Source organism: Peribacillus alkalitolerans (genome assembly GCF_010882125.1).
GTDB lineage: Bacteria > Bacillota > Bacilli > Bacillales > DSM-1321 > Bacillus_BN > Bacillus_BN alkalitolerans.
The window spans coordinates 172,765-269,382 of record NZ_JAAGVZ010000004.1 but is presented as its reverse complement, the minus strand read 5'-3'; the positions used below and the strand labels follow the sequence as shown (position 1 = coordinate 269,382).

Below are 96,618 nucleotides of genomic sequence, written 5' to 3'. Positions count from 1 at the left end.
ATCCCTGAAAGATGATCAGGTTGATAGGTCTGAGGTGGAAGCGTGGCGACACGTGGAGCTGACAGATACTAATAGATCGAGGACTTAACCACAATTTATTTACTCATGTGTTGCAAAAAACCTTATTGTTATCTAGTTTTGAAAGAATAATTCTTTCACCTTTATATGTCTGGTAATGATGGCGAAGAGGTCACACCCGTTCCCATTCCGAACACGGAAGTTAAGCTCTTCAGCGCCGATGGTAGTTGGGGGTTTCCCCCTGTGAGAGTAGGACGTTGCCAGGCAATGAGAAGAGGATCAGCTGAAGAGCTGGTCTTTTTTGTTTGTTCTTTTTTAAATAACCGGGAGGTTAATGATTATGAAGAGACAGGTCTTCATTTAAATACAAAAATCCTTTCAATAATATTCAGAAAACAATTGACTTACATTTTATAGGGTGTTAATATTTTCCTCTGTGACAAAAAATGTTAGGAGGGGAATATGTGATTAAGTTAGAAGGGATTAGCAAGTCTTATAAGATCGCTAAGCGTGCTTCTGGTTTAAGGCAAGCAGCTAAGGCGCTTTTTTATCGGGAGCATACGATAATTCCTGCACTAAAAGATATCACTTTTTCAATTGAACCAGGTGAAATTGTCGGATATATTGGTCCGAATGGGGCCGGGAAATCGACTACTATTAAAGTGATGAGTGGCATTTTAGTGCCTGACAGTGGAAGCTGTAGCATCATGGGCTTTACTCCATGGCAAGATAGAGTACAATATGTGAAAAATATTGGAGTGGTTTTTGGACAGCGCTCACAGCTTTGGTGGGACGTACCTGTCATCGATTCATTTGAACTTTTACGAGATATTTATAAAGTACCACAGAACGAATATGAAAATAATCTCAATATGCTGGTGGACGCACTCGAACTGAAAGAGTTATTGAATTCTCCAGTACGTCAATTAAGTTTAGGTCAACGCATGCGTTGTGAAATTGCTGCTTCCCTTCTACATAGTCCCCAAATTTTATTCTTGGATGAGCCTACAATTGGACTTGATGCCGTATCTAAAATTGCAGTTCGTCAGTTTATCAAAAGGATTAATCAAGAAAGAGGAGTTACCATTATTCTTACAACTCATGATATGAGTGATATAGAAGCATTGGCTGAAAGGGTAATCTTAATAGGAAAAGGAAGATTGCTTTATGATGGTAACTTAGGGGAGTTACGTAACCGATTTGGGACGGTAAAAACAATCACGGTCGATTACCAAGAAAATTTGAACCCTTTTCAAATACCGGGTACTTCTATAATCTCGTGGTCACCAGAAAGAGCAGTATTAAGTGTCGATACAGAGAGGGTGCTAACATCAGAAGTGATAACCCAGTTATCTATAATGCTTGATCTTATTGATGTAGCGATTGAAGCTCGTCCCATTGAAGACATTATTGTACAACTTTATAAGGAGTATCAAATATGAGTTTATATTACTCCGTATTGAAGTTACGTTTGCTAAATGGTATGCAGTACAGGGCAGCTGCATTGGCAGGTGTGGCTACACAATTTTTTTGGGGATTCATGTTTATCATGATTTTTCAGGCTTTCTTCGAGAATTCTACGGTTAACCCACCTATTTCATTAAAAGAACTCATTATTTACCTATGGCTGCAGCAAGCTTTTTTAACTTTTATCATGCTATGGTTCCGAGATAACGAAATATTTAATCTCATAACAACTGGGAATATTGCATATGAGCTTTGTAGGCCATGTGAGATTTATGGCTTCTGGTATGTAAAGTTGCTAGCCCAGCGTTTATCAAGTGCATTACTTCGCTGCTTCCCCATACTAATAGTCGCTTTCTTTTTGCCAGAACCTTATCGAATGACTCTCCCGTCTAGTATGACAACAGGCATTTTATTTCTTCTAACATTAATTTTAGGATTATTTCTTGTGGTTGCAATTTCTATGTTCATTTATATATCTGTTTTTATCACGATGTCACCAGTAGGTTCAACTTTAGTAATTGGTGTAATAGGTGAATTTTTCGCTGGATTAATTATTCCTATCCCTCTTATGCCGGAATGGCTCAAGAGCATTGCTTATGTATTGCCATTTCGATATACTGCAGACTTTCCATTTAGGGTTTACTCTGGGCATATTCCGCAGAATGAAGCTCTCATAGGGTTACTGATACAACTAACATGGCTATTCGTCCTTATTTGGCTTGGGAAATTGGCACTAAACAAAGCTTTACGAAGAGTAGTCGTTCAAGGGGGGTGACAGCGTTTGCGTCTATACTTTAAATATTTGCTCATTTTATTAAAATCCCAAATGCAGTATCGAACATCTTTTTTTCTATTATCTTTTGGCCAATTTTTCATTCCATTTGCTGTGTTTGCGGGACTTTACTTTATGTTCGAACGATTTGGTCAGATAAAAGGATGGGAGTTCTTTGAGGTAGCACTTTGTTTTGCGGTTATTCATATTGCATTCTCTGTTAGTGAATGTTTTGCCCGGGGCTTTGATGCTTTTTCCAGTCTTGTTGTGAATGGGGAGTTTGATCGACTTCTAGTGAGACCTCGGAGTACTGTTATTCAAGTATTAGGGTCAAAGTTCGAATTTACAAGGATTGGTCGCTTTCTTCAAAGTTTTTCAGTATTAGTTTGGGCATTATTCAATCTTTCAATAGATTGGGATGCCATGAAAGCTATAACTCTTTGTTTCATGATTATCAGTGGAGTATTGATTTTTGTGGGAATCTATATACTTGCAGCCACCATGTGTTTTTGGACGGTTCAAGGGTTAGAAGTAGCTAATATTTTTACGGATGGTGGAAGGGAAATGGCTCAGTATCCGTTAAATATTTATCAGAAATGGGTCACGAAATTTTTTACATATGTGATTCCTTTCGGTACAGTGAACTACTTACCTCTCAAATATATACTCGGGAAAATTGACGGGAATGAGTTTCTTTATATGCTAACACCTGTTATGGGATGCCTTTTCATCCTTCCTTGTCTTTTTGTATGGCAAATTGGAGTAAGACATTATCGATCAACGGGATCATAAAAGAGAGAGCAAGAATAACCCACTGAGGTATTCTTGCTCTTATTTATCTCATAAAAATTTATCCAAATGCCTGTAATTAATATGACCAAATATCCGTCCCGATGAAAGGATTGTACGAATTTCATGTTGATCATAATCCCATCCAATTGAATCTGATAGGCTAATCAATTGAGGGATATCCGTTTCATCAAAAGACTCTAATTGAAAGGTTTGTAGTTTCATGTTATTGGTCCTTTACACTTTCAACCGCCTTCTTCAAGTGATGTAGGTGATCTCCATCTTCTTTTTTTAGGATTTTGATGAATAGGGGTTTTATTAATTTCATCATGATGCCAGATGCATTTACTTCACACTGAAAATCTATCTTTGTACCTTCAACGACTTTATTGAACTGATAGTGGTAAATCACTTCCATGCCTTGAGTGACGTTTTTAACGGAGTAAGCCTGATTTGGTATATATTTAATAATTTCAATTACGGCTTCAGCATCCCTGCCCCTTATTACTCTCGTTTCCTTAAATTGAGTGCCTACAGTGATGGGACCATCTGTGATCTTTACCGTTTGTTTTACATTAGGCATGATTTTATTGGAGTTCTCCATATTAGTAGAAAAACTAAATACTTCATCAATAGGTTTATGAATTGTTATTGTATCTGAAAAAGCCGCCATTGTTTTTCACTCCTTATAGATGGATAATCTCTAAGCCATTTAATTCAGGTGTTTTAATTTCACCATCTTTAATCCATTTCACATCTCCTATTATTCCCAAATTATTAGATTCTATAATAATACCATCTCCATCATTACAAGCTAGAATGGAGGCTCCAGTAATCTTCGAATAAAGTAACACTTGGTCTATAAAATCTTGATTCCATCTGTTGAAGTGTGGAAGAAATTCAAAAGGTACAATCGAAAGTGTCTGTAATTCTGGAAGGTTTTGCAGAGTTTTTTCCATATTGCTTACGAATAACTGAAATAAACCAGCATTATGGCCAAATTGGACAGCTCCTCCACTTACTCCTATTAATATCCCCCCATCTAAGACATATTTCTGTAAAGTTAGGAAGAAATTATGTTTAACAAGATTATTCCTAAGATAAATGGGATTGCCTCCAGATAAATGGATGGCATCGCATGATAAAAGCTCATCCACTTGGGATGGGAGGAACTTATTTTCTAAGTCAAAAAAATAAAAATCATTCATTCCATATTGTTGGTAATAAGAAATTTGTTTCCGGAAGAAGTTTTGTCTGGATCGCCTGTAGCAGGAATATATCCAATTTTGGATGATTGTCCCTTTGGTAAGGCAGAAATAAGTCTTTCATCTATGCGTCTATTCTCTTGGATGATTTGGTCGCTATATAAAAATAGTTTTTCCATGTTTTCACCCACTATTAATTCATTATTCACATAATATTACAACGATTTTGATAAAAATGTTGAATATGATTGAATTTGATTGGATATGATGGTTTTTCCAAAAATACCATGATTGATTTTGATTGTATTTGATTGATTTTGGGCGATTATCTAGTTATACTATGGATACGTCAATTAAAGGAGTGAAGGGATTTGTTAACTGCAGAACGTCACCAGATCATCCTTGATCTATTAACAGATTCAGGTGTTGTTGATTTGCAGAAACTTGTACAAAGTACGAGTTCTTCTGAATCAACCATTCGTAGGGATCTTGCATACTTGGAGCAAAGAGGATTATTGAAACGAATCCATGGAGGAGCGACTGTACCTTACTCTAAAATTGATGAACCTAACTTATTAGATAAAAGTTCAAAGAATAGTCAGGCTAAAAAAGAAATAGGTAAATGGGCTGCCAGTCTAGTCCGTGATGGAGATTGTATTTATCTAGATGCCGGAAGTACGGTTTCAGAAATGCTTCCATATTTACTTCAGAAGAAAATTGTAATCGTTACCAATGGTTTAATGCATATAGATACCCTTGTGAATTCAGAAATCCCAGCTTATTTGTTAGGTGGAAGGATGAAAGCGAATACAAAAGCAATGGTTGGTGCCTCAGCCATTCACAGTATCAAGCAATATCGATTTGATAAGTGCTTTCTCGGAATGAATGGGATAGATATCAAGAATGGGTTTACGACTCCTGACCCTGAAGAAGCACAAATAAAACAGTTGGCAATTGATATGGCCGAGAAAGCTTTTGTTTTAGCGGATTATAGCAAGTTCAATGAAACATACTTTGCGAAAGTGGCAGATATAGAACAGGCTAGTGTCATTACTATCGGATTAGATTCTCACATCGCTAAATCCTATGGCCAAAAAACAAGCATAGAGGTAGTGACATCATGATATATACAGTTACCTTAAATCCTTCAATCGATTATATAGTCGAAGTTGAGGATTTCAAAATAAATACGGTGAACCGAATGGAAAGAGAAGCTAAGTATCCTGGCGGTAAAGGGATTAATGTTTCAAGAGTATTAAACCGTATCGGTGTTCCTACGAAAGCATTAGGTTTTCTTGGTGGGTTTACAGGGAGCTTCATTAAAGAAGCTCTAATCTCCGAGGGAATCGACACAGATTTTGTAACTGTAGAAGGTGATACTCGTATCAACATTAAGTTAAAAGCTTTACAGGAGACTGAAATTAATGGAAACGGACCAATTATTTCTCCTAACTCCCTTGATACTCTTCAACAGAAACTGGATGAGATGAGAGAGGGGGATTACCTTGTACTTGCTGGTAGTGTACCTTCTACTTTACCTGAACAGCTTTACGCTTTTTGGACAGGAGTTTACGGAAAGAAAGGAATCAAGGTCGTTGTGGATGCTAGGGGGAAGGTTTTAGAAGAAGCATTGAAGCACCGTCCATTTATGGTGAAACCCAATCATCATGAATTAGCCGAACTTTTCAATGTAAGCATATCCTCTCTCCAAGATATTGTGTTTTATGGAAGAAAAGTGGTGGAAATGGGAGCTCAAAATGTGATTGTTTCGATGGCTGGTGAAGGGGCACTTTTAATTACAAAAAATAAAGTGTACAAAGCAACTGTGCCAAACGGGGAAGTTGTGAATTCAGTTGGTGCAGGTGATTCTCTAGTGGCTGGTTTTACCGGTACTTTTTCGGAAACGGACGACATCATAAAAAGCTTCCAATTCGGTGTTGCCTCTGGTAGCGCAACGGCATTCAGCAGTGACCTGTGCACGAAGGAAAAGATAGATTCTTTACTTGAACAAGTAAGGATAACAGAAGTTTAATAGGGAGGGAAAAATATGAGAATAACAGATTTGCTAAAAAGAGATACAATCATAATGAATCTAGAGGCTTCCACAAAGGAAGCGGTCTTAAATGAAATGATTAATAAATTAGAGTCGGCAGGTCGATTAAATTCAGCAGAGCAATTTAAAGAGGCGATTTTAAAAAGAGAATCTCAAAGTACAACAGGTATCGGGGAAGGTATTGCTATTCCACATGCAAAAACAGCGGCAGTTAAAGTACCTGCACTTTGTTTTGCGAAGTCGGATGATGGAGTAGACTTTGAATCTCTGGATGGAATGCCAGCACATCTAGTGTTCATGATCGCGGCAAGTGAAGGCGCAAACCAAACTCATTTGGAGACCCTATCTAAACTTTCATCATTCTTAATGGATCCTAATTTCCGAAAAAGACTTTTGGAGTCGAAATCAGCGGATGAGCTACTTAGCATTATTGAAGAAAGAGAAATAGAAGAGGATGGCCCTGCACCTGAAGAAGACCTGTCTGCAACTGAACAATATGTATTAGCAGTGACAGCTTGTCCAACAGGGATTGCCCATACGTATATGGCGGCAGATTCTCTAAAGGCTAAAGCGGCAGAGCTTGGGATTGCCTTGAAGGTGGAGACCAACGGATCAACAGGAGTCAAAAATGCTTTAACAGCTGAAGACATCGAGAAAGCCACAGCTATTATTGTAGCAGCGGATAAGCAGGTGGAAATGGAACGTTTTGCTGGTAAGCATGTGTTACAGGTTCCAGTGGCAGATGGAATACGTAAACCTCAAACGTTACTTGAGAAAGCATTAAATCAGGAAGCGCCTGTATACAAGGTATCTAGTAGAGGGTCCATTAAGGATGTGGAAGTAGAATCGGCAGGGAAGGGTTCTTACTTTTACAAACCTCTAATGAATGGAATCTCAAATATGCTTCCGTTTGTTGTCGGGGGTGGATTGCTAATTGCCCTATCCTTTTTATTCGGTGGAATCAATGCAGAGGGCCCTTTTGCTGAGACATTGAATAAAATCGGTGGAGCCAATGCATTCTTTTTAATGGTCCCTGTTCTAGCAGGGTTCATTGCAATGGGAATTGGTGATCGTCCTGCCTTTGCACCAGGTATGGTTGGTGGATTACTGGCTGCCACTGGAGGTGCAGGTTTCTTAGGGGGCTTAATCGCCGGCTTCTTGGCTGGTTATGTTGTATTAGGATTAAAGAAGCTATTCGAGCGCCTTCCACAATCGTTAGAAGGAATCAAACCTGTGCTACTCTATCCATTCTTTGGGATTCTCATTGTGGGTGTTGCTATGATTTTTGTTGTCAATACTCCAGTGAAGTTCATCATGGATGGGTTAACTGTGTGGTTAAACGGTTTTAGTGGTGCTAACATTGTCATCCTTGGTCTAATTCTTGGTGGTATGATGGCAGTCGATATGGGTGGCCCAATTAATAAAGCTGCCTTTACGTTTGGTATTGCTATGATTGATGCAGGAAACTTCGGTCCTCAAGCAGCCGTAATGGCAGGGGGAATGGTTCCTCCACTAGGATTAGCGCTTGCTACGACTATTTTCAAATCAAAATTTACTAAAGCTGAGAGAGAAGCTGGAAAAACTAATTATATAATGGGGGCATCCTTTATAACTGAAGGAGCTATACCATTTGCGGCAGCAGATCCAATTCGTGTTATAGTTGCTTCCGTTGTTGGATCAGGGTTAGCTGGTGGCCTAGCTTTATTATTTGGATGTACCTTACAAGCTCCACACGGAGGTATTTTCGTACTTTGGGCTGTTCAAAATCCAATTATGTACGGATTGGCAATTCTCATAGGTGCCATAGTAACAGCAACAATCGTGGGAATCTGGAAAAAGCCTGTTCAAAATTAATATTCTTCAAGTTGATAACTTTCTTAACCACCTGTACAATGTTTGATTACAGGTGGTTTTTTATTTTTAGAGGCGGAACTTAAACAATTAGTTTCGGAACATGTACTTCCGTTTTTAGGAATGACTGTTTTAGTAATGTTTGTTGCTTTTTAGTGAAATTTAACTTTAATTATCTGAGGTGATTGTAGCGGAGAACACTTGCTCCTCGAAAATGCATTCGCATTTCCTTCGTGCGGTGTTTAATCGAGGAAGCTTATCCAATGTCCTGCGGAAAAAAGAGAAAAGTGGGAGACACCACAGGAGGTAACGCCGAGGAGGCTCCCATCCTTCCCAGCGGAAAGCAAATGCCTGGAGCTACAATCAACGGACAAACTTTCTAGTCTAATAATACAATCCATACGAAAAGTGCCTTAACAATAAAAACTTATGCTATTTTTTACATACTTCTCTTGCAGGAGGTTATCATGAAACAACCTACAAAAAAAACTTTCGAGGTAGGGCAGGATGAGACGATTGATGCCTGCTTAGACCGAATGAGAAATGAAGGGTATATGCCTGTCAAAAGAATTGAAAAGCCGATTTTCCAGGAAGTGAAAGAAGGAAATCAGACAGGATTTGAGCCAATTTTCAGAAAAATTGTGTTTGAAGGCAGGAAAATTGAGTAAAATACGAACGTTAATATTGTTTTTGTTGTATAATGTTCGAAAATTGATTGACGTAACTCGATATGATTGGTATGATACAACTATACAAAGCGTTCTCTCATATAATCTTGGGGATATGGCCCATAAGTTTCTACCCGTTTACCGTAAAATGAACGGACTATGAGAGGAAGTATGAACGATTTGGTCTTGATAGAGGTCCGTTTCGTATGATGACCTCTTTTCCAAACCGGATGGTCTACTTTCTCTTTTTAGAAAAGTGGATCATCCGGTTTTTTAATGGCTTTTAAATAATTAGAAAAAAATTAATAGAATCCTATTTTCAGGAGGGGACGAAAATGAGACCTCTAGTCGGTGTCATCATGGGAAGCATATCGGATTGGGAAACAATGAAGCATGCATGTGAGGTGCTTGATCAATTGGAGATTCCGTACGAAAAGAGAGTTGTTTCTGCCCATAGAACTCCAGATTTGATGTTTGAGTATGCAGATAGTGCAAGGGAACGTGGAATTAAGGTCATTGTTGCTGGTGCAGGGGGTGCAGCCCATCTGCCAGGCATGGTAGCCTCTAAGACGACGCTTCCAGTCATCGGAGTCCCTGTCCAAACGAAAGCACTTCAAGGAATGGATTCGCTTCTCTCTATCGTCCAAATGCCTGGAGGAGTTCCTGTGGCAACCGTAGCCATTGGAAGAGCAGGAGCCACGAATGCTGGATTATTAGCAGGACAGATTTTATCCATCCAAGACGATGAATTAGCAAGTAGGCTGAATGAATTGAGACAAGAAACGAAAGAAAAGGTGCTGGAGAGTAATGAACAGCTTAAATAAGACAATTTTACCTGGGCAAACCATTGGAATCGTCGGCGGTGGACAACTGGGAAGAATGATGGCACTTGCTGCTAAGGCAGCGGGATTCAAAATTGCTGTATTAGATCCAACTCCGAATTGTCCATGTGGTCAAGTTGCAGATATTGAAATAACGGCTGCTTATAACGACCTGGAAGGTCTGCGATTGCTTGCAGATGCAAGCGATGTCATTACCTTTGAATTTGAAAATGTGGATGCTGTTGCTTTGGAGTGGTTACAAACGAACTGCTATGTTCCACAAGGGTCAGAACTATTAAAAATAACCCAAAATCGGATTAGAGAAAAGCAGGAAATTGAAAAAGCCGGAGCGATTGTCGCACCTTATGCTGTCATCACTGACGTTAGCGAAATTTATGATACTATAGAAAAGCTCGGCTATCCAAGTGTGTTAAAGACAGCTAGAGGTGGTTATGATGGGAAAGGCCAATTGGTCATCCGTGATTTTGGCGATATAGAAAAGGCTAAGGAGTTGCTAGTACAGGGTGTTTGTGTCCTAGAGTCTTGGGTGCCTTTTGTAAAGGAGATATCCGTCATTGTTTCACGGAATGAAAACGGTGAAACAGCGGTATTCCCAGTTGCCGAAAACATCCATAAAGACAATATTTTGCACCAATCCATTGTACCGGCACGGATTTCACTTGAAGCAGAAGAAATGGCCCGTAAGATTGCACTGCAGCTTGCAGGCTCCATGAACCTGATTGGGACGCTTGCAGTGGAAATGTTCCTGAAAGAAGATGACAGCATCATCATCAATGAGTTGGCTCCAAGACCTCATAATTCAGGGCATTATACGATGGAAGCATGTGAAACGTCTCAATTTGAACAACATGTAAGAGCGGTTTGCAATTGGCAGCTAGGAAGAACAGATTTAATGAGGCCTGTCATCATGACAAACATTCTTGGTGAGCATTTGGATACACTATTGAACAAAATACCAACGTTACCAGATTGGAAAATCCATCTTTACGGTAAAGCTGAAGCAAAGGAAAAGCGAAAGATGGGCCACGTGAACTTGATGCGTGAAAATGTAGAAACAGCCATGATGGAAGTGCGTGAAAGTGGAATTTGGTAACTACTTAAAGAACCGGAGGAACAAAACATGATTGAACGTTACACTCGACCAGAAATGGGTGCGATTTGGACAGAAGAAAATCGCTTTAATGCTTGGTTAGAGGTAGAAATTCTTGCTTGTGAAGCTTGGGCGGAACTAGGGGCAATCCCAAAGGAAGATGTAAAACTACTTCGTGAAAATGCTTCTTTCAACATTGATCGAATCAACGAAATTGAAGTAGAAACACGTCATGATGTGGTAGCATTCACACGTGCTGTCTCTGAAACTTTAGGAGAAGAGCGCAAGTGGGTCCATTACGGTCTTACTTCCACTGACGTGGTAGATACAGCTCTTTCTTATATGATTAAACAAGCAAATGAGATCCTTCAAAGAGATATCGAAAACTTCGTAGAAATCTTAAAAGTGAAGGCTCAAGAGCATAAACACACGGTTATGATGGGTCGTACACATGGAGTTCATGCTGAGCCAACAACTTTCGGATTAAAAATGGCGCTATGGTACGAAGAAATGAAGCGTAACCTAGAGCGTTTCAAAGAAGCTAGACGAACTGTAGAGTTTGGAAAAATTTCTGGAGCAGTTGGTACATATGCCAACATCGATCCGTTTGTTGAACATTATGTGTGTGAGAAACTTGGAATCCAAGCTGCACCTATCTCTACTCAAACATTGCAACGTGATCGCCATGCACACTATATGAGCACGATTGCTCTTGTTGCGACAAGCATTGAGAAGTTTGCGGTCGAGATTCGTGGATTACAAAAGAGTGAGACACGTGAAGTGGAAGAGTTTTTTGCCAAAGGTCAAAAAGGATCTTCTGCAATGCCTCATAAACGTAATCCAATCGGTTCTGAGAACATGACGGGAATGGCCCGTGTCATTCGTGGATACATGATGACGGCATATGAGAATGTAGCATTATGGCATGAAAGAGATATCTCTCATTCTTCTGCAGAACGAATTATCTTACCAGATGCGACAATCGCATTAAACTATATGCTGAACCGCTTCGGAAATATCGTGAAGAATTTGACGGTATTCCCTGAAAATATGAAGCGCAACATGGATCGTACGCTTGGATTAATCTACTCTCAACGTGTTCTACTTGCTTTGATTGACAAAGGTCTTGTACGTGAAGAAGCGTACGATACAGTTCAACCGAAGGCAATGGAAGCTTGGGACAAACAAGTTCCTTTCCGTCAATTAATCGAGGAAGACGAGAAGATTACAAGCTTGTTATCTAAAGAAGAAATCGATGATTGCTTCGATTATAACTATCATTTAAAAGCAGTAGACGGGATCTTTGATCGTCTAGGCCTATAAAATAGCAGATTCTTGTCCCTTATCCGATAAGGGGCAAGAATCCCAATACCTCTTTATCACCTATAATTTTCATACTATTCTTATTTTTGGAGGTTGCCTCATGGAAAAGCGTGAATTGCTTTATGAAGGAAAGGCAAAACGAATTTATACTACGAATGATGAAAACGTTGTATGGGTTGAATACAAGGATTCAGCAACAGCCTTTAATGGAGAGAAAAAGGCGAACATAAACGGAAAAGGTGTACTGAATAATGAGATTACTAGTTTACTATTTTCAAAGCTAGAGCAAGCAGGCATCCCTTCCCACTTTATCGAAAAGCTTTCGGAAAAAGAGCAGCTGGTAAAGAAAGTGAACATTATACCTTTAGAAGTAGTAGTAAGGAACTTGGCAGCAGGCAGCCTTTCAAAACGTTTAGGAATGGTAGAGGGCACGAAGCTTAACAAGCCAATGGTTGAGTTTTATTACAAGGATGATAATTTAGGTGATCCACTTTTAACAAATGCACATATTGAGGAACTAGAAATTGTTACAGAAGAAGAGCAGAATCAATTACAGGAAAAAGCTCTAGCTATCAATACAGTGTTAACTCAATTTTTCGAAGAGTGCGGAGTAAGGCTAGTGGATTTTAAACTTGAGTTTGGTAAAACAATCGATGGCGAAATTTTATTAGCTGATGAAATCTCACCTGACACTTGCAGGCTATGGGATATGGAAACGAATGAAAAGCTTGATAAAGATGTATTTCGTAGAGACCTAGGCAGTTTAACTGAAGCTTACGAACAAATTTTAACTCGACTTGGAGGCAAATTACATGTATAAAGTGAAGGTATTTGTAACGTTAAGAGAAAGCGTATTAGATCCTCAAGGAACAGCAGTGAAAGGTTCTTTACACAGCCTTTCGTTCACGGAAGTAAAAGATGTTCGTATCGGAAAATACATGGAGCTTACTTTAGAAGATTCCGTAAAAGATGTTGATGCTGCAGTTAAGGAAATTTGTGAGAAATTATTAGTTAACACGGTTATCGAGGATTACCGTTATGAGGTCGAGGAGGTCGTGGCTCAGTGAAATTTGCAGTCATTGTTTTCCCAGGCTCGAACTGTGATGTAGATATGTATCATGCCATCAAGGATGGTTTAGGAGAAGAAGTAGATTATGTCTGGCATACAGAAGGTAACCTTGATCAATATGATGGAATCCTTTTACCTGGTGGATTCTCTTATGGTGACTACCTTCGTTCTGGTGCAATCGCTCGTTTTTCTAATGTAATGAAGGAAGTAGTAAAGGCAGCAGAAGCTGGTAAGCCTGTACTTGGCGTATGTAACGGATTCCAAATCTTACTAGAAGCAGGTTTACTTCCAGGAGCAATGAGAAGAAATCAAGGATTAAAATTTATGTGCCGCAATGTAGAACTAAAAGTTGAAAACAACGAAACAATGTTTACAGCAGGCTATGAGCAGGGGGAAGTGATCACAGTCCCTATCGCACATGGAGAAGGAAATTACTATTGCGATGAGCAGACTTTAGAAGAACTAAAAGCAAACAAGCAGATTGCTTTCACATATCATGGTGAAAATCCAAATGGTAGTTTAGTAGATATTGCTGGTATTACAAATAAGCAAGGAAATGTTTTAGGAATGATGCCGCATCCAGAGCGTGCTGTTGAAGAATTGTTAGGAAGCAAGGATGGAATTAAATTATTTCAATCGATCGTGAAATATTGGAGGGAAGCACATGTCGTTAATGCTTGAGCCAAGTCCGGAAATGATTAAAACAGATAGAATTTACGCAGAAATGGGACTATCCGATGAAGAGTTCGCGATGGTAGAGAAAATTTTAGGTCGTACTCCTAACTACACAGAAACAGGCTTGTTCTCTGTTATGTGGTCTGAGCATTGCTCTTATAAAAATTCTAAGCCAGTCCTTCGCAAGTTCCCAGTAACAGGTGAAAAGGTTCTTCAAGGACCAGGAGAAGGTGCTGGTATTGTCGATATCGGTGACAATCAAGCGGTTGTGTTCAAGATTGAATCCCATAACCACCCATCAGCCATTGAACCGTATCAAGGAGCAGCGACTGGGGTAGGTGGAATCATCCGTGACGTATTCTCCATGGGTGCTCGCCCTATTGCTCTTTTGAACTCCCTTCGATTTGGTGAGCTTGACGATGAGCGTGTGAAATATTTATTTAAGGAAGTTGTAGCTGGTATCGCTGGATATGGAAACTGTATTGGGATTCCTACTGTTGGTGGAGAAGTTCAATTCGATGCTCCTTACTCTGGTAATCCACTTGTCAATGCAATGTGTGTTGGATTGATCAACCATGAGGACATTAAAAAGGGTCAAGCACATGGTGTCGGAAATACTGTTATGTACGTAGGTGCTAAAACAGGCCGCGATGGAATCCATGGTGCAACTTTCGCTTCTGAAGAATTGACAGATGCTTCGGATGAAAAACGCCCTGCTGTACAAGTCGGCGATCCATTCATGGAAAAGTTACTTTTGGAAGCTTGCTTGGAATTGATTCAGTCTGATGCCCTTGTAGGAATCCAAGACATGGGTGCTGCTGGTTTAACAAGCTCCTCAGCAGAAATGGCAAGTAAAGCTGGATCAGGGATCGAAATGAACTTAGATTTAGTGCCCCAACGTGAAACGGGCATGACAGCTTATGAAATGATGCTTTCTGAATCGCAGGAGCGCATGCTGATTGTTGTTACAAAAGGACGCGAGCAAGAAATCGTTGACCTTTTCTCAAAATATGACTTAGAAGCCGTATCGATCGGTAGAGTAACGGATGATAAAAAGCTACGTTTACTTCATAACGGTGAAGTAGTTGCAGATTTACCGGTAGATGCTTTGGCGGAGGATGCACCTGTGTATCATAAACCTTCAGCAGAGCCACAGTATTACCGTGACTTCCAAGCAATGGAGCAATATGTTCCAGAAATTACAGACAATGAAGCTACTTTAAAAGGTCTTTTATCTCAACCAACGATTGCGAGCAAGGAATGGGTATATGACCAGTACGATTACATGGTACGTACTAGTACAGTCGTTGCACCTGGATCTGACGCAGCAGTAGTTCGTATCAGAGAAACGAATAAAGCTTTAGCGATGACTACTGATTGTAATTCACGCTACTTATATTTAGATCCTGAAACAGGTGGAAAAATCGCGGTGGCGGAAGCAGCTCGTAACGTGATTTGTTCTGGTGCAGAGCCATTGGCAATTACAGACTGCTTAAACTTCGGAAATCCTGAAAAACCAGAGATCTTCTGGCAGATAGAAAAGGCAACGGACGGAATGAGCGATGCTTGCCGTACATTAGGAACACCTGTAATCGGTGGAAACGTATCGCTTTACAATGAAACTAATGGTGTAGCGGTCTACCCAACACCTGTAGTGGGAATGGTAGGTCTAATCCATGATGTTAACCATATTACGACTCAAAGCTTTAAAGAAGCAGGGGATTTAGTCTATGTCATCGGAGAAGCTGGAACTGACTTCGGAGGTAGTGAGCTTCAAAAAATGACTGAAGGTACTATTTTTGGCAAGGCTCCACACCTTGATCTTGAAGTGGAAGCAAAACGCCAGTCACAAATTTTACAAGCCATTCAAAATGGTTTGGTAGCATCAGCACATGATGTTGCTGAAGGCGGATTATCGGTTGCAATAGCAGAATCTTTATTTAAAGGAAAAGGACTTGGAGCAAGTGTAGTTCTTTCAGGCAATGAAGTTTCTGCACTATTTAGCGAAACGCAATCAAGATTCTTAATATCTATCAAAAATGAAAATAAACAAGCATTTGAAGAAGCCGTTGAGGATGCAATTTTCTTAGGAGAAGTAACGAACTCACCAATCCTTCACATTGAGAACACTGATGGGAAAGTATTAATTGATACTAGCGTGGTAGAATTAGAGACTGCTTGGAGAGGAGCTATCCCATGCTTGCTGAAATAAAAGGCCTAAACGAAGAATGTGGTGTTTTTGGTGTGTGGGGTCACCCAGACGCAGCCCAAATTACGTATTACGGTCTTCATAGCCTTCAACATAGGGGCCAAGAAGGAGCAGGAATGGTCCTGACAAGTGGTGAAGAGCTTCGTGGTGTCAAAGGCGAGGGTCTTGTGACTGAGGTATTCACATCTGATAAGATGAAGGACCTTTCAGGAAAGTCGGCAATTGGACACGTACGATATGCAACTGCAGGAGGCGGCGGATATGAAAACGTCCAGCCCCTTCTGTTCAACTTCCAAACTGGAAGTATGGCATTGGCACATAACGGAAATATAGTAAATGCCACTCAACTAAAAGCACAGCTAGAAGCGCAAGGAAGTATTTTTCAAACCACTTCAGACACAGAAGTTCTTGCTCACTTAATCCGTCGTGGAGGCTTCAGCGATTTGAAGGAAAGAGTGAAAAATGCGTTGAGCATGCTTAAAGGAGCCTATGCATTCCTTATCATGACGGAGTCCGAAATGTTGGTTGCTTTAGATCCAAATGGCTTACGTCCGTTATCCCTTGGTCAATTAGGTGATGGTTATGTAGTCGCGTCTGAAACATGTGCTCTTGATATTGTCGGAGCAAAATTCATTCGTGATGTAGAACCGGGAGAGCTTCTTATTATTTCAGATGAAGGAGTTAAATCAGAGAGATTTGCTCATTCAAATACTCGTTCTATGTGTACGATGGAATATGTTTATTTTTCTCGACCTGATAGCAATGTCGATGGGATCAACGTTCATACAGCCCGTAAGAACCTAGGGAAACGCCTTGCGATGGAAAAGCTTATTGATGCTGACGTTGTAACCGGTGTTCCTGATTCTAGTATTTCGGTTGCTATCGGATATGCGGAAGCTTCTGGTATTCCATATGAAATGGGATTAATCAAAAATCGCTATGTTGGCCGTACGTTTATCCAACCCTCTCAATCTTTACGTGAACAAGGTGTGAAGATGAAGCTTTCACCAGTCCGTGGAGTGGTTGAAGGAAAACGCGTCGTCATGGTGGATGATTCGATTGTAAGAGGAACGACAAGCAAACGTATCGTCAAGATGTTAAAGGAAGCTGGAGCGAAGGAAGTCCATGTGGTGATTAGCTCCCCTCCTATCAAAAATCCATGTTTCTATGGAATCGATACGTCTACAAGTGAAGAATTAATTGCATCAAAACTTTCTGTAGAAGAAATCAGAGAATTGATTGGGGCGGACTCCCTAACATTCTTAAGTGTCGAGGGAATGGTCGATGCAATCGGGCGCCCTTTTGATGATGAAACTCGTGGACAGTGCCTAGCTTGCTTTACTGGTAAATATCCAACAGAAATCTATGAAAGTGCATTGCAGCCTTTTCAAAAATGTTAATGTGGGTTACCCGAAGCCAACCGTACGTTTGCCAGGATATATAGGAATAATCAGAAATGATTCTATATGGGACGTGTGATTGGGGGAAGGGTACCCCTTTTTAATGAAGTAAATTCGTACGGTAATTTCAATATTTACGAAGATCACAGGAGGAATTCTTGATGGCTAACGCATATAAGCAAGCTGGGGTCGACATTGAAGCAGGTTATGAAGCTGTCTCCAGAATGAAGAAACATGTTAATAAAACGATGCGTCCTGGTGTACTGAGCGGTTTAGGTGGGTTCGGTGGGATGTTTGATTTATCTACTCTGGGATTAAAAGAGCCAGTCCTTGTTTCAGGAACGGATGGAGTAGGGACAAAGCTTATGCTTGCCTTTTTAATGGATCAGCATGAAACGATCGGTATCGATTGTGTGGCTATGTGTGTGAATGACATTGTCGTCCAAGGTGCTGAACCATTGTATTTCTTGGATTACATCGCTTGTGGGAAGGCACAACCTGAGCGGATCGAAATGATTGTAAAAGGTGTAGCAGAAGGTTGTCAACAAGCTGGTGCGGCTCTGATTGGTGGAGAGACTGCCGAGATGCCAGGTATGTATGAGGAAGACGAATATGATTTGGCAGGATTTGCGGTTGGTGCTTGTGAAAAGTCCAAGCTCGTAACAGGAGAGAATATTAAAGCAGGAGATGTACTAATTGGTCTAGCTTCAAATGGAATCCATAGTAATGGATATTCTCTTGTTCGGAAGGTTCTATTACAGCAATCGGGCATGAGCCTTTATGAGCATGTCGACAGCCTCGGTTGTGTGCTAGGAGAAGAATTGCTTCGACCTACAAGAATTTATGTGAAGCCTCTATTGTCTGCCATGAAAAACTATACTGTCAAAGGTATGTCTCATATTACTGGTGGAGGCTTTATTGAGAACGTTCCTCGTATGTTACCAGAGGGAATTGGTGCTGAAATTATTGAAGGATCTTGGGATATCAAACCTATTTTCAAGCTGTTACAAGAAAAAGGAAACTTAGTCTCAAATGAAATGTACAATATCTTCAACATGGGTATTGGTATGGTCCTTGCAGTTAATAGTGAAGATGCAAAAGCTGTGTTGGATCACCTTGAAAATTCAGGTGAAAAGGCATATATCATTGGTAAAACAGTTGAAGGTAGCGGCGTATCGTTTGTGAAATAATCATTGTTTAAATAGAACTCCTTGGTGGAGGTACCCCATGATAAAGATTGCAATTTTTGCCTCCGGGAGCGGAAGCAATTTTAAAAGTATAGTAGACGCAACTCGTAGTGGATCATTACATGCAGAGGTTAGTTTGCTTGTTTGCGATAAACGGAATGCCCTTGTCATTGATAGAGCATATCGCGAGGGTATTCCGGTTCTCGTTTTTGATCCAAAGGAATATGAGACTAAAACCGCATATGAAGAAGTCATTCTTAAGGCTCTAAATGAGCATCAGGTTGAATTCATAGTGCTTGCTGGTTATATGAGATTACTAGGGTCTGTCCTTTTAAATACTTTCCAAAGTCGAATCGTGAACATTCATCCATCCCTATTGCCTGCTTTTCCTGGAAAAGACGCAATCGGCCAAGCATTCGAAGCTGGAGTGAAAGTTACTGGCGTGACTGTTCATTATGTGGATGAAGGAATGGACACAGGGCCAATCATAGCCCAAAGTGCTGTTAGTGTATTAAAAGGTGATGACCGTGTTAGTCTTCAGGCTCGTATTCAAGAAACTGAACATAAGCTTTATCCAAATGTGTTACAAGAACTATTTGAAAGTTTAAAGATAACTAACTACTAGGGGGAACTATTATGGCAAAACGTGCGCTCATCAGCGTTTCAGATAAAACCGGTATTGTCGAATTCGCAAAAGGACTTAAAGAGGCTGGTTTTGACATTATATCCACAGGTGGTACGAAAAAAGCACTTCAAGAAGCAGGATTAGAAGTGATTGGAATTAGCGATGTTACAGGATTTCCAGAGATATTAGACGGCAGGGTAAAAACTTTGCATCCGAATGTACATGGTGCATTGTTAGCAAGACGTGATGACGATTCTCATCAGGTTCAATTGAACGAACATAATATTCAGCCTATCGATGTAGTATGCGTGAACTTATATCCATTTCAAAAGACGATTGAAAAGCCTGATGTGACGGTTGAAGATGCGATTGAGAACATCGATATTGGTGGCCCAACAATGCTGCGTTCATCTGCAAAGAATCATGAATATATTACAGTTGTAGTCGATCCTGCAGACTATGAAATCGTACTTTCTGAGCTTAAAGCAGATGGAGAGACGACGAAAGAAACAAGAAGAAGACTTGCAGCAAAGGTATTTCGTCATACAGCCTCTTATGACGCTGTAATAGCGGAGTATATGACACAACTTTCTGGGGAAGAGAACCCTGAGAGCATGACAGTAACCTATGAATTGAAGCAATCACTTCGATATGGAGAAAACCCTCATCAGAAAGCAGCTTTCTATAAAAAGCCACTCGGATCATTATTCTCTGTAGCCCAAGCAGAGCAGCTTCATGGAAAAGAGCTTTCCTATAATAATATTAATGATGCTGATGCAGCTCTTCAAATTGTAAAAGAATTTGATCAGCCAGCAGCGGTTGCAGTAAAGCATATGAATCCATGTGGAGTAGGAACTGGCGAGACAATTGGAGAGGCGTTCCAAAAAGCTTATGAAGCAGATCCTACATCGATTTTCGGTGGGATAGTAGCATTGAATCGTGAAGTGGATGGTAAAACAGCGGAGAAACTGCATGAGATTTTCCTTGAAATCGTGATTGCTCCATCGTTTTCTGAGGAAGCCATTCAAATTTTAACTGGTAAGAAAAACATCCGTTTATTAACGGTATCTTTTGATGGTATTCAAAAGGTGGAGAAAAAACTGACAAGCATTGAGGGCGGCCTATTAGTTCAGGATATGGACGGGTTTTCTTTAGAGGATGCAAATGTAACGGTTCCGACAAAACGTCAGCCGACAGAACAGGAATGGGCTGCAATGAAGCTAGGGTGGAAAGTTGTCAAACATGTGAAGTCCAATGCCATTGTAGTAACTGATGAGAACATGACATTAGGCGTAGGTGCTGGACAGATGAACCGAGTTGGGGCAGCGCGCATTGCACTTGATCAAGCAGGCGAAAAGGCGACGGGTGCTGCAATGGCTTCAGATGCATTCTTCCCAATGGATGATACTGTCGAAGCAGCAGCTAAAGCTGGCATCACTGCAATCATTCAGCCAGGCGGATCGGTACGTGATGAAGACTCCATCAAAAAAGCCGATGAACACGGTATTACTATGGTCTTCACAGGCATACGCCACTTCAAGCACTAATTGGATTCAGATCCTCTTCCACAAACTGAATTAAAGGTAAAAACCTAACTCCTACAAGAGAATTAAATAAAGGAATGGGGTCAGACCCATTCCCTAAATATGAGGTGACGGGATGAATGTGTTAGTGATTGGTAGAGGTGGTCGTGAGCATGCGATCGCACGTAAGTTTAAGGAGAGCGAACAAGTGGAGAAGATATTTGTGGCTCCTGGAAATCCTGGTATGGAAGATGTGGCTGAATTAGTATCAATTCAGGAAACTCAGCACGAGGACCTTATCGCCTTTGCTAAGGAACACAAAATCGAGCTAACATTTGTCGGTCCAGAAGTCCCTTTATTGAATGGACTTGTCGATGATTTTGATAAAGCTGGCCTTACTGCATTTGGGCCAAAACAGGAAGCGGCGATCATAGAAGGCAGCAAAGGATTTGCGAAGGACCTTATGAACAACTACAACATACCGACCGCCGATTACGGTAAGTTTGAATCATATGAAGATGCCAAGGCTTACATTGAAAGAATGGGAGCACCAATTGTCATTAAAGCGGATGGACTAGCAGCAGGAAAAGGTGTTGTTGTCGCTATGACGGAAGAAGAGGCTCTTGCTGCGATTCATGACATGATGGTTAATGAAAAGTTTGGAAATGCATCGTCACAGGTTGTCATTGAAGAATTTCTTGAGGGTGAAGAATTTTCCTTAATGGCATTTGTAAATGGTGAAAAAGTGTATCCAATGGTTATCGCTCAAGACCATAAAAGAGCGTTTGACGGGGACTTAGGTCCGAATACAGGTGGCATGGGTGCTTATTCGCCTGTTCCTCAAATCTCTCAACAATTAGTCGATACAGCTGTTGAAACGATTCTAGTTCCCACTGCCAAAGCAATGGTAACGGAGAATCGCCATTTTACGGGTGTCCTTTATGCAGGTTTGATAGCAACTAAAAACGGACCTAAAGTGATTGAATTCAATGCTCGTTTCGGCGATCCAGAAACAGAGGTTGTGTTACCTCGCCTGAAAACAGACTTTGTTACGGTCATCCAAGGGGTTCTTGCTAACGAAGATATTAATATTGAATGGCATGAAGAAGCGGCTTTATGTGTCGTACTTTCATCAAATGGCTATCCAGAGAAATACGAAAACGGAGCGGTAATATCACAGCTGGATCATGTTTCTTCGGATGTACATGTGTATCATGCTGGAACATCAAAGAATGATGATGGTCAGTGGATAACAAATGGTGGACGTGTTTTGGTCGTATCAGCATTGGCCAGTGATTTATATCAAGCACAAAAAATGGCATACTCTTCAGTACACCACATTCAATGTGAAAACTTATTCTATCGTAAAGACATAGGCTACAGAGCACTACAAGCTATTAAGAAATAAAGTAAGAATAGTATAGCTTACGTTTAGCGGATACTTTTTCTACGTGACTTTCTCACGAAGACAAATCCTAAAGCGATTAATGAACCTATCAATGCAATTACCACAAAGGATACATCTGAAACATATTCAAAGAACATAGAATTCACTCCTTATTATTATATGAAACAGGACTGAGATATTAGAATGCTCAGTCCTATTTCTATGTCCGGCTCAAGAAGGATTTATTGCAGAAGCTGCCTTAGTTAATTCCTCTTCAATCGAATTCATCTTCTTTTCTAAATTTTTGTCTTCTGCATGGTCTCGATTTTCGTAAAGTTGCGTTAATGGACAGTAACGGAGGATTCCTTCAGCTATTTTCATGGCAGCCATCATAGCTATAAGGATATAGGACTCCTTATATGGTCTCTTTACCATTTTGGCTGTAACCAAGGATAATAAGGTAAATCCAACAGTAATTCGTATTAATGCATTGATAATTCCAATATTGGATTTTACGTTCATGTGGAATCGACTCCTTCACAAAGTATTAACATACAAAATTTAAAACTTTACTGTGCTAAATTGGAAAATATGCTAGTATTAAAAAAACAATCTTTTATGGAAAATTCCACTATTAAGGCAAAGGGAGGTATGTTCATGCTTGAACAGCGCTATAGATGGAAAAACAAACATTTGCGTGAGCATGTCGCCGTGTTAGATGGTGAAAAGGCTCCGCATGTTTTACTTAAAAATGCTACTTATTTGAATCAAGTCGTGAGAAAATGGTTAAAAGCTAACATTTGGATTTATGACGATCGAATTGTTTATGTTGGAGAAATGGAACCTCTTTTACTTGATGGATGTGAAGTTGTTGATTGTAGTGACTACTATTTAGTACCAGGTTATATTGAGCCACATGCTCATCCATTTCAATTATATAATCCCCATACATTTTCGCAGTATGCATCTCAATACGGTACGACGACTCTCATCAATGACAACATGATGATTTTTTTACAATTAGAAAAAAAGAAAGCGTTTTCTTTATTGAAGGAGCTTAGAAATTTACCATCAACGATGTATTGGTGGTGTCGCTTTGATGCTCAAACGGAGCTACTAAATGAAGAAACACTTTTTTCTCATGGAAATGTCAAAGCATGGCTTGAACATGACGCCATTTTGCAAGGCGGGGAACTGACAGGATGGCCTCGTTTGCTCGCTGGAGACGATATGTTGCTGCATTGGATACAAGAAGCCAAAAGAATGCGAAAGCAAATCGAAGGCCATTTTCCAGGAGCTTCAGAAAAAACACTAGCAAAAATGATGTTGTTCGGTGCGGACTGTGATCATGAAGCGATGACGGGTGAGGAGGCTTACACACGACTAGTACAGGGATATACCGTTTCTTTGCGACATTCTTCTATTAGGCCAGATTTGCCAAAGCTAGTAACGGAATTAAAGGAACTTGGTGTCGATTATTTTGAAAAATTATTTTTAAATACAGACGGTTCTCCACCTTCATTTTATGAAAACGGTATGACGGATCAATTAATTAAGATTTGTATGGATGGGGGCATTTCTCCTATAGATGCCTATAATATGGCTTCCATTAATATTGCTCGATACTACAATATAGAATATTTACATGGAAACATCGCAACAGGACGAGTCGCAAACATTAATTTCTTAACTGAAATTGATAACCCAACTCCAGTAGCTGTTATGGCAAAAGGTAAATGGGTGAAAAGGGACAGACAGGCTAGTAATGGCGCTTTTGATACCTTTGATTGGGCCGATCATGGATTTGAACAGATGAACATTGAATGGGATTTGCATATGGATGACCTTCAATTCTCGATGCCTTTTGGAATTAAAATGGTCAATGATGTTATAACAAAACCTTATTCAGTCCTTAGGGATGTTTCGGATGACGAGTTATCCTTTGAACATGACGAATGCTTCTTCATGTTGATCGACCGCAATGGGAAATGGCAAATAAATACGGTATTAAAAGGATTTGCCAATCGTCTCTGCGGGTTTGCCAGCTCCTATTCCAACACAGGAGATATTGTGTTAATCGGTAAACGTAAAGAAGATATGATTGTTGCATTCAAACGCTTAAAGGAGCTTGGTGGAGGAATCGTGACCGCTGAAAATGGACTCGTGATCCATGAGCTTCCTTTGACATTAAAAGGGCTAATGTCATGCGAACCAATGGAAATTCTGATTAAGCAAGAAAAGGAGTTAAAGCAGATTTTAAAGGATAGAGGGTACCGCTTCAGCGACCCAATCTACACTTTATTATTCTTTTCCTCAACTCACTTACCTTACATCCGAATTACTCCAAGGGGAATGTATGATGTCATGAATAAGACAGTACTCTTTCCATCGATAATGCGTTAAAATGTAAAAGTAAGTATACTGTGCATATTAATAGATACAGAAATAGAGAAACCAGCTTGAAATTTAGCTAGGGGGGACATAAATGAGACTGAGGACATTGACAGTCAGCCTTTTGACAGTTTCCTTATTGGCTGTTGGCTGTAGTAAGAAAGAAGAAGCTACACCTAAGAAAGAACCTACTAAGCAAGCAGAACCGGTACAAGCGCAGGAAACAAAAGAAGAATCAGATGTCATGAAGTATGCGTTTCCTTTATCTGGGGTTGGTACCAATGAGGTCTCTAATCAAAGAGCTGTTGCTGTAATGGTGAATAATCATCCTAAAGCTCGTCCACAATCAGGAATTTCACAAGCTGATATCGTATATGAGATGTTAGCAGAAGGTGAAGTCACTCGTTTTCTTGCTGTTTTTCAAAGTGAAAAGCCTGATAGAATTGGGCCGGTTAGAAGTGCAAGAGATTATTATATCGAACTTGCAAAGGGGCTAAACGGAATTTATATCTGTCATGGATACAGCCCTGAGGCGAAAGCAATGCTAGATAGCGGCTTTATTGAGAATTTAAACGGAATAGTATATGATGGTACTCTGTTTAAGAGGGATAAAACTCGAAAAGCCCCACATAACTCCTATATCACGTTTGAAAATATAGAAAAAGGTGCAGAGAAGAACGGATTTAATATGGAGCAAGCACCTGGCTCTTTTCCATTTTTGACTGAGGATGAAATGGAAGTGTTGAATGGAGAAAAAGGTGAAGCTGTAAGTATATCGTACGGAACAGAGTCCTTTAATGTTCGTTACGAATTCGATAAAGCGACATCTACTTATAACCGTTTTTCAAAAGGAGAGCAGACTATCGACAAAGAAACTGGTAAACCTGTTCAGTTGAAAAACGTATTCATCATTGAAGCTCAACATAAAATCGTCGATAAACATGGTCGACGTGATATCAACTTAGAATCTGGAGGCAATGCATACTTGCTTCAGGACGGAAAATGGAATGCAGTACAATGGGAAAACAAGAACGGATTGCTAATACCAGTTAAGGATGGAAAAGAAGTAGGTTTCATTCCGGGCAAGACTTGGGTGAATATCATCCCTCAAAGTCCTGGTTTAGCTGGTTCAGTTTCTTTCAGCGAAGGAATATAAAATTCTATGAGAAAATCATATAAAGGGGTTCATATATGCAAATTGAAAAACTAAGAGGAAAAGAACTGGATCAATTATTTAAAGCGGTTTTGACTTTAAAAGATCTTGAGGAATGTTATCGATTCTTTGACGATTTATGTACTGTTAATGAAATACAATCATTAGCTCAGCGTCTTGAGGTTGCTAGAATGCTTCAAGAAGGCAAAACCTATCATAAAATCGAGACTGAAACAGGTGCAAGCACAGCTACAATCTCACGTGTGAAACGATGCTTGAATTATGGCAATGATGCCTACACTATGGCTCTCGACCGAATAAAAGAAGAGGAATAATCCCAAACCCGGCTAAGACCGGGTTTTTTTGCGCCATTGTGGATGTTTGGTAATATGTGCAGTTGATTTGTTAATAAGATTGAGATTTCGGTAAAAAAATGCTTCTATTCGGTAAAATATGTAGTCCGTTCGGTAAAATCCTGAAAATAAGTATCTTCTTGGAATTATTCATTCGTCTATCTAAAAATGATATCCGTGATTTTTAGTAGTTTATCCGTGACTTCCGACCAGATCTCTGTGACTTTTAGGGAAAAATCCGTGTAAAACTTCCATATTTCCGTGACCCCCGTTCGTCACTAAGCAAGCTGCAGATTATGGTGGAGGCAAATAGATAAAATCAGACCATGAATAGAAGGTGTGACAGTTTTTCTTACTAAAATGAAATGATATAATGTTGGAATGGGAATTAGATGGGAGGCTTTTTGATGTATGATTTTCGCGAGTGGAAACATGTGTTTAAACTCGATCCTAATAAAGAAATTTCTGACGAGGCTTTAGAGTTAATATGTGAATCAGGAACGGATGCCATTCTGGTTGGTGGCTCAGATGATGTTACTCTTGAGGGTGTCCTCGATATAATGGCAAGAATCAGAAGATATACAGTACCTTGTGTGCTAGAAGTTTCTTCTATTGAAACGGTAACACCAGGTTTTGATTTATATTTTATTCCGACAGTACTGAACAGTACGGATCCCAATTGGATTGTTGGCCTCCATCAAAAGGCAGTAAAGGAATTCGGAGATATAATGAACTGGGAAGAGATTATTGTAGAAGGATATTGCATTTTAAATGGTGAGTGTAAAGCTGCTAAACTGACAGATGCAAATACAGACCTAGATAGTGATGATGTTGTGGCATATGGTGTTATGGCTGAGCGAATGCTGAATTTGCCCATTTTTTATTTAGAATACAGTGGAACATATGGTGATCCTGCGATTGTCAAAGAAGTAAAAGAGCGAGTGAATCAAACAACCATCTTTTATGGAGGGGGCATTACAGGCCCGGAACAAGCTAAAGAGATGGCACAATTTGCGGACGTCGTTGTAGTCGGAAATGTTATATATGATGATCTAAATCAAGCACTTCTAACTGTGAAGGCTGTTAAAAATTAAAGGGAGCTCATTTCCTTTTACGTATATTTTTTGTATAATTATTAGAACAAACGTTCTTATTTGGTGGTGGGATATTTGAAATTTTTGTCTGAACGATTTTTAAACGGTTTGAATCCTGAACAACAAAATGCTGTAAAGACTACGGATGGTCCGTTGTTAATTATGGCTGGGGCGGGTAGTGGAAAAACACGGGTCCTGACCCATAGAATTGCGTACCTTATGGTGGAGAAACAAGTAGCACCTTGGAACATTTTAGCGATTACCTTTACCAATAAGGCAGCAAGGGAAATGAAAGAGCGGATTAAAGGACTAATGGGTGGTGCCGCTGAGGAAATTTGGATTTCTACCTTCCACTCCATGTGTGTCCGTATTTTAAGAAGAGACATCGATCGAATCGGATTTAATCGTAATTTTTCAATCCTTGATACGACTGATCAACAGTCTGTCATCAAGCAAATCTTAAAAGATAAAAATATGGACCCGAAGAAATTTGATTACAGAACGATTTTAGGGTCTATTAGTTCCGCTAAAAACGAATTGATGGACGCTGAGGAATATGAAAAATCAGCAGGTCAATTTTATGAAAAAACAGTTGCGGAAGTCTATAAAGAGTATCAAAAACGTTTACGGAAAAATCAATCATTGGATTTTGACGATTTGATCATGACTACGATCCAGCTTTTTGAGAGAGTACCAGAGGTTCTGGAATATTATCAACGTAAGTTCCAATACATTCATGTGGATGAGTATCAGGATACAAACCGGGCGCAATACATGTTAGTAAAACTGATGGCTGCCCGCTTTAAAAACCTTTGTGTTGTTGGGGACAGCGATCAATCCATTTACCGTTGGAGAGGTGCTGACATTAGCAATATCCTTTCCTTTGAAAAAGACTACAGCAATGCGAAGGCCATCATGCTTGAGCAAAATTACCGTTCTACAAAGAAAATTTTACAGGCTGCAAATGAAGTCATTTCGAATAATGCCAATCGAAAGCCTAAAAACCTTTGGACTGAAAATGCTGAAGGCAACAAAATTGTATATTACCGAGCTGATAGCGAGCAAGGAGAAGCACAGTTCGTTGCTGGAAAAATCCTTGAGGTTACGAGGGAAAAAGGCAGAAGCCTTGAGGATATAGCCATTCTTTATAGAACCAATGCACAATCGCGTGTAATGGAGGAAGTCCTTTTAAAATCCAATATCCAATACAGCATTGTTGGGGGCATCAAGTTCTACGATCGTAAAGAAATTAAGGATATGCTTGCGTATTTAAGACTAATCGCAAATCCAGATGATGATATAAGCTTCCGTCGTGTCATCAATGTACCGAAAAGAGGGATTGGAGCTTCTTCGGTCGATAAAATTGCTGATTTTGCTGCGATGCAGGACTTATCTATGTTCCGTGCTCTTCAAGACATAGAGTTGATGGGACTAAGCCCCAAAATTTCAAAAGCAGCACGTGAATTCCGTGATTTAATTCAAGGATATGAACATATGCAAGAGTATCTGTCAGTGACTGAACTTGTTGAGGAAGTCATCGAGAAATCTGGATATATGGAGATGCTCCAAATTGAAAAGTCTCTTGAATCGCAAAGTCGGATTGAGAACTTAGAAGAGTTTTTATCTGTTACGAAAAGCTTTGAAGAACAGAATGAAGATAAAAGTCTGGTCGCATTCCTGACAGATTTAGCTTTAGTAGCGGATATTGACTCTCTTGATGAAGATGGGACCCCACAGGAAGCAGTCACTTTAATGACACTGCATTCTGCTAAAGGTCTAGAGTTCCCTGTTGTATTCTTGTTAGGGCTAGAAGAAGGGGTATTCCCTCATAGTCGTTCTCTAATGGAAGAAGCAGAAATGGAAGAAGAGCGACGTTTGGCTTATGTCGGAATCACAAGAGCGGAGCAGGAGTTATTCATTACGAATGCTCAAATGCGCACGCTGTTTGGTCGTACAAGCATGAATCCAGTATCTCGGTTTATATCGGAGATACCAGATGAGTTGCTGGAAGACTTACAGGCAATGAAAAAGAAAGCAATGCCAAGCTTTATGGGGGGAACGAGACCTTCCTCTACCACTCCAGGACAAGCAATGAAGAGACAAGCCGCTATCCGCAACACCAATGCACCGTCAGCAACAGGCGGTGACGAAATCGATTGGAGAGTCGGGGATAAGGCTGAGCATAAGAAGTGGGGCATTGGTACAGTGGTCAGCGTGAAAGGACAAGGAGAAGGTAAAGAGCTTGATATTGCATTCCCTAGTCCAGTTGGCATAAAACGTTTACTGGCTAAATTTGCGCCTGTACAAAAGGTATAATTTTATATCCAGAAAGTGAGGAACGGTCGATGGAGACGTCTTCTACCCAAAAGCGCGTTACGGAACTTCAGACATTACTGAATCAATACAATTATGAATACCATATTTTAGATAAACCTTCCGTCCCAGATGCGGAATACGATCAGTTGCTACGGGAGCTAATCGAACTTGAAGAACAATTTCCAGAATTACAAACCCCTGATTCCCCTACGCAGCGAGTGGGTGGAGAAGTTCTATCTATGTTTGAAAAAGTGGAACACCGTACTCCAATGCTTAGTCTCGGTAATGCTTTCAATGAAAGTGATTTACGGGATTTTGATCGGAAAATCCGACAAGCAGTAGGGGACAAATTCTCTTATGTTTGTGAACTAAAGATTGATGGATTAGCCGTTTCTCTTCGCTATGAGGATGGATGGTTTGTACAAGGTGCGACCCGTGGCGACGGAACGATAGGGGAAGACATTACAGCTAATTTAAAGACGATAAAGTCTATCCCATTGCGCATTAATAAGCCTTTTACGATGGAGGTTCGAGGCGAAGCTTTCATGCCAAAGAAATCTTTTGAAAAGCTTAATGCAGTCAAAGAAGAAAAGGGTGAAGAACCCTTTGCGAATCCTCGTAATGCCGCAGCGGGTTCATTGCGCCAGCTGGACCCGAAGATTGCGGCGTCCCGTAACTTGGATGTTTACCTTTATGGAGTTGCTGATACTGGTGGTACAGGAGTCCATTCTCATAGTGAGGGATTAGATCTCCTCGATGAGTTGGGTTTTAAGACTAATAAAGAGCGAAAAAAATGTGAGACTATTGAAGAAGTCTTGGAGTATGTAGAAGGATGGGTTGAGAGAAGACCACATCTACAATATGACATAGATGGAATTGTTATTAAAGTAGATTCTTTAGCTCAGCAAGAAGAGCTTGGAACGACTGCAAAAAGTCCACGCTGGGCAATTGCGTACAAATTTCCGGCTGAAGAAGTAGTAACCATTCTTAAGGAAATTGAATTAAGCGTAGGTCGGACAGGGGTTGTGACTCCTACTGCCATATTGGAACCAGTTAGAGTAGCCGGAACGACAGTTAGTCGAGCTTCTCTTCACAATGAAGATTTGATCAGGGAGAAAGACCTGAAAATCGGTGATCATGTAGTTGTGAAGAAGGCAGGCGATATCATTCCTGAGGTTGTGAATGTACTATTAGAACGTAGGACAGGGGAAGAGAAGGATTTCAATATGCCTACCCATTGTCCAGAATGTGATAGTGAACTAGTGCGATTAGAGGAAGAAGTTGCTTTGCGCTGCATTAATCCGACTTGTCCAGCACAGATCAGAGAAGGTTTGATCCACTTTGTATCTCGTAATGCGATGAATATAGATGGTCTTGGCGAAAAGGTCATCAGTCAACTTTTCCAGGAAAAATTGATTGAAAAAGTTTCTGATTTATATAAACTTACATCAGAGCAATTACTTGGATTAGAACGCATGGGTGAAAAGTCTGTTCAGAATTTGTTAGCTGCCATTGAGGCTTCAAAAGCGAATTCACTAGAGAAATTATTATTTGGTCTTGGTATCAGACATGTTGGGGCTAAAGCAGCAAAAACACTTGCCCAGCATTTCGGTTCAATCGAGGGGCTAATGAATGCTTCATATGAAGAATTGATTGCCATTAATGAAATTGGCGATAAAATGGCTGAATCCATTGTTACCTATTTCGGCCAACCAGAAGTGCAGGAATTGATTAACGAATTAAAATCGTTTCATGTTACTATGGAATACAAAGGGCCTAAACTAATCACTGTTGAAAATTCCGATTCTTTCTTTGCAGGAAAAACAATTGTTTTGACTGGCAAACTAGAACAATTGTCTAGAAATGAAGCGAAGGAAAAAATCGAAGCATTAGGTGGCAACGTTGCGGGAAGTGTATCCAAGAAAACGCATCTTGTCATTGCCGGTGAAGATGCAGGTTCAAAGTTGACTAAAGCACAGGATTTAGGAATTGAGATTTGGGATGAGGATAGACTGGTCGAAGAATTAGAGAAATAAGAGGGTGTAAACATGAAAAAAATCTACTTGATCGGATTAACGGTCCTCCTGTTATTAACAGGTTGTGCCCCTAAATTCGACAAGCAGGAAGAGGTTGTCCAAAAGACGGATGATGCCAAAGAAAAAGCGATTATCCCGAAATATCAAATATCTGAACAATATTATCGTACCATTCTTCCATTTGAACCAAGCCAAGCGCGTGGACTTGTCGTATCAAATTTAAATACGCGATTTGACGTAAATGAAATGGAAATGGGATTGATGCGAATCGCTCAGCAAACGTTTGAGCCGGATACTTTCTTATTTAAGGAAGGTCAATATCTTGATTCGAAGACGGTTAATAAATGGCTGAATCGTAAATTTACAAAAGAACAATTGGCAAAAGAGAAGATCAAAGAGTCTAATAATATAGGTTTGAATCCGTTAAATCCAGGAAAAGGGGACATAGCCAAACAGAATGAACAGAATCCAATCTACCTTTCTCATATTTTAGAACAGGATTATATGGTGAAAAATGGAGAAGGAACAGTAGGTCTTGGTGGAGTTGTCATCGGTTTAGCTTTGAATTCTGTTCATTATTATCAAAAGGAAGAATTTGGCGATGTGTATAGCGTGAAAATTCCTACTGATGAAATGGAGAAGCAAGGCAAGAAAATAGCACAAGAAGTACTTCTTCGACTTCGTAAAATGGATGACTTGAAAAACGTACCTATTACAATAGCACTATTTAAGCAAGAAGCTAGCACGTCTGTTGTTCCGGGGAATTTTATTGCCTATACCAATATCGGAGAAGGTGTCACCTCTATTCGTGATTGGGAAAAGGTCAATGAAAAATATTTGCTATTCCCTTCAGAAGAAGCAAAAGACAAACATCGAGATGACGTTACATTCTTTTTGAATTTTAAACAAGACGTAGAAAAATATTTCCCTAACTTCAATGGTGTTGTTGGTCGTGGATACTATGTGGATGATCAGTTACAGGAACTGAATATTACTATCCCGATTCAGTTCTATGGGAAAGCTGAAGCAATTGGCTTTACTCAATATGTAGCAGGGTTAGTTATGGAACATTTCCCTGAATACGTATCCGTCCAAGTTGCTGTTAATAGCGTAAGTGGACCTGAATCATTGATAGTCCGTAAACCAAATCAAAAAGAACCGTTTGTGCATATTTATCAGTATTAAATAACCTTAATATCAACCATTATTTCTGGCCCATCAATAATTGATGGGCTATTTTTTATTTTCAGAAAGTTATGTAGATAAGTTTCCAGCATTATTGTCTTTGAAGTAGTGAACATTATCGGTTAGAATGGGTAATGGAGTTAGTAATACATAGGAGGGGTTTGACTTGGTACTACCATACAAACATGAACCATTTACAAATTTCAAAGAAGAAGAAAACAAAGCTGCATATTTAGAAGGTTTAAAATTAGTAAAATCTTATCTTGGCCAGGATTACCCATTGGTGATAGGCGGAGAAAAAATTACGACTGACGATAAAATCGTTTCATACAACCCTGCAAATAAAGAAGAAGTAATCGGTCGTGTTTCTAGAGCAAGCCGCGATCTAGCTGAAAAAGCGATGCAAGTTGCGGATGAGACATTCAAGACTTGGAAAAAAGTGAAGCCGGAATCCCGCGCTGATATCTTGTTCCGTGCTGCTGCGATCATTCGTCGCCGCAAGCATGAATTCTCTGCATTATTGACGATGGAAGCAGGTAAGCCTTGGAACGAAGCGGATGCAGATACAGCGGAAGCAATCGATTTCTTAGAATTCTATGCTCGTCAAATGTTGAAGCTAAAAGACGGAATGCCTGTTGAGAGCCGTCCAGGTGAATACAATCAATACAATTACGTTCCACTAGGTGTGGGAATTATCATTTCTCCATGGAACTTCCCGTTCGCAATCATGGCTGGTACTGCGGTAGCGGCGATTGTAACTGGTAACACGATTCTATTAAAACCGGCTTCTACAACGCCTATCGTTGCTGCGAAGTTCGTAGAAGTGATGGAAGAAGCAGGTCTTCCTGCAGGCGTATTAAACTTCGTACCAGGTAATGGTTCTGAAGTTGGGGATTACTTAGTTGATCACCCACGCACTCGTTTCATTTCCTTCACTGGATCTCGTGATATCGGAATCCGTATCTTCGAGCGTGCTTCTAAAGTGAACGAAGGTCAAATCTGGTTGAAACGCGTGATCGCTGAAATGGGCGGTAAGGATACAATCGTAGTCGATAGCGACGCGGACCTTGAGTTAGCAGCACAATCCATTGTGAAATCCGCATTCGGATTCTCTGGACAAAAATGTTCAGCTTGTTCTCGTGCAGTCATCGTTGAAGATGTGTACGATCAAGTATTAGCTCGTGCTGTTGAATTAACGAAGGAACTTCAAGTGGGTAACCCAGAAGATACAAGTAACTTCATGGGTCCAGTTATCGATAACAACTCATTCAAGAAAATCATGGAGTATGTTGAAATCGGTAAGCAAGAAGGTAAATTAATGGCAGGTGGAGAAGGCGACAACTCTAAAGGATTCTTCGTTCAACCAACCATCATTGCGGACCTTGACCCGAAAGCACGCTTAATGCAAGAAGAAATCTTCGGACCAGTAGTAGGTTTCTCAAAAGCGAAGGATTTCGACCATGCGCTTGAGATTGCGAACAATACAGAATACGGTTTAACAGGTGCAGTTATTACTAACAACCGTGCACACATCGAAAAAGCACGTGAAGAGTTCCATGTTGGTAACCTTTACTTCAACCGTGGATGTACAGGTGCGATTGTTGGATACCAACCATTTGGTGGATTCAACATGTCAGGTACAGACTCTAAAGCAGGCGGACCAGACTACCTAGTACAACACATGCAAGGTAAGACAACTTCTGAAACATTCTAATTGACTTACTGTGTAGGAATTCAATATTAAAATTACTTTACCTAGTGGATTTTTCTAGAGTTTTCTCTACTTTTCGCCACACAATTGTCATCAGACGATTGTGTGGCTTTTTGTGTTGGTAAATTTTTTAGGAGGTTTTCCGAATGAAAACTTGGTATTATGCACTATTCGTATTTCTTGGAGGCTGTAGTTTTGGAATCCTTTCTACTTTTGTAAAACTGGCCTATTCAGCCGGTTTCTCTATGGCAGAGGTAACAGGAAGTCAGGTCCTTTTTGGGACGCTAATCATTTGGGTACTCACACTTTTCACAAAAAAAGTAAGGGTGAGTCCATTACAAGTTACAAAGATTCTTTTAGGTGGATTTCCAATGGGGTTAACCGGAATCCTATATTATCATTCTCTGGAAACCCTCAATGCTTCCCTCGCCATTATTTTTTTATTTCAATTTATTTGGATAGGTACCTTGCTGGAATGGGGTATTCTTAAGAAAAAGCCTTCTATAGTCAAGGTGATCTCCATTATTATTCTCTTAACTGGATCATTATTAGGAGCAGGAATTTTCACCGATGGATTGCAATCTATGACCTGGCAAGGTGCTGCGTGGGGCATGCTTGCAGCTACCTCTTTTTCTACTTTTCTTATGATCAGTAGTTTAGTAGAGAAACAAGTTCCTCCTATTCAACGAAGCGCTATTCTCTCATCAGGAGCGATGATAGTAACGTTTTTACTGTTTCCACCATTATTTTTAATGGATGGGACTACATTAGTTGGAATCACTCCATTCGGTATTATTTTAGGAGTATTTGGTGTTGTACTTCCACCTTTACTCTTCTCAATTGGAATGCCACATATAGGCCCTGGACTAGGATCGATACTCACAGCCTCAGAACTACCAGTTGCTTTGTTTATGTCTGCAATTGTTTTATCTGAAACCGTCGATTGGATACAGTGGGCTGGAGTAATATTAATTTTAATAGGGATCTTGTTCAGCAATCTTCATCCTTTTTCAATTAATAAAGAATTCAAGAAACAAAAAGAGTGAACTCAAGCGTTCCATCTTTCAAGAGTTTCCCATGACACAATAACAGGAACAAGTGAGAAGCTGTCATTAGACAGCTTTTTTATTGTGCAACGTACAAGATACATGGCATTATTCATTTGGTTAAGAGAGTATCTAGATAGTTAGATTATTTATATTTGAGAAATACTTTACTAATATTTTAGTTTGTGTGATAAAGGGGCAGATAGTTTAAATAGGCTAAAAGGAATACTGTTGCTTTTTAGAGAATTGTAATAATCAAATTTATATTTATGAGGTAGAAGAATTGATTAAAGATGCAGAATGGGCAATGATTGCAAAAAGAATTGCAAAGTATGATGTAAGCTATCAGTTGAGGTTTAGAATATCATGAAGAAACCAATGGGATTTCTAGAATAATTCGTGAGTCTGAAAAATAGTTAGGACGATTAAACCTAAGATTTATTATCTGTGAAACCTCACTCAAAATAGGAAAATAATATTTGTTGAAAATGCAAAAGATTAATAGAGAAGTAAAAGTACTTCTACTTTTGTCTATCAAATTCTAGTTGAATGTGATTTTTGATTTAATAAGGAGATGAAAGGTGTGTTTTTAAAGAAAAGCTCATACTTAGGAGAGAAAAATGGCGTTTCCTATTTGAATGGAGAAGTTAAATTCCAAAGTGTCTCATTAAATGTTTACAGTTATTTAGTTGATGGTGTATTAATTGATACTGGAGCGCAGTCCTTACATAAATATTTTGAATCATTTATTGATCAAGCAGATTTCGATCAAGTAATGATTACTCATTTTCATGAGGATCATACAGGTTGTGCCGCCTATGTTGAAAAAACAAAGAAGCTACCCATTTATTTAAATAAGAAAACAATGAATTATTGCACACAACGGGCAGATTATCCTTTATATCGGCAACTATTTTGGGGAAGAAGAAAGCCATTTCATGCTCAAGCTATGCCTGAAACGTTTACATCCAGAAATGCGAGATGGGAAGTAATTGATACTCCTGGTCATGCCTATGATCATAAAGCCTTATTAAATTGGGAAACTGGTCAATTATTTACAGGAGATCTATTTGTAAGCGAGCGGACAAAAGTTGTATTAGCAGAAGAAAGTATACCTACCATTATTCACTCATTAGAACGAGTATTAACTTATGATTTTCAAGATGTATTTTGCAGTCATGTAGGATTTGTAGAAGATGGACGCGCAGCTCTTGAACGTAAACGAGACTATTTATTATCTATTAGCCATGATGTATTAACTTTACAAAAAGAAGGGGATTCCGCCGAAGTAATTCGTAAGAAGCTATTTCCAAAAAAATACCCAATCATAAAGTTTTCAAGCGGAGAATGGGATTCACTTCATATAGTTACATCGGTAATGAATGAAAATAATATGCATTAATCGGAGGGCTATACAAAAGGCATTGATCATTGTTGTGCTAACAGGGTAGGATAGAGGAAGAAGGATGATTCCAAGGATCTATTCATACCAACAATAAAAAAGAGGGAACAATTATGAAATTGAATCCCTCTTTTCATGATGTAGCAATGTTATTTTATATACTCATCACCTACTAATGAATCGGTAATAATTTGAGTAGGAATGATAAATTCCACGACTCCCATATACCCTGGCGCAACCTCATACTTATTAAATGATATGACAAGCTTGCCTTCTTTATTAATATAGAAATTTTGTTCCGACGTTATGCTTTGAAAAGGATCGATTGGATCTTCTATACCTGCATCTGTAACCCAATATACCTTTGCAGGATCCGCTTTGATTTGTTCACGCATTTGATTTTTTATGTTTTCACTTATCACATGAATGTATTGATCATTTTTAAATAATATAGGTAAAGTTAATAAAATTTCCTTTTTCTTATCTATAGTATCGTATTTAAAAGTGGTCGATGAAGACCCGACTGTATTTACCACATATCTTCCGATGGTTAATAGATTTTCAGTATCTGTTTGTACCACATATCCACTTTCTACCCCAAGATGACCACCTTTTTCTTTTTTCAGGGTATCCACCTCTGCCTTAAATTCTTCATATAATTGTTTATTTTCATTCATATACTTTTCGTTAAGGCTCTTTTCAAGAGATTTATCCTCTAAGTTCGTAACTTTTGGTACTTTAATGTTGGCTTTATAATTCTCTTCCTCCACTTTAAATTCTGTAAAAGTTACAACACTGACAATGTCCTTAAGAACGGGAACATCCGATAATGTCTTAGCAAAGGATGGACTAGTATTTAATAGTAGGATAAAGGCGGATGCTGCAGTAACCAAGGTTCCTGTAATCCATTTGTATAAGTATCCTTTTTTGCTCGGTCTTTTAAATGCATTTTTTATCACATCATCTAATTCACCTGGTATAGGGACGTTTTTATATTCCATCTTTAATTCCTCTAATTTTTTATCCATTTTTCTCCTCCTAATCGGAATATCAAACCATTTTGATCCGTAACATTTTTAATGCTTTATATAGCCTTGTTTTGATCGTGTTCTCGTTTTCTTGTAATATTTCAGCTACTTCCTCGATTTTTAAATCCTCAAAATAACGAAGTACAATTACACTCCGATACTGTGGTGGTAATGTTTCTAAAGACCTTTCTAAATCAATGTCATGGTATACATCATTAACTCCAGAACTGTAGACTTGCATGGTTTCCTCATCTACTAATTGAATTTTTTTCTTTTTCCTTAATAAATCTAAAGATGTATTGACCACTATTCTATAAAACCAACTTTTTATAGATAGGTCATTTCTCAACCTTTCTTTTGAAGAGATAGCTTTCTGTATTGAGTCTTGTAATATATCCAGTGCATCATTAGAGTTTTTCACATAGCTATAGGCCAATCTATAAAAATCCTCCTTATTCTCCATTATCATATCAATTAGTGTGTTTTCTAAGTCTGTATTCCCCTTCATCAATAAGGCTCCTTTTTAGATACGTATCCTTTATGTAGTACATTAACTAAACGTGTAGGTATAGCAAAAAGTTTTAAAAAAATAAAAAAGCTGACACCTGCCAACTTTTTGGGGTAACTATCCAACGTAATTTGTCCTTTTCAATGAAGAAATGGACCTTTGTTTTATGGTAATAATCGATAAATAGAATAATCTTATTATGATTTTACAAACTAAAATTAAATTATAACTTTAATATTTTTCAAATGGCTGACAACACATTAAGTGAGGATAAAAGATATGAAAAAAAATTTTGTGTTTGGTTTGATTATAAATATACTAATAAATCTATCTCCTGCTAATGCCTCTGTTAATGACCCAAGCAATGTTTATGTAGTTAAATCTGGTGATACATTACCTGGATTAGCAAATGTATATGAAACTTCAGTAGAAAATTTAATAGTTACCAATGGATTGCAATCAAGCTCATTATTAGTTGGGCAGAAATTGTGGATTCCGATTAAGTATAAAGTTGTTGCTGGAGATACATTAAATAAGTTATCAGCAACCTATAATTCTTCAGTCGAAACAATAAAAACAATAAATAGACTTTCATCTGAACAGATATATACTGGGCAAATCTTAAAGATTTCCCCTAAAAGAGTGGCAATGCAAGGGCAATATATTCTTATGACAAGGGAGGAATTTAGGACCTGGTTATTTCACCATAAGTTTAATAGAAAAATAAGTATTATCCAACATCATCACACCTGGTTACCGTCATACAAGAACTTTAATGGTTCTAATCATTTTAAAATGTTAATGGGTATGGAGAATTATCATGTTAGAAATAAAGGCTGGAAAAATATCGCACAAAACCTTACTACATTTCCTGATGGGAAAATAGCAGTTTCTCGACCATTTAACATAACTCCCGAAGGTTCAATTGGATATAAGGCTAATTCTGTAGGGATAGCAATCGAAAATGTTGGAAACTTTGATATAGGGCAAGATGTAATGACTGAGGAACAAAAGGAATCAATTGTTTATATTACAGCATTACTTTGTATAAAATTTGGACTAACCCCTTCTTTAGATAGTATCACTTATCATCATTGGTGGAATTTGAAAACTGGGGAAAGAGTGTTAGATAAAGGTACAAAGTATAACGTGAAAACTTGTCCAGGCACGGGATTCTTCAATGGTAATTCCACAAATAGTGCAATAAACCATTTTTATCCAAAAGTGTCGCGTGAAATGCAAAAAATCATTTCATCAGTGGAATAAACAAATGCTCGATTTTAAAGATCATACCAAGTGACCTTTTTACGGTTTGGATACTGGAGAGGGCTTCATTGATTAAGGGGCAAGAAGAACAGTTATTCAAGAGTAAACCATAGTTCTAATTATTCATATGATTCGTATGCTATTAATGAATATACGAATTAGAGGTGGGTAAATGAAAGCAATTGTGTACTCAAAGTACGGCCCCCCAGACGTCCTTCAACTGAAAGAGGTAGAAAAGCCGATTCCTAAGGAAAATGAAATTTTGGTAAAAGTAAAAGCGACAACTGTAACAGTAGCAGATATTCGGTCGAGGAGTTTTACAGTTCCTCCCGCTTTTTGGCTCCCTGCCCGAATAACTCTTGGTTTCAGACAACCCAAAAAAGAGATATTGGGGATGGAGTTAGCTGGAGAAGTTGAGTCAGTTGGGAAGGATGTCAAAAGGTTTAAGGAAGGTGACCAGGTTTTTGCTGCATCTTTGGTGGGTTTTGGTGCTTACGCCGAGTATAAGTGTCTGCCAGAAGATGGCCCTGTATCTATTAAACCTTCCAATATAACTTATGCAGAAGCCGCTGCCATTCCAATAGGAGCACGCACAGCATTATATTTTCTAAGAAAAGCTAATATTCAGAGCAGCCAAAGGGTTCTTGTTTATGGTGCTTCAGGAAGTGTAGGAAGTTATGCAGTGCAGATCGCCAAGTATTTCGGAGCAAACGTTACAGGGGTATGCAGTACTGCAAATGTGGAATTGGTAAAATCACTTGGAGCCGACCAGGTAATTGATTACACAACAGAAGATTTTTCTAGGACAGACGAGACGTATGATGTTATCTTTGAAGCGGTAAACAAGAGCTCCTTTTCAGCTTGTATGAAATTGTTAAAGAAGGACGGTACCTATATAAATATCACTGAACCGCTACCAAGTGTTCGAATGCTATGGACTAATTTGACTAGCAGCAAGAAATTAATATTGAGTCGTAATTCACCTGAAACTTCTGAAGCACTAAGCTTCCTTAAAGATCTTGTTGAGATGGGGAAGTTAAAAGTGGTCATTGATAGATACTATGAACTTGAAGAGATAGTTGAAGCACATAGATATGTCGAGAAAGGACACAAGAAGGGAAATGTCGTCATTAATGTGGAACATAACAACAAATCCTAATAAATGAATCACTAAATGTACGCCCCCTAGGTGCATAAAATATTTTGAGGTTAGTCATGTAAATCACCTTTTTATTAATAAGTTTGATTTGTGTATCTATAGTTCATAGATCTAAATTCATAAACGTAGGTAATAAAAAAAGGAAATGGAGTCGAATCCCCATTTCCCTTTTTTAAGCTTATTTTTCTTGAAGCTTTTCTTCCATTTCATCGAAAGTCACTTCAATCGTTTTGCTCGGTTTTTCAGTGATTAAGCTAACCACAATGATTGCAAGTAAACTAATGATAAATCCTGGAATCATTTCGTACATTGTAGTTTTTAATGCTTCAATGGAAATCCAAATGATAACTGTCACAGCACCAGCTACCATACCTGCAAGTGCGCCCCATCTGTTCATACGTTTCCAAAACAGACTTAGAAGAATCGCTGGTCCGAAAGCAGATCCGAATCCAGCCCAAGCATTACCGACTAGGTTAAGGATCGTATCATTTGGTGTTAAAGATAGTGCTAATGAAACTACTGCTACAATAAAAACGGATAGTCTACCGATGAAAACAAGTTCTTTGTCTGATGCTTCTTTTTTCAAGAAAGTTCTATAGAAGTCTTCAGTCAATGCACTAGATGTAACTAGTAATTGAGAAGAAATTGTGCTCATGATCGCAGCTAAGATTGCAGCTAATAATACACCAGAAATTAAAGGATGGAATAATACTTGAGATAAGAAAATAAATATCGTTTCAGGATCAGACAAGTCTTGATTTGTTGCTGTAATATATGCTAATCCAGCTAAACCAGTAGCCATAGCACCAACAACAGTTACAATCATCCAACCGATTCCGATACGTCTTGCAGACTTTAATTCCCTAACATGCGTAATAGCCATGAAACGGACGATGATATGGGGCTGACCAAAATATCCTAGTCCCCAAGCCATTAATGACATTATTCCGATAAAAGTTGTTCCTTTGAATATGTTCATCACGTCTGGATTAACTTGCTTCATTGTTTCAATTGCAGAAGCAGGATTGTCCAATTGCATTAAAGTAACAATAGGAACCAAGATTAACGCTAAGAACATGATTAGACCTTGAACGAAGTCCGTTAAACTTACAGCTAAGAATCCCCCAAATAATGTGTAGGTAATGACAACAGCAGCTGTTACGAATAAACCAACTTTGTAGTCGATTCCGAATGCGCTTTCAAAAAGAGTTCCACCAGATACAAATCCTGCAGATGTATAAAGGGTAAAGAAAATAATAATTACAATTGCAGAGACAAATCTTAGGATTCTTGATTTGTCCATAAAACGATTCTCAAAGAAGTCAGGAATCGTAATGGAGTTGTTAGCAACTTCAGTATAAGTACGAAGACGAGGAGCTACAAGGACATAGTTTAAATATGCTCCGATTGTTAAGCCGATCGCTAGCCAAGCGCTTGCAAGACCAGTTGTGTACATTGCGCCTGGTAAACCCATTAGTAACCAACCACTCATATCAGCAGCCCCTGCTGATAATGCAGTTACTGCAGGCCCAATTCCACGATCCCCTAGCATAAAGCCTTCGATGTTATTAGTTGATTTTTTGTAGGCATAGAATCCAATCATCAACATGGCCACAAAATAAATACCAATTGAAATTAATTCTCCTGTTTCCAAACTATCACTTCCTTATATGTATTTTTCTTGCTGACCGCAGAATTCCTCTTTTCCATCCCATAGGATTCCCCTGCTTAGACCATAATAGCAGATTTTCGACAATTTTTCGACAATATTTCCTGGACAATATTCTCCAATATTTTAAGGATTGTAGAAAGTTGTAGTTAATATGTAGATAAATTGTCGCTTTTTGCTTTTTGGTAGCTAGTCCGTGATACAATTAAAGGATAGGAAAAATAAAGAAAAATAAGAAATCTGAGAACTGTTGCTTTAGCGCGTGAAAGTCTGGTATTATCAATAATATTTAAAGGACAAACACAGGAGGTGGAGGGATATGTCACGTATTTCTCTTGATCAGGTAAAACACGTGGCTAATTTAGCGAGATTGGCCATAACAGAAGAGGAAGCCCAATTATTTGCGAAGAACCTGGATGCAATCATAGGGTTTGCAGAACAATTAAATGAGCTAGATACGACAGGTGTCAAACCTACAACACATGTTTTAGATATTAAAAATGTGTTCCGTGAGGATGAAGCTAAACAAGGCCTACCTGTAGAACAAGTTGTGAAAAACGCACCTGATAGTAAAGATGGGTATATAAGAGTACCTTCCATCTTGGAGTAAGGGGGATAACCATGTCATTATTTACATATAAAATGTCAGAGCTTCATGAGTTTTTATATAAGAAAGAAATAAAAGTTACTGATCTGGTCGATGAGTCCTACAAGAGAATTCAATCTGTGGATGGACAAGTTCAGGCATTTCTTGCATTGAATGAAGAACAGGCGAGAAAACAAGCTAAAACGCTAGATGAAAAATTGACTACCGATCAAGATTTAGGATTATTATTCGGAATGCCAATCGGCATAAAGGACAATATAGTCACGAAAGATTTGCGGACGACTAGTGGCAGTAAAATTTTAGAGAATTTTGAGCCGATTTATGATGCATCGGTTGTTCAAAAACTTCACCAGGCAGATGCTGTAAATATTGGGAAACTGAATATGGATGAGTTCGCAATGGGATCTTCTAATGAAAATTCTGCCTACAAGACTGTTCATAACCCTTGGAATTTGGATTATGTACCTGGTGGATCTTCTGGTGGATCAGCAGCGTCCGTGGCGGCTGGTGAAGTTTTATTCTCTCTAGGATCCGACACAGGTGGCTCTATCCGCCAACCAGCAGCCTATTGTGGAGTTGTAGGGCTAAAACCTACATATGGTCGCGTGTCACGTTTTGGGTTGATTGCATTCGCTTCATCCCTTGACCAAATCGGACCTATTACTAGGACAGTAGAAGACAATGCCTATTTACTTCAAGCAATTTCTGGTGTAGACCCGTTAGACGGGACATCTGCTAATATTGGTGTACCAAACTTTAGGGAATCACTTACTGGGGATGTGAAAGGACTGCGTATTGCAGTACCAAAAGAGTACTTAGGTGAGGGTGTCGGTGAAGAAGCGAAAAATGCGGTCCTAGAAGCACTGAAGGTTTTAGAAGGGCTAGGGGCTACTTGGGAAGAGGTATCGCTTCCGCATTCCAAATATGCATTGGCAACTTATTACTTGCTATCTTCTTCAGAAGCTTCAGCAAATCTTGCTCGTTTCGATGGAGTCAGATATGGTTACAGAACTTCGAATGCTGAGAGCTTGCTTGATATGTATAAAAAGACACGTGCTGAGGGGTTCGGTGACGAAGTGAAGCGCCGCATTATGCTTGGTACATTTGCCTTGAGTTCTGGCTACTATGATGCTTATTACAAAAAGGCGCAGCAAGTCCGTACGTTAATTAAGAACGACTTTGAAGAAGTATTCAAAAACTATGATGTCATTATCGGTCCTACTACTCCAACCCCTTCTTTTAAAATTGGAGAAAAAACAAGTGATCCTTTGACAATGTATGCAAATGATATTTTAACGATTCCTGTTAACTTGGCAGGAGTTCCAGGGATTTCTGTTCCGTGTGGTTTATCTTGCGAAGGTCTACCATTAGGGCTACAGATTATTGGAAAGCATTTTGACGAAAATACCGTATATCGTGTGGCTCATGCTTATGAGCAAGCGACGGATCATCATACAAAAAGGCCACAATTGTAAGGGGTGAATGTAATGGAGTTTGAAACGGTCATCGGTCTCGAAGTACACGTCGAGCTGAAAACGAATTCAAAAATTTTCTCATCAAGTCCAAATCATTTCGGTGCAGATCCGAATTCAAATACTAGTGTAATCGACCTTGGATATCCAGGAGTATTACCTGTTGTGAACAAAAAAGCGGTAGACTATGCCATGAAAGCATCCATGGCATTGAATTGCGAAGTAGCTACAGATACGAAATTTGATCGAAAAAACTATTTTTATCCAGACAACCCAAAAGCATATCAAATCTCACAATTCGATAAACCAATTGGAGAGAACGGTTGGATTGAAATTGAGGTTAACGGATATAAGAAGAAAATTGGAATTACCCGCCTACATATGGAAGAAGATGCTGGCAAGTTGACACACACAAACGACGGATATTCGTTAGTTGATTATAACCGTCAAGGTACTCCACTAGTGGAGATTGTATCTGAACCAGATATCCGCACACCAGATGAGGCCTATGCATATTTAGAAAAGTTAAAATCAATCATTCAATATACCGGTGTTTCCGATTGCAAAATGGAGGAAGGTTCTCTACGTTGTGATGCCAACATTTCAATACGTCCTGTCGGTCAAAAAGAATTAGGGACAAAGACTGAATTGAAAAACTTGAATTCTTTTAACTTTGTCCGTAAAGGATTAGAGTACGAACAACAAAGGCAAATTGAAGTCGTGACTGCAGGTGGAGAAATCCAACAAGAAACACGACGTTTTGATGAAGCGACCGGAAAAACCCTATTAATGCGTGTTAAAGAAGGTTCAGATGACTACCGTTATTTCCCTGAACCAGATCTTGTCTCCCTTTACATTGATGAAGAGTGGAAGGAACGTATTCGTGCCGAAATTCCAGAACTGCCTGATTCCCGTCAGAAACGTTATATGGGAGATTGGGGCTTACCAGCTTATGACGCACAGGTCCTAACTGTGACAAAAGAGACGGCTGATTTCTTTGAAGCCACAGTTGCTGCAGGAGCAGATCCTAAGCAAGGATCAAACTGGATCATGGGAGAGGTATCCGCCTATTTGAATGCAGAAGGAAAAGAACTAGGAAACATAGCTCTTACGCCTGAAAATCTTGCTGGTTTAATTAAGCTAATCGAAAATGGTACCATCTCTTCGAAAATCGCAAAAACCGTCTTTAAAGAATTAGTGGAAAGCGGTGGGGATGCAGAATCCATTGTCAAAGAAAAAGGTCTTGTTCAAATCTCTGACGAGGGTGCATTGCTTCAAGTTGTCACGGAAACATTAGACAACAATCCTCAATCGATTGAAGACTTCAAAGCAGGGAAACAAAAAGCAGTGGGCTTCCTAGTCGGCCAAATGATGAAAGCAACAAAAGGCCAAGCTAATCCACAGTTGCTGAATAAGATTCTATTGGAAGAAATTCAGAAACGATGACTTCGTAAACCGCCCTTTTAGAGGGCGGTTTTATTTATTATTTCAAAATAATTATTGTCTCTCTGGATTTTAATATTTGGATGAAATGAATTGATGATAGTTTTAATGGTAAAAATGGATGGAAAGTATTATAATCTATTTCGCTAGCCAGAAATAATAGGACAATAGATATTTGCAATTTATGGAAATGTTAGGTACTATGAAATTTATGGAAAAATTCTATCGATATAGGATGATGGAGAATGAAAAGAGCACGTTTGATTTATAATCCCACCTCAGGTCGTGAAGCGATCCGCAAGCATTTACCAGATGTATTAGCGAAGCTAGAAGCAGCCGGATACGAAGCTTCATGTCACGCTACTACATGTGAAGGGGACGCGACAAAGGCAGCCAGAATTGCTATTGAACGTAAGTACGATGTCGTTATAGCAGCTGGCGGAGATGGAACCATATATGAAGTCGTAAATGGACTAGCGGATGCGGAGTATCGTCCGAAGCTTGGGATTATCCCGGTTGGTACAACAAATGACTTCGCTCGCGCAATCCATGTCCCTCGATTAGTGGACGCGGCTGTGGATATTATTTGTGCAGGGCATACCATGCCGATTGATGTCGGTAAAATGAACGAAAAATACTTTATCAATATAGCAGGTGGAGGTCGTTTGACTGAGTTGACTTACGAAGTGCCGAGTAAGTTAAAAACGATGCTTGGCCAGTTAGCATACTACCTGAAGGGAATTGAGATGCTCCCTTCCATCAAAGCAACGGAAGTGGCGATTGAATATGATGGCAAACTATTTGAAGGGGAAATCATGCTTTTCCTTGTAGCCAACACTAATTCAGTTGGAGGTTTTGAACGCCTTGCTCCCGATGCTTCATTAAACGACGGCATGTTCACCTTGTTAATTTTGAAAAAGACAAATTTAGCTGAGCTTATACGAATTGCGACTTTGGCTATTCGTGGGGAACATACAAAAGACCCGAATGTGATTTATGTAAAGGCGAACAGAATTAAAGTAACACCTACTGAAAAAATGCAGCTCAATCTTGATGGCGAATATGGCGGACTAGCACCAGCAGAGTTCGTTAATATGTATAGACACTTTGACGTCTTTGTTCCAGAGGATTATATACAACCAGATGATGAAGAGAGAAAAGATATAAATATTGATTTGTAATGTATAACAAGCTTCCTTTTGGGGGCTTGTTTTCTTTCAGTAGAAAATAGTAGAACCTTTGGCTTTTCAAGGTGAGTGACCTAGATTAATGAATTAAAAATTTGATGGACAGGCAGGGTCATATGCTAGAACCTCTGCCTGTTCCCATCAGAAAAACATTTCTACTGTGCTTTAGCATAGAGCCTATTCAACCCACAGGAAATGTTATGATTTTTGAGTTTTTTAAGCCAATAGGTAGCTTCTTGTATTGATAAAATTTCGTCCAAATCCATCTTCAAGAATACCCGGTTCGTTTTACGGAGTGAAGGAGTGAAGTAGTCCGGTCTTGAAATCCAATCCTCCCGTTCTATTATGTGTGCACAAAAAGTCTCCCAAAGCTCTTGAGTGTATAATCCAATCCAAATGGTATAATCTTTAGTTTGAAATTCCATGGAAGTATTAGAGTTCTTGATGGGTGAGGAGGGTCTTGATCCCTCAATACCCTTCTTTGTTTTTAAATTTTCTTCTATTGTCCTTGTAGGAATCGAAGAGGTTGTCATATCAATAAATTGTCCTTCACCTGTTTGTAAACGGTATATATAAGAAAATAAAATGCTCTGCATTGCATTAGTTGTAGCGGTTATACCTGGGACATCGAAATCCTGGTCCTGGAGTGTCTCTGATTGTAAGCTATGGGTTTGATCAGAAACAACCTTTGAACGATAAACTGCCTCAGCGGAAAAGCAAGAACAATAGATTAAATGGGGATTCTTTTTCTTCAATGTAGAATAATCTAATTGAAAATCCCTAGCAGTCTGTTGACTGATATCCTCTATGAAAACATCGCATTGTCTAAGCAACTCCTCAAAAACAGCCCTTCCATCCTCATTCATCACATTGATATAGATTGGATTCAATGTCTGACTATTGATTTCTTTTAAAAAGAAGCCTGCTAGTTTACCATTTTTGAATCGCTTAATGACTCTAATAACCGTAGCTCCTAAATTTTCTAGCCAAACACTTGAATATGGTCCTTCAGAGGAATCAGTTATATCTACCACACTTATATTCTTTAATACTTTATCCATTCTTATCACCCTTCTACCATTGTATCTATTTGCCGGTTGGTGAACCTTCGGCGAGGTAGAGGCTTTTTCTTACTTAATGAATAAACCTGAACATAAGAAAAGCCTCTCTGGTCACAGAGAGGCTTGCATCAAAAAGAGAATGACGGTCCTCTCTTATCTTCCAAAACTAAACGTTTTGCTGGAATTAGCACCTGTTCATAAATGAATGGTTGCCGGGCGTCATCGGGCCAGTCCCTCAGCCTCTCTTGATAAGAGATCATGCATATTAATTTAATGTTCACTTTAATGCCTCAAAAACAAAATGTCAAGAATAATTTGTACATTTGAAAAAGTATTAATTAGGGGATGAAAGTACTTTATAAATCAAAGAGTGGGGTAATAATAAGTAATATCTAGGGACCTTCCTTTATAGAGAATATAGTTTGTGTTAGAATCAGATGAGTAAAAACAAGGAAGCTTGATAGTTGAGACTTCACTAAGAAAAGGAAGTATACAAATACATGGAAAAAATTGTACCAGTAATAAAAAATCAAGATATAGATGTGATGTTTGAAGATTTAACGCATGATGGGGCCGGAGTGGCCAAGGTAGATGGATTCCCTGTTTTCGTCCCTAATGGATTGCCCGGAGAAAAAGCGACAATCAAAATTACTAAAGTGAATAAAGGATATGCGTTCGGTAGACTGATGGAACTGAAGGAATCTAGCGAAGATCGTGTGAATATTCCTCGTGAGGATTTTCCTAAGTACGGTGGCTGCCAACTGCAACACCTTAGCTATAATGGGCAATTGCAGTTCAAGGAAAAGAAGGTACGTGAAGTCCTAACGAGAATCGGAAAGCTAGAAGATGTAAAGGTGAATCCTATAATTGGTATGGATGACCCAATGAATTATCGTAATAAGGCTCAAGTCCCAGTAGGGGTGCAAGACGGTAAACTAGTCGCTGGTTTTTACAGGCCACGTACACATGATATCGTTGATGCAACTGAAAGTGTCATTCAACATCCTGCTATTAATGAAGCAATCCAAGTTGTGAAAGAAATTTGCAGCGAGATGTCTATCATGCCTTATGATGAAAAGCATCATAAAGGTGTTCTTCGCCATATCATGGCACGCTACGGGAAAACAACTGGAGAGCTGATGATTGTCTTAATCACTAGAACACCGGATTTACTTCAAAAGAACAAGCTTGTTGAAGCCATCATAGAGCGTTTACCACAAGTCAAATCAATCGTCCATAACATAAACTCGAAGAGAACAAACGTGATTATGGGGGAGAAAACAAAGGTATTATGGGGCAATGATGTGATTTATGATTACATTGGCGATGTGAAATTTGCCATCTCTCCATTATCGTTTTACCAAGTAAATCCCGTACAAACAAAAGTGCTTTATGATACGGCACTTCAGTATGCAGGACTTACAGGAAAAGAAACCGTCATCGATGCGTATTGTGGCATTGGAACAATCTCTTTGTTCTTGGCTAAAAAAGCGAAGCAAGTTTTTGGGGTTGAAGTGGTACAAGAAGCTATCTCAGATGCAAAACGTAATGCTATCTTGAACGATATTGAAAATGTAGAGTTTGCGGTAGGTGAAGCTGAAGCCGTCATTAAAGAATGGTACGAAGAAGGAAACCGAGCAGAGGTTTTGGTTGTCGATCCGCCACGAAAAGGCTGTGAAGAAACATTGTTGCAAACCATTCTTGAAATGCAACCACAGAAGGTAGTATATGTTTCCTGTAATCCTGCCACCTTGGCACGTGACTTACGAATCCTGGAAGACGGTGGCTACAAAACTATTGAAGTTCAGCCTGTCGATATGTTTCCAATGACAACGCATGTAGAAGCAGTTGTAAAGCTGGAATTAAAATAATATACAATACGATATATTCAAGAAGGGTCCTGTTACTCATGAGTAATGGGACTTTTTTATTTCCATCAAACAGGATATGCGCCCACTCCATTCTCCACAACAAACATATAGGTAATTATCACATGTGCGCAACAGGAGGCCATTTTCATGAAAGAGCCTAAATCCACCTATCAACATTATCCACAATCTTATTTTTATCCACAGTTTACATCCCATCCAAATGTTAATGAAAAGTTTTTTTATCCCCAATTCTCTCATTATCAACAAAACTATCAACAGTTTTCACGAATGCAACGAGATCCGGTAACTGAGCAGGAGAAAAGTGAAAAGGGGAGATACGAAATCCTATTTCATTGGAACCGTTTAAATTGGAACTTTCAAGATTCCAATCTGAAGAAACAATTTGAGGCTAACCAATACTGGAAAAAGGCGATGCCGGGCAATATCAAAGTAGATCGACAAGGTATTTTTTATGTTTCAGTTCCTCGTTGGGCAAAAGGAATACCAGCCACATTGAATCGTATTGTAGTTGTAGATGGCAAACCCTTACTAGAACCCTTTCCAAGCTGGGACTGGAACAAGGTTGGAAATGAAAAAGTCCTCCAATCTGTTTTAGGCTATGAAATCGATGAACTAAACCGAATGTGGATACTTGACCAAGGAAAGATCGCATATGCTCCCTCTTTAGATGGTTCTCAAAAGTTGGTACTAATCGATTTGAACACAAATATGATGATTGACTCAGTAAAAATACCAGATGAGATTGCATCCTATCGTACTTCCTTTTTAAATGATTTGGTAGTAGATAATAAGAACGGGTTCGTCTATATAACCGATTCAGGGAATGGATGGACAGATCACCCAGTTGTTGGAGGAATCATAGTTTACAATATGAAGACCAAAACATTTAGGAGAGTTTTAGATAGACATTATAGTACTCAAGATTTTCCTGGGTTTATATTTGAAATTGATACTAAACCAGTCTTCAAAAACAAACCTATTAAAATAGGCTCTGATGGGATTGCGTTATCAGCCGACCGGACTACGCTCTACTATACGTCTATAACTGGCCGTAATTTATATAGCATAAACACTTCATTTTTAAGAGACTCTAATCATTCACTCGAAGAAATCGAAAGATCAGTTCAAACAGTGGGGAGTAAAGGAACAACAACGGACGGTATGCACGCAGACAACCGAGGAAATGTCTTTTATACGATGTTAGAAGGAAAAGGTGTGGGCATTTACAATCCAACTAATAATAATTTTAAAAAATTTGTATCTGACGATCGGATGTTATGGGTAGATGGGGTGGCATTCGATCAAAAAGGGTCTATCATCTTTAATAATAATCGACTTCATCAAATGTTCGGTAATGCAGAAGAGATTGATTGGGATTACCCATTCAACCTGATCATCTGGAAAGCCTTTGTAGGTGCAGATATTAAGTCTTACTTATATGCAGAATAGATTCAAGGGTTTAAGAGGTAGTGGATGGCTTCTTAAATCCTTTTTTCTTTGTTGAAAAAGCAGTAAGAAATGATTCTTTTACACATATAATCTAATAACGGTAAAGGAGAGGTGACAATCTTATATAAATTTAATCAAACGATTGATTAAATAAATTTCTTCCACTACGTACTCACTTTTATTACTATTAAAATAAAGAATTTTCAGATAAAAAGGTGGTATTATGAGCAGAATGGATGAATTACAATTATTTCCTTATCCCTTCAAAGAAGACGTGTATCGGTACTCAAACAATTCCATTCTTTTGGATGAACCGAAGAGTATTGATATTACACCAACCTACGTAGAAGAAATAAAAATTAAGCGGGACCTTCTTAAGCAGTATCCAGAACGATGTTATCAATCTCAGTCTCATACTATAAAAGGACAATGGGAGATTGTAGAGCTATTAATCGATCATCTCACAGTCTACTATCCAAACAAATTTTCGATTGATAAAAATGCTAACGGTTGGATTTTCCATAATAAAATATTGGATGAGATACATAGTTTTACTTTTGGTGATGTCAGCACTCTTCCTTGTGAACCATTAGATTTTATCGGAAGGCATGTCCAAGAGGATTTAATTTTAATGATGCAAAGAGATGGCGATTTATTTTTGGATGCGGGCCAGCTATGCTTTCCAGCTAATTGGTCCCTTGCGTTTAACTTAGGAATGAATTTTAAAGAAATTCATCAACCCATTCCAGGATTTAAAGAAGAGTCACTAGATTATCGTATACAAAATTTTCTTATGAGATTAGAAGCAGGGAATCCGTGGGGAAGAAAAAATTGGTCATTGATGGCAGGGGATAGACTTGATACGTCTCTAGAAACATTTGATAGATGGGGGCAGGATAGAAAGAGAGTAACAAAAGAAAACGCAGGTGATTTTGTTCATTTGCGAGTAGAAGATCAGAAGTTATTTCGTTTGCCTGGAACAAATGGGATTCTGTTTACGATTCATACTCATTTAATTTCGTTGGAGGAATTCACCTCAAACCGAGAGTGGCTCTTACAATTCTATAATATTCTTAAGGAGCTACCTCATCATATTACGGATTATAAAGGACTCGGGCTATTTAAAAATCAAGTGATAGCTTATTTAGAAGCAAGACTTCAGGAAATAGGTGAAAAAAGTGAATGATTTCTGTCAAGAACCTACTTTCATTCCGGGAAAACGAAAATATTTATTTTGTGCAGATCAAAAGGGAATGGGGATATTTCATGAAATTATAGGAAAAATGAAAGAAATAAACCTTGCTTATGAAGTAAGATTCATAGAATCTACAGATATATCACATTGGTTAAGTCAGCAACAAATGGGTAGCTATCTTTATGTAGCCGCTCCATTTGAACAGATTAAATATATTAGTCATTTGGCACATGCTATTGGTTTTACAACTGAAGAAGAAGCGCAATACATAAGTTATGGTGTAGAAAAGAGAAATGTATTTTGTTGTCGTTGTCACGGACTAACTGAGATAGAAATTTCACAGCAAGTCCAATATGAAATTCAGTGCCTCCATTGTAAACTACAACTAGCTATTTCAGATCACTATTCTTCATTACGAGATGCTTATTTAGGATATATAGCTAAACTTTAGACCAAGGTGGAAAACTGATGTATAAAGAAACGAAAATTCGAGTTAAAGTGAAATCCATATATAAAGAAAATCAATTCGTTAAACGATTTACACTCGTTCCAGTTGATAGAAACACACTGCCCTCTTTTACAGGGGGAGCACATATTACGACATATATCGATGGTAAACAAAGATCCTATTCTTTAACAAGTCCCCCTGACCAGACAAATTGCTATCAACTTGCGATTCGGCTAAGTGAACAGTCAAAAGGTGGTTCGGTTTATTGGCATCAACATATGAAAGAAGGAGACGAGTTATCCATAAGCTACCCGAAAAATCATTTTCCACTTAGTTTCCAGGCAAAGCACCATGTATTTTATGCAGCAGGTATTGGAATCACCCCGTTTCTATCCATGATGTCTGAAATAAAAGGAAGAGGCGAATCATTTGAACTTCACTACACTGCTAAAACAAGGGACCTTTGTGCCTTCTACCATTTTCTAAATGAAGAATATCCTGGTCAATGTCGTTATTATTTCACACAAGAAGAAGGATCCGAAAGATTAAAAGCGACTACTCTTCTTCAACATCCAATCGGAACACATGTATATTTTTGTGGTAAAGAATCCTTCATCACTAAATTTTCGGAAGCTGCCAGGAATATAGGGTATCCAAGCTCAAGTATTCATGTTGAGCGTTTTACACCTTCACTGCCCCTTCACCATAAACCTTTTCAAGTAAAGCTCTCTAATGGATACATATTTGAGGTTGGTAAAGATCAAACTTTGTTAGAAGCACTGATAGGTGTAGGAGTTAAAGCCCCGTATTCTTGTCGAGTAGGACGATGTGGTACGTGCGAGCTAAAGGTAGTTGAGGGAGAAATCGATCACTTTGACTCTTTTTTGGATGAAGAAGAAAAAAACGGCCAAAAAAGGATTTTAACATGTGTTTCGAGGGCCAAATCCAATATGTTGGTATTAGATATTAAACAAGGGTAAGGGAGTCTTTACTTTTTTATATAGTTCATATCCTAATAGTGTTATAGTAAATAAAATACATAAATTGTAAATTTTATGGTCAACACTATTTTAGACAAAATATACCGGCCAATTGATCAGTTATCCAAGGATTACAAAGCTTATTATGAACAAAAGTAGATAGGGGGACCATCATGGAATTGAAGAAACCGAGTGCATTAAAAAAAGGTGATAAAATAGCGACAGTCAGCCTATCATGGGGAGGAGCTGGTGACGAGGATCTTTTGTGGAGATATCAATTGGGAAAAAAGCGGCTAGAGGAACAATTTGGCTTACAGGTTGTGGAAATGCCTCATACTCTGAAAGGTTCAACGTACTTATATGAACATCCAGAAAAAAGAGCTGAGGACTTGATGACTGCATTTAAAGATCCATCCATAAAAGGAATTTTTGCTTGTATTGGTGGATATGAAAGTGTGCGGATGTTACCTTATATTGATTATGAGGTGATTAGTAATAATCCAAAAATATTTCTGGGATATTCTGATACAACTGTATCTCACATGATATGCAGAAAGGCTGGAGTAGCCAGTTTTTATGGGCCTTCAATCTTGGCGGAGTTCGCTGAAAATGTAGAGATTTTTGATTACACAGCACATTGGGTAGAAAAAGTCCTTTTTAATCCTGAAACCATTGGTGAATTTTCTCCTTCTCCTTTATGGACAAGTGAGTTCATCCCATGGGAAGAAAAAAATAAAGACCGAAAAAGGCAAACTGCAGAGAGTTCTGGATACCAGGTATTACAAGGGAAAGGAATTCATCGTGGCGAATTGATTGGGGGATGTATAGAAGTACTTGAAATGCTTAAAGGGACGGAAGTATGGCCAGCCCCTTCGGAGTGGGAAGGAAAGCTGCTGTTCTTTGAAACTTCAGAAGATAAACCAACCCCTGATTATCTAGGATATTGGTTAAGGAACTACGGTTCTCAAGGAATCCTGCAAAAAGTGAACGGACTTTTATTTGGAAAGCCGTACGATAACCAATATTATGAAGAATACAAAGAAGTCATATTAAGAGTAGTGCGAGATGAATTGAAGCTAGAGAATCTACCAATCTTCTATAATATGAGCTTCGGACATACGTCCCCAATGGCGATCTTGCCATATGGGGCAAGGGCAGAATTGGATTGTGAAAGAAAGAAGTTCATTATCTTAGAACCAGGCGTTATATAAGAAGAAAATCAGGCAGCCAATGGAGCTGCCTAATTTTTATTTACATGATTCGTCTTTAGACAACCATTTCTCAAAATGTTTCTCAGTTTTTGGACCAGCCTCCTGCTTAAAGAGTGCAATCAAATCCTGTCCTGATGCATTCTTGTTTTGATACGTTGTAGTGAATTTCTGTAGAAATTCATTCATTTTTGCCTCGCCAATCAGGTTTTCAAGCTCGATTTTTTATCGAAATCTTCTTTTCTATTTGTTGTTCAAATCAAAAAGACTGCATTAGGGCAGCCTTTGATTGTTTATTAGAAAACAGAGATAACGGCTCCGTTTTTATGTATGACAGTTACTTTTTGTCCCGATTTATCCTGGTATTTAGAAGCTGCGCCATAGGGAACTGTTAAAACAAATGTTTTATCATTTTGTTCGAATTCGACCGTAAAACTATCAGCAGCACCAATCACTTTCGCTTCTGAATGGTTAGCAATCCCAGGGATGGATAGACGTTGTCCAATTAGAACCATTTCCTTGCTCAACCCATTTTCCTTAACAAGATCTTCGGTTTTTACCCCAAAGCGTTTGGCAATCCCCCATAAAGTATCTCCAGGGAAAACGGAATACATATGATCCTCCCCATTTGCTGGATTTTCTATTGGTACTATTATTTTTTGACCCGGATAAATTTGATCGTGTTGAAAATTATTTTCCTTTTTCAATTCATTTACATTAGTACCGTATTTTTTAGCAATGAAGGAAAGTGTATCACCTTTACGAACAGTGTATAGGTTAGAATTTTCTTCTGTTTGTGAAGCCGTATTATCAATAGGTACCAACAGTCTTTGACCAATAACGATTTTTTCGGTTGTTAGGCCGTTCACTTCCATTAGCTGATCAACACTTACTCGGTACTTTTTAGAAAGATTGTATAGATTGTCGTTCTTTTTAACGGTATACTGCGTTCCACTAGCCCCTACTTTCCCACTGAATAACAAAAGTGCAGTAATCGCTCCAGCAATCGAAACCGCAGCCACTCTTTTATTGCGAGATCTCATTCTTTTCTTTCGTATTTCAGCTATTCTTTGTTTTCTCTTTAATGTAATCGAATTCATTAACCGTACTCCCCCAAAATCCCTAGATGTAGATTAGACCCTATACAGGATTACGAAGGATGTAAGAATTTTTTGGCTGTTATTCAAAAAAAAATCATTATATCCATATTTTTCTGATAAAAAGGAAATTCCTTGCCAATAATACGATTGTTTTCGAGAAAAGGAAAATTTAGGATTAAGCCCATCTTGATTCAACTCACTATACAAATCCAGTAAAAAAATATAAGATAACATTAAGTATATAATTCCTATAAGGAAGGTTGGATTTGTGTGACGGAAAAACTTCGTTCGATACCTCGTCCTCTTGTTAAAGTTAACCAATGGACCATAGTCTTGAGCGTAATTTCAACTTGGATTTCTGGATGGGAATGGTTTTTAATTATACCTTTAATTTCAGGTCTTCTTGGACTTTTATTTGGATACAATCCGGTCATGGAATTGGCAAAAACAATGCTGAAAAAAGAACTTAAATCTTATATTCCTGAAGATTGGGAGCAACAGCAATTTAACCAAAAAATAGCTGTGAGTTGCTTGTTAGTGGCTTTTGTAGCTTTTTTAATTGGGTGGAATACAGTTGGATATATCTTTTCAATCATAGTGGCGTTGGCAGCTTTTGTTGCAATCTTAGGTTTTTGTGTTGGTTGCTTTATGCATTATCAGTGGAAACGATATATGTATAGACGTGCAAATTAATATCAAAGGGTCTGGCCAAAAAGTCTCAAATTGAGGACTTGGGTGCAGAACTTTTTAGTATTTCTTGAAAGCTTTCCGGTTTTCGGATCAAATTATTTTTAGTCTGCATAAAGTATTGTTTATACTATCATTGTACCGGGATTCGAATAAAAGACTTAACTATAAATATAAACCGGCATGGAGGAATAAAAAATGAAGTTAGTTATCCTTAGTGGATCACCTAGAAAGAAGGGGCGTACAGGTATTGCTTCCCGATATATTGCAAGAGAATTTGGAGCGGAATTGATCGATTTGAGTGAAATTGTTCTTCCTTTGTATAATGGCGAGGCTTCGCAAGCAGAGGAAAAAGAAGTTCAGAGACTAAAGAAATCAGTCCAAGAAGCGGATGGTATCATTTTAGCTACACCTGAATACCACAGTGGAATGAGTGGAGCATTAAAGAATGTATTAGATTTCTTAAGTAATGAACAGTTTGCCCATAAACCAGTAGCACTATTGGCAGTTGCAGGTGGAGGTAAAGGCGGTATTAATGCGCTGAATAATATGAGAATCATTGGACGCGGTTTGTATGCAAATGTCATTCCAAAGCAACTTGTTCTTGATCCACATTGCTTCGATTATGACAATGATGGTTTAAAGAATGACCCTGCGATTCTTGTAAAGGCTTTAGTGGAAGAGTTACAGTTATATGTGAAAGCCTATGAAGTAATTAAAGATTCTATAGCAAAATAATAAAATGAAAGAACCAAGAACTGTTTTCGTAAAAGGAACCAGGTGCTTGGTTCTTTTTTAGTTCATTGTCCACGAATCTTTAATTGGGAACTCATGCTAACGGCTTGTAAAATGAAAAGTTTTTCATTTAGGGTAAGCATCGTCCAGTTTCCTGCTTTGATTTTCATAATTAATCCTCCTTATTTTATTTATCTTTGTATTCATATTTCTTTAATACCGCCAACTGTCATCATTAAAACAACAAAAAATTCTACAATTTCCCAGGGAATATGACACAGTCTTTCGACAGATTCTGGTAAAATTGTTGGAAAAGGGAGGGTTTTACTATGATAAAGCTATTTGTGACAAGGCATGGGGAGACAGAATGGAACCTTGAAAAAAGGATGCAGGGATGGAAAGATTCGCCCCTAACTCAAAAAGGGTTGCAAAATGCCCGCCTGTTAAGGGATAGACTTCACGATGTTCAATTCAGTACGGTTTATTCTAGTCCGTCAAAAAGGGCGTTTCAAACGGCCCAAACTATAGTAGGGGAAACTACAGAAATTAGGATTGAGGACGATTTACGTGAAATTGGCATGGGCGATTGGGAAGGCCAAAAACAAGAAGATATACAAGCTGCTTACCCTGATGCATTCCATAGCTTTTGGAATACTCCTCATCTATTTGAAACATCCAATGGTGAAACATTTCAACAGCTTTATAATAGAGTCGAACGATTTTTACATAAATTACAGCATGACCATCAGGAAGAAACGGTGTTAGTGGTAACTCATACGGTATTCATTAAAACACTTTTGGTATATTGCAAGGGGTTGCCCATCTCTAAACTTTGGGAACCACCGTATATTTATGACACGAGCTTGACTATTTTGGAATGGAGTGAAGAATTGACTGTAGTCTTGGAAGGAGACATCGGGCATTTGGAGGAAAAAACAGTTCGATAAAAGTCATACTTTGTTGCCAGAATCTCGTGGTGATAGTACAATCACGCTATACTAATTTTCGGAAGTGAGTCTATCATGTATTTAACTATTGAGGAAACGGCAGAGTATTTGTCTCTACCAGAAGAAACTATCATGAGTTTGATTCGAAATAAGAGAATTCGCGCCTTATTTGATGGGGAGCAATATATGATTTATCAAGATCAATTCAACGATCATTTGGACAAAGTAGAGAAGTATAAAAAGTTAATAGAAGAATACTATAGTGAACCAATTCCGGAAGATTTTGATGTGAAGGATGAGGATTAGATAGGGATGGGCGGCATAAAAGGCTTAAATGGAATCTTTGTTGCCGTTTTTTTTATTCTATTAAAAGGTTTACAAGTGAGGAAGGAGTAAAAAGAAGATTTTATAATCGAAACTCATAAAAATAAAATCGAAATCTCAAAAATATCTACGAAAGCAGAAAAATACATTCGAAAACAGAAAAATACAACCGAAACGTATGCATTTATCGATTTTTCGACAAAAAGGCACTGACCAAAAGGTGTTAATTCACAAAAAAATAGGATGCTCCAAAACTAGAGCACCCATCGACTACGATCCTATCTTTTTATCAATATCATTAGTGTCGACAGTTGGTCCAAACCATTCCTGTAATTTGCCTCTAGCTTTTCCTTTTATTTCGTCATCAATATGCATGGCAACTTGGATTAAAGCAATTCCTAATGCCCCAAGGTCATCAGTAAAACCAATTCCAGCTGCAAAGTCCGGAATAAGATCAAGTGGGAGAATAAAATATCCGAGAGCTCCAATAATGATAGTTTTCGTTTTCATAGGCACTTCAGGCTTTTGTAATGTATAGACCAATAATAAGCAAGCATATACAACAGAGGAACCAGCTTTTTTGCTGAATTTTTTTAGCTTCCTCCAAAGCTTTTCTTCTGAATAAGCTTTTTCCGCCTCCTGTAATGTATCTTCGGTTTGATCCTTAGATTCTTCCAATAAAGGTTCTTGCATTTTATCAACCCTTTCTTTGTACTATTAGAAAGTTGAAATTGGCAGCATAGAAGAAAGGCGATGTAGTGTATAAGTTAAACGTACTCACCCCTGTCTCCGACTTAGGGCTGGCCGATCGGCGAGTTTTCTATGAAGCTATTATCTGAATGATACAATATTTAATAGAGTAGGGAAAGAAATATAGGAATAGGGATAACATGAACTTATGATTTTCATATCTCACACTTTGATAAAGATCTCCAGAGCGATTTCGTCTCCATCCCATCCATTCCGGGCTTAGATTTGGGAATTGTAAATTCCTAATTTTTCCTATTTAGTAGGTATAAATTTTCAATCTTACCTGGTCACTTAGACTAATCCGCCTATTAATTTAGCAAAAATCAACCTCCATTTAAGGGCTTTTCTCCTCTTTTTTACAATTAAATTTATTTATATATTCGAAATAATCTGATAATGCTATTATTTTCCTGTACATAAATAACTTTAGGAGGTTGATTATTTTGAGACGAATAAAAAGGTCTCTAATCTTTTTGGTTAGTTTATTGCTTGTGACAGTTTCAACAACTGCTTTTGCAGAAAAACCAGGATTAACTGAATTTCCTGAACCTGTTGATTCCCAGTCTTGGGTCCTTCCACGTGATATGTCATGGAGTGATTACCGACCCGTTCCTGGAATCGATTGGCAAACAGCAGATATCGAGCCGGAAAGAGTTATTAAGGGTGCATTAATTATTGTGGACTTCCAAGACACGGATTTTATCTTAAGTCAGCCAGAGGGTTCAGAAATTGCCGGCAACCCGATTGGCACTGGAAATATTCCGCGGAATGATATCCCTAAATTTTGGGAAGACTTCCTCAACAAACCTTCAGCTTTGAACAACTATCGGACTGTTAATGAGTATTGGAGAGAAAATTCTTTCGGTAAATGGAAGATAGAACTCAAAGCGTTTGGCCCCTATAAAATGGACGGGAAAGAATACGAATACGGACTTAATGAGTTCGGGCAGCAAGTAAATATGCCTCCTGGATCTCAACCGAGAAACCTTAGAAGTGAAGCAGTTCAAAAGGCATCAGCCGATATCGCTGCTTCTGGTGAAACGTTCGACTTCAGATTTGTTATCCATGCAGGCTATGATGAATCAGGTGTATGGCAGGAATTGGGTGAAATGATGTTCCAAAATCCAGAATCAGTAACCTCTCCTTTTGGTCCGAATGTTGCAGGAATGCCTAATTGGGCCAAAACAAGGTATGTACCATGGACCTCTTGGTACGCTGCCAAAAGCATTTGGTCAAGCGCTAGTGGTGGCACCTCAATTCAAGGTGAGAATGATGGAATGGGAACGTTTGCTCACGAATTCGGTCATATTATGAGCCTTGGAGATAACTACAATAATCCATACGCAATTCCCGTTTCCAGGACCTACTCAGGACCATGGGAATTAATGAGTCGCGGAAGCTTCAATGGGCCTGGTGGTCCACACACACGGTGGATGGTTCCATCACCATTGGGTGCATCTGCCCCATCCCACCATATGCTGCGAAATAAAATCAAACAGGGCTTCCTTTCAGAGGATCAGTACCTTAGTCTAAACCGCGACGAATTAGCAAATACAGGTCCAGTATTCACTGATATCCTATCCCGTGAGGTACCAGCTGGCAGTGAATTTGGTCGTTCCGCAATCCACGGTATTAACATTAGCATGGAGGATCTAACACCAGCGAACTCCTTGTCAGACGATTGGCGTGCTGATATGCAGCGCGGAGCGAAATGGTACAATAACTACACAGTTGAGGTGGTAGACCGGGTAGGATTTGACTCCTTTGTCCCTGATTCTGGTGTCCTATTAGCTAAAACGAGGAACGCAGAGTCTTCACCAAATATCTGGGTGGTTGATTCACATAAAGAAGATATCAATCAAGTAGACTTTAAGCGACCAGACGGCAGCACGGCCATGCTTTCAAAGGGTGATTTTCAACAGTTGGCTGACTCCCTTTTTAAAGCTGGAACCGGCGAAGGTGTGGAAAGTGAGTACAAAGATGAATTTAATCGACTTCATTTCTATATATTAGGGAAAAAGTATGACAAACAAGGCGCCCTCTCTTATCGTGTAGCCGTTCGTCATATGGATGGTGCGGGTTCATTTGAACGCGGAGTAGCTGCTGCTGTTGGTACCGTTGAAAAGGCGTCACCAGGGAGGATCGCTGTTTATAATTTCAATGTGACAAACACAGGGTCATCAACAGACCTTATCCGCTTGAAAGCTAAAACAGACGCAGGATGGGAATTAAGGCTTCAGAATAATGTAATTGAGGTAGAAGCAGGTAAAACCGTTACAGTTCCTGTTTTCGTAAAAATCCCTGCCGCAAGCCAATCAGCTCCTCAGCCAGTACCAACAAATCTTACTTTTACAAGTACTTCTGAGACTGACACCGCTAAGACAGTTACAGTAAGTCGTTTTATTGGCCCTGGTGGAGTGAAGTAAACGTTCTCTAAGAATATCCTAATCTAATAAAATAGTTAGCAAAAGCTGTCGAGGTTACCCGACAGCTTTTGTTTATCTCCTTGTAAAAGAAGCGAGAAAAATAAAACTTGTAATTCCCCTTGAATGTGATAATAGTTTTCCAATACGTGATGAACTTTTGTCGGAAAATTCTTTAGTGTGATATTGAGATGCTACAGTAGTATAGTAAAATTTTCAAAATATAGTTGACTGTTCTTCAAATGATTTTTAAAATATAGGAAATATATGAATTTTATAATAATTTAATGGAGACTGATGGATATGATGAAAATAGAAACGACTATCTCCAATTTAATAAAAAACAGGGGCTGCTTTGGATCAAATGATGATTCTGGGCAGCCCCTTTACTATGCTAATGGGGTGGAGAATATGATTATTTTGAATGGTGAGCAATTGACGCTTAAAGATGCTGAACAAGTCATTTTACACGGAGCGTATGTTTCTGCAAGTGATGAGGCAATGGCAAAGGTAAAAAAGAGCAGGGAAGCTGTAGATAAAATTGTTGATGACCAACAGGTGGTATATGGGATTACAACTGGATTCGGAAAATTTAGTGATGTGTTCATTTCGGCGGATTATGTGAAAGAGCTACAAACCAATTTGATTCGTTCACATGCTTGTGGAGTTGGTGAGCCATTTGATGAGTCAGTTTCAAGAGCTATGCTTTTGCTTCGAGCAAATGCTTTATTGAAGGGTTTTTCTGGGATTCGTCCAGTCGTGATTGAAACGATCTTAAATTTATTGAATTCTAAAATCCATCCTGTCGTCCCTCAGCAAGGATCACTAGGGGCAAGTGGAGACTTAGCTCCATTATCCCATCTTGTTCTACCATTAATGGGAGAGGGAGAAGTGTTTTACAAAGGAAACAGAATGAAAGCGGAGGAAGCGCTTCAAGCTGAAGGAATCACTCCAGTCGAATTAGATGCCAAAGAAGGATTGGCCTTAATCAATGGTACACAAGCCATGACAGCGGTTGGTGTAATTGCCTATTTAGAAGCTGAAAAAATTGGTTATTTATCAGAGGCAATCGCATCTGTCACGATGGAGGGATTGCAAGGAATTACAGATGTACTCGACGATGATATTCATATGGTAAGAGGATATCAACAACAAAGAGATGTAGCTTTTAGAATGAGAGAATGGCTAGATGGAAGCAAACTTACGACTCGTCAAGGTGAACTTCGTGTCCAAGATGCTTATTCCCTTCGTTGCATTCCTCAGGTTCACGGAGCGTCATGGCAAGTTTTTGACTATGTGAAGGAAAAGCTAGAAATCGAGATGAATGCTGCCACTGACAATCCGTTGATATTTGATGAGGGTAGGAAGGTATTGTCCGGTGGGAACTTCCATGGACAGCCGATTGCCTTTGCAATGGATTTTCTAAAAATCGGTACCGCAGAACTTGCCAACATCTCTGAACGAAGAGTGGAACGTCTTGTCAATCCACAGTTAAATGATCTTCCTGCTTTTCTAAGTCCTGAACCAGGCTTGCAATCCGGCGCGATGATCATGCAGTATTGTGCCGCTGCCCTTGTTTCAGAAAATAAGACACTTGCACATCCAGCAAGTGTAGATTCAATCCCATCGTCCGCGAATCAAGAAGACCACGTGAGCATGGGAACGATTGGTGCAAGGCATGCTTATCAAATCATCCAGAATGTACGACGTGTATTGGCTATTGAATTAATTTGTGCATTACAGGCAGCAGAGTATAGAGGTAAAGATAGAATGGCACCGCGGACAAAATCGTTTTTCGAGCAAGCAAGGACCATTGTTCCGTCCATTACTAAAGACCGTGTGTTTTCTGAAGATATTGAAGCATGTGCAGAATGGTTAAGAAACATGTCAATTGAACAAGTATTGCAGAAAAAATAGAGGGGGGATTCGACATGGAGGGGAAGTGGCTGATTGGTGACCGTGATAGCAATGAAAGAGAAGGATTGAAATGGTTATTAAAAACGACATCAGTCCCGATATCCCATATTCATGTCGCCTCCAATTTCCAAGAATTGATCCTTCAGTTTGAGAAAGAGACGCCCGATGTTTTAGTGTTGGAGTTGGATATGTTGTCCCAGGATGAGTGGCATTCGTTAAAAGATTTACTCATGATATATGAACCGATTCTTATTTTGACAAGTGCTGAAGCCACTTTTGAAAAGGCGAGTCTAGCTATAGATATACAAGCACTAGAACTTATGATTAAACCGCTTTCTTCCACAAAAGTGAAGAGTACCTATCAAAGGGCATCTAGGCTATTGACTGCGCGAAAACAAACTATGGAAAGTCCAAACTATCAAGCTACTAAAGAAGGACTATACGAGTTATTATTCCTTCCAAACAAACCGAGTGTGGAGGATTATTATGTGGCGGTCTTCCAAACAGAAACGAAGGAAATGATTCCAACCTTACATGCATTCCTGATTGCATTTCCGTTCCAAAGCAAACAAAGTATCTTTGTGTTGAGTGATATGGTGGTCATTTTGTTTAAACAATCAACACCACGTCCATCGGAGCAATGTCAGAAAGCGATGCATAAATGGGAAGAGGAATATTCAGATGCAATTTCGATAGTGGTCCATACAGGTAAAGAAACTGTCCTATCTATACACCATAAGTATTTGGAAGCGAAAAAAATACTTGAATTGACTTACTATCGTGGATATAGACAGGTTGTCCAAATGCAGTCATCGCCAACATGGGCACATATTGATCCATTTTTAACACCACCTGAGCAAAGAAGGTGGATTGATATGCTGGCGAATCATGAACTTCAGAATATTAAGGAATGGCTTTATGCAGAATTCGTCTCTTTGAGGGAGCCCTATCCGGAGCCAGGTCTTGTTCGAATCCGGTTGACCAGCATTTTAGCCCAAATCAGACGATTTATGAAAACCAATGCATTGGAGAAAAAAATGGAATTAGAATCGGAATACCGTTATATTTTTAATTCTATTTTGTATGATACGGTGTTATATAGGACTGTTCAAAATCTCATCCTTTTTACTCAGAAGTTGTTCTTAAAAGTAGAAGCTGGAAATCGTAACTACCATAATGACCCGATTGAGAAGGGACTTTCCTTCCTTGAAAAAAATTTCAGAAAGATGGATCTGAAGTTAGATGAGGTAGCTAATTATGTGAGTCGGAGCCCATCCTATTTCAGTCACCTTCTCCATGTAAAAACAGGACAAAGCTTCACTGAAATCGTTTCAAGCATTCGAATCAATGAGGCAAAAAGGTTACTACGTGAATCAGATCAACCTGTAAAAGAAATAGCATTAACCATTGGATACCCTAATCCTAATTATTTCAGCAGAGTCTTTCGTGAAATGGTAGGGATGACACCTAGGGAATTTCGGACAGGTAAGGTTGAGATAAGTAATTGAAGTTTCACAAGTAAATTGTGTATCAACATTAAAAGAATTTAAGCCATGTGGAAATTCATCCTCATGGCTCTTTTTTGTGTTGGAGTTTCAACCGTGTCCATTCTGATAATTATGCAACTATTTTTAAAGGATATTTTTATAACCTAAAAATATTATTCATTTATAAAAATAATACTATTAAAATTGTTGATTTTTTTCTTTTTCCACTTATCTTAAGTGGAAATTTATCCTTATTCATTCATTTACTTTATATAATTCAGAATTTTTACATAATAAAATGAAGATAGAATTATAGAGGAGGTTTTTTTATGGAAACGAAATCTGCAGAAAAACGTACTATACAAAACTATAAAGGGTCAGAACTTCATGCTAAAGGTTGGGTGCAAGAAGCTGCTCTAAGAATGTTGATGAACAATCTTGATCAAGAAGTGGCAGAACGTCCTGAAGATTTAGTGGTATATGGTGGCATTGGAAAGGCTGCTCGTAACTGGGAATCCTATGATGCTATCATCAAAACACTCCATGAGTTAGAAAGTGATGAAACGCTGTTGATTCAATCAGGAAAGCCGGTTGCAGTATTCAAAACACACAGTGATGCTCCTAGAGTTTTACTTGCAAATTCGAATTTAGTTCCTAAATGGGCTAATTGGGATCATTTCCATGAGCTAGATAAAAAAGGATTAATGATGTACGGTCAGATGACAGCAGGTAGTTGGATTTATATCGGAAGTCAAGGGATTGTCCAAGGAACCTATGAAACGTTTGCAGAGTTGGCACGCCAACATTACGGTGGAACATTAAAGCATACGATTACGTTAACAGCAGGTATGGGTGGTATGGGTGGAGCCCAAGCATTGGCTGTTACAATGAATGATGGTGTATGTTTGGCCGTTGATGTGGATGAGACTAGAATTGACCGTCGTATTGAAACCGCTTACTTAGATGTGAAGTGCCATGACTTGGATGAGGCGATTTCCATGGCGAAACAAGCAAAACTAGAGGGTAAAGCGTTATCCATTGGATTAGTTGGAAATGCTGCTGAGATTCTTCCTCTTATGATAGAGAAAGGCTTTAATCCAGATGTGTTAACAGACCAAACATCGGCTCATGACCCACTGAATGGTTATGTACCTGTAGGTTACTCAATGGAAGAAGCGGCAAAACTTCGTAAAGAAAATCCAGAGCAATACGTGAAATTATCCAAGCAAAGCATGGCAATCCATGTTAAAGCAATGCTATCCATGCAGGAAAAAGGTGCAGTGACGTTCGATTATGGAAATAACATCCGTCAAGTTGCGAAGGATGAAGGGGTAGAAAATGCTTTCGATTTCCCAGGCTTCGTACCGGCTTATATTCGACCATTGTTCTGCGAAGGAAAAGGACCTTTCCGTTGGGCGGCATTGTCAGGAGATCCTGAAGATATCCGTAAGATTGATGAAGCACTACTAGAAGAGTTTAAAGACAATGAACATTTATGCAAATGGGTTAAGATGGCTCAAGAGAAAATTAGCTTCCAAGGATTGCCTGCAAGGATCTGTTGGTTAGGCTATGGCGATCGTGCGAGATTCGGAAAAATCATCAATGATATGGTAGGCCGTGGAGAGTTGAAGGCTCCAATCGTTATTGGGCGTGACCATCTTGACGCTGGGTCAGTAGCTTCTCCGAATCGTGAAACTGAGGCAATGAAGGATGGTAGTGACGCGGTAGCAGATTGGCCAATCCTGAATGCATTGGTTAATGCGGTAGGGGGAGCAAGTTGGATTTCTCTACACCATGGTGGCGGAGTAGGAATGGGATACTCCCTGCATTCAGGAATGGTTATTGTGGCTGATGGTACGAAAGAGGCAGAGAAACGATTAGAGCGTGTGTTAACGACTGATCCTGGTATGGGTGTAGTCCGTCATGCAGATGCAGGATATGACTTAGCCATCAAAACAGCAAAAGAAAAAGGCATTCACATGCCAATGCTTCCATAAGACAAAAAGGAGGTCCATTAAATGACTGCTCCAATTTTTATACGAAATGCTTCACAGCTTGTAACATTGGAGGGGAGTTCCAAAGCTCCCCTTGTAAAAGAAGCCATGTCTGATTTAAAGGTGATTGAAAATGGCAGCTTGTGGATTGAACATGGGGAAATCCAGGCTGTCGGTACAGATGTGGAACTATCTCAGATATATAAAGACCGCATGGGTGAAGCTCAAATCATTGATGCTACTGGTAAGCTTGTGACTCCTGGATTGGTTGATCCTCATACTCATCTAGTTTTCGCGGGTAGTCGTGAAAATGAGTTCAATATGCGTCTCCAAGGGGCTACCTATATGGAGATCATGAATAACGGTGGAGGCATCCATGCTACAACAAGTAGGACAAAAGCGGCTACACATGAAGAATTATTTAATGAAAGCTATGAGCGTTTAAATGGTTTCCTTATCCATGGTGTAACCACAGTCGAAGCTAAAAGTGGGTACGGAATGGAATGGGAGACGGAGAAAAAACAGCTTGAGGTCGCTAAAAAGCTAAATGAGAAGCATATCATCGATATTGTCAGCACATTTATGGGAGCACATGCTGTACCGAAGGAATATAAGGGCAATCCAGACGAATTCGTTGATCTTCTTATAGATGAAATGATTCCTCAGGTGGCTGAATTAGGTTTGGCAGAATTCAATGATGTGTTCTGTGAGCATGGTGTATTCACACCTGAGCAATCAAAAAAAATTCTAGAAGCCGGTAAACAATATGGGTTGAATCCTAAAATCCATGCGGATGAAATAGAGCCATATGAGGGTGCTGAATTGGCAGCGGAAGTGGGAGCGATTTCGGCGGACCATTTATTAAAGGCTTCCGAACAAGGGATGAAAATGATGGCCAAAGCAGGAGTGGTAGGGGTACTACTCCCTGGAACTGCGTACTTTTTAATGGCTGAGTCAGCTAATGGTAGGAAAATGATTGATCTTGGTGTACCAGTTGCACTTTCCACAGATTGCAACCCGGGCTCATCTCCAACAGTTTCCTTACCGTTTATCATGAACCTAGGATGCTTGAAGATGGGAATGACCCCAGCGGAAGTGCTTACGGCGGCAACAATTAACGCAGCCCATGCAATTAACCGTGCTGATCGAATTGGAAGTTTGGAAGTTGGGAAACAAGCGGACATAACCATTTTTAATAGTCCTAATTATATGAAGCTACAATATTCTTATGGGGTAAACCATACAGATACAGTCATCAAAAAAGGCCGTGTTGTGGTAGAAGGAGGGAAGCTGGTTGAAGAGCTTTCTTTATCCACATCTTATTCCTCCTAGTTTTTTATGGAATGGGGGATTTCCTGAAAATCCACAAAGGGTGAATGAATGGATAAAACCTCTGGAGGATAAATCTGAGGAGTGTGAGCACCCAAACGTCCTTGTCATGGGTGTGCCATTATCCAGATCGTCCATCTCTGCTTCTGGTGCTTCTGAGTTCCCTGAATATTTTCGCAGGGCTTGGAAAGGATTCGCAACTTACAATATCGATCATGATGTGGATCTTAATACGATGGCGATTGTGGATGCAGGGGATGTTCCGATGCATGTTACGGACATCCATGCTTGTCATCAAAATATTAGAGAAGCCTCAAAGAAAATACATCAAGAGTTCTCTCAATCTACTATTTGTTCTATCGGAGGGGACCATTCGATTACGGCAATGCTCGTAAAAGGGATGCATGATGCCAACCCTTCCGAAAAAATTGGGATCTTGCAATTTGATACCCACTTTGACCTGCGAGATTTAACTGACAATGGACCTTCCAACGGAACACCGATGCGCAATTTGATTGAGAGTAACATTGTGGAAGGCAGCAATATGTATAATATTGGACTGCATGGTTTTTTCAATAATAAAGACTTAAAAGAGTATGCAGATGAAAAAGGTGTGAACTACTTTACTCTACGTGAAACTAGACGTAAGGGAATTGAAGAGACTGTATTACAATGTTTAGAAGAATTAGAGAGTAAGGTGGACCGTATCTATGTAACCGTGGACATGGATGTGTTGGATATCGCATACGCACCTGGTGTCCCGGCATCTACGCCGGGAGGGATGACATCAGGTGAACTGTTAGAGGCCGTTTGGCTTGCAGGACAACATCCAAAGGTAAAGGCCATGGACATAGTTTGCTTGGATCCACTTCGCGATTTAACTGCTCTGCCAACTGTGAAGATGGGAACACATGTGTTTTTAACATTTTTGACTGGTTTGGCAAAAAGGTAAGTAGGATAAAGGGGGAATAGGGATGGAAAATCAACCTGTAAGAAACCTACAACAAGAATTGGCACCAGGAACGAATACGAGCAATATCTTGAAATTTTTCATTTTCAGCGCCATTGGTATTTTTATGTTTTTTATTCCAATTACATTAAACGGTAAGTCATCCATCATGCTGGATCATATCGTTAGTTTTATTCAGCTGAAGGTGCCTAGTGTACTTCCGTATTATGCGTTGATTGTCATTTTGATGGGTGCATTATATCCATTCGTAGCAAAAACCTGGAAAAAGGATACGGTTACAATTGTATTTTCAGTATTGAAGGTTTTTGGTCTTGTCGCTGCAATTATGCTTGTTTTTAATGTAGGTCCTGAGTGGTTTTTCGCTCCTAATATGGCTCCGTTTTTATACAATAAGCTTGTTATTTCGGTGGGCTTGTTAGTTCCAATCGGATCAGTTTTCCTTGCGCTGCTTGTGGGCTATGGTTTACTAGAATTCATTGGGATTTTCATGCAGCCAGTCATGCGCCCAATTTGGAAAACTCCAGGTCGATCTGCCATTGATGCAGTTGCCTCATTTGTTGGTAGCTATTCAATAGGTTTGCTTATTACAAACCGTGTATTTAAAGAAGGGAAATATACCATTAAGGAAGCTGCGATTATCGCAACTGGTTTTTCAACCGTTTCCGCTACATTCATGATTGTTGTAGCAAAAACATTGAATTTGATGGAAATGTGGAACGCATACTTCTGGGTAACATTCGTCGTAACGTTTATTGTAACGGCCATTACTACTCGAATCTGGCCACTATCCAAAATGAGTGATGAATATTACCAAGGCATGGAAGGTGACAAAGAAGTCATTATTAAGAAGGATCGTGTCAAGCATGCATGGAAGGAAGCGATGATTACAGCAGAAAATTCTCCGAGTTTACAATCTAATATTTGGGAGAACCTAAAAGACGGATTTATCATGACTATGGGAATTCTTCCATCTATCATGTCGGTTGGACTACTTGGGTTAGTCCTTGCAGAGTTTACTCCTGTGTTTGATTGGTTAGGTTATATCTTTTACCCTTTCACAGCTCTCGTTCAATTACCTGAACCAATGTTAGCTGCAAAGGCGAGTGCAGTATCAATTGCTGAAATGTTTTTACCTGCTTTATTGGTAACAGAAGCTGCTGTAGTGACTAAATTTGTGATGGCTGTGGTGTCCGTATCAAGCATTATTTTCTTTTCAGCGGTTGTACCATGTATTCTATCCACTGAAATTCCATTGTCAATCGGAAAGCTGGTTATCATTTGGTTCCAAAGGGTTGTCCTTACAATCCTATTAACTGCACCAATTGCTTATCTACTTTTATAAAGAATTATAGGAGAGTGACTCTAGCAACTTGCGTTAGAGTCACTTTTTTCGGAAATAAACCGGGATAATTTATGTGATTTTTCACTGCAAGCCAATTTTTTGGGGATGTGAATTTACCTTTTAAAATATGAATCATGGTTTTTAAAAAGAGGTAGTCTTGCGTGAAAAGCGGAACCCTCAAGGACGCAGAGGATTTGTAAAAAGCAGAAATCTTTCGTGCAAAGCGTAGATCTCACGAAATAAGCAGAAACCCTTCCGTAAAACGGAAATCTCCAGTGGAAAGCAGAAATCTCTGGAAAGAAGCGCAACCCCTCCATAAAAAGCGAAAATCTCTAGAAAGAAGCGCAATCTCTCCATAAAAAGCGAAAATCTCTAGAAAGAAGCGCAACCCCTCCATAAAAAGCGAAAATCTCTAGAAAGAGGCGCAAACCCTCCATAAAAAGCGGAAATCTCTAGAAAGAAGCGCAAACTCTCCATAAAAAGCGAAAATCTCTAGAAAGAAGCGCAAACCCTCCATAAAAAGCGAAAATCTCTAGAAAGAAGCGCAAACCCTCCATAAAAAGCGAAAATCTCTAGAAAGAAGCGCAACCCCCCATAAAAAGCGAAAATCTCTAGGAAGAAGCGTAAATCTCTAGTAAAAAGCATAATTCCTCCAAGAAGAAGCGAAAATCCATAAATAATTGATTTTCTTTACTTAATTACGTTTGTTATTCAAGTGTCAACACAACTTGAGACAGAGGGAATCCTGGTCTTAGTTAGTGTCGAAAAATCTTTTCTTTCAATAGCAACCACTATTACTAATGTAGCAGGAATTTTGTCCCAATATTCCGAATATAATAGATTAAGAAAAGAATGAATGTTCATTCATTTTTTTCTTATTAATTATATATGGATATGGGGGTTATGTATGAACGCTTTTCGCCTGTTAGGGATGGAGCTTTCAAAGCTCAAAGAGCAAAAAGGGTTGCTGTTCTCATTGCTTGGAGTCTTATTGATTCCATTGGTCTACGCAGCTATTTTGCTGTCGTCGACTTGGGGTCCGTATGATTACTTGAACAACTTGCCAGTAGCGGTTGTCAACAAGGATCAAGGTGCCCAGTCTGGGGATAAACCCATCAATGTGGGAGAGGATTTAGTAGCGGATTTAAAGAAGACGAATACCTTGGGGTGGGAGTTTGTCTCAGATGAAGAAGCTAAAAAGGGGTTAGATAGTCAAAAATATTACATGGTCATAGAGATTCCAGAAGACTTTTCACAAAAGGTCACCACTGTTTTGGATGCAAATCCACAAGTTCCGGATTTGAAATATGTCCAAAATGAAGGCTTGAATTTCATGGCTGCTCAGGTTACAAGAAGTGCCACTGAAAAAATTAGAGAGCAATTAGGGAATAAAATCACGGAAACATATGCAAGCAACCTATTCTCTAAATTCGGTGACATTTCAAGTGGATTCAAATCAGGAGCGGATGGCTCCCAAAAGATTTATGATGGAACTTCGCAATTATCAAATGGAACAGGGCAATTATTACAATCATTAACTGATAAAACTGCAGATATCCAAAAGCTTGCGGATGGTTCTGAAAAAGCGGAGAACGGTGCTGGCCAACTATTGAGCTCCATTAAAGGAGGAACAGGGGACATCAATAAATTGGCTGCGGGTTCCAAACAAATCGATCAAGGTGCTGGACAGTTGAAAGAAGGATCAGGCAAGGTGTTAGTTGGTCTATAGTCGGCAGAAGCAGGTGGGAAGGCTTTGGCTACTGGATTAGAGTCTAAAATTATGCCAGGTAGTGCTCTACTAGCATCCAAAACTGGAGAATTGGCTGTTGGTGCAAAGCAATTGTCCGATGGTGCACAAGGACTGACTGCTTTATTGAAGGGGTATTTGGCAAAGCATCATCAACTTATGACAGATCCTGAGTTTTTAAGAATAGTAGGCACTAGTGAAGCCATATCTGGAAAAATGCCTGGCCTAGTGGATGGTGCTAACCAGTTAAAAGCAGGAGCAGATAACTTAGCTGCAGGAATCGCAAAAGAAGCAGTTCCAGGCTCGAAAAAATTGTCAGCTGGGCTTTCTGAGTTGGTTGTAGGGCAGAAGGCAATTGATAAGGGAATCGCTGACTTAAAAGCTGGTGCTTCCCAGGTTGCTAGCGGAAATGCTTCAGTTGCAACTTCATGGGTGAAGATGACTAGCGCTGTAGCAAGCCTTCAAAATGGTCTTTCTCAAATCAGCACAGGTAACCAAACTGTAGCCACTGGATGGAAAACAATGACAGAAGGTGTAACTACTTTAGATGGCGGTGCAAAACAGCTTCAATCAGGAAGCCAACAATTGTCTGATGGTTTAGCTGGTGGGGCGGATGAAATGAGCAAAATCAAAGTGAGTGAAGCAAACATCAGTATGTTCTCATCCCCAGTAAATTTGACAGGGGAAAAGGCAAATGGATTTGAATTCTATCGCGATTCAACAGCACCATATGTATTGTCATTAGCATTATTTGTTGGAGCTTTAATCCTCTCCTTTATAGTCGATTTCAAAAAGCCAGCTGGTTTACCTGGTTCGGCATTGAGCTGGTACGCAAGCAAGCTTATGAAGGTATCTATATTTGCTGTTGCACAAGGAGTGCTAGTTTCTCTGTTTGCCCTATTATCCTTGCAACTGAAAGTTGAAAACGCTTTCTTATTTGTAGGATTTGCTGTATTTGCAAGCCTGGCATTTATGTCCATTGTCTTATTCCTAGTCACTTTAGGAGGAAATATCGGACGCTTTGTAGCACTTGCATTCATAGTATTGCAGTTATCTACTACAGGTTCGAACTTGCCAATTCCAATGCTACCAGAGAACCTGCAAGCAATTAGCAAGTTCTTACCTTTGACATACTCCAATGCAGGCTTTAAATCTATTGTCTCTTTAGGTGACAATAGCTTCCTAGCCTCTAATGCTACTGTATTGTTCTTCTTTTTAGCAGGATTTGCGGTATTGTCTCTGGGTGTATTCCTTTTCAGTTTCAAGAAGAGTAAAGCTGAGCTTTCATTAGCGGCATAATAGAATGATAACAATAAGGGGTGTCTTGAAAGATCGAGTATAAGATCTTTCGAGACACCCCTTTATTATTGGCCGTTTTTTACATATGTAGAAACAAAAAAAATAAGGTATAAAGCCACATCGAGGAAACTAAAAATCCAAATAATGCAAAATAAAAACAGAAATAAAATTGATTAATCCATTAGAACCATTGTTGGAAGATTTTAAGGCGTGCTAAGATACAGATAATTTGTAAAATAGAGTAGAGATCGTTACTTGATTATAGGAGAATGAAAGGCCAAGCTTTTGGACCATTCATATGTGCTGTTTTAATCGGAATTCTTTAAAATGGACTTTGTCATGATGTTTATTCCTTATTTTGAGATGAATATCTAATAGTACCTGATTGCCCTTGCCTTACCTTATTAATAACTGAAGCATTAATGGAGGGATAGATGATGACAGTTTTTACTAAAGAGTATTTTACTATGAAGGAAGAAGATGCAGTTATATATGCAAAAACGAAACTTGATATTTTTGCAGAGGATGCTGTTTTAAGTTGTAAAGAAATTGGAGACGGAAACTTGAACTATGTGTTTAAAGTCGTCGATGTAAAAAATGAGAAATCCATCATTATTAAGCAAGCAGGGCCAGTTGCGAGAATTTCAGATGAATTTAAACTTTCTCCGGATCGTAATCGCATCGAGAGTGAGATTCTTAAGCTGCAATTCGAGATTGCGCCTGGTTTCGTACCGAAAGTTTATTACTATGATCCTATCATGAATTGTTGTGTAATGGATGATTTGTCCGATCATGAAATCATGAGAACGGCATTGTTGAAGCATAAGAAGTTTCCCCTTTTTGCTGACCATATTTCCACATTTATGGCACAAACGCTTCTGCTAACAAGTGATGTTGTTATGGAACACAAACAGAAAAAAGAATTAGTAAAAAGCTTCATAAACCCAGAGCTTTGTGAAATTACAGAAGACCTTGTATTTACAGAGCCATTCTATAATTGCCCTCGAAATGACGTGTTCGAAGGTACACTTGATTTTGTAAAAGAAAACATCTGGGCTGATAAAAGTCTGGCATTAGAAACAGCTAAATTAAAATATGAGTTCATGACAAATGCACAGTCGCTATTACATGGAGATCTTCACACGGGATCTATTTTTATCACAGAAAATTCAACCAAGATTATTGATCCAGAGTTTGCATTTTATGGACCAGCTGGATATGACATTGGAAACGTTATTGCCAATCTGATTTTTGCCTATGGGAATGCGATGTACATGATTCAAGATGAACAAGAAAAAGATGATCAGCTAGTATATTTGGAAAATACCATTACAGATGTGGTTGATTTATTTAAAGTGAAGTTCAATAAATTATTTGATGAGAAAGCAACGGATCGAACAGCTAAATATGAAGGCTTCAAGGAGTACTACCTTGATTCCATTTTACGGGACACTGCGGCAGTTGCTGGTCTTGAGCTTTGTCGTCGTATTATTGGATTGGCTCACGTGAAAGATATTACTTCGATTACGAATGCTGAATTTAGAGCTGCAGCTGAAAAGATTTGTCTATCAATCGGGAAAACGTTTATTCTAGAGAGAGATTCCTTGAAGGATGGAGAAGCTTTTGTAAAGGTAATCCGTAAGTTTGCGCAACAATTCTAAGGAGGCATCATGATGGGACGACCTGTTGACGTAATTCAATCCGTAAGACTTGATGACGAGAGGGATACTCTTGTATTACTAGATCAAACCTTACTTCCGAATGAAAAGAAGTTTCTTGAACTAAAAGAAATGAAGGATATCTGGGATGCTATTTATCTATTAAAAGTTCGGGGCGCTCCAGCAATTGGGATAGCAGCGGCATATGGTGTGTATCTTGGTACGAAACAATCTTCAGCTTCGTCGTATGAAGAACTGTATCAAGATTTCGTAAAAGTGAAGGAATATCTAGCTTCATCCCGCCCAACAGCTGTGAATCTATTCTGGGCTTTGGACCGAATGGATACTAGATTTAAAAAAGAAGAAGATAAAAGTGTAGTAGAAGTAATAGAAGCATTGCGTGAGGAATCCGAGCTGATTCGTGCTGAAGATGAAAAGGTATGTGAATCGATTGGACAACACGCTCTATCCGTACTAGAACCAAGTTGGGGAATATTGACTCACTGTAATGCAGGAACCATTGCGACAGCAAAATATGGTACAGCATTGGCTCCCATCTACCTTGGACAAGAAAAAGGCTATGACTTTAAGGTTTATGCTGATGAAACGAGACCATTATTACAAGGTGCCCGACTTACAGCATGGGAACTTCAAGAAGCGGGAGTTGATGTGACGCTTATTTGTGATAATATGGCTTCTATCGTCATGAAGGAAGGGAAAATTCAGGCCGTGTTGGTTGGATGTGACCGTGTTGCGTTGAATGGAGATTCTGCCAATAAGATTGGAACATCTGGAGTTGCCATTTTAGCTAAGCACTACAACATTCCTTTCTATGTATGTGCGCCTCTATCTACAGTAGATTTAGAATGTAAAACTGGTGAGGATATCCACATCGAGCTTCGTCCATCGTCGGAAATCACTTCCACATGGTATGAAAAGCCGATGGCACCCAATGATGTGAAAACATACAATCCTGCATTCGATGTAACGGACAACAGCTTAATCACTGGAATCATCACCGAAAATGGAATTGCTTATGCTCCGTTTGAAGAAAATCTACCCAATATGTTTAAGAAATAGATTAATAGAAGAAAGGATGGCCTTGGGTAATTTGAGGCCATCCTTTTTGGTAGGGAGGAATCATCAATATCTGCACGATAGGGTGCAAATTCTGTACGTTATTTTAAAAAATACGCACGATAGGGTGCAATTTCTACACGTTATTTTAAAAATACGCACGATAGGGTGCAAATTCTGCACGTTATTTTAAAAATACGCACGATAGGATACAATTTCTGCACGTTATTTTAAAAATACGCATGATAGGGTGCAAATTCTGCACGTTATTTTAAAAATATGCACGATAATAGAAATTTGCGCTTTTTAAGAAACCAAGTGTGCTTTTTAATAAATTGTTGCGCTTTTTAGGAATACATTGCGCTTTTTAAAGAAGCTATTCGCTTTTTTTAGAAGCAATGTGCTTTTTAAAGAATACATCCGCTTTTTAGGAATACATTGCGCTTTTTATGGATGCAATGCGCTTTTTAAAGAATCGTTCCGCTTTTTAAGAATTCGATGTGCTTTTTATTGCTCCTACACGAAAGTCAAAATATGAATCCCAAAAAAATCCCGCCATCTATGTAAGTGGCGGGATTTTGTATTTATTCACATTCTATTAAGCTAACGTTATGATCTTGTAAGAAAGTATGCCAGTCGTCATTTAATTTCTCGTCTATAACTACTGTATCAATTAAATCGAACCCACATATGCTTGCGAATGAGGTTTTGTCGAACTTCGTGTAGTCTGCGACTAGGAATACATTATTGGCGTGTTCAGCTGCAAGTTTTCGAATGCCTGCTTGCTGTTCATTGGAGTCGGTGATCCCGTGCTGCATACTGATAGAACGGCAAGAAATAAAGGCTGTGTCAAAGAAATAATATTTCATATTGTACTCTGCATTTCTTCCAAGGTTGGATAGGGAAGAATGGGCTAAGGTCCCTCCGATGATAACAAGTCGAATATTAGGATTGTCCATTAGAGTTGATACAACCTTAATGGAGTTAGTAACGACTGTAATTTTCAATTCCTTAAGCATCGAAGCGATTACCAATGAGGTAGTAGAAGCATCTAAAAAAATGGAATCTCCATTCTTAATGTAAGAAAGACATTTCGAAGCAATTTTACGTTTGCCTTCTACGTGGACGAATTCACGAATGGTGACATCTACATCGTTTTGGACCCCTTCAGAAATATAAGCGCCACCATATGTACGATTAAGAAAACCCTCATCCTCTAATTGTTTTAAATCCCTTCGAATCGTTTCCTCAGTCACTTGGAAAATAGAAGTAAGTTCGGAAACAGTTACGCTTTTTTTCTCCAGAATCATTTCTTTAATTTTATTTTTACGGGCTATTGGAAGCATATTAGAACTCCTTGAAAAAGTAAGTTTAATTAAAAGTATAACATTTTGTTTTGATTTATTTTGGACATATACTAAAATAAGCAGATTTATTTTGTGATTTTATGGTATTTTTATTAGTTTTCTTGTTATTCATCCATATAAACAACATAATATAACTATAAAACAACACAACTTTTAGAATGAGAATTTTAATAAAAAAATTCCATATCATATTGTTTAGGAGAATGCACTTATGGAAAAAAAATACCCCACTGATCTTGAGGCTAAAGAATTAATCTGTGAGATTGGTAGACGTATTTATAATAAAAATTTTGTAGCAGCAAATGATGGAAATATATCGATTAAAGTGGGACAGGATACTATTTGGACGACACCAACCGGAGTTAGTAAAGGTTTCATGACTCCCGATATGATGGTAAAAATGGATCTGACGGGAAATGTACTAATAGGCGAGTTTAGTCCATCCTCGGAAGTAAAGATGCATTTAAAGGTATACAATGAAAACCCAGATGTTAATGCGGTCGTTCATGCCCATCCACCAGTTGCCACTTCGTTCGCCATTGCGGGAATCAGTCTCGATCAACCAATTTCACCAGAAGCGGTGGTGATTTTAGGAACGGTCCCAGTCGCCCCATATGCAACACCAGGTACAGATGAGGTTCCAGCATCTATTGCACCATACTGCAAGGGATACAATGCTGTCTTACTTGCAAACCATGGTGCTCTGACATGGGGTAGAGATATTTTAGAAGCGTACTATCGAATGGAATCTTTAGAGCATTATGCATTAATGACGATGTATTCAAATAACATCATTAAACAAGTAAATGAATTAAACAGCTCGCAAATTTCGGACCTAATAGAAATCAGAAATAGAATGGGAATCATAACGGGAGGTATCCCTGTAAACGAGTCGAATAACAAGGCTTCAATCGATCAATTCAGTTTTTCTACGCAAAAAGAATTGATTCAAGAAATTGTCCTAAAGGTCACTGAGGATGTTTTGAAAAATATTTTACCGAATCTAAATCAGACTGAAATAAATAAAGATTAATTCATAATATCTTAAGAGTGAGCTGAAACTTACTAAGAAATGGGTAAGGTAAGAGTGACATGTTCCTTTTAAAGTTCAATTGAATGTGGGTGAAGCGATCTCATGAGGATATTAATTATTGGCGGGGTTGCTGCGGGAATGTCTGCAGCCTCAAAAATCAAACGTATTAATCCTGAAGCTGAAGTAGTTGTTTATGAAAAAGGAAGATTTGTTTCGTATGGGGCATGTGGGATGCCTTATTATATTTCAGGAGAAAATGACGATTATCGAAAATTGATAGCAAGGTCTAAAGAGGAGTTTGAAGAAAAGGGAATCACAATTCATCTTAGGCATGAGGTAGTCAAGGTAATTCCTGAAGAAAAGGTAATCCATGTAAAAGATCTGGAGGGGAACAAGCTAATCCAGGATTCTTATGACAAGCTTATGGTAGCGACAGGGACTTATGCAAAAATACCTCCAATACCAGGTAAAGAGTTAGCGAATATTCATGTTTTGAAAACACTGGACGATGGTCTCCTACTTAAGAAACTAGTGGATCAACCTAGTATAAAAGATGTCGTGATTGTTGGTGGAGGATTTGTAGGGATCGAGGCAGCAGAAGCTTTTCGTTATCAGGGGAAAAATGTAAAAGTGATTGAACATGGTGAAAGAGTTCTAAAAACATTTGACACTGAAATGACAGACATGGCTCATAAGGAGCTAGAAAAACACGGTGTAGAGCTTCATTTTAATGAAAAGGTAGAGGGCTTTGTTGGGAAAACAAATGTTGAAGGAGTCAAGACTAATAAAGGAACATATAAAGCAGATCTAGTGCTTGTATCAATCGGGATTAAACCTGCAACAGAGTTTTTACATGAATCAGGCATTCATTTTGCAAAGAATGGGGCAATCCTTATTGATCGTGAAATGAGAACAAACATAGAAGATATATATGCCGCAGGAGACTGTGCCTTGGTGTATAACAGAGTAATGGAAGAAAATCAGTTCATTCCTCTTGGTACTACTGCTAATAAATGTGGAAGAATTGCAGGCAGTAATATCCTTGGTAGTCATATAAAATTTGTAGGTACACTCGGAAGTGCAGCCATTAAGGTATTTGATATTGAAATGGGTAGAACAGGTATGACGGAACAAGATGCGAAAAGGAATGCCTTAGAATACACTACTTCATTTATTAAAACCATGGTCCACCCTAGATACTATCCAGATGCCACTCCAATTTGGATTAAGTTGATTTGTGATAAACGAACAAGAGTGATTCTCGGGGCACAGGCACTGGGCAACAAAGGGGCAGTATTGAGGATAGATGTTTTTGCTGTGGCCATCCACAATAAAATGACAGTAGATGAACTTGGAATGACAGATTTGTGTTATGCCCCACCATTTTCTGGAGTATGGGACGCTATCCATATAGCCAGTAATTCTGTAAAGTAATATGGGGAAATCATCGTTCATTGAAACTTCACTCCTCTCTCTACGTATTAAAAGAGAGAAATAGTAAAGGAGCGATTTGGATGAGTGGTGGCGGATGCATTAAATGCGGTCATACTGAAACAGACAGGAAAGAAGTAGCCATGACAGGAACAGGATTATCAAAAATGTTTGATATCCAACACAACCAGTTTGTTGTCATCTATTGCAAGAAATGTGGATATTCCGAATTCTATAATAAAAAAGCTTCTATGGGTTCTAATATTCTAGATTTGTTTTTTGGCGGATAAGTAAAGAGACTGGATTGAACTATTACGTTCAATCCAGTCTTTTTTAAAGCAAAAATGCTTGTTAAGTTCATTTTTTATTCAAAAAAGCACAGTCCATTTGTTTTGGCCAATTGACTGATGACTTTTTGAAGGGAGTTTTCTGTTTGGATTCCTGAGAAATCAATGCCTAGCTGAATGGATGTCTGTGCTACCTCTGGCCTAATGCCTGTTAAGATGGCTTTTATCCCTACTATACGTAAGGAATCGATTAGTTGGAATACCTGTTGGGCGACCATTGTATCAACCATAACAACACCAGATAAATCAATGATTAAGATGGTTACCCTGGCTTTAACAGCCTGGGTCAGTGTTGATTCTAAAATGCTTTTTGCACGTGTCGTATCGATCTCACCGATAATGGGTAAAAGGCCGACTTTGTTCGTTAATGTTATGACTGGGGTGCTTAATTCCCTGATTAATGTGGCTTGGGAAGTCAAACGATTTATCATGATTTCCATGAAAAACGCGATAAATGTTTCAAGTACATAATCCAGAGCGTAGTTTAATTTTTTTTCCCAATAGAAGACATCATCCAATTCAATGTTTAAATCTGTTTCTTTAACAAACTTTTTTATATATTCCCAGTAGACCCTACGAAAAACACCATTATTTCTAGCGACCTCATCTAGAGAAGTCTTTGATTGAACGCGATCTGCTGCAGTCTTACTCGTCCAATCAGAAATAGTATCTTTCATTTCTTCCTCTGTTTGGAGAAGGGATTGTGCAAGGAAACGGACATATTGAGAATTTTGTTCCTTGATTTTGCTAATTACATGAGGTGGAGCATCCAATGAATAATCAGAGCCTGTTTTCACTGTTTGATATGTAAACCACTCTTCTGTAAATTCCGTAGCATGGTCGACCAAATAATCGTAAAGTGCTCTTGCTTTGACGTCCATATTATCTCCTTGTCATGATATCTTTTTATTGTTTCTTTATTGTTAGGGCAAAAAGATGAAAAGTCAATTTACTAGCATTTGTTCGTTGTATGAGTACAAGTGTTTTTGTGTAGTGGAAAAATATCTTACAACTTTAATTTTCCGGAGAGATAATAAGACTCATATTTATCAAAAATTCAGAATTAATATTTCTGAATGGAAAACGGAGTATCTTATGAGAATACTCCTTGGAGTTGACGATGATACGGTCATATTGAGAGAAAATTCGTTGGATTTAGAGAAGGAAAGGATTATTATTGAAAGGATTAAAAATGAGCTAGATGCTGATGATGTTATAGTAGAACATGGTTTGGCCTTAATCATGATTGTAGGTGAAGGCATGCGACATAATGTAGGGACTACTGCACGAGCTTCAAAGGCGTTGTCCAGTGTTGGGATTAATATAGAGATGATTAACCAAGGATCTTCGGAAGTAAGCATTGTGTTCGGAATCAAGGCGAGGGATGAACACAAAGCGGTAAATGCATTGTACAATGCATTTTTTGCACCTTGGTTAGTTGGTGTATCGAGATGATGACAGGATACTCAAAGGAAAGAATGTATTTACCTTTAGGGTATCTTTTTTTCTATGAAAAAGTACAATTTGAATGTATAGATATAGAAGAAGTGACCCATTACTTTTGCAGTGAAACTTGGGAAGCTGTTTAATATCCAACTCTTTATTAGGGAGTGTATCGAAACGAATACTGAGCAAAATAAAGAGATGGATAGGTAATTAAAAAATTCTAATTATTTCAAATTCTAAGATAAAATAGTAAAATAAAAGAAAACATTAAAGTACTTCGAGATATTCGGTTTCCTAAAGGTTGATACAAATGCAGCTAAGGATGGTACAGAATGGGGGATAAGATGAGTAAGGTGTTACACTTCCTAAATCCATATAAAATAGCCGTCGGAATAGCCCTGTTTTTTATGCTGACGGAATTGGCAGTCGAGCTTTGGCAACCATTATTAATGGCAAAAATCATCGATGAAGGAATTTTGAAGAATGATATGTCGGTTATTCTCGCATGGGGAGGGTTCATGGTCTTGTTGTCCCTAGTAGCCTTTGTGTCAGGGATATTAAACTCCTTTTATGCTGCCCATGTCAGTCAAAGTTTTGGATTCGATGTAAGGCAGCATTTGTTTGAAAAAGTACAATCTTTTTCTTATGCGAATTTCAATAAGATTCCTTCATCTTCATTAATAACACGTTTAACGAATGATGTTACCCAAATCCAGAATACTGTTTTTATGAGTTTACGGATAATGATGAGGGCTCCTTTGTTAATTATCGGTGGATTGGTCATGTCATTTGTCGTCCATCCAAAATTGGCTCTTCTCTTGGCGGTAGTCGTGCCAATTCTATTCTTCTTTCTTATCTGGTTTATGAATAAAGGAAGAAGGATGTTCAAAGTCGTCCAAGAAAAGCTAGACGGTGTAAATAGTGTTATGCAGGAAAATTTGGCAGGTATGAAGCTAATCCGTTCTTTTCTAAGAAGGAACTTCGAGGGGGATCGGTTCGAAGATGCCAATTTGGAGTTAATGAAACACACTGCATCTGTGCTACGTGTTATGGAAGTGACGATGCCAGTCCTATTATTACTTATGAACTTCTCAATTCTTGGAGTGCTATGGTTTGGAAGTATTGAAGTTAATACAGGCGGTGCTGAGGTTGGAGAAGTGGTGGCGATTGTCAATTACTCAATGAGGATAACTTCCGCACTGTCGGTCTTTACCTTCATAATTATGGCCTTTTCAAGAGCCAGAGCTTCAGCAGAACGAATCACGGATGTGTTAGATACCGAAGTGGTTATGAAGGACAATGGGGAAGGGACCGAAAAGGAATCGATATTAGGTACTGTGGAATTTCAGAATGTATCCTTTCAGTATCCTGATACGAGTACTTATGTATTAAATGATATCTCTTTTAAAGCGGGAGCGGGGGAAACCATCGCCATCTTGGGAGCGACGGGTGCTGGAAAGACTTCTTTATTTCAATTGATACCACGCTTATACGATGTTTCAGAAGGTACAATACTGATTGATCAACTGGATGTTAGGGCGTGGAAACAAGATTCGCTTCGTAACGCGATCGGGTTTGTACCACAAGATTCTATCCTGTTTACAGGTACGGTTGCAGAAAATATTCGCTGGGGTAAGGATGATGCGAATATGGATGAAATTATGCAAGCTGCAGAAGATGCACAAATAGCAGATACCATCGGTAAACTTCCCAATGAATATGAAACAAAAATTGGTCAAAGAGGGGTCAATTTATCCGGGGGACAAAAGCAGAGAATTTCCATTGCTCGAGCGCTTGTCCGGAAACCTAGGTTGCTGTTATTAGATGACAGTACAAGTGCCTTAGACCTTCGAACAGAAGCTAAATTACTTCATGCTCTAAAAAATTATTCCTGTACTACACTAATAATTACACAAAAAGTAAGTACTGCAAAATCTGCCGATCAAATTTTACTTCTAGAAGATGGACGGTTGATTGAAAAAGGAACTCATACTGAATTGCTTGATAATAGCAGTCTTTATCGGAAGATTTTCGAATCACAAAATGGAAAGGGGCTGGAAAACCATGTTAAAACAACTTACTAAACCCTTTTCCTATCCGAAAGTGATTAATCTTCAAGAAGACAAAAAGATAGCTTCAACTGAAAAAAAACGTGCAAAAAATATGCTCCATACCATTAAAAGAATATGGAATTACCTAGCAGTTCATAAAGTTCTATTTATCCTAGTAGTTCTCATGGTATTTGTGAGTTCAGCCTGTGCATTACTGGGACCTTACCTAATTGGGATGGCGATTGATGATTATATAGTCACGAAAAAAATTGAAGGATTTGTATGGCTTCTTGGATGGCTTACAGCACTGTATGTCATCAATTCATTTGTGCTATGGGTACAGAACTACTGGATGATTGGAATCGCTCAAAAAACAGTATTTTCTATGAGGATGGATTTGTTTAAGCATTTTCATAAGTTACCGATTTCCTATTTTGATAAAAAGCAGCAGGGAGAATTAATGAGTCGAATCACTAATGACATTGAAAATGTGAGCTCTACCCTCAACAGTTCAGTGATTCAGATTGCATCCAGTACATTAATTCTAATCGGAACTGTGGTCGTCATGTTTTGGTTAAGTCCAATTCTTGCGATGATTACATTATTAGTTATACCAACGATGGTCCTAGGCATGAAATGGATAACGAAACGTACAAGCAGGCTATATAAAGAGCAACAGAAAAACCTTGGAAATTTAAATGGCTACATTCAAGAAATTATTTCTGGACAAAAAATGGTCAAGGCCTTTTCTCAAGAAGAACAAGTCATTTCAGAGTTCTTGGGGAAAAGCGAGCAATTAAAGGGGTCTGGTTTTTGGGCACTTACTTATTCTGGTTTCATCCCAAAACTGATGAACGTACTTAATAATATGAGTTTTGCCCTAATAGCTGGAATTGGTGGAGTATTGGCCTTGAATGACCAGGTGTCCATTGGGGTAATAGTAATATTTATTGAATATTCCCGTCAATTTGTCCGACCATTGAATGATCTTGCCAACCAATTCAATACACTATTGTCAGCAGTTGCTGGTGCGGAAAGGGTATTTGAAATTCTGGATGAAGAAGAAGAATTTCATCATGAAAAGAACTTGGCTACCTTGAAGGAAGTAAAAGGAAAAGTGGAGTTTAGGGATGTTTCCTTTTCTTATGAAGGGGCAGGGAATACGGTCCAGAATCTTACTTTTAATGCAAGGCCAGGTGAAACAGTAGCATTGGTTGGTCCGACTGGGGCAGGAAAAACAACTGTCCTCAATCTTCTTTCGCGCTTTTATGATTTCCATGAAGGCTCCATCTATTTAGATGGTGAGGACATTACTCATTTTAAAAGAGAAAGTGTTCGAGCTCAAATGGCTTTTGTGCTACAAGATTCCTTCTTATTTCAAGGTACAGTTATGGAAAACATCCGGTATGGTAGATTGGACGCAACAGATGATGAAGTGATGGAGGCTGCTAAAAAAGCCAATGCCCATTCATTCATCATGAAGCTCCCAAACGGATATAAGACAATTTTAAAGCAAGAAGGAGCCGGAATCAGTCAAGGACAGAAACAGCTACTCTCCATCGCTAGAGCCTTTGTGGCCAATCCTTCAATTCTCATATTAGACGAGGCGACGTCAAGTATTGATACGGTGACTGAATTGAAAATTCAGCAAGCCTTAAAGAAGCTGATGCATGGAAGAACTAGTTTTGTCATTGCCCATCGTTTGAATACCATTCAGAATGCAGACCAAATTATCGTGTTACAGGATGGGGTTATCATTGAATCGGGAACTCATGAAGAATTATTACGAAGAAAAGGGTTTTATCATAGTCTCCATGTAAGTGGACACGCAGTACATTAAATATATAAAAAGCGAGCCGTAACGACGGGCTCGCTTTTTTGAAAGATGAGAAATTATTAAGTTCGAATAGTGTCCTTCTCCACAAAATAAGCCTAAATTGGTCTCACCATGTGGAGTCATTTATACTATTCGTCATAGGGTCAAATCAGGTACCTTTCCATACACCCTTGGAATGGTTATTTGTTTGACGCAGTTTTAACTTCTATATGAATAAAATATTTTAAGTAGTAAATATGCCGCGATGATATTCAAATAGCCGCTTGAGTCTATGAACTTAAACGACGTAAGCCCTGCCTCTCTTACATCCTTACGGCTCCGTAGCCGATCCAGTGTGAATAAGTTCCACTCAAATGAAAAACTAAAATGTCATTCATTTTCATAGTAAATTCCACACCTTTCTAAATTGTTGGGTCAGAATAAACATCTTATCACTATTTGAAATCAATGTCAATATTTGTTTGGCATATTCAAAGGGTCACTTTTTTTACTTCCCTTTTTAAATACGCATCAAACATCCTTTTTTGATTTCATTTGTAAGATATTTAATTTTTACAAAAATCCACAATCATGTTTTTATATATTTCTATCGATTGGATTTCTACATATTCCTCATCACCGTGCCAATTTGCTCCGGTTGGTCCAAATTCTACAGCAGGTATTCCTAATTCTGAGTAAAAACGTGTATCTGCAGCGCCATGTTGACCAAAAAAGACAGTTTCTTTGTTGGTATACTGGGAAATCACGGAAGATAATTTTGAAACCCAGGAGTTCTCCCTTGATGTAGTAACTGGAGGTGCTTCCGTCAATTTGTACATTTCACCATTATTAGGAAGGATTGACTGTATTTGTGCCATTATGTTTTCTGTCTTTTGTCCAGGTAAGAAACGGATGTCATAACTTAACGTACAAGTATCGGGAACCTTATTATAAACATCTCCACCACTTATTTTTGCCAAATTGATCGATGGTGATGAATACCAATCGGTGGATTCCTGTGAAAAAGGGAGATTCTTCAACTCATTATGAAAACCTAGCGCTTGCTCAATAGCGTTGTTTCCTTCCCATGGACGACTGCTATGAGCAGATGATCCACGAATAATGACGTCAAGGCGTAAGATTCCCTTTGCTTGAAGACCAATCCCGAGTTGAGTAGGTTCCGAACAAATGACAATGTTTCCTGTGTAGCCATTTTGTGCTAAATATCGGGAGCAATGATGGCCACCTGTTTCCTCATCAGAAACAATTTGAAGTTGAACTTTTTTGGATAAAGAATGATTATTTAGTTCTGATACTGCCCACATGAAAGCCACTACTCCTGCCTTCATATCTGCAGTACCTCTTCCAAATAATTTGTTTTCTTTTATTACAGGTTGAAATAACTCTACTTTGCCAGGTACAACATCAACATGTCCGTTTAGTATTATTGTATTCGGACTGCTGCCAATCGTGGTCAGAAGCATTTTATAACCATTATTTTCAAGTATTTCCACTTTAAGATTTCGTGATTCAAGCCATGTAGCGCACAAGTCAATCGCAGTATTTGCACCGGCTTTTGTCGAACTATCTATTTGTACTAAATCTTGTAATATTGTAAGCCATGTAGAATCCATAATAAGAAATACCTCCAATACGAGCTTTTTACTATAATAATCAATACATTCTTCTCTACTTGATTTATTCCTTCTTGGATAAAAAATAAAAGAGACCAACGGTGAGAATTCTTCTACCGTTAGCCTCTTTTTTGGTTTATTTATATACTGTAACTTTTACTGTCTTTTTTCCCCAATTAAGGGCACGTTGTTTGTTGGGGATGAATACGTCAATTTTATTGCCTTTTACAGCACTGCCTTTATCTGCGGCAATTGCATATCCGTAGCCTTCAACATATACTTTCGTTCCTAAAGGAATTACCTTTGGATCAACAGAAATCACTTTTAGATTTGGATTTTTCTTTAAGTTCATGCCTGTTGCTGTGATACCACTGCAACTTTTGCAACTAGCTGTATATGCTGTGGCTGTCATATTAAGCACTTTAGATACTGCTGGCTTTGTTGCTGCAGTTTTTACGGCGGGCTTAGCTGCTGCTTTAACTACTGCAACCTTTAATACTTGCTTTGGTTTAATCGTATCGCTTTTCAATTTATTCATGCTTTTTAATTGAGTGATTGTTAATTTATGTTTTTTTGCGATGCCATAAAGAGTATCGCCAGATTTTACTGTGTATGTAGATGCTGCTGCTTCAGTTGTAATGTTTGTAGCTGATAATAGGAAAGCTAATGATAGGATGGCAACTAGTAACTTTTTCAAATTCTTATGTCTCCTTTGTTTCAACATAAGAATACTATAACTTTAAAATATTTCATTTATGTTTCATAGAGTTTCTATTTGTTTTACAAAACATTAAAACCTTTTAACATTTCGTTACTAATTCATCACTATATAGGGATAAGTGGCTAGTATTTAAGAAATATTTACTAGGCATAAAAGGGTATTCTGCAATTTCCAAGAATGATTTGTGACCATTATGATATTACTACAGAATCCACGAGTGGAGATGTGAAAGTGGAACTTTGTAAAATCCCTGACTCATTAGAAATTGACTTTGATTCCACTTCTGGGGATGGAAGCATTGAACTGGAAGGTATGTCTTACTCAGAGAAATCGGAAAGTAGAATTCTTGGAACAATCGGAAATGGAGCAGTAATATTGAAAATCCGGACGACTTCTGGTGATTTTGATATTCATAATTAACTCAGTTATGATCGAACCTAAACAAATGGGTTCGGTTTTTTATTGTGTTGGAAAACATAATCATATAACCATTACATCAAATAGTAGTGTTATTTGACTTGTATCAAATGTCTTTTGTAAACCTAGATAATTATGGCTAAAATAAAAAGGATAATTCGGGATATCGACTGCCCTCATTTAATAGGAAGATAAAGGTGAATACAGCATGAAACAATCTCATAAGATCGCCTTGAGAATTTCATTGATCTATACTTTAATAGGAATCATTTGGGTTGTGGTCACTGACTATATGTCGATGGAAATAGCCAATGAGAATATTACAGTCTATCTCTTGTTCCAACGAAGAAAAAGCTGGTTTTACATTATTATTACAGGACTAATTTTATACGCCTTAATCTATCGTCAAACTAAACGAGTTGTTCAGTCTAAATTGGAGCTGATGGAAAAAGATTTCTTGTTACAAGCGAGTAATGAGCACTATCAATCATTATTCAATCATAATCCAGATGCTGTCGTTGAATTAGATAAAGAGGGAAATTTCGTAAGGGTGAACCCTGAGGGTGAAGAAGTGATTGGTTTTAAAGAATCATTCTTAAAGGGTAAACAAGCAAGACAATTCATATATGGAGAAGATCAGGAGCAGGTTCATAAGTATTATTTAGATGTATTCAATGGGAGTTCCGCTAAGTTTGAAATGAGAATCATCACTGCATTTGAAGAAGTCAAAATTATGCGTTGTACTTTGCTTCCAATCATAGTTGACGGGAAAATCATTGGATTGTTTGGCATTGCTAGAGATGTAACAAACATTCGTCGGGATGAAGAGATAATGATTACTTCTGAAAAAATGTCAGCCATAGGTCATTTAGCAGCTGCAGTTGCACATGAAGTTCGAAATCCTCTTACCTCTATCAGAGGATTCTTACAATTAATGAAAACAACCAATAAGCTCGACCAATCGTATGTAGATATCATGCTTTCAGAAGTGGAAAGAATCAACCTAATAGCTGGTGAAATGCTTATATTAGGTAAAAAACAAGATGTGATTTTCAAAAAAGAAAATCTATGTGATATCGTTAATCAGGTTCTTCTATTAATGGAAGCCCAAGCTAACTTACACGATACGGAAGTTGAAGTTATTAAAAAAGGTACATCTCCTATATATGTGCATGGAGATAGTAACCAATTAAAACAGGTGTTTATCAATTTAATTAAAAATGGCTTAGAAGCTACATTTGATCATGGAAAGATTATTATTGAAATAAAGAAAATAGATAATTACGCATTTGTCCTTATCCAAGACAATGGAATAGGAATGGATGAAGAAAAGCTAAAGCATTTAGGGGAACCATTTTATTCAACGAAAACCAGTGGAACAGGTCTTGGTTTGGCTGTATGTTATAAAATAATCGAAAGACATAGCGGTAAAATCGAAATTGATAGCGAGGAGGGAATGGGTACTTCTGTAATAGTAAAACTACCTCTATTTAAGGAGAAGCATGAATCCGTTAGCAAAAGACTTGAAATATGATAAAATGAAACAACTTATGAGATAAGATGGGATGACAATTCATTCAACCGGAAAAAGGAGAACAATATGGATCAAACCAATTTTACAATAAAGAGCATGAAACCGTTTATACAAAAGGCATGGGAAACTGAAGGCTTCCAAGAACCAACTGCTGTCCAGAGTAAATCAATTCCTTTAATTATTGCAGGGAAAGACGTCATAGCTGAATCGCCAACTGGAACAGGTAAAACGTTAGCCTATTTATTGCCAATCCTTGAAAACGTAAACCCTTCCTCACAGAATGTTCAAGCTGTCGTTATGGCTTCTTCTCGTGAGCTAGTCATGCAAATCCACTCGGAAATCCAGAAATGGTCCAAAGAAAGCGGACTTGTTTCAGCTTCTTTCATCGGGGGAGCCAATATAAAAAGACAACTGGAAAAGCTAAAAAATCGTCCTCAAATCGTGGTAGGGACACCAGGGAAAATTCAAGAGCTTATTGATTTGAAAAAATTAAAAATGCATGAAGTGAAAACTATTGTACTTGACGAAGGTGACACATTGCTTGTACCTGAGCATATAGCTACTATTCAAAAAATCATAAAAAGTACAATGAAAGACCGTCAACTTCTAATGTTCTCTGCAACCGTTCAAAAAGATGCTTTAGAGCAAGCAAAGGATATGATGAATGAACCGGAATTGATTATGGTGGGGCAAGCAGACTTACCTCCTGCCAAGGTAGAGCATATTTATTTTGTTTCTGATTCACGAGACAAAATTAAAGTTCTAGAGAGCATTGCACGTTTACCTCACATGAAGGGACTTGTCTTCATGAAGGATATTGGTGAAATTTCTCTTACATTATCAAAGCTAGGGTTTAAGGATTTAACAGCTGCTGCCCTACATTCAGAATCGAAAAAATCGGAACGAGAACGAGCAATGAAGGGATTCCGTAAAGGTGAATACCCAATTCTTTTAAGTACGGATGTAGCAGCTCGTGGACTTGATATTAAAGGATTAACACATGTTGTTCATTTCGACATCCCGAGAACTGTCGAACAATACACCCATCGTTCTGGTCGTACGGGGAGAGCTGGGGCTGAAGGAACTGTTATATCAATTGTAACATCGCAAGAAGAACGGGACTTAAGACGATTGGTGAATAAGTTAGGCATTGAACTAACACAAAAAGTTTTCTTCAAAGGACAAATTGCTGACGAAAGAAAACAACCCATGGAAAAGAAATCAAAGCCAACATCTGGCAAGCCTGTCGCCAAGAAATCATTTTCTGGGCAAGGTAAAAGGAAATAATAGCATGGAGGGCGCTTATTTTAGCGCTCTTTTTTCTTAGGATCAGGTTAATCATATGGACTTATTAAACATAAGAAGTTTAATCTCTTTTCCATGAAGGATTATGTATCCTATAAATTGAATAAATAACAGTAGTTGGATAAAAAATACAGCAAAAAAGAAAACGCTTACATTATGAGATGGAATCACATATGATAGTAGAAGAAGGAAGTAGATATAAAGGAGAGAGAACATATGGGAGAGAGCTATAAAAATTTTGAAACGTCTGTAATTCATGAAGGATATGATTCAAAGGATCATCTAGGCAGCTTATCTACACCAATCTTTCAAACTTCCACTTTTACATTTGACAGTGCAGAGCAAGGGGAACGTCGCTTTGCAGGCAATGAAGAGGGATATATCTATTCACGACTTGGGAATCCAACGGTAAAAGCTCTAGAGGAAAGAATTGCAGTACTTGAAAAAGGGGAGGCTGGATTAGCCTTTGGTTCAGGCATGGCCGCAGTATCGGCTGTCTTAATTGCTCTGACAAAGGCGAATGACCATATTATATGTTCACAAGGTTTATATGGTTGTACGTTCGGACTTCTTAAACTCATGAAAGAAAAATATAATATTAGCCATGATTTTTGTGCAATGGATGATGAAAGTGAATTTAGGCAAATGATTCAGCCAAATACGACTTGCATTTATGTGGAAACACCCATCAACCCAACCATGAGAGTAATTGATTTAAGAATGATATCAAAAATTGCGATGGAATATGGAATTCCAGTCGTTGTAGATAATACATTCTGCTCTCCGTATTTACAGAGGCCACTAGAGTTGGGATGTGATATTGTTATCCACAGTGCGACGAAATATATTTGTGGGCATGGAGATGTCGTAGCGGGTTTGGTAGTGGGGAAGAAGGATTTCATCCAAGGTGTCAGTATGACGACCCAAAAGGACATTGGAGGGATTATATCACCATTTGATGCGTGGCTTTTGCTTAGAGGCTTGAAAACTTTGCCTGTCCGGATGGATCGACATACCTCAAATGCTGAGAAACTCTTTGGAAAATTAAAGCAGCATCCGGCAATTTCTCATATCTATTATCCTGGTGACAGTAGTCATCCCAATTATGGTATTGTCCAACATCAGATGAAACAGGGTGGAGGACTAATTTCCTTTGAGATTAAAGGAAGCAAGCAAGATGCCCAGAAATTCTTAAATTCCTTAAAATTACTAAAAATAGCTGTCAGCCTTGGTGATGCTGAGAGTTTAATTCAGCATCCAGCTACCATGACCCATTCTGTCATTCCAGAAGAAACTAGGTTGAAGATGGGAATCTCAGACCAACTAATCCGACTTTCAGTTGGACTAGAATCATGGGAAGACATTTGGGGAGATATTGAACAAGGCTTGATGTTTTTATTGAAAAAATACCAAAATCAATTATGATCATATGATTCAAAAATTCCACTAAAGACATCTTTAGTGGAATTTTTTATGTCTAGCTTTTATTTTGTCTATCAAGCCATGACCATGCACAACAGAAAATAACCATACCTATTCAGTTGTTATTAAGTAAAATTCCGATTGAAAGTAAGATACGGGTCGATGTGGAATGGTTCAAACCCAATCCATTCCAGTCGATAATAATGAGGAGAGCTGATATTTCAATTGTTGAAACGCTAATCCACAAAGGAGAATGGAAAATAATAGCCATCTTTAATTATGATTGGAGACATTATGGAGAAAAATATTAAAAAAATATCAGACCATTTTAATATTGATCAAAAACAAATTACCACTATGTCAACGGGTTATCAAAATGAAGTTTACCTTTGTAAAGGTATTGATAAAGACTGGATTGTCCGCTTATCAGATGGTACTAGAAGGACAAAAGCAGAGCTAACTGGGGAATTGGAATTTTTAGAGCTGCTTAAAGAAAATGAAGTTACAGTAGCGGGACCTATGTATAGTGATGTGATAGAACTTGAAGAGAAAATATACTTGTGTGCTTTTGAAAAAGCTGAAGGTAATGTGATAGATGTCACTGACAAGAAAATTTGGAACAAGGTTATGTTCTATAATTGGGGAAAAATGATGGGGAGAATCCATAGACTTTCAAATCGTTTGCCCAATATTAATAGGAAAAATTGGAAGAGGAATTCGGAACAACTTTATAGAATGAATCAGTCAGGGTTGGAAGATTTCGTTTATCAAAAATATTCATTTTTAAGAAAAGAAGTGGATCAATTTGAAAACGATGATTCAGTGTTTGGTTTAATTCATAATGATTTTCATCAAGGAAACTTCCATGTGAAAAATAATTCAATTATTTTATTTGATTTCGATGACTGTGCATATAATTGGTTTGCGCAAGATTTAGCAACTTCAATATTTCATGCTTATTGGCAGAGTCAATCTTTCCTGCAGCTCGCGGAGCCATTCTCCACTTATTTTATAGAACCATTTTTGGAAGGTTATCGTTCAGAGCACACACTGTCGGAAAACATTTTGAAACAAATTCCATTGTTTTTACTTTTAAGAGATATTTTCTTATATTCATTATTCAAAAAGACATGGATACAAGATGAAATGGAAGATTGGCAATTCTATACGGTACAAGAAATAGAATTAAGGATTAAGTCTGGAAAGATAATTGGACAAATGAATCAAGAATTCTGGAGTAAATTTTATCAAAGATGAAAGTAAGTGGTCATCGAGGAGAATAATAAGATAAGGGTAAATTTTTTCTAATATTAAAAGAAATCGGTGGTTATTGGTGGATACAAGAATAAGTAAAAACAATCAACAAAAAAAACTAAGAAAGTATGTAAAGAGGTTTATCCTAGTTGTCCTAATTTTCATTATTGCAGTAATCGGGTATTCCTTCTTTCAGTATGAACAAGGGGTGAAACAGGCGGCACCTTCACCAAAGCTAGAAACTAAATATGAATTTAAACCCCCTCCACCTGAAGCTTTCGAAGGGACAGCTCTTGAAGGAACATTTAATGTACTATTACTAGGAATAGATTCCCTTAATGAGAAGCAAGCTTCACGGACGGATAGTATTATGTTAGGGCAGTTCAATACCAAAACAAATGCTATAAGACTTGTTTCCATTATGCGTGATACATACGTTGAAATACCTGATCATGGAAAGCATAAAATTAACGCTGCGTTTTCTTTAGGTGGACCTGAATTACTGAGGAAAACAATCAAACAAAATTTTGACATAGACGTGAGTTACTATGCTTTAGTTGATTTTAAGGGGTTTGAAAAAATTGTTGACACTCTATCTCCATCGGGAATTGAAATAGAAGTTGAGAAAAAAATGTCCAAAAACATAGGTGTGACGCTACAACCTGGTATCCAAAAATTGCATGGAAAAGAACTACTGGGATATGCACGTTTTCGCCATGATGCAAGAGGCGATTTTGCTCGGGTAGAACGGCAACAGAAGGTAATTAAGGCAGTGAAAAATGAATTCATTAGTGTCAATGGTATTAGCAAGCTTCCAAAAGTTATTGGCACAGTCCAGCCATATATCGATACAAATATGAAGACTTTGATGGCCATTGGGATTGCGAAAGACATAGTGTTAAATAAGAGTGATATCAATACATTAGTAATTCCGATTAAAGATTCGTTTACAGAAACACGAGCTGAAAATGCTGGTCAAGTGCTTGTTCCAGATATTGAGAAAAATAAAAAGGCTCTAAACGATTTTTTAATAGAGGATTCTGCAGCAACATATAATGGAGTAATTCAGAAAAATTAGGCGTTCCTATAGTTGTCATCTTTCATAGAATTAATTAGATGGAAAAGTCTTGTAAATGAAATGGAACCTTTGATACAATGTTTTTATAATTAAAACTATTATGATAAGGAGGTGAAGAGAATGAGCCGTTCAGTAATATTGCGTGAAGAACAACAGTTTATGTATGTGATTCGTGCAATTTTTCATGGTGCAAAATTTCAAGGGGGGAGTCTGCCCTTTTTTAGAAATTGCATATTGAAACTGAAACGGTAAAAGTTCTCTTCACCTTTTAAACATTATGAGAAGTCAGTCGTGTAACAGACGGACTCTAAGATATGTTTAATGTTTAGAGTCCTTTGTGGACTCTTTTTTGTGTATCGATTTTTTGTCAATATAAGAATCGATCCAAGGGTAAAGAAGCGCGTGTCCTACCGCTTCTTTACCCTTTTTTGCTTTTCCATCCTATAGTATCTTGCGTCTGCATAGGAAATAAATCGACGTAGGAGTGCATGTAGGAGGGCGGTATGAGTGCAACTTGGTAATCACAGGAGCTAACCAAGTTTTCTAATCAACAATAATTAAAAT

85 protein-coding genes, 2 rRNA genes, 1 pseudogene and 2 riboswitches are annotated in these 96,618 nt (G+C 38.5%); of the genes and pseudogenes, 71 read left to right on the top strand and 17 right to left on the bottom strand.

Translation table 11 applies throughout. The features are described from left to right. From G3O09_RS07415 to G3O09_RS07395, 5 genes are all read left to right on the top strand, one after another. Nucleotides 1–92 (top strand): 23S ribosomal RNA (locus G3O09_RS07415); the annotation flags it as partial. 76 nt (nt 93–168) lie between these two features. Next, nucleotides 169–284, top strand: a 5S ribosomal RNA gene (gene rrf / locus G3O09_RS07410). Nucleotides 285–482: 198 nt separating this feature from the next. Beyond that, nucleotides 483–1,460 (top strand): ABC transporter ATP-binding protein, encoded by a 978-nt coding sequence (locus G3O09_RS07405; protein WP_338048405.1) that lies wholly within the window; start codon nt 483–485, stop codon nt 1,458–1,460. Further along, entirely contained in the window at nt 1,457–2,260 is an 804-nt protein-coding gene (locus G3O09_RS07400) for an ABC transporter permease (RefSeq protein WP_163100850.1), read from the top strand. Before G3O09_RS07405 ends, G3O09_RS07400 begins: the two co-directional genes overlap by 4 nt. A 6-nt stretch (nt 2,261–2,266) precedes the next feature. Next, nucleotides 2,267–3,049 (top strand): ABC transporter permease, encoded by a 783-nt coding sequence (locus tag G3O09_RS07395; protein WP_205439625.1) that lies wholly within the window; start codon nt 2,267–2,269, stop codon nt 3,047–3,049. A 48-nt stretch (nt 3,050–3,097) separates the two neighbouring features. On the opposite strand, the gene G3O09_RS07390 is transcribed toward G3O09_RS07395, so the two are convergent. The 4 genes from G3O09_RS07390 to G3O09_RS07375 are packed head-to-tail and all read right to left on the bottom strand — an operon-like array spanning nt 3,098 to nt 4,430. Beyond that, complete coding sequence (locus G3O09_RS07390) at nt 3,098–3,271, bottom strand: hypothetical protein (RefSeq protein WP_205439624.1); 174 nt, start codon at nt 3,269–3,271, stop codon at nt 3,098–3,100. A gap of 1 nt (nt 3,272) precedes the next feature. Next, a complete protein-coding gene (locus G3O09_RS07385) occupies nt 3,273–3,719 on the bottom strand; it encodes an SRPBCC family protein (protein ID WP_163100849.1) in 447 nt (148 codons plus the stop codon). A gap of 13 nt (nt 3,720–3,732) precedes the next feature. Continuing rightward, nucleotides 3,733–4,254, bottom strand: a complete 522-nt coding sequence (locus G3O09_RS07380) for a Type 1 glutamine amidotransferase-like domain-containing protein (protein ID WP_163100868.1) — start codon at nt 4,252–4,254, stop codon at nt 3,733–3,735. Beyond that, the gene (locus tag G3O09_RS07375; RefSeq protein WP_163100847.1) at nt 4,251–4,430 is read right to left on the bottom strand and encodes a hypothetical protein; all 180 of its coding nucleotides are present in this window, start codon (nt 4,428–4,430) and stop codon (nt 4,251–4,253) included. Before G3O09_RS07375 ends, G3O09_RS07380 begins: the two co-directional genes overlap by 4 nt. 192 nt (nt 4,431–4,622) lie before the next feature. Between G3O09_RS07375 and G3O09_RS07370 the strand changes: the two genes are divergently transcribed. The 16 genes from G3O09_RS07370 to purD all read left to right on the top strand — a co-directional run bounded on the left by G3O09_RS07370 (nt 4,623) and on the right by purD (nt 22,174). Next, entirely contained in the window at nt 4,623–5,375 is a 753-nt protein-coding gene (locus G3O09_RS07370) for a DeoR/GlpR family DNA-binding transcription regulator (RefSeq protein ID WP_163100846.1), read from the top strand. Beyond that, the gene (pfkB, locus tag G3O09_RS07365) at nt 5,372–6,283 is read left to right on the top strand and encodes a 1-phosphofructokinase (protein WP_163100845.1); all 912 of its coding nucleotides are present in this window, start codon (nt 5,372–5,374) and stop codon (nt 6,281–6,283) included. Before G3O09_RS07370 ends, pfkB begins: the two co-directional genes overlap by 4 nt. A gap of 15 nt (nt 6,284–6,298) precedes the next feature. Beyond that, a complete protein-coding gene (locus G3O09_RS07360; protein ID WP_163100844.1) occupies nt 6,299–8,158 on the top strand; it encodes a PTS fructose transporter subunit IIABC in 1,860 nt (619 codons plus the stop codon). Between the two features lie 464 nt (nt 8,159–8,622). Next, the gene (locus G3O09_RS07355) at nt 8,623–8,823 is read left to right on the top strand and encodes an NETI motif-containing protein (protein WP_163100843.1); all 201 of its coding nucleotides are present in this window, start codon (nt 8,623–8,625) and stop codon (nt 8,821–8,823) included. A 77-nt stretch (nt 8,824–8,900) separates the two neighbouring features. Next, nucleotides 8,901–9,003: riboswitch (purine riboswitch) on the top strand. A 155-nt stretch (nt 9,004–9,158) separates the two neighbouring features. Beyond that, on the top strand, nt 9,159–9,647 hold the full coding sequence (gene purE / locus G3O09_RS07350) for a 5-(carboxyamino)imidazole ribonucleotide mutase (protein ID WP_163100842.1): 489 nt from the start codon (nt 9,159–9,161) through the stop codon (nt 9,645–9,647). Beyond that, nucleotides 9,631–10,758 carry a 5-(carboxyamino)imidazole ribonucleotide synthase gene (gene purK, locus G3O09_RS07345; RefSeq protein ID WP_163100841.1) on the top strand — a complete coding sequence of 376 codons (1,128 nt, stop codon included), beginning with the start codon at nt 9,631–9,633 and terminating at the stop codon, nt 10,756–10,758. The genes purE and purK overlap by 17 nt, the downstream gene beginning before the upstream one ends. 27 nt (nt 10,759–10,785) lie before the next feature. Beyond that, nucleotides 10,786–12,078, top strand: coding sequence for an adenylosuccinate lyase (gene purB, locus G3O09_RS07340; RefSeq protein WP_163100840.1), 1,293 nt, complete (start codon nt 10,786–10,788; stop codon nt 12,076–12,078). A 100-nt stretch (nt 12,079–12,178) separates the two neighbouring features. Beyond that, nucleotides 12,179–12,898, top strand: coding sequence for a phosphoribosylaminoimidazolesuccinocarboxamide synthase (gene purC / locus G3O09_RS07335; protein WP_163100839.1), 720 nt, complete (start codon nt 12,179–12,181; stop codon nt 12,896–12,898). Continuing rightward, the gene (gene purS / locus G3O09_RS07330) at nt 12,891–13,145 is read left to right on the top strand and encodes a phosphoribosylformylglycinamidine synthase subunit PurS (RefSeq protein WP_163100838.1); all 255 of its coding nucleotides are present in this window, start codon (nt 12,891–12,893) and stop codon (nt 13,143–13,145) included. The genes purC and purS overlap by 8 nt, the downstream gene beginning before the upstream one ends. Next, complete coding sequence (gene purQ / locus G3O09_RS07325; RefSeq protein WP_163100837.1) at nt 13,142–13,828, top strand: phosphoribosylformylglycinamidine synthase subunit PurQ; 687 nt, start codon at nt 13,142–13,144, stop codon at nt 13,826–13,828. The genes purS and purQ overlap by 4 nt, the downstream gene beginning before the upstream one ends. Then, a complete protein-coding gene (gene purL, locus G3O09_RS07320; protein ID WP_163100836.1) occupies nt 13,812–16,034 on the top strand; it encodes a phosphoribosylformylglycinamidine synthase subunit PurL in 2,223 nt (740 codons plus the stop codon). The genes purQ and purL overlap by 17 nt, the downstream gene beginning before the upstream one ends. Continuing rightward, the gene (gene purF / locus G3O09_RS07315) at nt 16,019–17,431 is read left to right on the top strand and encodes an amidophosphoribosyltransferase (RefSeq protein ID WP_163100835.1); all 1,413 of its coding nucleotides are present in this window, start codon (nt 16,019–16,021) and stop codon (nt 17,429–17,431) included. Before purL ends, purF begins: the two co-directional genes overlap by 16 nt. A 161-nt stretch (nt 17,432–17,592) precedes the next feature. Then, on the top strand, nt 17,593–18,621 hold the full coding sequence (gene purM / locus G3O09_RS07310; RefSeq protein WP_163100834.1) for a phosphoribosylformylglycinamidine cyclo-ligase: 1,029 nt from the start codon (nt 17,593–17,595) through the stop codon (nt 18,619–18,621). Between the two features lie 37 nt (nt 18,622–18,658). Beyond that, a complete protein-coding gene (gene purN / locus G3O09_RS07305) occupies nt 18,659–19,243 on the top strand; it encodes a phosphoribosylglycinamide formyltransferase (RefSeq protein WP_163100833.1) in 585 nt (194 codons plus the stop codon). Nucleotides 19,244–19,254: 11 nt separating this feature from the next. Continuing rightward, nucleotides 19,255–20,790 (top strand): bifunctional phosphoribosylaminoimidazolecarboxamide formyltransferase/IMP cyclohydrolase, encoded by a 1,536-nt coding sequence (gene purH / locus G3O09_RS07300; protein WP_163100832.1) that lies wholly within the window; start codon nt 19,255–19,257, stop codon nt 20,788–20,790. Between the two features lie 112 nt (nt 20,791–20,902). After that, nucleotides 20,903–22,174, top strand: coding sequence for a phosphoribosylamine--glycine ligase (purD, locus tag G3O09_RS07295; protein ID WP_163100831.1), 1,272 nt, complete (start codon nt 20,903–20,905; stop codon nt 22,172–22,174). A 23-nt stretch (nt 22,175–22,197) separates the two neighbouring features. On the opposite strand, the gene G3O09_RS07290 is transcribed toward purD, so the two are convergent. Beyond that, nucleotides 22,198–22,311: an EYxxD motif small membrane protein gene (locus tag G3O09_RS07290; protein WP_163100830.1), complete on the bottom strand. Its 114-nt coding sequence runs from the start codon at nt 22,309–22,311 to the stop codon at nt 22,198–22,200. A 73-nt stretch (nt 22,312–22,384) separates the two neighbouring features. Further along, nucleotides 22,385–22,675: a YgaP family membrane protein gene (locus tag G3O09_RS07285; protein WP_163100829.1), complete on the bottom strand. Its 291-nt coding sequence runs from the start codon at nt 22,673–22,675 to the stop codon at nt 22,385–22,387. A gap of 135 nt (nt 22,676–22,810) precedes the next feature. Here G3O09_RS07285 and G3O09_RS07280 point away from each other — a divergent pair, with 135 nt between their 5' ends. The 10 genes from G3O09_RS07280 to G3O09_RS07235 all read left to right on the top strand — a co-directional run bounded on the left by G3O09_RS07280 (nt 22,811) and on the right by G3O09_RS07235 (nt 36,840). Next, complete coding sequence (locus G3O09_RS07280; RefSeq protein WP_163100828.1) at nt 22,811–24,556, top strand: adenine deaminase C-terminal domain-containing protein; 1,746 nt, start codon at nt 22,811–22,813, stop codon at nt 24,554–24,556. 82 nt (nt 24,557–24,638) lie between these two features. Further along, entirely contained in the window at nt 24,639–25,700 is a 1,062-nt protein-coding gene (locus G3O09_RS07275; RefSeq protein ID WP_163100827.1) for a DUF3048 domain-containing protein, read from the top strand. Nucleotides 25,701–25,735: 35 nt separating this feature from the next. Beyond that, entirely contained in the window at nt 25,736–26,032 is a 297-nt protein-coding gene (locus tag G3O09_RS07270; protein WP_163100826.1) for a YerC/YecD family TrpR-related protein, read from the top strand. A 425-nt stretch (nt 26,033–26,457) separates the two neighbouring features. Next, nucleotides 26,458–27,144: a heptaprenylglyceryl phosphate synthase gene (gene pcrB / locus G3O09_RS07265; RefSeq protein ID WP_163100825.1), complete on the top strand. Its 687-nt coding sequence runs from the start codon at nt 26,458–26,460 to the stop codon at nt 27,142–27,144. Between the two features lie 75 nt (nt 27,145–27,219). Further along, nucleotides 27,220–29,460, top strand: coding sequence for a DNA helicase PcrA (pcrA, locus tag G3O09_RS07260; RefSeq protein ID WP_163100824.1), 2,241 nt, complete (start codon nt 27,220–27,222; stop codon nt 29,458–29,460). 29 nt (nt 29,461–29,489) lie between these two features. After that, complete coding sequence (ligA, locus tag G3O09_RS07255) at nt 29,490–31,496, top strand: NAD-dependent DNA ligase LigA (RefSeq protein WP_163100823.1); 2,007 nt, start codon at nt 29,490–29,492, stop codon at nt 31,494–31,496. Between the two features lie 12 nt (nt 31,497–31,508). Beyond that, on the top strand, nt 31,509–32,681 hold the full coding sequence (locus G3O09_RS07250) for a CamS family sex pheromone protein (RefSeq protein ID WP_163100822.1): 1,173 nt from the start codon (nt 31,509–31,511) through the stop codon (nt 32,679–32,681). Between the two features lie 166 nt (nt 32,682–32,847). Continuing rightward, complete coding sequence (pruA, locus tag G3O09_RS07245; protein ID WP_163100821.1) at nt 32,848–34,395, top strand: L-glutamate gamma-semialdehyde dehydrogenase; 1,548 nt, start codon at nt 32,848–32,850, stop codon at nt 34,393–34,395. Nucleotides 34,396–34,538: 143 nt separating this feature from the next. Next, nucleotides 34,539–35,438 (top strand): EamA family transporter, encoded by a 900-nt coding sequence (locus G3O09_RS07240; RefSeq protein WP_163100820.1) that lies wholly within the window; start codon nt 34,539–34,541, stop codon nt 35,436–35,438. A gap of 574 nt (nt 35,439–36,012) precedes the next feature. Then, complete coding sequence (locus G3O09_RS07235) at nt 36,013–36,840, top strand: MBL fold metallo-hydrolase (RefSeq protein WP_163100819.1); 828 nt, start codon at nt 36,013–36,015, stop codon at nt 36,838–36,840. Nucleotides 36,841–36,989: 149 nt separating this feature from the next. Here G3O09_RS07235 and rsiV read toward each other — a convergent pair whose 3' ends face one another. Both rsiV and G3O09_RS07225 read right to left on the bottom strand, forming a co-directional pair. Further along, a complete protein-coding gene (gene rsiV, locus G3O09_RS07230; protein ID WP_163100818.1) occupies nt 36,990–37,868 on the bottom strand; it encodes an anti-sigma-V factor RsiV in 879 nt (292 codons plus the stop codon). 22 nt (nt 37,869–37,890) lie between these two features. Then, complete coding sequence (locus tag G3O09_RS07225) at nt 37,891–38,376, bottom strand: RNA polymerase sigma factor (protein WP_163100817.1); 486 nt, start codon at nt 38,374–38,376, stop codon at nt 37,891–37,893. A 279-nt stretch (nt 38,377–38,655) separates the two neighbouring features. On the opposite strand from G3O09_RS07225, the gene G3O09_RS07220 reads away from it, so the two are divergent. Then, a complete protein-coding gene (locus tag G3O09_RS07220) occupies nt 38,656–39,642 on the top strand; it encodes a peptidoglycan recognition protein family protein (RefSeq protein WP_163100816.1) in 987 nt (328 codons plus the stop codon). A 172-nt stretch (nt 39,643–39,814) separates the two neighbouring features. After that, nucleotides 39,815–40,801 (top strand): NAD(P)-dependent alcohol dehydrogenase, encoded by a 987-nt coding sequence (locus G3O09_RS07215; protein WP_163100815.1) that lies wholly within the window; start codon nt 39,815–39,817, stop codon nt 40,799–40,801. 178 nt (nt 40,802–40,979) lie between these two features. On the opposite strand, the gene putP is transcribed toward G3O09_RS07215, so the two are convergent. After that, complete coding sequence (gene putP, locus G3O09_RS07210) at nt 40,980–42,410, bottom strand: sodium/proline symporter PutP (RefSeq protein WP_240338370.1); 1,431 nt, start codon at nt 42,408–42,410, stop codon at nt 40,980–40,982. A 379-nt stretch (nt 42,411–42,789) separates the two neighbouring features. On the opposite strand from putP, the gene gatC reads away from it, so the two are divergent. The 4 genes from gatC to G3O09_RS07190 all read left to right on the top strand — a co-directional run bounded on the left by gatC (nt 42,790) and on the right by G3O09_RS07190 (nt 47,173). Further along, the gene (gene gatC / locus G3O09_RS07205) at nt 42,790–43,080 is read left to right on the top strand and encodes an Asp-tRNA(Asn)/Glu-tRNA(Gln) amidotransferase subunit GatC (RefSeq protein WP_163100813.1); all 291 of its coding nucleotides are present in this window, start codon (nt 42,790–42,792) and stop codon (nt 43,078–43,080) included. Between the two features lie 11 nt (nt 43,081–43,091). Continuing rightward, nucleotides 43,092–44,552: an Asp-tRNA(Asn)/Glu-tRNA(Gln) amidotransferase subunit GatA gene (gene gatA / locus G3O09_RS07200; RefSeq protein ID WP_163100812.1), complete on the top strand. Its 1,461-nt coding sequence runs from the start codon at nt 43,092–43,094 to the stop codon at nt 44,550–44,552. Nucleotides 44,553–44,564: 12 nt separating this feature from the next. After that, nucleotides 44,565–45,995 carry an Asp-tRNA(Asn)/Glu-tRNA(Gln) amidotransferase subunit GatB gene (gatB, locus tag G3O09_RS07195; RefSeq protein WP_163100811.1) on the top strand — a complete coding sequence of 477 codons (1,431 nt, stop codon included), beginning with the start codon at nt 44,565–44,567 and terminating at the stop codon, nt 45,993–45,995. A 242-nt stretch (nt 45,996–46,237) separates the two neighbouring features. Further along, nucleotides 46,238–47,173 carry a diacylglycerol kinase gene (locus G3O09_RS07190; RefSeq protein WP_163100810.1) on the top strand — a complete coding sequence of 312 codons (936 nt, stop codon included), beginning with the start codon at nt 46,238–46,240 and terminating at the stop codon, nt 47,171–47,173. 161 nt (nt 47,174–47,334) lie between these two features. Here the strand turns inward: G3O09_RS07190 and G3O09_RS07185 are convergent, their stop codons facing one another. Further along, nucleotides 47,335–48,240, bottom strand: a complete 906-nt coding sequence (locus tag G3O09_RS07185) for a CoA transferase (protein ID WP_163100809.1) — start codon at nt 48,238–48,240, stop codon at nt 47,335–47,337. 150 nt (nt 48,241–48,390) lie between these two features. Beyond that, nucleotides 48,391–48,495, bottom strand: a riboswitch (SAM riboswitch). 245 nt (nt 48,496–48,740) lie between these two features. On the opposite strand from G3O09_RS07185, the gene rlmD reads away from it, so the two are divergent. The 6 genes from rlmD to G3O09_RS07155 all read left to right on the top strand — a co-directional run bounded on the left by rlmD (nt 48,741) and on the right by G3O09_RS07155 (nt 55,415). Beyond that, nucleotides 48,741–50,111 (top strand): 23S rRNA (uracil(1939)-C(5))-methyltransferase RlmD, encoded by a 1,371-nt coding sequence (gene rlmD, locus G3O09_RS07180; RefSeq protein WP_163100808.1) that lies wholly within the window; start codon nt 48,741–48,743, stop codon nt 50,109–50,111. A gap of 288 nt (nt 50,112–50,399) precedes the next feature. After that, nucleotides 50,400–51,581, top strand: a complete 1,182-nt coding sequence (locus G3O09_RS07175) for an L-dopachrome tautomerase-related protein (RefSeq protein WP_163100867.1) — start codon at nt 50,400–50,402, stop codon at nt 51,579–51,581. A 223-nt stretch (nt 51,582–51,804) separates the two neighbouring features. Continuing rightward, nucleotides 51,805–52,767, top strand: coding sequence for a heme-dependent oxidative N-demethylase family protein (locus G3O09_RS07170; protein ID WP_163100807.1), 963 nt, complete (start codon nt 51,805–51,807; stop codon nt 52,765–52,767). Further along, nucleotides 52,760–53,227: a dimethylamine monooxygenase subunit DmmA family protein gene (locus G3O09_RS07165; protein ID WP_163100806.1), complete on the top strand. Its 468-nt coding sequence runs from the start codon at nt 52,760–52,762 to the stop codon at nt 53,225–53,227. Before G3O09_RS07170 ends, G3O09_RS07165 begins: the two co-directional genes overlap by 8 nt. A gap of 17 nt (nt 53,228–53,244) precedes the next feature. Further along, a complete protein-coding gene (locus G3O09_RS07160) occupies nt 53,245–54,204 on the top strand; it encodes a PDR/VanB family oxidoreductase (protein ID WP_163100805.1) in 960 nt (319 codons plus the stop codon). Nucleotides 54,205–54,377: 173 nt separating this feature from the next. Further along, nucleotides 54,378–55,415 carry a S66 family peptidase gene (locus G3O09_RS07155; protein WP_163100804.1) on the top strand — a complete coding sequence of 346 codons (1,038 nt, stop codon included), beginning with the start codon at nt 54,378–54,380 and terminating at the stop codon, nt 55,413–55,415. A gap of 36 nt (nt 55,416–55,451) precedes the next feature. Here the strand turns inward: G3O09_RS07155 and G3O09_RS07150 are convergent, their stop codons facing one another. Continuing rightward, entirely contained in the window at nt 55,452–55,601 is a 150-nt protein-coding gene (locus tag G3O09_RS07150) for a M1 family metallopeptidase (RefSeq protein WP_163100803.1), read from the bottom strand. A gap of 107 nt (nt 55,602–55,708) precedes the next feature. Beyond that, entirely contained in the window at nt 55,709–56,512 is an 804-nt protein-coding gene (locus tag G3O09_RS07145; RefSeq protein WP_163100802.1) for a muramidase family protein, read from the bottom strand. Between the two features lie 270 nt (nt 56,513–56,782). Here G3O09_RS07145 and G3O09_RS07140 point away from each other — a divergent pair, with 270 nt between their 5' ends. The 4 genes from G3O09_RS07140 (at nt 56,783) to G3O09_RS07125 (ending at nt 59,187) form a co-directional block, all read left to right on the top strand. Beyond that, nucleotides 56,783–57,205: a DUF4395 domain-containing protein gene (locus G3O09_RS07140; RefSeq protein ID WP_163100801.1), complete on the top strand. Its 423-nt coding sequence runs from the start codon at nt 56,783–56,785 to the stop codon at nt 57,203–57,205. A gap of 192 nt (nt 57,206–57,397) precedes the next feature. Then, entirely contained in the window at nt 57,398–57,937 is a 540-nt protein-coding gene (locus G3O09_RS07135; RefSeq protein ID WP_163100800.1) for an NADPH-dependent FMN reductase, read from the top strand. A 326-nt stretch (nt 57,938–58,263) separates the two neighbouring features. Then, nucleotides 58,264–58,881 carry a histidine phosphatase family protein gene (locus G3O09_RS07130; RefSeq protein WP_163100799.1) on the top strand — a complete coding sequence of 206 codons (618 nt, stop codon included), beginning with the start codon at nt 58,264–58,266 and terminating at the stop codon, nt 58,879–58,881. A 75-nt stretch (nt 58,882–58,956) separates the two neighbouring features. Beyond that, on the top strand, nt 58,957–59,187 hold the full coding sequence (locus G3O09_RS07125) for an excisionase family DNA-binding protein (protein WP_163100798.1): 231 nt from the start codon (nt 58,957–58,959) through the stop codon (nt 59,185–59,187). 288 nt (nt 59,188–59,475) lie between these two features. On the opposite strand, the gene G3O09_RS07120 is transcribed toward G3O09_RS07125, so the two are convergent. Further along, entirely contained in the window at nt 59,476–59,898 is a 423-nt protein-coding gene (locus G3O09_RS07120; protein ID WP_163100797.1) for a YkvA family protein, read from the bottom strand. A gap of 500 nt (nt 59,899–60,398) precedes the next feature. On the opposite strand from G3O09_RS07120, the gene G3O09_RS07115 reads away from it, so the two are divergent. From G3O09_RS07115 to mtnA, 11 genes are all read left to right on the top strand, one after another. After that, nucleotides 60,399–62,381, top strand: coding sequence for a M6 family metalloprotease domain-containing protein (locus tag G3O09_RS07115; protein ID WP_163100796.1), 1,983 nt, complete (start codon nt 60,399–60,401; stop codon nt 62,379–62,381). 408 nt (nt 62,382–62,789) lie between these two features. Further along, a complete protein-coding gene (hutH, locus tag G3O09_RS07110) occupies nt 62,790–64,295 on the top strand; it encodes a histidine ammonia-lyase (RefSeq protein ID WP_163100866.1) in 1,506 nt (501 codons plus the stop codon). A gap of 14 nt (nt 64,296–64,309) precedes the next feature. Beyond that, nucleotides 64,310–65,803 carry a helix-turn-helix domain-containing protein gene (locus G3O09_RS07105; RefSeq protein WP_163100795.1) on the top strand — a complete coding sequence of 498 codons (1,494 nt, stop codon included), beginning with the start codon at nt 64,310–64,312 and terminating at the stop codon, nt 65,801–65,803. Nucleotides 65,804–66,111: 308 nt separating this feature from the next. Then, nucleotides 66,112–67,779 (top strand): urocanate hydratase, encoded by a 1,668-nt coding sequence (gene hutU, locus G3O09_RS07100; RefSeq protein ID WP_163100794.1) that lies wholly within the window; start codon nt 66,112–66,114, stop codon nt 67,777–67,779. Between the two features lie 21 nt (nt 67,780–67,800). Beyond that, on the top strand, nt 67,801–69,108 hold the full coding sequence (gene hutI / locus G3O09_RS07095; protein ID WP_163100793.1) for an imidazolonepropionase: 1,308 nt from the start codon (nt 67,801–67,803) through the stop codon (nt 69,106–69,108). Beyond that, on the top strand, nt 69,071–70,057 hold the full coding sequence (locus G3O09_RS07090) for an agmatinase family protein (protein ID WP_205439623.1): 987 nt from the start codon (nt 69,071–69,073) through the stop codon (nt 70,055–70,057). The genes hutI and G3O09_RS07090 overlap by 38 nt, the downstream gene beginning before the upstream one ends. A gap of 22 nt (nt 70,058–70,079) precedes the next feature. Continuing rightward, nucleotides 70,080–71,417, top strand: coding sequence for a YjiH family protein (locus G3O09_RS07085; RefSeq protein ID WP_163100792.1), 1,338 nt, complete (start codon nt 70,080–70,082; stop codon nt 71,415–71,417). A 907-nt stretch (nt 71,418–72,324) separates the two neighbouring features. After that, on the top strand, nt 72,325–73,146 hold the full coding sequence (locus G3O09_RS22460) for a YhgE/Pip domain-containing protein (protein WP_240338367.1): 822 nt from the start codon (nt 72,325–72,327) through the stop codon (nt 73,144–73,146). A 24-nt stretch (nt 73,147–73,170) separates the two neighbouring features. Beyond that, entirely contained in the window at nt 73,171–74,463 is a 1,293-nt protein-coding gene (locus tag G3O09_RS22455; RefSeq protein WP_240338366.1) for a YhgE/Pip family protein, read from the top strand. 437 nt (nt 74,464–74,900) lie between these two features. Beyond that, the gene (mtnK, locus tag G3O09_RS07075) at nt 74,901–76,124 is read left to right on the top strand and encodes an S-methyl-5-thioribose kinase (RefSeq protein WP_163100864.1); all 1,224 of its coding nucleotides are present in this window, start codon (nt 74,901–74,903) and stop codon (nt 76,122–76,124) included. Between the two features lie 9 nt (nt 76,125–76,133). Beyond that, nucleotides 76,134–77,201: an S-methyl-5-thioribose-1-phosphate isomerase gene (gene mtnA, locus G3O09_RS07070; RefSeq protein WP_163100791.1), complete on the top strand. Its 1,068-nt coding sequence runs from the start codon at nt 76,134–76,136 to the stop codon at nt 77,199–77,201. A 581-nt stretch (nt 77,202–77,782) separates the two neighbouring features. Here the strand turns inward: mtnA and G3O09_RS07065 are convergent. Continuing rightward, nucleotides 77,783–78,544, bottom strand: a complete 762-nt coding sequence (locus G3O09_RS07065) for a DeoR/GlpR family DNA-binding transcription regulator (protein WP_163100790.1) — start codon at nt 78,542–78,544, stop codon at nt 77,783–77,785. A gap of 232 nt (nt 78,545–78,776) precedes the next feature. Between G3O09_RS07065 and G3O09_RS07060 the strand changes: the two genes are divergently transcribed. The 3 genes from G3O09_RS07060 to G3O09_RS07050 all read left to right on the top strand — a co-directional run bounded on the left by G3O09_RS07060 (nt 78,777) and on the right by G3O09_RS07050 (nt 81,319). After that, entirely contained in the window at nt 78,777–79,598 is an 822-nt protein-coding gene (locus tag G3O09_RS07060) for a class II aldolase/adducin family protein (RefSeq protein ID WP_163100789.1), read from the top strand. A gap of 102 nt (nt 79,599–79,700) precedes the next feature. After that, entirely contained in the window at nt 79,701–81,032 is a 1,332-nt protein-coding gene (locus G3O09_RS07055) for a CoA-disulfide reductase (protein ID WP_163100788.1), read from the top strand. Between the two features lie 80 nt (nt 81,033–81,112). Beyond that, the gene (locus G3O09_RS07050) at nt 81,113–81,319 is read left to right on the top strand and encodes a zinc ribbon domain-containing protein (RefSeq protein ID WP_163100787.1); all 207 of its coding nucleotides are present in this window, start codon (nt 81,113–81,115) and stop codon (nt 81,317–81,319) included. Between the two features lie 74 nt (nt 81,320–81,393). On the opposite strand, the gene G3O09_RS07045 is transcribed toward G3O09_RS07050, so the two are convergent. Next, on the bottom strand, nt 81,394–82,257 hold the full coding sequence (locus G3O09_RS07045) for an STAS domain-containing protein (protein WP_163100786.1): 864 nt from the start codon (nt 82,255–82,257) through the stop codon (nt 81,394–81,396). Nucleotides 82,258–82,455: 198 nt separating this feature from the next. Here G3O09_RS07045 and G3O09_RS07040 point away from each other — a divergent pair. The 3 genes and pseudogenes from G3O09_RS07040 to G3O09_RS07030 form a co-directional block, all read left to right on the top strand. Next, a pseudogene (locus G3O09_RS07040) lies at nt 82,456–82,831 on the top strand (ACT domain-containing protein); the annotation flags it as partial. A 335-nt stretch (nt 82,832–83,166) separates the two neighbouring features. Beyond that, the gene (locus tag G3O09_RS07035) at nt 83,167–84,906 is read left to right on the top strand and encodes an ABC transporter ATP-binding protein (RefSeq protein WP_163100785.1); all 1,740 of its coding nucleotides are present in this window, start codon (nt 83,167–83,169) and stop codon (nt 84,904–84,906) included. Then, a complete protein-coding gene (locus tag G3O09_RS07030) occupies nt 84,887–86,713 on the top strand; it encodes an ABC transporter ATP-binding protein (RefSeq protein ID WP_163100784.1) in 1,827 nt (608 codons plus the stop codon). Before G3O09_RS07035 ends, G3O09_RS07030 begins: the two co-directional genes overlap by 20 nt. A 542-nt stretch (nt 86,714–87,255) precedes the next feature. Here G3O09_RS07030 and G3O09_RS07025 read toward each other — a convergent pair. Next, nucleotides 87,256–88,323 carry a M20 family metallopeptidase gene (locus G3O09_RS07025; protein ID WP_163100783.1) on the bottom strand — a complete coding sequence of 356 codons (1,068 nt, stop codon included), beginning with the start codon at nt 88,321–88,323 and terminating at the stop codon, nt 87,256–87,258. Between the two features lie 136 nt (nt 88,324–88,459). Beyond that, entirely contained in the window at nt 88,460–89,020 is a 561-nt protein-coding gene (locus G3O09_RS07020) for a 3D domain-containing protein (protein ID WP_163100782.1), read from the bottom strand. A 201-nt stretch (nt 89,021–89,221) separates the two neighbouring features. Here G3O09_RS07020 and G3O09_RS07015 point away from each other — a divergent pair, with 201 nt between their 5' ends. The 7 genes from G3O09_RS07015 to G3O09_RS22735 all read left to right on the top strand — a co-directional run bounded on the left by G3O09_RS07015 (nt 89,222) and on the right by G3O09_RS22735 (nt 96,306). Next, nucleotides 89,222–89,464 carry a DUF4097 family beta strand repeat-containing protein gene (locus G3O09_RS07015; RefSeq protein WP_275898303.1) on the top strand — a complete coding sequence of 81 codons (243 nt, stop codon included), beginning with the start codon at nt 89,222–89,224 and terminating at the stop codon, nt 89,462–89,464. A gap of 205 nt (nt 89,465–89,669) precedes the next feature. Continuing rightward, nucleotides 89,670–90,995 carry an ATP-binding protein gene (locus tag G3O09_RS07010; protein ID WP_163100780.1) on the top strand — a complete coding sequence of 442 codons (1,326 nt, stop codon included), beginning with the start codon at nt 89,670–89,672 and terminating at the stop codon, nt 90,993–90,995. Nucleotides 90,996–91,061: 66 nt separating this feature from the next. Then, nucleotides 91,062–92,282: a DEAD/DEAH box helicase gene (locus G3O09_RS07005; RefSeq protein ID WP_163100779.1), complete on the top strand. Its 1,221-nt coding sequence runs from the start codon at nt 91,062–91,064 to the stop codon at nt 92,280–92,282. Nucleotides 92,283–92,516: 234 nt separating this feature from the next. After that, nucleotides 92,517–93,725 carry a methionine gamma-lyase gene (gene megL, locus G3O09_RS07000; RefSeq protein ID WP_163100778.1) on the top strand — a complete coding sequence of 403 codons (1,209 nt, stop codon included), beginning with the start codon at nt 92,517–92,519 and terminating at the stop codon, nt 93,723–93,725. 291 nt (nt 93,726–94,016) lie between these two features. After that, nucleotides 94,017–94,979 (top strand): phosphotransferase enzyme family protein, encoded by a 963-nt coding sequence (locus tag G3O09_RS06995; RefSeq protein WP_163100777.1) that lies wholly within the window; start codon nt 94,017–94,019, stop codon nt 94,977–94,979. Nucleotides 94,980–95,055: 76 nt separating this feature from the next. Beyond that, complete coding sequence (locus G3O09_RS06990; protein ID WP_163100776.1) at nt 95,056–96,054, top strand: LCP family protein; 999 nt, start codon at nt 95,056–95,058, stop codon at nt 96,052–96,054. 120 nt (nt 96,055–96,174) lie between these two features. Further along, nucleotides 96,175–96,306, top strand: a complete 132-nt coding sequence (locus G3O09_RS22735) for an RAxF-45 family protein (protein WP_275898302.1) — start codon at nt 96,175–96,177, stop codon at nt 96,304–96,306. The last annotated feature ends 312 nt before the right edge of the window (nt 96,307–96,618 follow it).

Bases quoted from the DNA above. Each gene is read 5' to 3' on its own strand.
- G3O09_RS07400 (WP_163100850.1), top strand. From the start codon at position 1,457: ATGAGTTTATATTACTCCGTATTGAAGTTACGTTTGCTAAATGGTATG.
- G3O09_RS07390 (WP_205439624.1), bottom strand. From the start codon at position 3,271: ATGAAACTACAAACCTTTCAATTAGAGTCTTTTGATGAAACGGATATC.
- G3O09_RS07385 (WP_163100849.1), bottom strand. From the start codon at position 3,719: ATGGCGGCTTTTTCAGATACAATAACAATTCATAAACCTATTGATGAA.
- G3O09_RS07380 (WP_163100868.1), bottom strand. From the start codon at position 4,254: ATGAATGATTTTTATTTTTTTGACTTAGAAAATAAGTTCCTCCCATCC.
- G3O09_RS07375 (WP_163100847.1), bottom strand. From the start codon at position 4,430: ATGGAAAAACTATTTTTATATAGCGACCAAATCATCCAAGAGAATAGA.
- pfkB (WP_163100845.1), top strand. From the start codon at position 5,372: ATGATATATACAGTTACCTTAAATCCTTCAATCGATTATATAGTCGAA.
- G3O09_RS07360 (WP_163100844.1), top strand. From the start codon at position 6,299: ATGAGAATAACAGATTTGCTAAAAAGAGATACAATCATAATGAATCTA.
- G3O09_RS07355 (WP_163100843.1), top strand. From the start codon at position 8,623: ATGAAACAACCTACAAAAAAAACTTTCGAGGTAGGGCAGGATGAGACG.
- purE (WP_163100842.1), top strand. From the start codon at position 9,159: ATGAGACCTCTAGTCGGTGTCATCATGGGAAGCATATCGGATTGGGAA.
- purK (WP_163100841.1), top strand. From the start codon at position 9,631: ATGAACAGCTTAAATAAGACAATTTTACCTGGGCAAACCATTGGAATC.
- purB (WP_163100840.1), top strand. From the start codon at position 10,786: ATGATTGAACGTTACACTCGACCAGAAATGGGTGCGATTTGGACAGAA.
- purC (WP_163100839.1), top strand. From the start codon at position 12,179: ATGGAAAAGCGTGAATTGCTTTATGAAGGAAAGGCAAAACGAATTTAT.
- purS (WP_163100838.1), top strand. From the start codon at position 12,891: ATGTATAAAGTGAAGGTATTTGTAACGTTAAGAGAAAGCGTATTAGAT.
- purL (WP_163100836.1), top strand. From the start codon at position 13,812: ATGTCGTTAATGCTTGAGCCAAGTCCGGAAATGATTAAAACAGATAGA.
- purF (WP_163100835.1), top strand. From the start codon at position 16,019: ATGCTTGCTGAAATAAAAGGCCTAAACGAAGAATGTGGTGTTTTTGGT.
- purM (WP_163100834.1), top strand. From the start codon at position 17,593: ATGGCTAACGCATATAAGCAAGCTGGGGTCGACATTGAAGCAGGTTAT.
- purN (WP_163100833.1), top strand. From the start codon at position 18,659: ATGATAAAGATTGCAATTTTTGCCTCCGGGAGCGGAAGCAATTTTAAA.
- purH (WP_163100832.1), top strand. From the start codon at position 19,255: ATGGCAAAACGTGCGCTCATCAGCGTTTCAGATAAAACCGGTATTGTC.
- purD (WP_163100831.1), top strand. From the start codon at position 20,903: ATGAATGTGTTAGTGATTGGTAGAGGTGGTCGTGAGCATGCGATCGCA.
- G3O09_RS07290 (WP_163100830.1), bottom strand. From the start codon at position 22,311: ATGTTCTTTGAATATGTTTCAGATGTATCCTTTGTGGTAATTGCATTG.
- G3O09_RS07285 (WP_163100829.1), bottom strand. From the start codon at position 22,675: ATGAACGTAAAATCCAATATTGGAATTATCAATGCATTAATACGAATT.
- G3O09_RS07280 (WP_163100828.1), top strand. From the start codon at position 22,811: ATGCTTGAACAGCGCTATAGATGGAAAAACAAACATTTGCGTGAGCAT.
- G3O09_RS07275 (WP_163100827.1), top strand. From the start codon at position 24,639: ATGAGACTGAGGACATTGACAGTCAGCCTTTTGACAGTTTCCTTATTG.
- G3O09_RS07270 (WP_163100826.1), top strand. From the start codon at position 25,736: ATGCAAATTGAAAAACTAAGAGGAAAAGAACTGGATCAATTATTTAAA.
- pcrB (WP_163100825.1), top strand. From the start codon at position 26,458: ATGTATGATTTTCGCGAGTGGAAACATGTGTTTAAACTCGATCCTAAT.
- ligA (WP_163100823.1), top strand. From the start codon at position 29,490: ATGGAGACGTCTTCTACCCAAAAGCGCGTTACGGAACTTCAGACATTA.
- G3O09_RS07250 (WP_163100822.1), top strand. From the start codon at position 31,509: ATGAAAAAAATCTACTTGATCGGATTAACGGTCCTCCTGTTATTAACA.
- G3O09_RS07240 (WP_163100820.1), top strand. From the start codon at position 34,539: ATGAAAACTTGGTATTATGCACTATTCGTATTTCTTGGAGGCTGTAGT.
- G3O09_RS07235 (WP_163100819.1), top strand. From the start codon at position 36,013: ATGAAAGGTGTGTTTTTAAAGAAAAGCTCATACTTAGGAGAGAAAAAT.
- rsiV (WP_163100818.1), bottom strand. From the start codon at position 37,868: ATGGATAAAAAATTAGAGGAATTAAAGATGGAATATAAAAACGTCCCT.
- G3O09_RS07225 (WP_163100817.1), bottom strand. From the start codon at position 38,376: ATGAAGGGGAATACAGACTTAGAAAACACACTAATTGATATGATAATG.
- G3O09_RS07220 (WP_163100816.1), top strand. From the start codon at position 38,656: ATGAAAAAAAATTTTGTGTTTGGTTTGATTATAAATATACTAATAAAT.
- G3O09_RS07215 (WP_163100815.1), top strand. From the start codon at position 39,815: ATGAAAGCAATTGTGTACTCAAAGTACGGCCCCCCAGACGTCCTTCAA.
- putP (WP_240338370.1), bottom strand. From the start codon at position 42,410: ATGTTGATGATTGGATTCTATGCCTACAAAAAATCAACTAATAACATC.
- gatC (WP_163100813.1), top strand. From the start codon at position 42,790: ATGTCACGTATTTCTCTTGATCAGGTAAAACACGTGGCTAATTTAGCG.
- gatA (WP_163100812.1), top strand. From the start codon at position 43,092: ATGTCATTATTTACATATAAAATGTCAGAGCTTCATGAGTTTTTATAT.
- gatB (WP_163100811.1), top strand. From the start codon at position 44,565: ATGGAGTTTGAAACGGTCATCGGTCTCGAAGTACACGTCGAGCTGAAA.
- G3O09_RS07190 (WP_163100810.1), top strand. From the start codon at position 46,238: ATGAAAAGAGCACGTTTGATTTATAATCCCACCTCAGGTCGTGAAGCG.
- G3O09_RS07185 (WP_163100809.1), bottom strand. From the start codon at position 48,240: ATGGATAAAGTATTAAAGAATATAAGTGTGGTAGATATAACTGATTCC.
- rlmD (WP_163100808.1), top strand. From the start codon at position 48,741: ATGGAAAAAATTGTACCAGTAATAAAAAATCAAGATATAGATGTGATG.
- G3O09_RS07175 (WP_163100867.1), top strand. From the start codon at position 50,400: ATGCAACGAGATCCGGTAACTGAGCAGGAGAAAAGTGAAAAGGGGAGA.
- G3O09_RS07170 (WP_163100807.1), top strand. From the start codon at position 51,805: ATGAGCAGAATGGATGAATTACAATTATTTCCTTATCCCTTCAAAGAA.
- G3O09_RS07160 (WP_163100805.1), top strand. From the start codon at position 53,245: ATGTATAAAGAAACGAAAATTCGAGTTAAAGTGAAATCCATATATAAA.
- G3O09_RS07155 (WP_163100804.1), top strand. From the start codon at position 54,378: ATGGAATTGAAGAAACCGAGTGCATTAAAAAAAGGTGATAAAATAGCG.
- G3O09_RS07150 (WP_163100803.1), bottom strand. From the start codon at position 55,601: ATGAATGAATTTCTACAGAAATTCACTACAACGTATCAAAACAAGAAT.
- G3O09_RS07145 (WP_163100802.1), bottom strand. From the start codon at position 56,512: ATGAATTCGATTACATTAAAGAGAAAACAAAGAATAGCTGAAATACGA.
- G3O09_RS07135 (WP_163100800.1), top strand. From the start codon at position 57,398: ATGAAGTTAGTTATCCTTAGTGGATCACCTAGAAAGAAGGGGCGTACA.
- G3O09_RS07130 (WP_163100799.1), top strand. From the start codon at position 58,264: ATGATAAAGCTATTTGTGACAAGGCATGGGGAGACAGAATGGAACCTT.
- G3O09_RS07125 (WP_163100798.1), top strand. From the start codon at position 58,957: ATGTATTTAACTATTGAGGAAACGGCAGAGTATTTGTCTCTACCAGAA.
- G3O09_RS07120 (WP_163100797.1), bottom strand. From the start codon at position 59,898: ATGCAAGAACCTTTATTGGAAGAATCTAAGGATCAAACCGAAGATACA.
- hutH (WP_163100866.1), top strand. From the start codon at position 62,790: ATGATTATTTTGAATGGTGAGCAATTGACGCTTAAAGATGCTGAACAA.
- G3O09_RS07105 (WP_163100795.1), top strand. From the start codon at position 64,310: ATGGAGGGGAAGTGGCTGATTGGTGACCGTGATAGCAATGAAAGAGAA.
- hutU (WP_163100794.1), top strand. From the start codon at position 66,112: ATGGAAACGAAATCTGCAGAAAAACGTACTATACAAAACTATAAAGGG.
- hutI (WP_163100793.1), top strand. From the start codon at position 67,801: ATGACTGCTCCAATTTTTATACGAAATGCTTCACAGCTTGTAACATTG.
- G3O09_RS07085 (WP_163100792.1), top strand. From the start codon at position 70,080: ATGGAAAATCAACCTGTAAGAAACCTACAACAAGAATTGGCACCAGGA.
- G3O09_RS22460 (WP_240338367.1), top strand. From the start codon at position 72,325: ATGAACGCTTTTCGCCTGTTAGGGATGGAGCTTTCAAAGCTCAAAGAG.
- mtnK (WP_163100864.1), top strand. From the start codon at position 74,901: ATGACAGTTTTTACTAAAGAGTATTTTACTATGAAGGAAGAAGATGCA.
- mtnA (WP_163100791.1), top strand. From the start codon at position 76,134: ATGATGGGACGACCTGTTGACGTAATTCAATCCGTAAGACTTGATGAC.
- G3O09_RS07065 (WP_163100790.1), bottom strand. From the start codon at position 78,544: ATGCTTCCAATAGCCCGTAAAAATAAAATTAAAGAAATGATTCTGGAG.
- G3O09_RS07060 (WP_163100789.1), top strand. From the start codon at position 78,777: ATGGAAAAAAAATACCCCACTGATCTTGAGGCTAAAGAATTAATCTGT.
- G3O09_RS07055 (WP_163100788.1), top strand. From the start codon at position 79,701: ATGAGGATATTAATTATTGGCGGGGTTGCTGCGGGAATGTCTGCAGCC.
- G3O09_RS07050 (WP_163100787.1), top strand. From the start codon at position 81,113: ATGAGTGGTGGCGGATGCATTAAATGCGGTCATACTGAAACAGACAGG.
- G3O09_RS07045 (WP_163100786.1), bottom strand. From the start codon at position 82,257: ATGGACGTCAAAGCAAGAGCACTTTACGATTATTTGGTCGACCATGCT.
- G3O09_RS07035 (WP_163100785.1), top strand. From the start codon at position 83,167: ATGAGTAAGGTGTTACACTTCCTAAATCCATATAAAATAGCCGTCGGA.
- G3O09_RS07030 (WP_163100784.1), top strand. From the start codon at position 84,887: ATGTTAAAACAACTTACTAAACCCTTTTCCTATCCGAAAGTGATTAAT.
- G3O09_RS07025 (WP_163100783.1), bottom strand. From the start codon at position 88,323: ATGGATTCTACATGGCTTACAATATTACAAGATTTAGTACAAATAGAT.
- G3O09_RS07015 (WP_275898303.1), top strand. From the start codon at position 89,222: ATGATTTGTGACCATTATGATATTACTACAGAATCCACGAGTGGAGAT.
- G3O09_RS07010 (WP_163100780.1), top strand. From the start codon at position 89,670: ATGAAACAATCTCATAAGATCGCCTTGAGAATTTCATTGATCTATACT.
- G3O09_RS07005 (WP_163100779.1), top strand. From the start codon at position 91,062: ATGGATCAAACCAATTTTACAATAAAGAGCATGAAACCGTTTATACAA.
- megL (WP_163100778.1), top strand. From the start codon at position 92,517: ATGGGAGAGAGCTATAAAAATTTTGAAACGTCTGTAATTCATGAAGGA.
- G3O09_RS06995 (WP_163100777.1), top strand. From the start codon at position 94,017: ATGGAGAAAAATATTAAAAAAATATCAGACCATTTTAATATTGATCAA.
- G3O09_RS22735 (WP_275898302.1), top strand. From the start codon at position 96,175: ATGAGCCGTTCAGTAATATTGCGTGAAGAACAACAGTTTATGTATGTG.